This is a genomic window from Cohnella lupini (assembly GCF_003386205.1).
Lineage (GTDB): Bacteria > Bacillota > Bacilli > Paenibacillales > Paenibacillaceae > Cohnella > Cohnella lupini.
In genome coordinates, this window is sequence record NZ_QRDY01000001.1 from 1 (window position 1) to 115,343 (window position 115,343).

Below are 115,343 nucleotides of genomic sequence, written 5' to 3' on the forward strand. Positions count from 1 at the left end.
GAAGAAGAACATCGGAAAGCCGGATGAGGGAAAACTTCACGTCCGGTTTGATGCAGGGGGAGCTGGAAAAGTAAAAGGAGGGCATACGCCCTCCAATGAAATTTCAGTTCTCTACTCTACTCAGAAAGTATAAACTTGATACAAACGTTTACTGACTTTCAATGACGTTGGAGCCGGCCGTTTTACTTGTTGAACACAAATAACCCGCCTCCCAAAATAACCCGTCCAGACCGGGTTGTTTGTCCCTCGCGGCTCCAATTTCGCTGAATAACCCGTCCAGACCGGGTTATTTGTTCCTCGCGGTCCCTGTTTCGCCCAATAACCCGTCCAGACCGGGTTATTTGTCCCTCGCGGTCCCTGTTTCGCCCAATAACCCGTCCAGACCGGGTTATTTGTCCTTCGCGGTCCCAATTTCGCGGAATAACCCGTCCAGACCGGGTTATTTGTCCCTCGCGGTCCCTATTTCGCCCAATAACCCGTCCAGACCGGGTTATTTGTCCCTCGCGGTCCCAATTTCGCCGAATAACCCGTCCAGACCGGGTTATTTGTCCCTCGCGGCTCCAATTTCGCCGAATAACCCGTCTAAACCGGGTTATTTATCTCTCGCGGCTCCAAGGTGAGAGTCATCCATTTCAAATACGATGCTTTTCAATGTATTTATGAAACTTGATCAAAAATTAAGTTGGAAAAAGATGTTTTTGATTCCTATTGGTCTCCGTTTGTTCTTTTCCTTTCCTAAATTCGATCTATAGTGATGTTCTTCATCCTACTTTGATTACAAAAGTGCTCAGCAGCTCCAATAACGATGATTACCATTCTACTTACTATGATTTCAACTTGATAGCTGACTCACTGTTAATCAAAACTTATAGCAGAGCATGCATCAATCTCGAAATTATGGACGGCGAAGCCGCTTTTTTGCGTATATCGAGCGACTTCGAGAAGGCCATAACTTTAATTGATAAATGCTATAAATTCATTAGAAGTGACTTTACTAGGGGACTGTGTTAGGTTCAAAGTAACCTATTTTAGCGTGATTCGACTTACGCTATGCCGCGAGAGGAGAATTTTGTTGGAACTGCAAGTGACGAACAGCCCATTTCATGCAGAGCAGATAGAGTTGCTCAATCGCTTATTACCCGGCTTAACGGATAACCAGCGCATTTGGTTGAGCGGATATCTAACGGCTCTTAATAGTAGCTCCGCGATCGCGTCGGCGATCGTCAATTCTTCTATTGCCGCTCATCCGGTTGCCGCAGCGGCTCCTTTATCCAAGGAAGTAACCGTGTTATACGGATCGCAAACCGGCAACTGCCACAAACTGGCGACGAAGCTGTCCAAGAAGCTGGAGGAACAAGGCTTTCAAGTCTCTCTTTCCTCGATGGGAGATTTCAAGGTAAACGGCTTGAAGAAAGTACAGAACCTGCTCCTGCTGGTCAGCACCCATGGCGAAGGAGACGCCCCCGACAACGCGATCGCGTTCTACGAATTTCTTCACGGCAAGCGCGCGCCGCAGTTGAACGAGCTTCGTTATTCCGTGCTCGCTTTGGGAGATACGTCTTACGAGTTTTTCTGCCAGACCGGCAAAGATTTCGATAAACGACTGGAGGAGCTAGGTGCCAAGCGTATAGTTCCCCGCGTCGATTGCGACGTCGACTTCGACGAGCAAGCGGCGGAGTGGATGAATCAGGCGATAGGCTCTTTGGGCGAGTCGCCGTCGGGCCAAGCAGTCGCGGGCGGAACAACTCAGTCGATCGGCAACGTCGCAGCGGATGCGGAATCGGAATATTCGAGAACGAATCCGTTCCATGCGGAGATTCTCGAGAACCTCAACCTGAACGGTCGCGGATCGGACAGGGAAACCCGGCACGTCGAGCTGTCGCTCGAAGGATCGAATCTTGAATACGAGCCGGGGGACAGCTTAGGCGTGTATCCGGAAAATCATCCGAAGCTCGTCGATGAGTTAATCGAAGAGATGGGCTGGAACGAGAATGAGCCCGTAACGGTCGGCAAGAGCGGCGGCAAGAGCCCATTGCGGGAAGCGCTGCTTCGCCATTACGAGATTACGGTGCTGACTAAGCCGTTGCTCGGACAAATCGCCAAGCTGACCGGACTTGATCGGCTGAACGATCTGCTGAAAGCCGGGCTAGAGCAAGAGCTTAAAGATTACCTCAGGGATAGGGACTTACTGGATTTGGTTAGGGATTACGCGTTAAAAGGAGTGCCCGCGGAAGCGTTCGTATCCGTCCTCCGGAAAATACCGGCACGGTTATACTCCATCGCGAGCAGCTTGAAGGCGAATCCGGACGAGGTGCACCTCACGGTGCGCAAAGTCGATTACGAGGCACACGGCAGGAAGCGTTACGGAGTTTGCTCCGTTCACCTCGCTGAACGCGCGGCAATCGGCGACTCGTTGCCGGTGTTCGTTCAACAGAACGCGAACTTCAAGCTTCCGCAAGATCCGAACGCGCCGATCATCATGATCGGACCGGGCACGGGCGTCGCGCCGTTCAGGGCTTTCCTCGGAGAACGGCAAGAAACGGGAGCCGAAGGGAAATCATGGCTGTTCTATGGCGATCAGCATTTCTCTACCGACTTCCTCTATCAAGTGGAATGGCAACGCTGGCTTAAGGAAGGCGTGCTGACCCGTATGGACGTGGCGTTCTCGCGCGATACGGATAAGAAAGTCTACGTGCAGCAACGGATGAGAGAGAAGAGCAAGGAGCTCTATCGATGGCTGCAAGAAGGAGCATATGTTTACGTATGCGGAGACGAGAAGAAAATGGCGCATGACGTCCATGCCGCGTTGATCATGATCATAGAGCATGAAGGCGGCAAGACACCGGAGGAAGCCGCGGAGTACTTGTCCGGAATGCAGCAGCAGAAGCGTTACCAAAGAGACGTATACTAACCTAGAAATCGAAAGCCCGCGAGAGGAGAAACGTAATATGTCGGAAAATAACCTGTTATCACCGAACAGCGCTCCGCATAGCGACGTCGAGGAAATCAAGCGCAGAACGAATTATTTGCGCGGGAGCCTCGCGGACACGCTAGCGGATACCATAACGGGATCCATTCCCGAGGACGACAACCGATTAATGAAGTTTCATGGAAGCTATATGCAGGACGATCGGGATTTGCGCAACGAACGGAGCAAGCAGAAGCTGGAACCGGCTTACCAGTTCATGCTGCGCGTGCGCGCCGCGGGCGGAGTCGTTACGCCGGATCAATGGCTGATGATGGATCGGGTCGCTCAGAAGTACGGCAGCGGAACGATTCGGTTGACTACACGTCAGTCCTTTCAGCTTCACGGCGTTATCAAGTGGAACCTAAAGAGCACGATACGCGAAGTCAACGATGCGATGCTGAGTACGCTCGCGGCCTGCGGCGACGTGAATCGTAACGTCATGTGCAACCCGAATCCGCATCAGTCGGAAGTTCACGCGGAGGCTTACGAATGGGCTTGCCGGATCAGCAACCATCTGGATCCCCATACGAGGGCGTACCATGAATTATGGCTCGACGGCGAGAAGATCGTGGATAGCAGGGAAGACGGAGCGGAACAGGAGCCGATCTACGGGCATGTCTACTTGCCGCGCAAATTCAAGATCGGAATGGCGATTCCCCCTTCGAACGATATCGACGTATACTCGCAAGACTTGGGGTATATCGCGATCGTCGAGGACGGTAAGCTGAAAGGGTTTAACGTTACGGTAGGCGGCGGGATGGGAATGACTCACGGCGACACGAAGACGTATCCGCAAATCAGTCAGGTTATCGGATTCTGCACGCCGGAGCAAGCGGTCGACGTGGCGGAGAAGACGGTTACGATACAGCGCGATTACGGCGACCGTTCCGTACGGAAGCATGCCCGTTTCAAGTATACGATCGACGATCGCGGCATCGACTGGTTTGTCGGCGAGCTGACCAATCGCTTGGGTTGGAAGCTGGAGGAGGCGCGTCCCTTCCGTTTCGACGATAACGGGGATCGTTACGGTTGGGTGAAAGGCGCGAACGGCAAATGGCATTTCACTATGTTCATCCAGAACGGCAGAATACAAGACGATGATCAAGTTAAGCTGATGACCGGATTGCGGGAAATTGCCAAGCAGCACACGGGAGATTTCCGCTTGACCGGGAATCAAAACCTGATTATCGGCAACGTCAGCGCGCAGAAGAAGAAAAAAATCGAGGAGCTCATTAAGGCGTATGGGCTCACCGATGGCGCAAGCTATTCGGCTTTGCGCAGAAACTCGATGGCCTGCGTCGCGTTCCCGACGTGCGGATTGGCGATGGCGGAATCGGAACGTTATCTTCCCGAGCTGTTGACTAAGATCGAGCCGATGCTGGATTCGGCGGGGCTGCGCGACGAGAATATCGTCATTCGCATGACCGGCTGCCCGAACGGCTGCGCCCGCCCGACTTTGGCGGAAATCGCCTTTATCGGCAAAGCCCCCGGCAAATACAACATGTATCTGGGCGGCGGATTCAGCGGGAACCGGTTGAATAAGCTGTACAAGGAAAACATCGGCGAGACGGAGATCTTGGATTCGCTGCAACCGATGTTCGAACGATATGCGAACGAGCGGCGGGACGACGAGCGCTTCGGCGATTTCGTCATTCGAGCCGGGTACGTCAAGGAAGTTCGTTCAGGCTTGGATTTTCACTCTTAATCTCGCATTCGAAAGCCGCCTCCGGGTCCATCGGGGGGCGGCTTTCGTCATGAAATCGAATCCTTCCTATCTGCCCTTTCAAGCGACGGCATATCCGTTCGCGCGAAGGGCATCTTAATTTATTCCAGTCCCAACGACTAACATCGTCCAATTACAAGCAAGGACGCGGAAAATATAATGGGGTTAGATAACGCTTACATGAAGGCGTTAATTCCTAAAGGGGGTAAAGGAATTGAGAAAACAAATGATCGTCGGATTAGTAATCATGCTGTTGGTTGGGATCGTATCGGCTTGCGGAGGCAACAACAATGAACCATCGAGTTCGGGCAATAACGCAAGCGCTTCCAACGGTGCCGGGACCGACACGCCGAAGAAAGCGGAGCTGACTTTGATGCTGACGGGCCTTGGGCGCTTCAAGGAGCAATTCGATCAATATCTGAAGCAGTTCGCGGCTAAAGAGAAAGCGGAGAAAGGAATCGACGTTACTTATAACCTGGAGGTGCCGTCGGACGCGAACTTGCTGAAGACGCGGCTCGCGAGCGGAGACGCTCCTGATATCTTTTCCTTCCACGCGGCGTTCGACGGTCCTATATTCGAGAAAGGCGGATATTTGCCCGATCTTTCCGGCGAACCGTTCGTAGGCAAATTGATCGATACGATTCGTCAAGTCGTCACGATTAACGACAAAGTCGTCGGCGTTCCGATGGAGAGTTTCTCTTGGAGTTACTTGTACAACAAAGAAATGTTCGATAAATACGGCTTAAAGGTGCCGACGACGCTGTCCGAAATGAAACAAGTCGTGGAAACCTTGAAGAGCAACGGAGAAACGCCTTTCATGCTCGCCTACAAGGAAGCAAGCTTTCCCGGATGGCTCACGCAATTAAGCTTCGAATCCGTCGTCGCCAAGCAGTCTCCGGACTGGTGGGACCGCATGAACAAGGGCGAGGCTTCGTTCTCCGAGCTGAAGGATAAAGGCATGTTCGACATTATCGATTTGGTGAACGGCAACGGCACGAAACGTCCATTGGAAGTCGGCGCGGACGACGGCTTGGCCAAATTCGCGAACGGCGAAGCCGCGATGCTGATTACCGGCACTTGGTATGCCGACAGCATCCTGAAAGCCAATCCGAATTTCAAGCTCGGTCTCGGAGCTCTTCCCGTCAACGACGATCCCGAGTCCACGATGGTGAACTTAGCCGTGTCGACGACGCTGTCCGTGTATCCGGAAAGCCCTAACAAAGCGGTAGCGACCGATTTCCTCAATTATATTCTGGATGACAAAGATTCTTCGGCCTTTTTCGACCAATTGAAATTCAATAAAGTGGCCAAGGATCAACAGATCGAAACGTTCCCTTGGACGGAGCAAGGCAATCAATACGTGGAAAGCGGACATTCTTACTTGGATCAATCGATCCCGCAATCGGCTAACGAAGCGATCGGTAAAATGTCGCAATCGTACTTCGCCGGGCAAATCTCGCAAGACGAATTAGTCGCGGAAATCGACAAGGCTTGGAAGAAGTCGGTCCAAGTTCAAAAATAAATCTGGCGGGAAGGCGGTAGCAGCAAGCGCTGCCGCTCTCCCCTCGGTTAGGCGGTGGATGGGAATGTATCGAGCGCTAAAAACGAAACCGTGGATTTCTTTGCTGGCCTTCGCGGCACCGGCTCTCGTGTTTTACGTGATCTTTTTGCTAATACCGACTCTCGGCGGCGTATACTACAGTTTTACCGATTGGAACGGATTGTTCCGGAGTTATCATTTCGTAGGCTTCAGCAACTACGTCGAAGCGTTCACGGAAGATTCCAGGTTTATTTATTCGCTATTCTATACGCTAAAATACGTGCTGGCCATCGTCATCCTGCAAAACGTAATCGGCCTTGGCCTTGCGGTGCTGGTTGAAAGCCGGATGCGCACGAAAGCTCTGTTCCGGACGTTGTTCTTCATGCCGAACATGTTCAGCGTCTATATCAGCACGCTTATGTGGACGTTCATATTCTCGACGGCGTTTCCGCAGCTCGCGGAGAAGACGCTGCTGCACTTTCTGGACCAGCCGTGGCTCGGATCCTCGTCGATGGCGTTCGTATCGATCCTGCTCGTATCCGTCTGGCAAGGCGCCGGTTATTTAATGGTCATCTATATCGCGGCATTGCAGGGCGTGCCCCGGGATTTGCAAGAGGCGGCGACGATCGACGGCGCGACGCCGTTTCGTAAATTCCTTCATATCACGTTGCCGATGATCATGCCGGCGATTACGATCTGCGCGTTCTTGACCTTAAACGGCTCCTTCAAAATATTCGAAGTCGTATACGCGCTAACCGGCGGAGGTCCGGGATACAGCACGGAGGTCATCGCTTTCAATATCTATCAGGAAGGCTTCGCCAGGGATATGCGCTACGGTTACGCGACCGCCAAAGCGATGATCTTGTTCTTGATCATTCTGGTCATTACGGTAACCCAAGTCGCGGTCCTGAAGAAGAAAGAGGTAGAAGCATGAGGAAACGGAGCCTGATTCCCTCGTCGTTAATCGTGCTGTTGCTGATTATCGTAACGATATTCTTTATGTTTCCCATCGTGCTGGCCGTCGTGAATTCGCTGAAATCGCAAGGCGAAATGTTCAAGTCGGTAATCGCATGGCCGAAGGCGCTGCAATGGGAAAACTATAAGTACGTCTTGACGGAAGTTCATATTCTGCGCAGCCTGTACAACACGTTCATCATTACTATACTATCTATCGTCGGAATCATCTTTTGCGGAGCTCTCGCCGGTTACAAGTTATCGCGGACGCCCGGGAAAGTCAGCGCCTTTATTTTTTTCCTGTTCCTGTCGTCCATGCTCATTCCCTTTTATTCCATTATGTTTTCGCTCATCCAGGTCGCTTCCGGTCTTCATATTCAAGGCTCGGTCTACCGATTGCCCTTGATCTATATCGGACTCGGCGTGAACTTCGCGATTTTCCTGTACCACGGGTTCGTCAAATCGATTCCCCGAGAGTTGGAGGAATCCGCGCAGATGGACGGGTGCGGTCAGCTAAAAACATTTACGCGCATTATTTTTCCGCTGCTCCTTCCCATCACGATGACGATCGTTATTCTCGATATTTTGTGGGTGTGGAACGATTTCATGCTGCCGTTGATCATGATAACCGATTATAAAAGCTACACGCTCGTCCTGCTGGCCAGCACGTTCTTCAGCGAGTATTCGACGGAATGGTCTTATATTCTGAGCATCCTCGTGCTTACGTCGCTTCCGGTTATTCTCGTCTATCTCGTATTCCAGAAATATATCGTGCAAGGGATTGCCGACGGAGCCATTAAAGGATAATACAATGAGAGAGCCGAAGGGAGATTGCCGCATCATGTCCAACCGTTACCTGCGAATACGGGAGGAAGACCGGGTTCGCCGCTTGCAACCGCATTCAGGTATAATTAATATGGTGCTCGACACCGACGCTTTTAACGAGATAGACGATCAATTCGCGTTGGCGTACGCGCTGTTATCGAAAGACCGTATACAATTGCGGGCCATATACGCAGCGCCTTTCCATAACGAGCTTTCGGACGGTCCGAAGGACGGCATGGAAAAAAGCTACGATGAAATCATTCGTATATTGGATCGGATGGGAGAGTCCTCCGAAGGCTTCGTTTATCGCGGATCCGACGAGTACTTGCCCGGTCCCGAGCAACCCGTGGACAGCGAGGCCGCTCGCGATCTGATCGCGAAAGCGATGGCGGCGTCCGATGACGATCCGCTCTACGTCGTCGCCATCGGAGCGATTACCAACGTAGCCTCCGCGATTCTGCTCGAACCGCGCATCATCGAGAAGATCGTCGTTGTATGGCTCGGCGGCCACGCTCTCTGGTGGAACGATACGACGGAGTTTAATCTGAAGCAAGACGTGTTCGGCGCGCGGGTGCTGCTCGACTGCGGCGTTCCGCTCGTGCTCATCCCCGTTCTCGGGGTCTCGTCGCACTTGTCTACGACGCTGCCGGAGATCAACGCTTACGTAAGGGGAAAGGGTATCATCGGCGATTTCCTGGCCGAGCGGTTCGAAAGCTGCCATCAGGACCACTTCGGCTATTCGAGGGTCATATGGGACATATCCACCGTTGCTTATTTACTGAATCCCGCCGCCGTGCCGACCGAACTGGTCCATAGCCCGGTGCTGACCGACGGGATGACGTGGAGCAGGGACACGCGAAGACATTTGATTCGCTGCGCAACCTTCGCTAATCGCGATGCCGTCTTTAACGATCTGTTCCGAAAGTTGGAGAAGGCGTCGAGCGAAACGATACGTTAAAATAGAACTCATCCGTTGGGAGCGTGCGAGCATGGAACGCAAAGTATTGAACGTAGGCTTGATAGGACTCGGCGAAGTGGCGCAGGTCGTTCACTTGCCGGTATTGGAATCCCTTCCGGACGAATTCCGCATAACGGCTTTATGCGACATTTCTCCGCGGTTGGTCGAGCATCTCGGCCGGCAATACAGGGTCGAGAACCTCTATACGAATATGTCCGACCTAGTGAAACAAGAAGACGTCGACGTAGTGTTCATCTTAAACAGCGACGAATATCACGCCGAATGCGCGATCGAAGCGATTCGCAACGGCAAGCACGTGTTCATGGAGAAGCCGATGTGCCTGACCTTCGCGGAAGCGGACGCCATCATCGCGGAGCGGGATCGGCACGGAGTTACCGTAATGGTCGGTTACATGCGGCGGTATGCGGCTTCCTTCGTCGAAGCGGTGAAGGAAATCGGAGGCTTGGACAATATTGCATACGCACGGGTGAGGGATATTATCGGGCCCAACGGTTATTTCATTCGGCCGACAAGCCGCACGGTCGCCTTCGACGATATTCCGGAGGAAGCCAAGGCTGACCGCGCCGCAAGGGCGGAGCGGTTGAGCATCGAAGCGACGGGATTGGAACCGGGCTCGCCGTTGTTCGGCGTGTACCGTTTCCTTACCGGGCTGGGGAGCCATGATCTATCGGCGATGAGGGAAGCGTTGGGAATGCCGCTCGGCGTAATCGGGGCCAAGGTTTCACAGCAGCAAGGCAGCCTATTTCTTAACGCCATTTTCGACTATGGCCGATTTTCCGTTACCTACGAGACCGGCATGGATCAGCAGGGAAGATTCGACGCCCATATCGAGGTATATTCCAACCGCAAGTCGGTGAAAGTGCAATACGATACGCCATATATTCGCCATCTTCCGACGAAGCTGTTCATCGGCGAAACCGAAGGAGAGACGTACAAGGAATCCGTCATTCGGCCGACGCTTACCGATCCGTATACGCTCGAATTGAAATATTTGCACGAAGTCATAACGGAGAACAAATCGCCCAAAACGACGCCGGAGGATTACAAGAACGATCTTCGAATATTCGAAATGATCATGGAGTCGTTGAAATAAGCCTATGTCGAATCGTCTGCGCTTGAAATTGCTATCGACTTGCCAATCGTTCATCGAATCGTTTTCCGGCAGCATCAAGAAAAAATTGATCCTCGTCATGGTGTTGTTGACCTGCTTGCCGTTGATCGTCTTGACCGCGGTCGCCATCCACAACGCAGCGGATCGGCTGGAATCCGAAATTACCGGGTCCAACCTATCCAAGATCGAGTGGTCCGGCGCGTTTCTCGACGACCAAATGAAAGTATTGGATCAGATTTTATTTTCCTTGATGAACGACCAAGTCGTATCGGGTTTCATGGAAACCGCGCAAAAGCCGGACGATCCCTTGGAATTCTCGGTACAAAATAGCTTGTTCGCGAAGCTGTCCGCCCAATACGTGTCGAACTTGAACAGCTTCGACGAAATTCAGTTGTTCAAGAAAGACGCGGGGAAGACCTACTCCGTCCGAAACGGCGAGGAGCGAATTCTATACGGCCAGCAATCGACAGCTCCTTGGAACGCGCTAGGAGGCAGGAAAGCGGCCTATTTAACCGGAACCGATCCCGACCATTTTACGATGTACCGTTCCATCTATCGCTTTATCGACCGAGACCTGCAAGGCGGCATCGCGCTTCAGGCGAAATGGAGCATGTTCAATCCGATCTTCGAATCGCTGGAAAGCGACGATTCGGGCACGATTCTGATATTGGACGAAACGGGCAACATCGCTCACGAGCCGTTCGATAACGACGGGACGGAGATCGTAAACGCGAATTCCGTCGCCGAGCGAATCAAGGCAGGCTCGGATGGCCGTTTCTTCAAGAGCGACGATTATTACGTGTTCTATCAGCCCTTCGCGGGCGGAAAGATGACGATCGTGAAGTTGATTCCGACCAGCGTCGTCTCCGAAAGCGGCCGAAATACGATTTGGTTCAGCATTTGGATCGTGTCGGTTCTGATCGTCGTTTCCGTCGTATTCTCGATCTTCATCGCGAACAAGGCGGCTGCGCCTATTCTGAAGCTGGTCAGGGCGATTACCTGGACGGAAGAAACGAACAGCGACTTGTACATCGATCATAACCGCAAAGACGAAATCGGATTATTGGAGCAGAAATACGCCCAAATCATCAAGTCGCGCTATCAAATCCATATCGAGAAGAGAACGGCGCAACTGAAAGCGCTGCAAGCGCAAATCGATCCGCATTTTCTGCATAATACGCTGCAGTCGATCGGCGCGATGGCCGTCGTGAAGGACGTTCCCGACATCTACCACATCATTCAGGCGATCAGCAGCAATCTGCGGTATACGATGAAGCTAGGCGGGGATTTGGTCGAGTTGAAGCAGGAATTCCAGCATGTCCGCAACTATTTGATCATTCAGAAGTTCAGGTTCAAGGACAAAATCACGGTGGAGTGGGAGGAAGATTCAGCCGCCGCCAACTGCCTCATTCCTCCGCTGTCGTTGCAACCGATCGTCGAGAACGCCTTCGAGCACGGATTCCGGCAGTTGAAAGACAACTGGATCATTCGCATCTCAACCCGGCAAGAGCTGGATAAATTGTACATCGAAGTATCCGACAACGGAACCGGCATGTCCGAGCAGACGGAGCTTGAGCTTAAGGAACGGCTGTCCCGGAACATCGAGGAAATCATCGAGATGAAAGAAAGCATGGCTCTAAGCAACATTCAAGCGCGGATCAAGACCCAGTTCGGATCGGAATACGGACTCGAAATCCGGAGCGCGCTGCACGGCGGAACCCTAGTCACTCTCGTATTGCCTAGTCTGTCGACGCAAGGAGGGGAATCTCATGGTTGATTTGGTTATCGTGGAAGACGAGCCGTGGACTCGCGAAATGATCAAGCAATTCGTCATCCAATCCGGTTTGGACATCGAGGTAACCGGAGAAGCGGACAACGGGGAGGACGGCTTGCGCGTCATCAAGGAGAAAAATCCGAATATCGTCATCACGGATATGCAGATGCCCCTCGTTGACGGCATCGAGATGCTGCGAATCTTGGAAACGCATCAATCGAACATGAAAATCATCGTCCTGAGCGGTCACGACGACTTCAAGTATACGCATCAAGCGATACGTACTGGCGCGGTAGAATATTTGTTGAAGCCCGTGGATCCCGAGCAGCTGACGCAAGCGCTGAAGCAATGCATGGAGGATCTGGAGCATAGCCAACGCCAGATTTCCGAGGTGCTGGTGACTCTTTCGCCCGAAATGTTGGCCGTGCTGAACGACTGCAAAAAAAACGTCAGCGCGTTTTTGAACGAGTTTGCCGTTAAATCGGTCGAAGACGCGCTGGCCGAATGCCTGACGTATTTGGATACCCATTTCCATTGCAGCTCGCCGCAATGGCTTCGCGTATACCATGAATTCCTCGCGATGCTCGAGCAATTCGCGGCCATGGAGGGCTTGGAGCTTACCGATGTTCTGTGCGAGAAGTCCATGCTGGCCCATGTACCGAATCAGCTAGTCGTCGCGGATGTCTCGGAAGCTTTGACGGCGATCTTTCGCGAAGCGATGGATAGCCTCGTCAGCAGAAGAAAAGACCGCAAAAAAGTGAACCTGCAACAAATATTCGATTACGTTCAGCAGCATTACGCGGATTCGATATCGTTGGAAACGTTGGCGCACCGGTTCTTCTTGAGCAAGGAATACCTTAGCAAAATGTACAAGCTGCAATTCGGGGAGAACGTCATGGAGCAAATTATCCGGCTTCGGATGGAAGCCGCCAAGACGCGGGTCATGCAAGACGACACCCAGATCAAGCACATCGCGAAGCGGGTAGGCTACGACGACGTCTCTTATTTTCATAAAATATTCAAAAAGCATTACGGAGTATCTCCATTGGAAATGAGACAAAAAGACGAATCCGCGAAATCGGAGAAACCGGCGGAATTGACGGATTCGGCGGGAGGCAACACGCGAAATGGAGAGAGTTGAAAGCGAAACCCGGACTTATGGGGACGTGTATTCGGGCGTCCGAAATTCGCATGTCGCTTTTCCTCTAGGAGGCATAGGAGCGGGCATGTTCTGTTTGGAAGGAACGGGCGCGATGTCCCATTTCTCGTTGCGCAACGCGCCGGACGTCACCCACGAGCCTATGATGTTTTCCGCGCTTTGCGTGAAGAGCGAACAAGGCAACGTGGCGAAAGTGTTGGAAGGTCCGGTGCCCTCCTGGAAAATATTCAGCCACCGTTCGGACCGTTTCGTCGGGCCGGGGAACGGCTTGTTCGGCAAGCATTACGGGTTGCCGCGATTTAAGGAAGCGTCTTTTCGCTCGAAATTTCCTTTCGGAACGGTAGAGTTGCGCGATCCCGATATTCCGGTCGACGTGACGATAACCGGATGGAGTCCGTTCATCCCGTTGAATGCCGACGAATCGAGCTTGCCGGTCGCCGGTTTGGAATTTACTTTCGCGAACGATACGGACCGAACGGTAGAGCTCGTGTATTCCTTTCATTCCGCTCATTTCATGGCGGCGGAAGGCTCGGACAATCATCGCGTCGTTCGATCAGGATCGGGAAGCGGATTCGTGCTGGATCAGCCGGCGATCGAGAATCGGATCTGGGAACAGGGGACATTCAGCGCGGTCACGGATCATCCCCGGGCAAAGGCGGATTGCGCTTGGTTCAGGGGCGGTTGGTTCGATCCGCTAACGATGATCTGGAACGATATCGCGGCGGGAAACAGCCAGGAGAAAGCTCCGGCGGAGGAAGGAAAGCCTAGTCCTGGCGCGAGCCTCTTCGTTCCGCTGGAGCTCGTGCCGGGCGAACGGCAAACGGTGAGGCTCATGCTGTCTTGGTGGGTGCCGGAAACGAACTTGAACGTCGGCGTTCCCGCCGCTTCGTCGCATATAGCCGCCGACGATAACCGGACTGCGCAGCAATACCACAAACCTTGGTATGCGGGAAGGTTCTCCGCCGGATCCGAGGTTACCGATTATTGGTATGCCGATTACGATCGACTGCGAACGGAAAGCATCCGTTTTAGCGACAGCTTCTACGGAACGACGATGCCTCCCGAGCTAGTGAACGCCGCGGCTGCTAACCTGTCTATCTTGAAGTCTCCTACCGTGCTGCGGCAAACCGACGGCAGATTTTGGGGCTGGGAAGGCAACGAGGATACGAGGGGAAGCTGTCACGGAACCTGTACTCACGTGTGGAACTATGCGCAGTCGCTTGCGCATTTATTCCCGGAACTGGAGCGGGGCGTTCGCGACGCGGAGTTCGAAGAGGGACAAGACGAGCGCGGGCATCAAAATTTCCGGGTCCCGTTGCCGATTCAGCCGGCGGATCACGAATTTCACGCGGCGAGCGACGGTCAGCTCGGCGGCCTCATGAAGACGTACCGGGATTGGCGCATCGGCGGGAATACGGATTGGCTTCGCGGAATTTGGCCTAAAGCCAAGGCGAGTCTGGACTATTGCATCGAGAAATGGGATCCGAACAGGGAAGGCGTTCTGTCCGAGCCCCATCACAACACTTACGATATCGAATTTTGGGGACCCGACGGAATGTGTTCTTCGATCTATGCGGGCGCGCTTAAAGCGGCTTCTCTCATGGCGCAGGCTCTCGGGGAAAACGACTCTTATGAACCGTTATACCTCAAGAGTAAAGATTACTTGGACAACGTGCTGTTCAACGGCGAATATTACGAACAGAAAATCGTATGGGAAGGTCTGCGAACGCCGTCGCCGACAAGCGACGAGCAGGCTTGGAACGTCAACTATTCGACCGAAGCGATAGAGCTCCTGAAGAAAGAGGGGCCGAAATATCAGTATGGAAAAGGATGCCTGTCGGATGGCGTCTTAGGCGCTTGGATCGCCGAAATGTGCGGACTCGGAGATATACTGGATCGCAATAAAGTCCGCAGCCACTTGCTTAGCGTATACAAGTATAATCTTAAACGCGATTTATCCGATCATGTTAATCCGCAACGCCCCGGCTTCGCGATCGGCGAAGAGGGCGGCCTGCTTCTGTGCACTTGGCCCAGAGGCGGACAACTGGCGCTTCCGTTCGTATACAGCAATGAAGTATGGACCGGAGTCGAATATCAGGTCGCTTCCCATTTGCTGTCGCTCGGCTGCGTCGAAGAGGGATTGGACATCGTGCGGATTTGCCGCGACCGGTACGACGGAAGGACGCGGAATCCATTCGACGAATACGAATGCGGCCATTGGTACGCGCGCGCGATGGCTTCGTACGGCCTCATTCAAGGCTGGAGCGGCATCCGTTACGACGCCGTCGACCGGACGCTGCACGTAGCTCCGAATAATTCCGGCGATTTCAGCAGCTTTCTCTGCACGTCAAGCGGATACGGCATAGCGGGCGTTCGCGACGGCATTCCGTTCGTAGACGTTAAAGCCGGCGACATTGAGATCGAGCATATAAAGCAGGGGATATAAACGGGAATAATAAGCCACTCATAATGAAAGTAATTTATTGCAGTCGCAGCCCCTAATCAGGGCTGTTTTTTTATTCATTTGATGACTCACGCCCATTTTATGTTTAAGGAGTGAACGAATATTTAAACCGCGAACCACAAATACTTTTTATGGAAGCTGAAGGAGGCTTTATCGTCGATGTCCTATAATCAAGAAAAAGAATCGCGATTAATGGATTATTTAACAGCTGCATTTTGCGCCGACGCCGATTTCGTTTCAAGAAATATACCCGTTTTGAGCGGGAAGGCTGAAGTAAACGTTCAATACATAGAAAATTTAATCGAAAATGAAATGATCAACGAAAACGTAATCGTAAGACTTCAGGACGGAACTTCGGAGGAAAGCGATCTAAATTCAGATAAAGTAATGGATATTATTCGATCAACAGTAGTCTCCGTTGCGAATGTCTACAGTTCGAACGATAAAGATCACCTTTTGCAAGCGATTCTCACGGGTCATGTTGCTATTACGGTTAACGATATCGATTATGCATTGGTTATACCGTTGCTTAAACGAGAAGTCGGCGAAAAATCGGAAACCGAGCCTTCGTTACAGAGCGGAAATGAAGCTTTCACATCCAATATCTATAAAAATTTTAACCTGTTAAGAATGAGATTGCCTTCCTTAGACTTAATGTTTAAACAAATGGAGTTAGGAAGAACTTCGCATACGAAAGTAAGAATCGTTTGGCTGAATAACATAGCGAAACCTCCGATTATCGAAGAGGTATGCAGTAGATTAAACCGGATCGACATCGATATCGTCCGATCGATCTCCGTCATAACCGAGCTAATCGAGGATAATCCTCTTTCGTTTTGGCCGCAATGCAAGCTTACCGAACGAGTTGACGTAACCGTCGCTAATATGGCTGAAGGACGCGTAGCCATACTATGCGATAACTTCTCGTTTGTAATATTGGTACCTTTATTGGTGTTACAGGAGTTTCAAACGCCCGATGATTATTCGCAAAAGTGGATGTTTAGTTCGATCATGAGAATCGTACGATATTGCGCCTTTTTTCTTTCCTCGACCTTATCGGCTCTCTATGTGTCGTTTGTAGCCTTCAACCATTCCATTATGCCTCCGGATTTAGCCATTCATATCTCTGCGGGAAGAAGCGAGGTGCCATTCCCTTCCGTCATTGAGGTGTTGCTCATGACTTTCATGATCGATGTGCTTAAAGAGGCAGGAATAAGGTTGCCTAAAGGTTTGGGTCAGAGCATCGGTTTCCTTGGGGCAGTCGTTATAGGCCAGTCGGCGGTGGAAGCGGGTTATGTCAGCCCGGTCGTAATCATCATTGTTGCGATCTCGGCGGTTTCAAGCTTTGCGCTGCCATCGATTAGCCTTACGAATATGTCGAGAGTAACCAATTACGTTTTCATTTTATTAGCGACCGTTTTAGGACTTTTCGGCGTCCTTATCGGTATTCTTTTTTTACAATGGAGGCTGATGACGTTACGTTCCTTCGGCATACCCATTTCCCATCCATTGGGTCTCGGAGAAATTAGTCAGATGAAGGATTTGTTGATCAGATCTCCGGCTTGGAAATTGAGAAAACGCCCCAAAGTATTATCCGAAAACGAAACCGCAATGGGGGATCGTACAAGAAAGCCAGGTCCCAAAGGATAAAGGGGAGATTGGAAGATATGTTGCAAAAGCAAAAAATAACAAGTCTTCAAGCGATATATCTTACCTTTGCAAGCGCTTATGGGGGAGTTGTTTTTTATCATTCCTACATTACAAGTTTGGCAGGGAGAAGCGCGTGGATTGCGGAGTCGCTAAGCGGAGTTATCAATATTTTGTTTGCTCTTTGGGTATTGGGGGTTGCGAGTAAATATCCGGGTAAAAACCTATTCCAAATACTTGAAATGTTTGCGGGGAAAATAGTCAGCACGATTGTCATATTTGTCTATGTCGGATTAAATATTGTCCTCTCGTCATTGCTGTTAATGTTATGCGGAGGACTCATGAAGACCTTTGTTTTGCATAATACACCGATGTGGGCAACTATGTTTTTGATTATTTTTCTGGCATTTTTAATTGCGGGAAGCGGGATTGAGAATATCGCCAGATTAAGTACGACTTGGGAAATCGTATTGCTCGGCATATTGTTATCCCTTGTTATCGGCGTAATATCCCAGTTCGATTCTTCGAATATTTTACCTATGTTAGATAGCGACATTCCTTCATTTATAAAAGCCGTTTTGTTGGCGGGCGGAGGGCATTCCGAGGTTATTCTATTCATGTTCGTCATGGTTGAATCCTTGAATCATCCCGGCAAGCAATTTACCCCGCTTTTTTTGGGATTATTAGTATCCGTCGTATTTATGCCGGGAGCCGTATCTTTTTTATTCTCGGCCGTTATTTCACCCGAAGAAGCTTCCACCATTTCTTTTGCGGGTCTAAACGCGGCTTCATCGATAACGCTTGGTAAATTCGTTCAAGGATTGGAAATCTTTGAATTAGTTACTTATGTGAGTATCACCGTATTGAAGCTGTCCGCAAATTTCTATAGCAGCTGGGTAGCTTTGGAATCTATGACGAAAAGAAACTCAAAGGTACTCATTATTATCGTTACCATTGTTACTTTCATCCTAACTTTGAATATTCGCTCGTATAACCAATCCTATTATTATTACATCCAGGTAACGCAATATTGTACATATCCATTCTACACCGCAGTCCTTTGCATCGTTTCCATTCTGATATACGCAAAAGGAAAAAAGGCGGTACTAAGGAAAACATGAAATATTCGAAATGGATGCGAGTAGTCGTAGGTACCGTTCTTCTGAGCGTATGCGCCGGCTGCTGGGATTACGTGGAATTCGAGGGCATGGCTCTAGTACGGGCGATCGGTATCGATATCGACGACAAAGGAAAATTTCTTTTGACTTACGAGATCATAAGAACCCGAAAACAAGGCAAGGAAAGCGGGAAGTCCAAAGAAGTGGTCCAAGGAATAGGGAAAACGGTGCCGGAAGCTTTCGATAATGTACAAGCCATCGTACCGGAAGAGCTTTTCTTAGGATATGTTACGACAATCATTATCAGCGAGGGCGCGGCAAAGCAACAATTGAAAAAAATCATGGATTATTTATTTTTTACTCCAAATATAAGGGAATCCGTATTTTTGGTCTTAACAAAGGAGAAACCGGAAAGTATTTTGAGAATGCCGGTCGGTAAATCGGGACTGTTGGTCGGGGAATCTTTAGTGGATTTTTTTAAGGTTACGACGCATGTAGGCATCTCATACCCGGTCAGGGTCAGAGATTTTAATAAATGGCTCATGATAGAAGGAATTGAGCCTATCGCCCCGTTATTACAGATGTATGGAGAAGGACAGATCAAATTGTCGGATATGGCTGTATTTAATGGTTACAAGCAGGTGGGGGTGCTTGATGCGAACGAAAGCAAAGGATTGGGAAGGATTACGAATAAAAAAATGCAAGAAATGATGGCCGTATCGATAACCGTACCTGACACCGCGGATTCTGCATTCGCGGTATTCAGTCTTCAAGATAATAGGTCGAAAATAAAAATTAAAACGGGCCGTGCGATACCCGAAGTATTCATCTCGACGAAAGCGACTGCTACGATGACCCAACTCGACGGTAATATCGGAGCCATAACGCCGGAAATTCTTCGCGCGTGCGAAAAAGAACTGGAAGGCAAGGTGGCAGATGAACTGGAAGCCGTTATAACAAAAGCTCAAAAAGAGACTAAATCCGACTTTTTGGGAATCGGGCTCAAATTTTATCAACAGCATCGCAGAGAATGGAAGGTTAAATATAAGTCCGAATGGGATGAAGTTTTTCCGGAGGTTGCTATTCATGTTAACGTGAATATAAAAGCAATCCATTCCGGGACCAAAATAATTCCTTTAAAAGAGCAATAGAATAGAACGTGCCCTCGGTCAAGTTTCGATCGTGATTAATCGGGACAAAGGGGCTTGTTTTTCAAACATACGTTCGGTAACATGGTGGAAAACGAAGGGAATTCGCCAGGCTACCATTAGGCAAGACGGATTCCGAAAGGTTGCGCGATTATGACTGAAAGCATAGCCCTACGGCGATTAATTCATCAAGGCATTGCAAGCCGAAAGCTCGAAACTCCGGAGCAGGTCGTTAAGAAGCTCGGCGCCATGCAAGCCCAGGATTACCATCAGGCGCTGTGGGCGATCGGAACTCGGTTGCCGTCCGCTACCGTCTCGGAAATCGAGCGAAGCATCGAGGACCGCAAGATCTTGCTGACATGGCCGATGCGCGGCACGATTCATTTCGTGCTGTCGGAAGACGCAAGGTGGATGTTGAAGCTAACGGCTTCCCGAATATTAGCGCAGAGCAAACGCAGGCAGGAGCAATTGGGACTCGACGAGAGAACCATCGAGCGCAGCCGGCGTATTTTCCATGACGCCCTGCAGGGAGACAAGCGAATTAGCCGTCCCGTGCTCATGCAATTGCTCGAGGATGAAGGAATCGGCACCGCCAATCAACGGGGATACCATCTTCTTTGGTATTTGTCGCAGACCGCTTTCATCTGTCAAGGACCGCGCGAAGGGAAACAGCAAACCTTCGTCTTATTGGACGAGTGGGTGCCTCGCGGCAAGGAATTGCCGATGGACGAAGCTCTGGCTTCTCTTGCAGAGAGTTATTATGGCGGACACGGGCCGGCCACCGTACACGATTTTGCTTGGTGGGCGGGAATTACGCTCGCGGACGCCAGGCGCGGAGTAGAGGCCGTCAAGTCCCGATTGGTCTCGGAGAAAGCGAACGGGGCGGAGTATTGGAGCTCCGAATCGGAAACGGCGGGCGCGGCCCCGAACGTGACTTCCGTATATCTGCTTCCGGGTTTCGACGAATATTTGCTAGGGTACAAGGATCGCGGCGCGGTATTAAGAGAGGAGTACGCCCCTCGGATCACCCCTGGCAACAACGGGATATTCATGCCTACGATCGTAATCGACGGGCAGGTCGTCGGCTTATGGAAGAGAACGGTCAAGAAAAAGGGAATCGATATCGAGCTTAACTTATTCGAACCGTTGGATGAACGTAAACCGGACATCCTTGTTGCTGCGGAACGATACTGTCGGTTCATGGAGCTGCCGCTAGTCTCTATAACTTTCGAATGACGATAAAAGGAATTGAACGCGACACTCCCGAATTATTCATTGTCGGACAAGGAGGGGAAAGGGAATGGTGATAGAGCGAATAAGAGAAAAGCTATGGGAAATATTCGAGAATCCGGATGGGAAGGTTTCTTTATATTTTACGATAAAAGATTATAGGAATAGATATAATTCTTACAAGCCGGGGACATCCAACGCGATGAATAAAGAATTAATCGGAATTCTGTTGGACGTAATGGCAGAGCTGGAGGGTAAGCAGCTGATGCCGTTTAATCCCATCGGATCGCTAGAGGACGTGCTGGAAGTGTGCGACTACGATTCCGTTGACAGCCTGACGCGTATTTGGGATAGCTTGACCGATTCCAAGCTACTGGAGGCGCCTCCCGAGGACATATCGAAATTTACGTTCTATTGCCTAGTCGTTCAATTGAACGAAGATAAGCAAGCCTACTTCTTCAGAAGGATAACCAATTTCAAGAAATTAAAAAAAGGAATTATCGGTCAGCTCGTCTCCGGTGATTATCAGAAAATCGAAGCGGAGCTGCTGGGAATCGATAACTACGTCGATATCATCGGTTACGATGGCAAGCTGATCGCTATCAATCATGTGTCCATGGAAAGAATATTCGATATCAAGACTCAGTACCGGGAAAGCGCGATGCGAACTTTAGCTTTGATCAAGGATACCGGCAGAATCGAGAATTTCGCTAGGTTCGAGGAAGATAGCATCAACGACGGCCGCGTGATCAGAGGGCTGACGCGGATTCTGCAGGATCCTTCGAAGGTAGACAGATGCTTCGAGAACTTCGAGAAGATCAAAGAATTGGTTCATACGATGCAACTGAACATTCGGTTCTCGGAAGACGGCAGCCAGTTGGTGTACGAGGACAAAAATCAACTTCAAAATATTACTCTGATCATTCGGGATGCCTATTACCAGACATTTATAACGGAACGATACGGCGTCGACGAGCTGGCGTAAAGCGGGAGGGAGGCGAACGGGGAAATGACGAAAGGATACAAGTGGCTGCTGTTTATTTCATCCTATGCCCCGCTATACGTATTGCTAGGAATTAACAATTATCGGTTCGAATCGAATGCGATCGAATTCATGAAAGCGGAAGCGTCCGATTCGACCAGACTCGCTTTTTGGGCGACGATACTCGTTCTGTTCGCCGTATCGTTCGCGGCGATCGGTTATTTCAGATGGATAGGGCTTAACGAACGTAGAAGCTTTCAAGGATTAAAGCCGATCAACGAAAGCGTCTTGAGCTATATGATCTCCTACGTCGTCCCCCTAACCGCTTTGAACATCGACAGCGTGAATAGCTTGGCGGTAAACGCTTTTCTATTCCTGATCTTCGGAATCGTATATGTCAACAACGACTTGTTGTATTTAAATATCCTGCTCATTCTATTCGGCTACAAAGTGTACGCGGATGCGTCGGGAGACGTTATTATTACTAACTATAGCAAAGATAGGCTAACGGTCATGATGAACAACGGAGAGCCGGTCTCGTGCAGGAAAGTCGTAAAAGGAGTGTACCTTCTAAGGCGTTCCTCTTAGTAAGCGGAACGTTCAGGCTGGAAGGCCAGCAGTTCATGGCACTGAACGGCGGACCGCACTACTCTTTTACTCCGGCGATATCGCTTTTTGTAAATTGCGTGGCGGGCAAATCCAGAGATGCGGTTGGCTCCAAGATAAGTACGGCGTTGCATACAACGGGTAATTTTGTTCCGATTCGTGTATGATCTTCCTCTGTTCGCTTTACCCGGCAGGAAAAGCGTTTCGAGCTTCGAATCGATACAGTAGACTCAACTACTCGCTGATAAAGGAAGGTTGTCGACAATGGGGAGAGAAGTGCGAATCGGCGTAATCGGCTTGGGCGGGATGGCTCGATTCCATATGGAGCAATTAGGTAAGGTAGACGGCGCTAGGATCGTTGCTTTGTGCGACGTAAGCGATCGGGCACTTGAAGAAGTCGGAGAAAAGCTGGGAATCGCGGGCGATAAGCGGTATCCGACAATCGATGAATTAATCGGGGATGCGGACGTCGATGGCATCGTCTCTGTAACTCCGAACGATTCCCATGTGGCGATCCTGAAAGCTTGCATGCTGGCGGGTAAGCCGCTGTTCGCCGAGAAACCGCTTACTAGGACGTTGGCCGAGGCGGAGGAAGTGCTGGAGCTATACAAGAGCAACCCGATTCCGTTGCTGATCAACTTCTCGTATCGCAACGGTCCCGCGTTTCAGTACGCGAAGGATTTCATCGGTCAGGGTAAACTCGGGAGAATCAACCATCTGTTCGTTCAATACTTGCAGGATTGGGGCTCGACCGTCAAGAATACCCCGTTCCTATGGAGGTTCGACGAAGCTGTAACGGGGACGGGTACGCTTGGGGATCTGGGCTCGCACATGATGGATATCGCGGAGTACTTGACCGGCTCCCGCATGACGGAGCTGCAAGCGATGCTTCAGACCATCGTGCCGGAGCGGATTGATCCGGTTACCTTACAATCGGTTTCCGTCCGCGTCGACGACTTCGCATGCTTCAACGCCAGATTCGAGAATGGCTCCGTCGGCGTTTTCCAGACTTCGCGGAATGCGTTAGGCAGCGGAAACCAGCATGAGATCACCTTATACGGCGAGTCGGGGACGCTCCACGTTAGCACGTTGAACGACCGGCAAGTCAGCTGGACGTATCCGAAGGAAGACGGCGGCACGGTTACCGAGACGTTCGAAGTAACCGGCGTAGAAGGCTTGAACCCGTGGAAGGAGTTCGCCTCGCGGATTCGCGGAGATCGGTCGCCGAATCCCGAGTACGCTTCCTTGGAGGACGGTTATAGGAATCAATTGCTATTGGAAACCGTCGTCCGGGCGCATCTCGCTCGCTCGGTCGTCACCGTATAAGGTTAATGATTGATTGAGGTGTCAAACCTTCCGACTGATCATCGGAAGGTTTGACACCTTTTTTGATTCCTGATCGGTATGCACGTTGGAAAGGAGTAACGGAATCTCCCTTTCGAGTAATGTAAGCGGTTTCGTATGGCGCGCGACGGGATCCATAATGTAGACGTAACGACAACTATCATCGAATCGGGGGAAATAGGTCAATGAGAAAACGGATATCGGTATTGCTCGTTTTGGCGCTCTCGGCTTTATTGGCGGCATGCAGCGGAGGCAACGACAACGCGAGTCCGGGAGACGGCGCATCATCCGCCGCGCCGGCGGAAAGCTCGGAGAAAGCAAAGGATCCGGCGAAAAAAGTCACGATCGAGTATTGGCACACTTATTCGGATTCGGAAGAGAAGGTATTGGTCGAGAAGATCAAGCCGATGTTCGAGGAAGCTAATCCGAGCATCGAACTGAAGCTGACCCGCATGCCGTACGAAGGCTTGAAGGATCAGGTTATCGCGGCGGTCGCGGGCGACGCGGCTCCGGACTTGATGCGGATGGACATTATATGGGTTCCGGAGCTGGCCTCCAAGGGGGCACTTAAGAAGCTGAACGACTTGCCGGGCTTTGACGACGTGAAAGCCAGCGTATTCGACAGTCCGATGCAAACGAATTTTTACAAAGGCGATTATTACGGCGTACCTCTGAATACGAACACGAAGATTGCCATTTATAATGCGGATACCTTAAAGGAAGCCGGTTTGGACCACGCTCCAGCCACGATTGACGAACTCGTTCAAGCGGCACGCGCTTTGAAAGGCAAAGATAAGCAGGGGATCGGCATTTCCGGCATCCATGCTTGGGGATTGCTGCCTTATTTCTGGAGCTTGGGCGGAACGGTCACGAACGAGGATTATACGAAGGTAGACGGTTATTTGAATAGTCCGGAGAGCGTCAAAGCGCTGGAAACGATAGTAGGCTGGAATAAAGAAGGACTCGTCATTCCCGCACTGCTCGGCGGCGAACCGGGAGCTTGGGATGGCTTAAAATCGGGTCAGTACATGATGATCGACGACGGTCCTTGGTTCTTCAGCATCATGCTTGGAGATGCGGCGAACGAATTCGATCCGATCGGCAAAACCGTTAGGGCATTGTTGCCAGCCGGACCTGGCGGCAGCCATTCCGTCGTCGGCGGAGAAGATCTCGTCACCTTCGCTAATTCCAAGCATCCGGAAGAAGCATGGACGTTCATGAAATGGATGCTTGGCGAAGAGCCTCAGCAAATCATGGTCGATGCGGGCATGATTCCGACCAACAAGAACGCGGCGAACGCGATCGATACGACCAAAAACCCGTATATCGGGCCGTTCATCGAGCAGTTGAACACGGCATTGCCCCGTACCCCGATTCCGGAATGGGGAGAGATGGAAACGATCTTTAACCTCAGCTTCGAGAAAGCGATACGTGGAGAGCAAACCGCGGCCGATGCCTTGAACGAAGCCGTGAAGCAAATCAGTTCCTTATTGGGCGATTAACGGACCGGCCTGAACCATTCGATAAACGCACCGGCTGATCCTGGACTGGTGCGGTTGTCGTCATTCGATAGGGGGGAGATCTTACCGTGGCGGAACCGATGCTTTCCGGAAAATCGATAAAGAAAACCCGCTGGCAAATCGGGCTCAAGCAGTGGCTGAGCGTGCTGCCGTTCGTCGCCGTCGGGATCGTCGGCGTTCTAGTCTTCGTCGTTTACCCGATGATTCAGAACATCAAGCTCAGCTTTCAGGAATTCAACATCATGCCGGGGACCAAGAGTCCTTGGATCGGTTGGGACAATTACAGAGGCGTCTTCGACGATCCGAACGACAAATTCATGATCGCTCTTAAGAATACGTTCCTTAACGTGTTGGTCACCGTGCCGGTAAACTGGTTTCTGGCGGTGTTCTTCGCCGTCGTCATCAATACGCGGTTCGTTAAGATGAAGGTTACGTTCAGAACGATATACTACTTGCCGATCGTCTCTTCTTGGATCGTCGTCGCGCTTCTGTTCAAATATTTGTTCGCCGACGGATCGGGCGGATTCGTCAACTACGCCCTGATTCATCTCGGCCTTCTCTCGGACCCCATCGCTTGGAAGAGCCATTATTGGTCGGCGATGGTCATGATCTGGCTGTTCCACATCTGGAAGACGGTCGGATGGGGAGTCGTTATCTATATGGCCGCGCTTCAGGGTATTCCCCGCGATTTGTACGAGGCGGCCGACATCGACGGCGCTTCCCCGGTCAACAGGTTTTTCCGGGTAACTCTGCCGATGCTTAAGCCGATAACCTTATTCGTGTTGATCAATCTGATCAACGGCGCTTTCGGCTTTTTCCCGCAGGTGTATTTCATTACGCAAGGGGGACCGATGAATCAGACCCAGGTCATTCCGAGCTTGATCTACATGGAGGCTTTCAAGCACTTTCATTTCGGCGAGGCGGCCGCGATGGGGGTCATGATGGGCATTCTCGTCTTCGCCGTCACTTTCTATCAGATGACCAAGATCGGCAAGCAAAGGCTGTTCTAACGAAGGGAAATAGAAGGACTGGGAGGATTCGGGATGAAAACGCCGTGGTTCACGAAGCTCGCCGTTTACGCCATCATCGTGGCCGGTGCTCTGCTATTCGTTTTTCCGTTTATCTACATGATACTAACCTCTTTCTTCACCGCTACGTTCTCCCTCCCGAAGCCGGAGGAAGTATTGCAGGTGACGCCTAACTTCATAAACTACCAAATCGTATGGGGCAAAAACCATTTCGCGCAATATTTCTCCAATAGCTTGCTTATCACCTCGGTCGCGATGGTCGGGGCGTTGCTGATCAGCTCCTTGACCGCTTACGGTTTCGCGAGGTTCGCTTTTCCCGGGAAGGAGGGAGTGTTCCGGCTATTCCTGCTAACGATGATGATTCCATCGGTCATCAATATCATTCCGCAGTTCATTATCGTGAAAAATCTCGGGCTGGTGAACACGTATTCCGGGCTCTGGCTTATCTATATCGCGACGGGGGTCGTCGGCAATATGTTTTTCCTGCGGGGATTCTTCGAGAGTATTCCGAGAGAGCTGGAGGAGTCGGTATTAATCGACGGCGGCGGCAACTGGAGAATTTATTGGAATATTTACTTGCCGCTATCGCTCCCCGCCATGGGAACGCTGGCCATATTCGTTTTCCAAGCGACCTGGGAGGAGTATTTCCTCGCGCTGACGATTATCAAGAGCGAAGCGTTGCGCACGCTTCCGATCGCCATACTCATGTTCAACGACAAGTACGCGACGAACTACGGTCAGATCTTCGCCGCTTCATTGATCGCGTTGCTACCGGTTATCCTCATCTACGTTATTTTTCAGAAGCGGTTCGTGCAATCGGGATTTAACGAAGGTGCCGTTAAAGGGTAAGCGGGCGATGGAGACAGCACTTCTAAACAGGGCGGGGCCGAGAAGGCTTCGCCCTTATTTCCATAACTTAAGACACTTAGTCGAGAAAATACGACACGCTTAATCGATTATAATGTAAGTGCTTTCAACAACTCCGCCAGGCGTTGTACAATGGGTACACGGAGGGCGATGAGGATGATCCCGAACTTCAAACGGAAAAATCAAAGGCTGCAATGGGGCAAACGCTTCGCAACCAAAATGATTCTCGCCCTGCTCGTGGTTATCCTGATACCGACGCTGACGAGCGTGTTATTCTACTCGGCATCTTCTAAGCTCGTGAAGAAGAACGTCCGCGTGTCGTCGCTGCAGTTGGTCCGTCAGGCTGCCGATGCGCTCTCTTCGATTATTACGGCCGGAACGGATGCGTCCAACGTGTTGTATAGCGATACGAAGCTGCAGCAAGCGGTACGCAACACGAAGCCGAGCCCGGAGGAAGAACAGGCGAACGACGATTATATTTCGAATCTCGTGAATAATTTCGTAGGCTCCAACTCCTTTGTGAACACGTTATATATTTTGCGAGAGGATGCTCCCAGTTGGGGAAGCGGCTCCTTTAAGCTATCTAAAATATACCGCCAGCCGCTTCGAGACCTCGAATGGGTGAAGCTTGCCCGCCTCAAGGACGGAAAACCGGCCTGGGGACCTCTGGCTTACGACCCGTACAGCGGAATCGGAGAGAGTAACGATCTCGTCGTCCCCGTTACCCGAGTTATTAAGGACTTCGAATCGCTGGCCGATATCGGTTACTTGCTTGTCAATCTGGACGGGAAGAAAATCGTGGATCGAATCGGACAAATTCATCTCGGCAAGACGGGCGGGTTCTACGTCGTGGACGATAAAGGAACGATCGTAATCGATGGCCGGTTGGAACGCGTAGGCAAACCGCTTTCCGATAGCGGTTTGCGCGAATGGGCATCCCAAGGAAGCGATGCGGAGTTCGAATACGAAGCCGACGGAATTCGTTATTATAATATCAAACAGCCGCTATCCAATCGCTGGAGCGTGATCGGCTCCGTGCCGATTCATGAAATTACCGATGAATTAACGAGCATGCGCAGGATGATCTGGACGTCTGCCGTCGGATTCGCGCTGTTGGCGATTCTAATCGGGTTGCTGCTCGCCCGCCAAGTGACGAAGCCTATTAAGCAGCTTACCTCGCAGATGAAAGTCGCCGAAAGCGGAGACTTTACGGTTCGCACGGAAGTGAGGTCGCAGGACGAAATCGGCCATATGAGCCGGCAATTCAATAAGATGATCAAGCGGATAGACGAGCTCGTCCAAGAGGTGCACAACGTCCAGGAAAGCAAGAAACAGGCTGAGCTGAGGGCGGTCACCCATCGCATTCATCCCCATTTTCTATTTAACACGCTCAGCACGATCAAGTGGTTGGTCCGTTACAACCAATCCTCTAAAGCATACGAGGCATTATCCGCTCTCGTGCTCCTGCTCGAGGCCAACATGGGCAAGAAGGGGAGCTTCGTTACGTTAGGCGAAGAGCTGGATATCGTCGGCAAGTATTTGTCGATTCTGGAGATTCGCTACGACACGTCGTTTCGGCTTCATCTGGATATCGATCCGGCAACGGAAAATTTCCGGATTCCCAGGATGCTCATTCAACCGCTCGTGGAGAATGCCGTATTTCACGGCCTCGTACCGACCGGAAACGATGGAGACATCTGGATCGAAGCGGTTAACGAGCCTGACGCCGTATTGATCGAGATTCGGGATAACGGGCGAGGAATAGCGCCTGAATATTTGCTTAAACACGAAGAGCAGGAGGATGATCGCTCGTCCGGCATGACCGGAATCGGGCTGATGCATGTCCACGAATCGATTCGGCTATATTACCCGGCGGGTTCGGAGCTGCGGATCTTGAAAGGCGAAACAGGCGGTACGATTATTACGATGAAGCTGGTAAAGTCTGCGGAAGCGATATCGCGTCGCGAGGGGGCATGACGATGTATAGGGTAGCGATCGTGGACGACGAACCGGTCATACGATTCGGGATAAGGGCATCCGTGGATTGGGGACACGAGAGCATCGGGTTAGCCGGCGACTTCGCGAACGGCGAAGAGGCATGGCGGGCGATCGAGAAGGAGCCGGTCGACATATTGATTACCGACATTAAGATGCCGGTGATGGACGGTTTGGAGCTGACGAGGAGAACGCTTGCGCGGTTTCCTCATACGAAGGTGATCTTGGTTAGCAGCTACAACGATTTCGAATATGTCCGCCAAGGCTTGAAGCTTGGCGTCGTCGATTATTTGCTAAAGCCGACGCTAGAGCCGGAAGGGTTGTTGGAGCTTGTCCGCAAATGCCTAAGATTGATCGAAGATGAACGGCGTTACGATCTCGACCGGCAGCTTTTTCGGATGACCAAGTTGACTTATGAACGCAAGAAGCTCGAAACGGACATTAAACGAGCTATCGTCCATGGAGATGAGCGTTTAACCAAAGGTGCCGTTCCTCGATGGATGGCGGAAGGATATGCGGTATGCACGGTTCTCGTCAACGGATTGCGCGAGACGGAGGAGTTGCACGGCAATTTGCACGTCGGGATGCTGCTGGAGGAAATGCAGGAGATATTTTATGAAAACAGGGAGGATGGAATTGCTTTCCTGACCGGAGACCGGTCATTGGTCGTCGCCGTTCCCGCCGCCGGCTCCGAGCCTCCGAAAGTACTCTTGAAGAAGCTATGCGAGGTTTGGTCGATCAGCCCGGGTGTTAGCCTTACCGTCGGGTATGCGCTCGGATCCGAAATAGAAGGACTGCGTTCCGTATACGTGCAGAGCGGACGTTCGGCTCAACGGCGTTTCTACGAAGGAGAAGGGGAATACGGTCCGGCGGATTCCGAGTTTCCGTCATCTTCGCAGCCGAGCCCGACGATCAAAGCCGTTAGTCAGCTACTATCGGAGCTTCGTTCATCCTCCCAATCCCGGAATGCGGAAGCAACCGATGCCGCCATCGGGGAATGGATGAATCGATGGCGGGAGCTGCGACCAGATCCGGACTCGGTTCGCGGCGAAGCGATCGAGATGGTGACGGCGTTGTTCGTCAACGAACAGGAAATGACAGTGTTGCTGGAGGGATTCGAGGAGCTGAAGCGAAGCGAAACCCTTGAAGAGCTCATAAGGCTTTTGTTGGCGCAAATACGCGGATATCGCGTTTCGTCGGCAAGCGGATCTCACACGTTCAAAGGGAATAAGCAATTGATCGATAAATCCATCGCATACATCTCCGCGAATTACACGAGCGAGATTTCCCTTCAGCAGCTCGCCAACCTCGTGCATATGAGTAAAAATTATTTCTGTTTGCAATTTAAGCAGCATACGGGTCTCAATTTTATCGATTACTTGATTCGGCTACGCATCGGCAAAGCGAAAGAGCTGCTTCGTAATCACGGGCTCAAGATTTACGAGGTCGCGGAGAGGGCCGGATTCAACGACGTCAAGTATTTCAGTAAATTGTTCAAGAGAATGACCGGGTTATCTCCGGTCGATTACCGGGAGCGGCAGCTTGAGGATCGCTAGAAGGAAACGGGGAGGGAATGTCTTGGCGAAACGGCGGGAGGAGGGAAATATAAGAAGCGGGAAGCTTCCGAACATCGTTGTCATAGGGCTCTTGCTTACCTTAATCCCGACAAGCTGCGGGTCTAGCGAAAGCATTATCGGAGGGAGCAGCGTCGAGCAGATCAAGATGACCGGCGCGCAAGAGGATATTATCGTCTGGCATACGTACAGCGACGTGGAAACGTGGACCTTCGAGCAGGAAGTCATACCCGCCTTCGAGAAGGAGTATCCTGATATCAACGTCGTCTCCGTCAGAAGACCCTATGAGAATATCAAGGGAGCTCTTATCTCGGAGACGACTTCGGGCAGCGGACCGGACGTCGTGCGGCTGGATATGGCTTGGCTGGCGGAATTCTCCAATCTCGGCTTGGTCGATCCTATCGACGGGTATCCCGAGTTTACGCGAATCAGCAAGAAGATTCACCAGACGGCGCTAGGTTCGGGCAAATACGACGGACGTTATTACGGGCTTCCGCTGAACATGAATACGAAAGCCGCGATCTATAGCCGCAAGCTTCTGGAGCAGGCTGGCGTAAGTAATCCTCCGTCTACGATGGACGAGTTAGTCGAGCTTAGCGAGCGAACCGGTTGGCCGCTTGGCGTCAACGGAATCAATACGTGGTCGTTGCTCCCTTATTTCTCGGGATTGGGCGGAAGACTGACGAACGATGATTATTCCAAATCGATCGGCTATTTAGACAGCGCCGAGAGCGTGAAAGCCGTTACAACGCTTAAACGCCTGCTGGACAAAGGATTGATCGACGACGACGTGCTCGACGGAAAGCTGGATAGGTGGCTCGGGGTTCAGGACGGGAAACTATTGATGATCGATGAAGGCCCTTGGTATTATTCGATATTGTCGCACGTATCCGGCTTCGATAACTCGCGGCTGCTCGAGGACACCGTCTTGGCGCCATTCCCTCACAATGCCGGTCAGAAGGGGGCGATCATCGGCGGGGAGAATCTCGTTCTGATGAAGAGCTCGGGTCATAAGCAGGCCGCATGGACATTGATGAAATGGATGGCGGACGTCCAGGCGCAGCGATTGATGTTCAAGACCGGTCTTCTGCCGACGAACGTGGATGCCGGCAGTTCGGAGGAGAGTCTCAGTCCGACGATCCGTCCTTATGTGGATAGCTTGGACGCTTCGTTTCTGCGTCCGCCGGTGGCGAATTGGGCGAAGATCGATAAGGAATTCAACGAAGCCTTCGAACGAATGCTGTACGGACGGGTTCCGATCGAGCTGGGTCTTCATCGTCTGGCGGCTCAAGTAGAGGAATGGCTAAGCTAATTTGTAGGTTTAAGGGGGAGTTGAGAGCATGAAGTTCGTAGTAGCGCCGGATTCGTTCAAGGAAAGCTTGTCGGCGTCGGAGGCGGCCCGGATCATTGGAGAAGCGATCCGCAGCGTGCATCCGAACGCGACGGTTGAGCTCGCGCCGATGGCCGACGGCGGAGAAGGCACGGTCGAAGCTTTGGTTGCGGCCGGGGCGGGAAAGTTTCGGTATTCGGAGGTGACGGGACCATTAGGAAAACCCGTCCGTTCATTGTTCGGAATCCTAGACGGAGACGATGCAAAATCCGGGAAAGGAACGGCGGTGTTGGAGGCAGCATCGATATTCGGTTTAACGATAATTCCGTTATCCGAACGCAATCCTTACCGGACAACGACCAGAGGAATGGGCGAGCTGATGCTGCAATTGCTCGACGAAGGCTTTCGTAAATTCATCGTCGGTTTGGGAGGGAGCGGAACCAATGACGGCGGTATGGGATTATTGTCGGCGTTAGGGGCTGTTTTTCTCGATAAGCAAGGGGAAAGCTTGCGCGGATTCGGCGAGGACTTATTGAAGCTGGATCGAATCGGCCTTGAAGCGCTGGATCCCCGATTGTCGGATAGCGAGATCGTGATCGCTTCGGACGTTCAGAGCCCTTTGTGCGGACCGGACGGCGCTTCTCGCGTTTACGGACTGCAGAAAGGCGCATCGCCCGATCAGATAGATGCGCTGGATCTATCGATGAGTCGGTATGCGGACCGCATCGAAGACCATATTGGTCTCAAGCTACGTAATTCTCCGGGAGCCGGAGCCGCGGGGGGAGCCGGGTTCGCGCTACTCGCCATGGGAGCGAAGGCGGTTCAGGGGGCGGAAGTCGTAGCCGACGCCTCGCGTTTAGGAAGCAAATTAAGCGGGGCGGATTGGGTGATTACGGGAGAAGGCAAGAGCGATAATCAAACGTTAAACGGGAAATTGCCGTTTTACGTAGCCCGGCTCGCGAAAGAGACCGGGGCGAGGACGATTCTGATATCGGGTAGCTTGGGTCAGAACACCGAAGAGCTCGAAAAGGAATTCAGCGCATGTTTCGCTTGCGTTCCGCGGCCGATGACCGTGTCCGAATGTTTAGAGCAAGCGGAGACAACTTTATCCGACTGCGTACGCAATGTCGTTAAGTTGCTCTCCGTTCCCCGATAGGAAAGGTCACTTAAGGTCTGATCGTCACCCGCGTCCTAATCGGTACGATGGTGGCGAGCGTAAGAACATCGTCGTTGTACATCCGAATACAACCATGACTGACTTCCCTTCCGATCGATGCGGGATCGTTCGTACCGTGAATGCCATAGTGCGGTTTAGACAAGCCCATCCAGAAAGCGCCGTAAGGCCCTCCGGGATCGGCTTGTTTATTGACGATGGAGAATTCCCCCGTGGGAGTCTTAGTGAGCATCTTGCCGATTCCGACGGGAAATGACCTGACGACGGTATTTCCGTCGAGCAAATACAGATTTCGGTCGGACAAGTCGACGATAATCCGATAATTCGGCATGGAAACAACCTCCTTGTCACTAGATTATGTGCAAGATGGACGGCATGTTCACGGTGCGAGGGGAATACTCGGGGACGATATGTTATGATCTATTCATCAAACCCGAAGGAGAATGCGATATGCGGTTACGCGCCGGAGCCGGGCACCTGAAATACGTCGTTCTCTTCGTCGTTTATGCTGCCGCCGTAGCGGCTTACGTCTGGTACACGTCGCCGAATCGGGTTCCGGAATCGCTTGCCGGATCCGCAGCGGATCCCTCTACGTTCTTCGCGCCTGGCCTGCTTCGCGATAGCGAAACGCTTAACGCGTGGAGGAACTGGATATTTTTCATGAGCGGACCTTGGGAATGGCTTATCTATTTCATCCTATTGGCGAGCGGAATATCAAGAAAGTGGAGAGACATTCTCGAGGGATACGGGCTCCCCGTGTATATTAGATTTCCCTTATTCGTGTTGCTCGTGAACGCCGTATCGTTCTTGCTGTATTTACCGCTTCGGGTCATGAGTTATAACTTGTCGAAAATGTACGGGATTTCGACGCAACCCGTTTCGGGCTGGCTTAGAGATAAGGCGGTCGAGTTCGGAATCGGATATTTGACCTTATTGGCGGTGTCGGCGGTAGCCTTCTGGATGATCTCGCGCGGAGGGAAATGGTGGTTAAAGCTTTGGCTGATCTCCATTCCGTTCACCGTGTTCATGATGTATGTGCAGCCGGTCGTCATTGATCCGATATACAATAGCTTCTCGACGTTATCGGATCCGCGATTGGAGCAAGAGATTCTAGCCCTTGCGGCTAAAGCGGATATTCCCGCCCATCGCGTGTACGAGGTGAACATGTCGGAGAAGACGAACGCGATGAACGCATACGTTAACGGAATAGGCTCCTCCTTGAGGATCGTTCTATGGGATACGACGCTCCAGCAACTGAACGAGAAAGAAATCTTGCTTATCATGGCGCATGAAATGGGCCATTACGTCATGCATCATCTGGAATGGAGCGCCGTCGGAGCTGTAGGATCGACGCTGGTGCTTCTACTTGCTGGAGGATGGGTGTTTCAGGTCGTCGTCCGCAATCGAGGCAGGAGTTGGGGAATCCGTTCGATGTCGGATATGTCCGCGCTGCCTCTCGTGCTGCTCTTGCTATCCGTCCTTTCGTTCGCGATTTTGCCGGTTACCAACTACGTGTCCCGTCAAGCCGAGGCTTCGGCGGACCGTTATGCGATGGAGTTGATCGGAAGCGCGGAAGGATCGGTATCCATGAATCAGAAAATGTCAGTCGTCGTGCTAAGCGACGTAAACCCGCCGCTTCTCGTCAAGTGGTTTAGGGATGATCACCCGTCAGACATGGAAAGGATTATCGATGCGGAACGATTCGAACGGGATCGGGAAAAATGAAATCGAATTGTATGTCATGGCGGGCCTAGCAACGGCTCCTCTCTTCATGGAGAGGCTTCGGCACGCACTTGTCCATACGATAGACGAGATAGGAAGCTTAGGACGGCTCGCGCATTCGGAGCTGTTATTTCCTTATGGGGATTGGAGCAGGAGATCGATTCCGCAGCTCTGGGAGATAAGGGCCGATATGCGCTTAAGGTTGGATCGTATCGAGGCTTCCATAGGAGGTAAGCGGGCTCTTGGTTCGATCGGGTCCGGACGCGCCGAATTCGATGGAAGCGGAACAACGTATGTAATGGTCGGTCATAGCGGCGGAGGAGTAGCCGCTGTACATGCCGCGTATCTCTTATTGGCAAGAGACGAGACAGCGACATGCTTCGTGATTATGATCGGATCCCCAAGATGTAGAATACCGGAACGGCTGCGTCCGAAGACGTTATCGATCAGCGCATCGGGAAGGAGCAAGGACGGCAGCAGGACCGGAAAGTCGCCGGATTTCATCTCTCGACTCGGAAGCTTCGGCGGATGGTCGACCGGCGAAGCGGCGAACCGTAACCGACCGCGAATGCCTTCCTGGCGGAAGGACAAGTATGCTCCATCGTCTATGATGAGCGTGCCGATTATCGGCGGCCATGCGGATTATTTTCGCGATAGCGCCCCGTATCTCAATTCCGGCGGAATGTCTAACCTGGATCTTACTGTGGAAGCGATTCGGTCATGGTTAATTCAATGGAATTAAGCATAATTTCGATAATATCACTCCTGTCGATACGTCTCGGGTGCCTTCATAATGAGGGTAGATCGTAGTCGAAGGAGAGGGAACCCACTTGAGTTGGATGCTAGAAGAGCAAGGATTCAATCCGGACAAAATCACGACGAACGGCAACAAATTCATTATCGGCAACGGGGCCATGGGTTACAGAGGAACATTGGAAGAGTATACGAAAGAGCAGCTAACGGCATGTACGCTGGCTGGTTTATACGATAAGGTCGGAGATCGGTGGAGGGAGCCGATCAACGCGCCGAACGGATTGTCGACCCGTTTCGTATGCGATGGCGAGCCTCTGAGTCTTCTATCGGCGGCGTACGAATCTCATGATCAAACGTTGAATATCCGCAATGCGACGTTTCGGCGAAGAACGATATTTAAAGCTGCCGAAGGCAATCTAATAGATATAAGCTCCCAGAGGTTCGTGAGTATGGAGCATCTGGATCTGATTGCGACGAGGATCGAATTCAAATGCTCGAAAGATTGCGAAATGCTGGTCCAGACCGGCATCGACGGCGAGGTTTGGGACATAAACGGCCCTCATTTGGAAAGCTTCGTTGCGGATGAGAGGGACGGAGTTCTTGAATTGTCTGCGGTTACCCACGAGTTAAAACAAACGGTAAGCGTTGCGGAAACGATCGTATGGGAAGGAATGACGGGTCAAGGCATCATCAAAGACGGAGCGTCCATCTATAGAACCTCGCTCGTGTATTGCAAAGCCGGGACGTCTTATTCGTTCGTCAAGTATTTCGCGGTTAACTTCGGCGACCATCGAGAAAGCGTCGCGAAGAAATCTTTAACGAGGGTGTTGGAAGCGAGGCTTGATAGCTACGAAACGCATTTGCTCCGCCACGAAACGCATTGGGAGAGAAAATGGGAGCTGTCGGACGTCCGGATAGAGGGCGACGAAGAAGCTCAATTCGCTTTGCGATACAGCATCTATCAGTTGCACGTCATTGCTCCCACGTTATCCGAGAAAGTCTCGATCCCGGCGCGCGGATTATCCGGCCAAGTGTATAAAGGGGCCGTATTCTGGGATACGGAAATGTTTATGCTTCCGTTCTTCCTCCACTCCCAACCGGAGGTCGCCAGAAATCTCGTCATGTACCGAATCCATACGTTGGACGGCGCCAGGAGAAAGGCGGAGGAGTACGGTTATCGGGGGGCGTACTACGCTTGGGAGAGCCAAGATACCGGCGACGATGCCTGCACTTTGTTCAATATTACGGACGTATTCACGAATCGCCCGATGAGAACGTACTTCCGCGACAAACAGATTCATATTAGCGCCGACGCGGCCCATGGGATTTGGCAATATCACGAATTCACGGGAGACGATAGCGTCCTTGTCGACGGAGGAGCAGAAGTCATCTTGGAGTGCGCGCGGTTCTTCTATTCTTATTCCTATTACAAAGAAGACAAGAGGCGCTTCGAGATGCTCGACGTCACCGGCCCCGATGAGTATCACGAACGGGTCAACAATAACGCGTTCACGAACGCGCTGGTCGGACAGACGCTGGACATCGCATTGCAAACGGCCGAATTGCTCCGAGTGAAGCATCCGGAGGCATACGAAGCATTGATCGCGAAGCTGGACTTCGGCAACGATTTAGACAATTTGGGCAAGATGCTGAGCGGGCTATATATGCCGCAGCCGGATCCGCTCACGAAGATCATCGAGCAATTCGACGGATATTCCAAACTCGAGGACGTGGATTTAGCTACGCTCAAGTCCAGAATCTTGAACAAAAACGAATATTTAGGCGGCGGTAACGGTCTTGCGACGACGACCCGCATTCTGAAACAGGCGGATGTCGTGCTCATGCTTCATTTGTTCAAAGGGAGATATTCGCGGGAAGTGAAGAAAGCAAATTGGGAGTATTACGAACCGCGAACCGAGCACGGCTCCAGCCTTAGCTCTTGCATTTACGCGTTGGTCGCTTCGGACATCGGTTACGCGGATTGGGCATACGAATATTTTATGAGAACGGCGACGATCGATTTGACGGGGGAGTCGAAGCAATACGTCGGCACTCTGTACATCGGCGGAACTCATCCCGCAGCGAACGGAGGAGCATGGATGGCGGCCATTCTCGGTTTTGCGGGACTACATTTGGATCAAGGCGTCGTAAATCTCAATCCGTCGCTGCCGGGGCGTTGGAGCTCGATGTCCTTCGCCGTTCAAGTACGCGGTCAATCTTTCCGTATTTCCGTTTCCGGGACGGAAACGAGCATCCTATCGAATGCCGGAAACTCGTCCGCGCAAGCGTTCCGAATCGGTTCGGAAGAACGGATGCTGAAGCCCGGGGACGGCTTCTCTTGTCGGATCTCGGGCAACGAAGGAGGCGGCGAGCTTGCTGGATAAGATCAAGGGAGCTTTGTTCGATCTGGACGGAGTCATCGTGGATACGGCGAAATATCACTACTTGGCGTGGAAATGGCTGGCGGATCAATGGGGATTCGAGTTCACGGAGTCGGATAACGAGAGGTTGAAGGGCGTAAGCCGGACGAGATCCCTGGAGATCGTGCTTGAGATCGGCGGCATCGTGCTTGACGAGGAAGAGAAGCAGCGCAAGGCTGAGGAGAAAAACGAGAGATACTTGCAATACATTCGGCAGATGGACGAATCGGAGCTTCTTCCCGGCGCTAAGCAGTATTTGCTTCAATTGCGGGAAAGAGGCGTCAGGATTGCCTTGGGCTCGGCGAGCAAGAACGCGTCGTTCATCTTGGGCAAGGTGGGGATCGCGGAGCTGTTCGACGCGGTCATCGACGGAACGAAGGTATCGAAGGCGAAGCCCGATCCGGAGGTGTTCTTGGCCGGATGCAGGGAGCTCGGGCTCGATCCGGAGGACTGCGTCGTTTTTGAGGATGCCGAAGCCGGCATCGCGGCTGCGATCGCCGCCGGAATCTACGTGGTCGGCATCGGCCGCCAGGATATTCTGGGCGAGGCCGACCTCGTGATCGGCGGGTTGGAGGAGCTCGTCGCCGCGGGGTGAGAGTAATTGATAATAATGAGGCGTAGCAATGGTAGGTCCATTGTTGCGTCTTTTTGTTTTTCGGTCGCTAACTCCTCGATTTTGAGCGAATCTGAACCGAGATAGTCACGGAATCGAACTAACTCGGCGCTCCAAAGCGAATCTGAACCGAGATAGTCACGGAATCGAACTAACTCAGCGCTCCAAAGCGAATTTGAACCGAGATAGTCACGGAATCAAACTATCTCCGACGCGTTCCGGTTGACGGGAAACCGATAGGGCTTATATACTCGAACAAACAAAAGAATAATGGAGGATCGAAGATGACGCAGCATTACGCGAAGCAAGGTACATACGAGAACGAGCCTGCCATCCTATTAAAGCATGGAGCCTATTCGGCGATATTGCTTCCGACGATCGGCGGCAACCTGATCTCTTTCCGGGACGATGACCGGGATTTCCGATTTATTCGCGAGCCGGAAGGTGCGGACTGGGCTTCGTTCGTCGAGAAGCCTATGCTGCACGGAATTCCGGTGCTTTTTCCGCCGAACCGTTACGATGCGGGAACATTCGGGTTCGATGGACGCCGGTACCATTTGCCGATCAACGAACCGCGAACCAACAATCATATTCATGGCTTCGTTTACCAATCGGAATGGGAAGTCGTAGGATTTGGAAGCACGGAGACGGAAAGCTCCGTCACGGTTAGGCTGTCATTTAACGAGAAACATCCAGGGTTCCAGTATTTCCCTCATAAAGTGACTTTGACGCACACATTTACCTTGTCGGCCGACGGGCTGAAGCAGCAATTCGAAGCCGTGAACGAAAGCCCGGAGGCCATCCCGTTCATGCTTGGATTTCATACGACCATCAATGCTCCGTTCTCGAGCGCCAGCAGCCGAAATGATATTCAATGCGGCATCGCAATCGGGGAACGTTGGGAGCTTAACGATCGCCAGCTGCCTACGGGTCGCGCGCTTCCGCTTAACGAGGGAGAATCGCTTCTTCGCGAGGGGAAGGGAGATCCTTACTTCGACTCTTTAGACAACCATTATACGGTTTTCCCAGATGCGGAGACGAATTCGATGACCGTGTACGATCGACGGGTAAACGTCCGTTTCGTATACGAAGCCGGTGAAGCTTATAAACATTGGATGGTGTATAACGCCGCGGCCAACGGCAAGTTCATCTGTCCGGAGCCGCAGACGGGTATGGTGAACGCTCCTAACGTGGAGCTGCCGACGGAGCAAACCGGACTGATTCGCTTGGAGCCGGGCCAACGTTGGACTGGCATTAGCCGGATGTACGCCGAGTAAAGAGCGCAGTAACTTTTTTTGTAAACGTTCCAAGTCAAACCCCCTTCGGTTTTCCGAAGAGGGTTTGCTATGTTCGCTTTAATATTACCCGGCCAGATTCCCGGTTTGAACGGGTAACTCAGTGTAAATGGCTAGCTGTGGGGAGAATTACCCGGTTTGAACGGGTAACTCCGAGTAAATGGCTAGCTGTGGGGAGAATTACCCGGTTTGAACGGGTAACTCCGAGCAAATGGCTAGCCTTGGGGAGAATTATCCGGTTTGAACGAGTAACTCCACACACATATCCGCCGACGGCGACAGTTTACCAATTAGGCGAGACTTTTTCCGTTCAAGTAAAGTCGTCGAGAGTCTCCTGCAAAGCAAGGGAGAGGCTTTCGAGCTCCCGGGCGATTTCGACGACCTCTCGGCTCGATTGAAGCTGACCCGTGCTGATCGAAGCGACTTGCTCGGAAGTGGCGGAGGCTTGCTGCGAGAAGCTGCTTACGTTCGCGATCGACTTGTTAAGAACCTGATGCTTCGTTTCCAATTGCAGCACGTTTCGCTTGATCCGATCGACATGTAGCGTGAATTGCTCCGACCTCTCGTTGACGTAATTGAAAATGTCGTTCGCCGTTCTGACGGAATGGATTTGGTTACGAAGAATCGGCAATGCTTCCTTCAACGCGACGACCGTCTGCGAGATTTCCTCCTGTATCGTTTCCGCTAATCGATTAACGGTATGTAAAGAGGTATGGGTTTGATCGGATAATAGTCCCATTTCCTTGGCGATCACCTTGAATCCTCCGTTTTGCGCGCTGCTTCGCGTGGCTTCGATTCCGGCGTTAAGGGAAAGGATCTTGGAATCCTTCGTGATCTGGTTCATTAACCCGAATACTTTCTGCAGTTCCCCCGTGCTCGCCTCCAGCTTAGTTACCCTTCGGACCAGAAGATCAATGGATTTCTCCGATTCGACCGTCATTCGAAAGACGTTCTGCATGAAGAGCTTGCCTTCCGTAGACGAGGATTTCACTTCCATAGAGGGGACGTTGATCTCGTCCGTCGAACTCACGACGCTCAAGAGGTCGGAGTTCATCGATTCCACGATCCGATACACTTGATCGGCTTCGGCGGCAAGCTGAGTCGACCCTTGCGCGATTTCCCCCGTCGCGGTGGAGATTTCCCCCGAAGAAGCAGCCGTGCTCTGCGAAACGTGCAGCAACGTCGACGATGTATTCGAAACCTTGTTGGCGGAGAGGCGCGTTTGCTCGATTAGCCGTTTCATCTGCCGCATCATCGTATCGAAGCTTCTAGCGACCTCCCCGATTTCGTCATTACGACCCATGCTCAATCTGGCGTCCAAATTGCCCTTCGCGCCTTCATTAAGCATATTGCGGATTTTAATCAAGGGTTTGCCTATGTACAGAATGATGAGATAGCCGATCGCCAAGGCGGCGAGAGCGGCGATGACGCACATGATGTAAGTGATATTTCGTATAACCTTCGTATCCGCGACTAATTCCTTCAACGGAGCGATGCCCGTCAAAGTCCATGCGGTTTTCTTCAATGGCTCGGATACGATCAGATTGTGCTTGGATTGTCCCGATTCCGCGAATGCTTGGCCGGCGTCGCCGGGAACGGAAGATAACAGGATCGTTCCCGTATCGTCGGTGAGGATCATTTTGGAGGTTTCGCTAAAGTGGATGGCGTCCATCGTCTGCGAAAGCATAGCTGAGTCGATCTCGAAGACGATCAGAAACTTGCTGATCATTCGGGATAGCGCGAATAGGTTACCTTTAGCCAAGCCGGTGTATCCGTTCTCGACCATGGGCAGCCATAATGCCGTTCCTTTCATTCCGGTTACCTTCTCATACCATTCCGCATTCCTATCGATCGGAATTAAGCCGGTCGATACCGACGAGATCGTCTCCTTTTCGTTTGCCGTATTGAATAAGGCGATCGATTTAATGAACGTATTCGTCCGGGCGATTTGGTTCAAAGTGTCCTGAATCGTGATTTTCGCGTTCATCTGTTCCGCGGGATCCGCCGAAGCGTCGAAGATCGTATCCAACTGATGCTGAAGCTCGCGGCTCGTCGAGAATTGCAAGCTCATGTCCTCGAATTGCTTAAGCATCAAACCGATTTTCTCGGATGCTTCCTTAACCGTAATCTGGGATACGGATTCCATTTTCTCTTCGATAATCGATTGGGATTTCTTGTACGATACTAGGCCGACAAGGAGAACGGAAACAAACGTCGAAACAAAGAAAAGAATAAATAATTTCGCGCCTACCGAACGAAACGCATGCATGAAGACGCCCCCCAAAGTAATAGCTTAACTATTATTGTACGGACTATCGCAGGCGTGGTAATGTGTTATTCTACGTAAAATAGGTGCGCTTACACGCGAATGCGACAACGTTCTGCAAATGCCCGCGAATAGCGCGCATAATGGAAATTCATGAGGACGGCGAAGCCTGGAGGGTGGAACGATGAGCGCGAAGTTGAAAAATCCCTTGACGAGACTAAACGTCAGGCAGCAGCTGATTTTATTGTTCCTGGTTCTGGTCAGTCCGGTGTTCTTGCTTAACTGGTACGCCAACACGAAAGCGGAACAAATTCTCAAGGAACACGTGACTAGCGCCTACGAGGAATTGAACAAGCAAAACCATTTCCTGATCAATAGGGATATCGATACGGTCAGCAGGCTCATGACGACGATCATCCAAAATTCGATGACCCAGAGCATGATCAGCAACGAGCAAGACGCGCAATTCGATCGAGTAGTGAAATACCGAGAGATGAACACGTTGCTAGGAAACAACACGGTTGGCTTATTCGAGGGAGAGGCGATCTACTTTTTCCTGTTCGTTTACGATCCGAACAACAATTACCAATTCGCGCCGTCCGTTCCGGATATTAACCGCCAGATCAACGGCTCGTCCGTTTTTTTCTACTCGGACCAGACGAAGACGCCATGGATCGAAGAGGCTTTGAAAGCTAAGGGAAAAGGCGTGCTTTCCATCATCGACAATTTCGGTCCAAGAGGGAACCAGAGAACGTTAGCCTACTTGCGCACGGTGAATAGCATTACGAACGGAAGAAGCGTCGTCGGAGTTCTGGTCGCCACGAAAATGGACAAAAAAACCGAGGAATCGTTCAGCACCGTCTCCTTGCCGGAAGGCGGAGAGATGTATCTCACCGACTGGTCCGATCGCATACTCGCTTCGACAACGTCCGAAATGGGCAAAATCATGAAGCTGCCGCCGGAGCTCGACATGGATTCGTTGGAAGAAACGATCAGCTCCGTGTACGAGGAATCCATATATGTCGTTCATACCAAATACTCGCTTAAGCAGAAGCTAGTTTACAAGATTCCCACGAAGTCGCTGCTCCAACAACAAAGCGCGCTTAAGCAGGTCATTCAGACGATATCGATCGTGTATTCCCTGTTCGCGATCGTCGTCATGATGTATTTCTGGAGATCGCTCATGAATCCGTTGCGTAAGCTTGCGATGTTCGCACGCTCTCACGAGCCGGGCAAACCGTTGTCGAGCAGCCCGACGAAGGAGAGGAACGACGAGGTCGGCGTTCTGATCTACTCCGTCCACAACATGGCGAACAGAATCAACGACATGATTCACGATCAATATTTCATGGAGATCAAACAGAAGGAGTCGCAGCTGCAACTGCTCTATCAGCAGATTAATCCTCATCTCCTCTACAACACGCTAGAGAGTATTTACTGGAAGAGCTCGCTTGAAGGAAATACGGGCTCGGCGGAGATGATCAAGGAGCTTTCCAAGCTTATGCGCATTAGTTTGAGCAGAGGAAGGGAACTGATCACGATCGAGGAGGAGCTCGAGCACGCAACCGCGTATACGAGCCTGCAACAGAAGCGGTACGAATATGGATTCACCATAAAGTGGGACATCAGCGACGAGGTAAGAAACTATTGGATTCCGAAAATCACTCTCCAGCCTCTGATAGAGAACGCCATCATCCACGGAGTCATCAACATGGGCGAGGATGGAGAAATCATCGTTACGGCCCGTTCTGACGACGATAACGTCGTCATCACCGTGGAGGACAACGGATACAAGGAAACCGACCATGACGCAATCAACCGGCTGATCGTCAACGAGCCTTCGGACGGTGCTTCGGGGTACGGGATCCGGAACGTCAACAAACGAATCCAATTGCATTTCGGCAACGTATATGGACTGCGCTACGAAGCTCGCGAAACGGAAGGAACCCGGGTGACCGTAATCATTCCTAAGAGAACGGGCGAGCATTATAAAGAAGCGCAATAATGAAGCGGGAGGATACCGATCATGTACAATATTCTTATCGTCGACGATGAACCTCTCATTTGCCGAGGCCTGGCTAGTCTGCTAGAAACCTCGGGTCTGAATATCCAACATATTTACACGGCTCATAACGGTTACGAAGCACTGGATTATTTGAAGATGGAAAATATAGATTTGCTCATTACGGATATCCAGATGGGCGCCATGAGCGGGATCGAGCTGATGCAGCAAGCGAAAATCATCAAGCCTTGGGTACAGGTCATCGTCATCTCCGCCCACGAAACGTTCCAATACGCGCAATTGGCTATCCGATTGGGAGCTAGGGATTATTTAATCAAGCCGATCAACAGCGAGCAGCTGCTCAATTCCGTACGCCACGTGCTGCTGCACATGGATCGTCCGGCGCTTGATCAGGCGGAGCTGATCTCGGATTTGCGGGAGCACTTCCGTATGGAGCAGCCGATGCCGAGGAGAACGGAAATTCTGAACGAGCTGCTCGAGCAAGGGCAGCCCGGAAAGGATCCGGATAGAATCCACATAGAGCGGGAGAACGATATCCGTCTTAGCGGTCCGTACTTAGCGATGGTCAAGATTCGTTTGGACTTCAATTCCGGCGCCAAGTCGCCGATCGTCCAGGAGAAGGATGCAAGGCTGCTGCAATACGCCGTGTTGAATATCGTAAGCGAGCTGTTGGATAAGGAATGGGATCATCATTCGTTCTACTCCCAGAGCCAGGACGTCAGCATTGTCGTGCAATGGGACGAAGCGGGATACGGCGATTCCAGCGCGGACAAGGTCAATCAGCTCGAGATGATCGGCAGAAGCTTGCATTTCAATATCCATAAGTTTCTAGGATTCCAATGCGTTGTGGGAATAAGCCAGATCCTGAAGGGACGAGAGTTTCTTCCCGAGCTGAACGACCAGGTGAACAAGGCGATCGTATGGAACCGCGAGCATAAAGATCATCACGTGTTCTACTTCGGGGATTTCAAGTGGGGATCGTTCGGCGAAGATCCGTCCGAAGAGGATTTGGTTGCCCAGAACAACCTGATCGTGGAACGGGCGCATGAATACATCCACGCCAACTTCGCCCAGAAGGGATTAACCTTGAACGAGGTCGCGCAGAAAAATCACGTAAGCCCGAACTATCTCAGTTATTTGTTCAAGAAAAACACGGGCACGAACTTGTGGGAATACGTCATTAAGCTTCGGATGGAAGAGAGCAAACGCTTGATCCAAAATACCGATTTACGCAGATACGAAATTTCGGAAAGGGTAGGGTACGAGTCTCCGGAACATTTTAGCAAAATATTCAAAAAATACTTCGGGATCAGCCCAAGCGAAATGAAGAAGTAGGATTGCCCATGATCCCCATAGATACGCACATGTTCACTAAGCTTTCCTTTTCCTACAATAGAACCTATGAGTAGATAAAAAGGAAAGAGGGAGACCGAATGAGTCAATCATCAACTGTTCCGATACGTTCCTTGGATACCCAGCCCAAGAAACCTCCCGCAAAGTGGCGTAAACACATATGGGGCTATCTGTTCCTCCTGCCCGCGGTAGCGATATTCTTCACGTTCCTATGGATGCCGATTGGAAAAGGAATCATCTTCAGCTTCTATCACATCGACTTCGTTAAAGGAGACACCTTCGTAGGCTGGGATAATTACGAGAAGGTATTCAAGGATCCCGAAGTGATGGTTTCCGTGAAAAATACGCTATATTACATGTTGCTAGGGGTGCTTATCGGATTCTGGGTACCGATCCTGTTCGCCATAGCCATATCCGAAATGAGAAGGTTTCAAGGCTTCGCCAGGATCGCGGCTTACTTGCCTTACGTCGTTCCCTTCGTCGTTCTGTACGGCTTGTGGAGATGGTTGTACGACCCGGTGGGACCGATCAACGCCGTCATTACGAAGCTCGGAATCGACCCCGTATTGTTCTTGACGGACAAAGCATGGTCGATGATCTCGATCGTCATCATGGAAACCTGGCAGAGCTTCGGTTCCGCCTTGCTCATTTACTTGGCGGCCGTGCTCAGCATTCCCCGCGATTGGTACGAAGCGGCGGAAATCGACGGAGCCGGCATATGGCAGAGAATCCGGCATATCACGCTGCCCGCCATCAAGAATCAGATCGTTCTTCTGTTCCTGCTTCAACTTATTGCCACCTCCCAAGGCTTCCAGACGCAATATGCATTGCTAGACGGAGGACCTAACAACGCGACGCTTACCTACGCTTTGTTGGTCGTCAGATATGCGTTCACGCGTCAGGATTACGGCTCGGCTTCCGCTCTCGGAGTTCTTATGTTCCTAGTGCTAGGGTTGCTTGCCGTCGTCCAGTACCGGATGTCCAACAAGAAGGAGGCATAAGCTTTGAAGACACATGACAGAGGAATATTATCGAGCTACGATCTGAAGAAGCCAAGCACGAAAATTTTCTACTTTTTGATGATTATCGTCGTGCTCGTCATGGTATGTACGATGCTGTACCCCATGTTCGTCATCTTCTTCAACGGGCTGAAGCTGAACACGGAAGTCAATTCCTTTCCACCGACGTTCCTGCCGTCCGAAGTGCATTTCGAGAACTATCAGAAGGCTTGGGGATACATCAAGCTACCTCTTTTCGCCAGAAATACGTTGTTCATCTTCGCGGGGAACATGGTCATGACGGTGCTTGTCGTCGGATTCGCGTCGTTCAGCTTATCGCGCATGAACGTTCCTTATAAGAAGGTCATTCAGTATTTTTTCCTGCTCACGCTGTTCATCCCGCCGACGACGTACATTATTCCGAATTTCGTCAACTTGCGCGATCTAGGATTAATGAATTCGTTCTGGGCGTTATGGCTTCCGGCCGGAGCCAACGCATTCTTCCTTCTGTTGCTCAAGTCGTTCTTCGACGGAATCAACATGGAGATGTTCGAATCGGGAAGAATCGACGGGGCTTCCGAGCCTAGATTGTTCTTCCAGATCGCTTTCCCGCTTTCCGTGCCGATCTTCGCTACGCTGGCGATCTTCGTGTTCTCGTCCGCCTGGAACGATTGGTACTGGCCGTCGCTCATCCTATCGAGCGACGATAAATATCCGCTCGCCACGGCGATTTACAAGTACGTCATCAACGTTCGACGATTGGATTTGAACCTTCGTTTCGCCATCCTGTCGATGATTACGTTTCCGCCGGTGATCGTGTTCTTGATTTTTCAGAAATACATCGTACGCGGGCTGCACTTGGGCGGTGTCAAAGGTTAACGCGCTATAACAGCATGCGTAAATCTGCACATGATCGAAATAGGAATACACATCGCCTTGATGAATGCGCCTCCATTATGATGAGCGTGTAAGAAAAACAATTAAACGAAAAGGGGATTAACAACAATGCGTAAGATTTCGACTATTATCGCATGTCTTCTCGTATTCAGCTTAGTACTCGCTGCATGCGGCGGCAACAAAAACAACAATGCGTCGCCTTCCGCTTCGACTTCGGCAAGCACGCCGGCCGAGTCTTCGGCCGCTTCGGAAAGCAGCGCTCCTACGGAAGTCGATTTGACTCAAGTGAAAGCGACGATCAGCATTTACTACCCGACTCCGGACCAAGTGGAGAAACGCGCATTGGAAGACGATAAAATCAAGCGCTTTAACGAAGTTTATCCGAACGTCGAAGTCGTGAAGAGCGACTGGCAATACAACCCGAACGAAATCGGGATCAAGATGGGCGCCAACGAAGCGCCGACGCTATTCAACACTTACGCGACGGAAGGCAAGTTCCTTGCGGAAAAAGGCTGGGCGGCGGACATTACCGACCTGTTCAACTCATACGACAAAAAAGATCAATTGAATCCGATCCTTCTCGATCAATTCAACATCGGCGGTAAAATCTTCGGTATCCCGCAACAAGGTTACGTCGTAGGTACGGTAGTCAACAAAAAAATGCTGACCGACAAAGGCGTGGCGGTTCCTCCGCTTGACTGGACTTGGGACGACGTGCTGGCAACGGCAACCGCGGTAGCCGATCCGGGCAAAGGCATCGCGGGTATCGCTCCGATGGGTAAAGGCAACGAAGCCGGCTGGAACTGGACGAACTTCTTGTTCGAAGCGGGCGGCGAAATTCAAACGATCGAAGGCGGCAAAGTAACCGCGGCGTTCAACTCCGATGCAGGTCTTAAAGCCCTCGAATTCTACAGCAAGCTGAAAGAAGCCAATGTCATTCCCGCCGACTGGGCTCTTGGATGGGGCGATGCGGTAGGCGCGTTCGCTCAGGGCAGAACGGCAATGGTTATCGCGGGTCCTGACGGTCCGCTCGACCAAGGCTTGAACCAAGGCGGATTGAAGCCGGAAGACCTTCTCGTGTATCCGATGCCGGCGGTAGCTGCAGGCGGCAAGCATACGGGCGTTCTCGGCGGAGACTTCCTCGTCGTCAATCCGAACGCAACGAAAGAAGAACAACAGCTGGCGTTCCAATACGCGGTATTCGATTACTTCTCCGACAAAGGCTTGGAATCGACGGAAGCCAACATCCAAGCGCGTAAAGCCGAGAACAAGTTCTTCGTACCGCCGGTTATCCAATACTTTAAGCAAGATTCCGAATACGGCGCTAAGGTTAAAGCCGTATACGACAAATACGATAACGTATACCAATACAGCAACGAATTGATGGGTCTTCTCGACGGCAAGCCGGAAGCGCAGTTCAACACTCAAGATTACTACGCGGCTATGACCAACGTCATCCAAGAAGTATTCTCCAAAAAAGGCGTCGACCTGAAAGCTCAACTCGATGCCGCGGCGAAAACGGTGCAAGAGAAATTCTTCGACCAAATCAAAGTAGAATAGTTTAACAGAAGGTTGCCTAGGGCGAACGAAAGTTTGCAAGAGGCAACCTTCTATATAATCAGAGGTGAATGAAATGCTAACGAGCGAAGCCATTATGCCGGATAAACCGAACGACGGAAAGGATCCGATCCTTAACGGATCGATCGGATCGATAACCAAAACGGAACATAACGACGAATACGTCATATTGCGCGGCGAACATGCCAACCTCGTATTCCTTTTCCTTAACGAACATACGCTTCGCATGAAATTATTTTTCGGAGAAGAGCCGGATTTGAGCGCGACGCCCGCAATCGTCGAACAAGCGGCGAAGAATGCAGCGTTAACGGTCGAAGAGCGGGAAGGGCATATCGTCATATCGTCGTCGGAGCTTCATGCGGTCGTGGATCCGCTGAACTTCTCGCTAAGGATATTCAATGCGCGGGGCGAGCTACTATTGGAAGAGAAGTCGATTGCCTGGGAGGATAAGAATAAAGTAACCTTCACGGCTTCGAAATCGCGGGATTCCTACTTTTACGGCCTCGGAGAGAAGACCGGCTTCCTCGATAAGAACGGCGAACGTTACGAAATGTGGAACAGCGACGTTTACGAGCCTCACGTTCAAGATACGGACGCCCTGTATCAGTCGATTCCTTTTCTTATTCATTATGAATACGGCAAGCCGGCTTATGGTTTGCTGCTCGATAACCCGGGTAGGTCGATTTTCGATATGAGGACTCGCGAGGATAGATACTCCGTAAGCGTGACGAGCGGCGAATTGGATCTTTATATTTGGATTGGACCTAGCATCAAGGATGCGGTGTCGCGGATGACCGAGGTTACGGGCAGAACGTATATGCCTCCCAAGTGGTCGATCGGATATCAACAATCCAGGTACAGCTACATGAACCAAGAGGAAGTGCTGGACATCGCCCGTACCTTCAGGGAAAAGAAAATCCCCTGCGACGTTCTGTATCTGGACATTCACTACATGGACGAGTATCGGGTATTTACTTGGGATTCGAAGCGATTTCCCAAGCCGAAGGAAATGATGGCCGAGCTGAAGGAGCTTGGATTCGAACTCGTGCCGATCGTAGATCCCGGAGTGAAGAAGGATCCCAAATACCCGATTTATAAGGAAGGGGTCAAGAACGGATATTTCTGCCGTAAGCTCGAGGGCGATATCTTTATCGGCAAGGTGTGGCCAGGTCTTAGTGCTTTTCCGGACTTTACGGATGATGCGGCTGCCGAATGGTGGGGAGATCATCATCGGTTTTACGTCAAACACGGAATAAACGGAATTTGGAACGATATGAACGAGCCCTCCGTTTTTAACGATTCGAAGACGATGGATTTGGATGTCGTGCACGGGAATAACGGAAATCCGAAAACCCATGAAGAATGGCATAATCTATACGGTTTGTTGATGTCCAAGGCGACTTTCGAGGGGATGAAGCGAAGCATGTCGGGTGAGCGGCCGTTCGTGCTGACCCGCGCGGGTTATACGGGGATTCAACGATTCGCGACCGTATGGACGGGCGACAATCGCAGTTTCTGGGAGCATATGGCGATGAGCATTCCGATGGTTCTCAACTTGGGAATGTCGGGAATCGCATTCGCCGGTCCTGACGTTGGCGGGTTTTCCCACCATGCCTCGGGAGAGCTTGTGGCCAGATGGACGCAGATGGGCGCGTTCTTCCCGTTCTTCCGCAATCATAGCGTGATCGAGTCGCGCCGCCAAGAACCATGGATGTTCGGCGAGCAAATAGAAGCCATCTGCCGCGAATATATCGGAATACGGTACCGGCTCATGCCGTATCTGTATTCCTTGTTCTATGAAGCCCATACGACGGGGATTCCGATCGTCCGTTCCCTGATCATGGAATACCCGGAGGACCGCAACGTAAGCAATGTCTGCGATCAATTCCTGCTCGGTCCGAGCTTGCTCGTCGCGCCGATCTATCGCCCCGGCGTTTGTTCAAGGGCAGTCTATTTACCCGAAGGCATCTGGTACGATTATTGGACCGGCGAGAAGCTGGAGGGAGGCAGGCCCGTATTAGCCGATGCGCCGTTAGAGAGAATGCCGCTATACGTGAAGGCGGGCTCTATTATTCCGGAGCAGGAGCTGCGCCAATCTATGAACGAGTCTTCCGAACAACCTCTAAGGGTACGAATTCGCGTCGGGTCGGGCCATGACGGAATCCATCGCTTCTCCCAATACGAGGACGACGGTCGCACCTACGCTTTCGAAGCGGGACGGTTTACCCTTCGCGAATGGAGCGTTCAGCAATCGCCGGGCGGGATTCGCGTGGCTTGCGATTATGCAAGCGATGGTTGGCCTTGCGGAGAAGAGTTGATCCTTGCCCTAAGTCCCGTCGAATCCAAACCGACGAAAATCAGCTCATCCGGAAACGTGGAGACGGATGCCTGGATTTACGACGAAGCGAAACAAACGCTTCAAGTGACGATTAAAGTTAAGCATTCCTTTGAGCTTCAAATTCGATAACAGGGGGAAAGCGTGTGGCCAAGCGTTTTTGGCAATCCAAAGCATCGTGGCTCTCGATCGGCGCTATCGTTCTCATTTTGGCGGGTGCTTATTTGTTCTTTTACTCGCCGTTCAGCGCCCAAGCAAGCTTCAAGGACAAAGACGGGTTGCTGATCGTCAGCAACGACCGCTACGAGATCGCCTTTCGTTCCGATAACGGAGCTATCGAGTATATTAAAAACAAAGACGGCGAGAGTAACCTCACGTTAGGAAACAGAGAGCAAGCGTTATGGTGGGCTTTCTCTCAAGACGATACTTCCACGAACGGCAAAATAGCCGAAAACTTCTCTTATGATTGGAATAAGCGAAAAGGAGAGCTGGTCTTTCGCTACGGAGGCTCGGTTAAAGTCGACGTGACCGCCCGATTCGAGGACGACAACCGGATTTATATGAGCGCCTCGGTCGATAACCAATCGGATAAGACGATCAAGTCATTCCGTTTCCCGTACGAGCTGAAGGTCGATTCGGCATCCGTTAAGGATGCGGTTCTGCCGATGTTGCCCGGCGCCAAGCTGAAGGACGCGTTCTTCAAGGAGAGCAATTCGTTCCAAGATCAATATCCGGGCGTCCTGTTTGCTTCTTATCTGGGAATGAGTACGGCCGGCGGCGATTTAGCCGTCTACGACATAAGCGGAGACATCGTCGCGACGACCGACTTGGGCTTCAAGAGCCAGGTGGACGATTCCGGGAAGACGGGCATCGTCCACAACTATAAGACGTGGATCGATCCGAAGAAGCAATGGAACAGCCCGTCCGTCGTGCTCGAGTTCGGCGATTACGAAGGGACGATCGCCAGCTATCGAGAGCTTAACAAGCTGGACGAATATCGATCGTTGACCGACAAGCTCGGCAAGGATAAGGACGTCTATTTCCAATTGCCGTTCTACAAGACGGATATTTCCGCGATCAAGGATGGCAGCTGGAGTAATTTGACGTCCAATTACTTGGATAAGATGAATTACGACGGGGTCATACATTTGGTCGGATTCCAGAAGGGCGGCCATGACGAGAATTATCCGGACTTCATTCCTCCCGATCCCAAATGGGGAGGGGATCCGGCTTTTCAAACGTTCGTGAAAGCGGCGAAGGACAAAGGAAACAGAGTCGTTCCTTATACGAACATGTCATGGTGGGGCAACAATTCCCCGACGCTCGCGAATTTGCCTTCGGGCACGACCATGGAAGATTTAATCGTCTTGAAGGACAACGGTCAAATAACGAAGGAGGATTACGGCAATCACAGCGGCTACGTAGTTAACACGGGCCATCCGTTCTTCCTCCAACGGACGGCCGAGGAGCATAAGAAGCTGCTCGGGCAAGCGGGCTTCGACGGTATTTTCGAGGATCAGTGGGGCATTCGGAATTCTCCCTACGTGTTCAATAAAACGATACCGGAAGGCACCGACCCCTCGACCGCGTATTTCCAAGGCGTCCGCAATTATTTCGACGGATTAGATGCCAATATGTACATGGAGGACGGAACGGATGTCTTGGCGGACGATGCCGTGGGTTTCATGGGCTCGACCTACTTGTGGGACCAGCTCGGTTATCGCAAGAACACGTCATCCTATACGGACTACTATCCGTTATCCGGCATGCTTTTCCGCGACAAGGTCATGCTGTTCCACCATGATTTGGCCGCGGAGACGATGACGGACGATCAAGACATGCTGAGATGGAACTTAGCGATGGGATATAACCTAAGCGTCGACTTCTTCAATGGCGTGGCCAATCCTTGGGTCGATACGGTCGGAGTGTTCCAGAAATACATTCTGTCCCAATACGCGGACTCCTTGGTCGAAGGCTTCGAGCAAGTGACCCCTACCGTAACAAGAACGGACTTCGGCGATTACGCCGTGACGGCGAACTGGAACAAGGACGAAGCATACGCGCTGAACGGCGACGATTCGCTTGCTCCGGGCGGATATGACGTCACCTCCGACGACGGTAACCGCAGGGCGGGCAACTTCGCCCGATTGAACGGACTGGACCTGGATGCCGGGGACCATAATCTAGTAGAGGTCAGAGAGAAGGACGTTATCCGCGTCTATCAGCCGATCGGCGCAGACACGACGCTCAAGATTCGCAAAGGCAAGGATTGGCCTCATGCTACGGCGGTCGCTTATCTGGCGAACGGCACGAAGATATCCGATCTTCAAGTGAAAGAAGAAGGGGATTTCATAATCTTCGACTACGTGGGGCTCATCAAAGAACAGAAAGTGGGTTACGTGGAGCTGGCAACCTCGAAGGAACCTAGCAAATCGAGCGAAACGTTCGAGAAAGTGAAAGTCGAACTTAACGTAGCTTTGCTGCAGAAGGCGTTCTCGACATCCAATACGGCCGAAGCTTTCCCGGCGGAGCTGACGGTGGACGGCGACCCTTACACGTATTGGGAAAGCACGGCCAAGAAATTTCCGCAATCGTTGACGCTGGAGTTGGATAAGGAAAGAGAGATCGACAAGCTGATCTTGAAGCTACCTCCGCAGGACGCTTGGGAATCGCGCGATCAGGATATCGAGGTGCTCGTTAGCCAGGATGGGGAGACGTTCGAATCCATTCTTGCTTCCAAGCCTTATACCTTCGATCCTAAGAAGGCGAACGCCGTGGAAATTCCTTTGGATCAAGTAAAAGCCAAGTTCGTGCGAGTGACGATTACCGGGAATACCGGTTGGCCGGCCGCGCAAATTTCGGAGTTCGAGGCTTACTGACGTTATATGCTTAAAGCTAAGAGAAGACCGTTACGCTTGCGTAGCGGTCTTTCCTATGCCATGTATTATTGAAGTGCTAAACAATTTAGCTGGATAAAGCGAAGGACGGCAAAAAATCCATGGAATAGGTTGCTTGTCGTCCGTGAAAACACCGTTCCCGTCTTGTCCACCTCGAATAGAATATATAAAAAAAACTAGTTAAACCGGGGAGGAACGGTGGATGCAATTGCAAGCAGGGATCATATGCGCATTTTTGGGAGCAACAATTTCCTTCTCATTCGGGTTATGGACCGAATCGTTGACTTTTCTACTCGTACTAATGGCAATCGATTATTTTACGGGAGTTGCCGCATCAATTAAGGAAGGCAGCGGACTAAACAGCAACATCGGATTCTGGGGGTTGTTCAAAAAAGCGCTTATCCTGCTCGTCATGATCATCGCGCACCGTTTGGACGTATTGCTCGGGGCTGAAATCGTGATGGGTAGCGCGGTGTTTTTCTACATCGCTAACGAGCTTCTTTCCGTGATAGAGAATTACGGAAGGTTGGGACTCCCGTTGCCCGACCGTTTAAAGAAAATCGTTCAAGTGTTAAGGGACAGGGCCGGCGAGCCAAAGGATCCACCCGATTCGCCCGAACCTCCCGATCCGCCGATAAAGTAAATTCATTCGAGCCGGTTTTCATGTGCCCGCGGACACAATGAAGGTCGGTTTTTTGTTTTGGCGCAACTCAGGATATAATCTATTACAGAAAGACTTTAAGCCAGGGAGGTTAAATCGTTATGAGATTCGAAGGCGGCACGAGCGTCACGCTTCGCGTCGAGATGGACAAGCAGAAGGTTACGTTCGCCGAGCTTGTATCCGTCATCGGGCAACAAGGAGGAGACATCGTAGCGATCGACGTCATCCGACCAGGCAGGAAAACGGAAATTCGCGATTTGTCGGTTAGCGTAGTCGAGCCGGCAATCGTAGATTCTCTGGCCAAAGCGGTGCAGGAGATGAACGGAATACATCTCGTCAACGTGTCGGATCGTACTTTCCTCATGCATCTCGGAGGGAAAATCCAGATCCAATCGAAGCAACCGATTAAGAACAGGGACGATCTATCCCGAGTCTACACGCCTGGCGTGGCTAAAGTGTGCTTGGCCATCAGGGACGATATCAATAAAGCCCATTCCCTGACGATTCGCAGGAATACGGTAGCGGTCGTGTCGGACGGAACGGCGGTACTCGGACTAGGAGATATCGGACCTCACGCGGCGATGCCCGTCATGGAAGGAAAGGCGATGCTATTCAAGGAAATGGCGGGTGTGGATGCCTTTCCGATCTGCTTGGATACGAAGGATACGGAAGAGATTATTGCTATCGTTAAAGCGATAGCTCCGACATTCGGCGGCATTAATCTGGAGGATATCTCATCGCCAAGATGTTTCGAAATCGAGCGAAGGCTGCAGGAAGCGTTAGATATTCCCGTGTTCCACGACGATCAGCACGGAACGGCGGTCGTTCTGTTAGCAGGCTTAATCAATGCTTTGAAGATCGTCGGCAAGTCGATGTCCGATATTAAGGTGGTCGTTTGCGGGATCGGAGCGGCGGGAATCGCCTGTTCCCGAATGTTGCTATCCGCGGGCGTCACTCATCTCGTCGGAGTGGACAAGGAAGGCGCCATTCACAAAGACGAGAAATACGAGAACGAAGTGTGGAACGAATATGCCGCGATTACGAATCCCCGCAACGAGAAAGGAAGCTTATCCGAAGTGATCCGGGGAGCCGATGTATTCATTGGGTTGTCTAGGCCCAAACTATTAAGCAGCGAGAACGTCCGCACGATGAACGCGGACCCGATCGTCTTCGCGATGGCGAATCCGGATCCGGAGATTACTCCCGAAGAAGCGGGGTCTTACGTGAGGGTTTACGCGACGGGAAGATCCGATTATCCGAATCAACTCAACAACGTTCTCGTCTTTCCGGGGATATTCCGGGGAGCGCTCGACGCGCGGGCCAGCACGATTAGCGAATCCATGAAGCTTGCCGCAGCCAAAGCGATCGCTTCCATCGTCACGGATGAAGAATTAAACGAAGAATACATCATTCCCAGCGTTTTTAACGACAAGGTCGTTCCTGCCGTTCGTAAAGCCGTTATACAAGAGGCCATACATAGCGGCGTCGCCCGCAAGGTTCCCGGAGATTTCCGTAATTTGGATTAGGCATGCGAAAAAAATGCCCGGCGATGTTCATGAAATTGTCAAATGTTAAAAAAGTTGATCTAACTCTTCGGACAAGTGCTTGAGTTCAATTGCGTATTTTAGGTAATATAAGAGGTAGACAATTTGTAGGAAGCAGGGGAGATAGACAATGAAATGGATTTTGTCTACGTTGATTACGATCGCGTGCGCAATGGGCGTTTATCTGATGGCAACGAGCTTGCCCGAGAAACCCGTTGATGAGGCATCCGAGCTGGCGGAAGGCCAAGAACTGCTTAAAATTACGGCCTCGAACTTTGAATTCGACGAAAAAGAATACCATGTAAAAGCAGGGACGAATTACAAGGTGAAGTTCGCCAACAAGCTGGGGAATCACGGCCTCGAAATCGTCGGCACTGACGTTGAGCTAAGCAAGGATGCTCCGGAGACGGAAATCACGTTCGATAAACCGGGAACTTACGAAATGCATTGCTCGATCATGTGCGGTCAAGGACATGCGACGATGAAATCGACGTTAATCGTCGAATAAACGACGAAAGGAGCCCGCAAAGGCTCCTTTTTTCCCTTCGTAATTCATTTAGCCATGCAACTTATGAATAACGCCTATCGCGCGCACGGGAGACGATACGATCCCCCGCGTAGCCGATTGCGGCCCAGCTAATCACGGTTAATACGTACATAAACCATATATTTACCCTATGGATGTCGGTGAACACCTCGACGAACCACATCGGGACGCTGAACATCATGAGAAATAAATTATGGGGGTCGTAGCCGGATGCGTTGAACAAACTTAGCGCGATTCCGATCAGCGTACAGGCAATAGTCATGGCGTTACGCATAATGTTCGAATGACTCCCTTCGCTTAACTGTAAAGGTAGTATGCGCGGCACTCCAAATCCTCATGATAAGAAAGGAATGGGAAAAGATGATTACTCATATCGTTCTGTTCAAGTTGAAAGACAACAGCCCGGAAGCCGTCGAACGCACGGTACAGGTTCTTCGCGACATGGAGGGCAAGATCGATGAACTCCGCCATCTGGAAGTCGGTACGGACATCCTTCACTCGGAGCGTTCTTACGATATCGGATTGGTCACCAAATTCGATTCCATGGCCGCTTTGCAAGCTTATCAGGTTCATCCCGTTCACAAGAAAGTTATCGAACACGTGACTTCCGTAAGAGAAGCATCCGTCAGCGTCGATTACGAGAGCTAAGATGAGGATGATGGTGGAGAAAGATCCGACGAACATGGGCGACGTGTATCAGATGATGACTTACATCGTCGTCATCTTGATCAGCGCCGTAATCATGACGGTCTGGTTGAAGCGCAGAGGCAGACGCAAGAAGAAATAAGGAGGCGTCCATATTGTCCTTGTACGACGTGAACGTCGACAGCATCCGTTCCCGGTTAGCGTGCTTGCCGGAGCTGGCGCAAGCGTTATCGGCAGCTACCGTATCCTGGACGGGAAGCTTGACGGAGGGCTTGGCTCAAGAACGGGCATTGCACCTATCCGCGGAAATCGCGACGGATGTCGGGCATTCCCTGATAGACGGATTCATCATGCGCGATGCCAGCAGCTACGAAGATATCATCGAGATCATCGCCGGAGAAGGGGTCATAACCGAACGGGTTGCAGTTCCCTTAAGACGGCTGGTGCTGCTGCGCAAAACGTTGGTTCAAGAGTACGACAAATGGCCGCGAAGCGAACTGCACCCGTTGACAGCCGAGTTGCCGCGGATTCTCATGGGTTTCTCCGATCAAGTGGAAGCCTACTTGCGCAAAGAGTTATCCTAATCTTACATATCTATTCATCGGAACGGTCCATCCGCCAAGTCGCGGTTGGCCGTTTTTTTTTTGCTTGTCCGCTGTGTCAAGACGGGCCTAAGCTTCTTATACTGTCATTAACCGCATGGGCATTCGCCCGGATTGCGCGGCAGCGGGAGGGAATGCGGATGGCATGGGACATTGCGGCTTATGCAATCGCGGTTGCCGTATTGACGGTAGCGGCGGCACTGACGATCGGAATCGTTAAGGTGGCCCGGTCGCTCGCACTTCTGGAACATACGATCGCGAACGTCGGCAGAGAGGCGGAGGTTTCCCTGAGCCAATGCAAGGAGTTGGCCGGAGAAGCGCGTGAAGCTATAGCGGCTTCTAAGAGAAAGCTGCAGGGCTTCGCAACGCTCGCGGAGGGGGCGAGGGCGTTAGGCGATGCTGCGCAGGCCGCAGCGCAAGCGGCGGTCAGCGTAACGGAGCTGTATAGAGAATGCTTGACGGCTCCGTTCCAAGCTACATCCGGTAATCGCGATCGACAATCAGACGACCTCGACCTCGCGGATATAGGGCGTAGGATATGGACCATGTGGAGGAAGCGATCCGATAAGGAACAGGAACAGCCTTCCGACAGCTGCCGACAACCGAGACCGAGTGCGGATCCATCTGAAGGAGAGTGAAAGTAATGGCTAACAAGAAAGTCGTTAAATCGTTTTTGTGGGGTGCTCTGACGGGGATCGTTTCGGGTGCCGTAACCGCGTTGCTATTTGCTCCGAAATCCGGCCGCGAGCTTCGTGGCGATATTGCCGAGACTGCCCAGAAAGTCGGCGAGAAGACGGCGGATATCGGTCGTCAAGCCGGATCTGCCGTGCAATCCTTGGCGAAACGGACATCAAGCTTAGTCGTCGATGCTAAGGAGGCGACCGGGCGTCTGGTTACGGATATCCGTTCCCGCAAGTCAAGCGAGCCCGTATTGGAGACCGATGAAGTAGCGGCAACCGAAGAAAGTTATGACGAGGACAAATCCGCCGCGCTGTAACCGTTGATCGATTAACAGTCGCGAAATGGCCGCCCGCTCCCGCAGGGCGGCGTTTTCTCGTGCGTTGATCCTTGTCCAAATATGAGCTAAGATGTAGGTACCTTTTCATAGCAACCCTCATAATGTATCAAGAATCGACTTAACAACCATGAGAAAGCGGTGTGACCGTGCAACAAGCGATCGCAGTCCTGGATTCCGGCGTAGGGGGACTGACCGTCGTGAAAGAAGTGATGCGTCAGTTACCCCGAGAGAAGATACTTTATTTCGGCGACACCGCAAGAACGCCTTACGGGCCAAGGGCGGCTGACGAAGTCGTCGCTTTCACCCGGGAAATCGTGGATTATCTTATCCAATATCAACCTAAAATGATCGTCATTGCCTGTAACACAGCTACCGCGGCAGCTTTGGAGGACATTCGGCAAAGGGTTGATCTGCCGGTCATAGGCGTGATCAATCCGGGCGCGCGGGCAGCGATCGGCCGTACTAAGACAGGCATCGTGGGCGTTATCGGCACGGAGGGCACGATCAAGAGCGGTGCATACGATCTTGCTCTCAAAAGGTTATCTCCCCATGTCGAGGTGATCAGCCGGGCTTGTCCCGCTTTCGTCCCGCTCGTGGAAGACGGAAACTTCCGTTCGAAGGAAACCTCCCGAATCGTGTCCGACTCTTTGCGCAATCTGCGAGATTCCGCCATGGATTGCTTGATTCTCGGTTGCACGCATTATCCTTTCCTGGCGGAATCCATCTCGGAAGCGATGGGAACCGAAGTGGTTCTTATCAGCTCGGCGGAAGAGACGGCCAGGGAGATCAGCACGATATTGCACGGGACCAACGAGTTAGCCGGCAGGAACGAAATGCCCATACATCAGTTTTTTTGCAGCGGGGACCCGAAGAAATTCCAGGAGATCGCCCAGAACTGGTTGGGAGAACAAATTCGTTTAACTCCGGTCGTATGGCAGGTTCCGCATATAGGAGCCTAAGTTGGAAATCCAAGCCCGAACGAACGAGACGTCTTAAGGACGCACCGTTCGTCCGGGTTTTCCTGTATGTTCGGACATTACATTACCTACGGTTCCAAGGATGGCGAAGCCATGCGACTTGTGTTCGGAGGGTTATATGTTGAGGACGGCGTACATACAACTTTAGAACGAACAAGGAGTAGGAGGGCTGCCAATGACCGGTGTGAAGGTCTTCGGGCCGAATGAGCTCGCCAAGGAAATAGGAAGATTAACGCGTAAATATCCTTTCGTCAGTGCCGGATCGATAGGTAGAAGCGTACTAGGAAAGCCGATTTCGTATATTAGATTGGGGGCTGGGCCGTTTCGTTGGCACTTTAACGGCGCGTGCCATGCCAATGAATGGATCACTTCGTTGTTGTTGATTAGATTCGCGAACGATTTTGCCGGATCCTGCGCGAAGAGGAAGCCTTTCTGGGGCAAGTCGGCAAAGGATTTGTTTTCTCGTTGTAGCTTGTGGATCGTGCCCATGGTGAATCCGGACGGAGTGGAGCTGGTTCAGCGAGGCGCGAACGCGCAACATACCGCGTTTAAAGATCTGCTGCAATGGAATCGCGGATCGAATCGCTTTCATCGTTGGAAGGCCAATGCCAGAGGCGTCGATCTGAACGATCAATTTCCCGCGAATTGGGAAGAGGAGCGTCGGAGAAGGGCCATTGTTACTCCCGGCCCTCGCGATTACGGCGGTGAGAAGCCACTATCCGAGCCTGAGGCCTCGGCGTTAGTTGAATTCACGGAGCAGAACGATTTCAATGCCGTGCTCGCCTTGCATACGCAAGGTGAAGAAATTTATTGGAATTATCGCAACGACGAGCCGCCCGAATCGCGGGAATGGGCGAATCGCCTAGCGGTCGCCTCCGGTTACCGCGCCGTTTATCTAGAGGGAAGCGATGCTGGATATAAGGACTGGTTCATTTCGCGATTTCGCAGGCCGGGATTTACCGTTGAGGCAGGCTGGGGTCATAACCCGCTTCCTATGGACGGGTTCGAAGAAATCTATGACGACGTGGCTAGACTGCTCGCGGAGGCGCTGGACTGCTCTCCGACATGATTCGCTTTCAGGCGAAGAGGGTAAACTGGATACAGCTTAAGAAAATCGAGAGGAGAACCCTCGAATGGCTCGTAGATCATGGATCTCGTTGTGGAAGCATCTCCCTGGACGGGTATGGCGACTTCTTCGTTCCGAGAGGGTGTCGCTGAGGGACAAGCTGCTTTTTATCGTACCGGTGGCCCTCTATTGGGTCCTTCCGGATTTCATGCCGTTCCTTCCCATAGACGACGCCGCCTTCACGGCGCTTGCGGCAAGCTGGTACGCTCATGCCATGGAACGCAAATACTCGCTTAAATCGTAATGCAATGTTGCATGAAACTACGCGTTTCATTACAATAGAACGGAGAACCTGACAGGAGTGAATCGCATATGAATTGTAAAATAACGCGCAATGCGGCCAAGGTGTTGCGCATAGAATTGGACAAGCCGGAAAATGCGGACAAAAAGCTAAAGGTATTCGTTACTCACAGCCATGGAGACCATGCGCATTACGGAATGGATATGGGACAGCCGACGGATAAGGAAGAAGTCGTTTCCACCGATAAAGGCATCGACGTCATTCTGACCAAAGGGGAAGAATTTCTCGACGGCGTCAAGATCGACTACCTTTATTTTCCGAAAGAAGGATTCATTATCACGAATCCTTCCAAGGGCAATCATGGAGAGCACTGACGCCGAGCAGACGACGCCGGTTAACGATATCCGGATTTGCGACAAATGCAAGCATATGAAGGTGAAGACGACATTGCCTAAGCTGCAGAAGCTTGCGCCGGGTACCGATATCAAGGTCGCCTGCAAGTCCTACTGCGGACCTTGTTCGCGGTATGCTTTCATCTTCGTTAACGGCAGGTACGTGACCGCGCCGACGGAAGACGAAGCGATCCTGAAAGCCAGTAAATACGTGAAATCCTGATTGCATTATACCTGAAACGAAAAAGTACGCGAGTACGGGATTATCCCGGTCTCGCGTACTTTTTATTACTTTTATTTCCCGTCGTCTTCTTCGTGGAACACGGCGATCAAATCGTTCTCGATGACCCGATCGGATATATTCAAGTCTTGTTTGGCTGATTCCGCGCCTGCTACGCATGACGCGGAATCGGTCGTTTGCGGCTCGTCTCCGGTCAAGTCGTAACACGCGCCGTTCCCGGTAATTCCGTCTCCGCTAGGAACGAAATAGACTTTGCCGTCGGTATAACCGCCGTTACGGAACACGACCGACTTCTGCGCCTCCGACAGCATGCTGATTCCCATCAAGTAGCGATTGTCTGTCGGAATGCCGAGCAAATGCATGATCGTCGGCGTCGTATCGATTTGTCCGACCGCTTTTTCCACCACGCCGGCGTTCTCGTCGTTGGGCAGATGGATGAAGAAAGGAACCTTGCGCACGATTCGGTCCTTATCGATGTCCGAGACGGGCTTGCCGAAATATTTCTCGTAAAGCTTCCAATCATATACGGAGTTGTCGTGGTCTCCATAGAACATTAGGATCGTGTTCTCCCATAGCCCTTCGCTTTTCAGATCCTCGACCAGCTCGCCGACCGCGGAATCCACGTAATGCGCCGCTTGCACGTAATCGCCGAGAATCGTTCCTTGTAAATCTCCGACGCTAAGCTCCTGATTGGTATAAGGAAGCTTAAAGGGATGATGACTGGATAAGGTGATCGATAAAGCGTAGAAGGGCGACTTCTGACGTTCCTTCAGTTGTTCGACCGTTTGACGAAAGAAGGAAGTGTCTCCGAGTGACCAACCGATAGGCTCGTCGATGGTATAATCTTTGATGTTGTAAAATTGATCGTAGTTCATATTGTGGTACATGTTGTTGCGGTTCCAGAAACTTCCGTCATATGCATGGTGGACCGTGGCATCGTAACCTTCGCTTTTTACTATAGAAGGCACGCAATCGAATTCGTTGCCCGCAAAACGGATAAACGCCGAACCTGTAGGCAGAGGGTGCATGGAGCAACTCGTCAGGAAATCGGCATCCGATGTTCTGCCTTGGGCGGTCTGGTGATAGAAGTTAGGGAAGTAAATGCTCTGCCCGATGAGCTTATTCAAGTTGGGGGTGATTTCCTCCCCGCCGATCGATTGTCCGATAACGAATTCTTGGAAGGCTTCCGCTTGGACGACGAGAACGTTCTTGCCTTTGTACTGACCGAATAAAGGCTCGTTCTCCATTTGTTTCTGCAAAGCTTGCCGCTCGGCGAACCAATTTTTGGCTTCTTCGATTTGAGCTTCGGGCAACTCGTCGCCGAACCAATGCTCTTTGGCGTAACGATAGGTGTCGTAGCCGTGGAAGCCAAGCAATCCGGTTACGTTATAGATCGGAATGTTCCACCAGTTGCCGACGAACAGGCCGCGGGCCCAGCCGTTCTTTTGTTCCTCTACCGGATAGTAGATCAGAGCCCAGCCAATGGCAAAAACGAGAGTCGCCGGAATGAATTTGCGCCAGAGAGATGCTCGAAGCTTTGACGTTGGCGCTTCGCGGCGAGTAATGGCTGTCGCGGAAAGACGCTTAGCCGAATTTCTCCACAACACCCAGCCTGCAAGCGCGAGCGCTACGGGGATGTCCGCGAATAGAATCCAGTCGCCCGGCTGTATTAAACTCCAGATACTGGCTTGCAGCTCTCCGACTTGACCGGCCTGAAGCAAGACCGGCACGGAGATGAAATCCTTGAAGTAACGAAAATAGATGAGATCGGAGAAAAGAAGGAACGATAACCCGAGATCCAATATTGCCAACGAGAGCGCCTTGGCTCTGCGTCCAAGGAATATCGTCCAAAAAGAAGCGAGAAGGACGGCACCGAGGTTAACTTTCCATTTCCAATCATTCATCTCGCCTACGTTGAATTCATGATTGAGAAAATTTAATTTGTACAATAGGGATACTGCGAGCAATGTAATTCCCCATAGAGGCCAAAGTCCAAGTCCCTTTAAGGTCCAATGAAGGCTTTGTAGGGATGCAGTTCGTAACCGCGATAACATAATAAGACATCCTTTCCTTAAACGACCATCGTTAACATCGCGTTACCCCATGATTAACTCTGTGTAAACACGGAAACAAAAATTAGTATAGCTCTAATGAAGGGGAGATTACAAACATTGTGGTAAAATGAAAGGATAATAATAGCCCGTCTTAGACATGGACGAGCGAAATGGAGGTTATACGGTGACGATATTACCGGAGCAGTATTTCGACGACTTATATAGAAGGGATTCCGATCTCGAAAGAGTAGTCGAAAGCATTCGAAGAGCAGGGATGCCGGAAATATCGGTAGCTGCCGGGTATGGACGTTTGCTTACGTTCCTTGTCGCGATTACCGGCGCGCGATCGATTCTGGAGATCGGAGCTTTAGGTGGATACAGCGGTATATGCCTCGCGAGAGGTTTGCCGGAGGACGGCAGACTGATATCTCTGGAGCTGAAGCAGGAATATGCGGATATCGCGAAAGATAACATGACGGCGGCGGGTCATGGGAGCAAAGCGGAGTATTTGGTAGGAGACGCTTCGGAAAGCTTGGACAAGTTAGCCCTTAAGGATAACAGATTCGATTTCTTCTTTATAGACGCCGATAAGGAAAATTATCCGAACTACTTGGAAGCTTGCATCGCGTTAGCGAACGAAGGAGCGATTATCGCCGCGGATAATACGTTATTGCGCGGAAAAACGATCGACGACAACAAACAGGGGCCTTCCGTGCTTGCTATTCGACAGTTTAATCGATTAATCGCTCAGGATTCAAGATTAATGGGCGTGCACTTGCCCGCATTCGATGGCTTGGCTCTTGCTAAAATCAACTTAAATAAGTAATTAAGACCTAATAAAAGCGCTTTTGGATGCTGTTTACAGCTAACCTGAGTGCTTTTTTTGCTTATGTATATTAATAATGTGAGAGAAATTTAAATTTAGTTAGTTTTATACTAAATTAAATCCCATCTCCATCTTAAAATTAGAACTATATGGATAAAAATTGAACATAATTTCATTTTTAAAATATCATTATTACATTTCGATCAATTTCGATGTATGTTTATACGAAATCATCAATTAATAATCGAAAAAGTAAGCGTTTTCTGTCACTTTCGAGTCATGACTTATGACATTTGGTGTTAGATTATCTCACTCTCCCATAAACTCTCATTGCAGAAACCGAACATTGATAGTACTATTTCTAATGTTCCTGTAAATTTCAAACACTGGCGAATGGGTAAAACATTTAAGAGTGCAGTTATCGGCGGGAATTGGAAATGCTTGATTTACAATCTGACTATTGGCAAAGCTGCAAAAGATGCATAGAAATTATGCATACCAGCAATGATAGTCAATAAAAAACTGGGGAGGCAACAGAATGAAATTCAAGAAGATTTTCACGGCTGCGATGGCAGTCACGTTAGCAGGAACGCTACTGGCGGCCTGCGGTAACAACAATAACGGCGCAAGCTCCGAACCGTCCGGTTCGGCATCCGGTTCCGCTACTACGGGTTCGGGCACCGGAAGCAAACAAGAAATGGTCATGAACTACCGTGCCGATCCTCCAGCACTGGACGTATCGATTGCTGAGAGTTCCGCGTCGTTCACCATTCTTGGTGCTGTTAGCGAAGGCTTGTATCGTTTGGACAAAGATATGAATCCACAACCGGCACTTGCGGCGGAACTTCCTAAGATCTCCGATGACGGTACGGTTTACACTATTAAATTGCGCGACGGTCTTGTATGGGCTGATGGTTCGCCACTGACAGCTAAAGACTTCGTATATTCTTACCAAAGAACGTTAGATCCGGCCACTAAAGCCTCTTATGCTTTCATCCTTACTTGGGTTAAGGGCGGTCAAGCCGTTCAAGACGCTAAAGACGAAGCTTCCTTGAAAGCAGCTAAAGAAGCTCTCGGCGTTAAAGCTATCGACGACACTACGCTTGAAATTACTCTTGAGCAACCAATGGCATTCTTCACGGGCCAATTGGCGTTCTTGAACTACTACCCGCAAAACGAGAAGTTCGTGTCGGCGCAAGGCGACAAGAGCGGCGCGGATGCGGATAAAGTGCTCGGCGCTGGTCCTTTCGTCTTGACGAAATGGGATCACGAGCAACAACTTGTTCTTGAGAAAAACCCGAAATATTGGGATGCAGCGAACGTCAAATTGGACAAAGTAACTTTGAACATCGTCAAAGATACGGCGACCGGCTTGAACCTGTATGAATCCAATAAGACGGATTATGCGGATATCAAAGGCGATCAAATGAAACCTTACGAAGGCAAACCCGAGCTCGTCCGCAAGAGCGAGTTGGTTACGGGTTACCTGAACTTCCAGCAAACTAAAGTTCCTGCGTTCGCTAACGTTAAAGTTCGTCAAGCGTTGAGCATGGCGATCGATCGCGAAGGCCTCGTGAACACGGTTCTGAAAAACGGATCCGTAGCTTCGACCGGTTATGTACCGAACGGCAATAGCGATGGTAACGGCGCGGAATTCCGCCAAGTCGCAGGCGACACGGAAGTTGCTTTCGATGTTGAAAAAGCGAAAACATTGCTTGCCGAAGGCTTGAAAGAAGCAGGCGTGGCTTCCTTTCCTGCATTGACGGTAATGGGCGATGACACCGAAACAGGCAAAAAAATGCTTGAGTTCCTCGTTTCCCAATGGAAAACGAACCTGGGCATCGATGTTGCAACGGAACCGTTGCCGCATGCAACGCGTCTTGAAAAAGAACTTAGCAAAAACTACACGATCGTATCCTCGCTATGGGGCGCCGATTACAATGACCCGATGACATGGCTTGATATGTTCATCTCCGGTTCTTCCTTCAACACGCAAGATTGGAAAAACGACCAGTACGATACACTGGTTAAGAGCGCTCAAAAAGAGCTTGACGTTGCAAAACGTGCCGAGAGCCTGAAGCAAGCAGAAAAAATCCTGATGGATGAAGCTGCGATCTTCCCTGTGTACTTCCGTTCCTCGCCATTCTTGGTCAAGGAAAAAGTACAAGGCTTGATCTTGCCTCCATACGGTCCTGACTTTGAATTGAAATGGACTTCCATAAAGTAATTACAAAAAGTTCCATTGATTAAGAAGCGATTAATGCAGTACATTCAGTACAACTAACAATCCATGAAAGAGGCCGTTGTTAGAACGGCTTCTTTCATGTTGATTGTAGGGTATAGGAAAATTATTCAAACCTGAAAGGAGGATTCATCGTGCTGAAATACGTGTTGCGTCGGTTTATATATATGATCATTACACTATGGGTCATTATTACGGCCACCTTTTTTCTCATGAAATTGCTGCCCGGAAATCCTTTCGGCGAGATGGCCGCGAAGCTTCCTCCAGAGAACTTGGCCATACTTAAGGCGCAATACGGGTTGGATAAGCCGGAATGGCAGCAATATTTAAAGTATTTGGGCAATGTCGCTCAGGGCGACTTGGGCGTGTCCTATCAATTTCCTACGAGAACGGTTATTGAAGTCATCAAGCAATCTTTCCCGGCTTCCTTGGAGCTCGGAATCGAGTCCCTCGTCGTAGCTATCATTATCGGTTTGTTATTGGGTATCATTGCCGCGCTGAAGCATAATAAGTGGCAAGATTACTCCTCGATGTTCATCGCTTTGGTCGGTATTTCGGTACCCTCCTTCGTTGTGGCACCGCTGTTGTCTTTGTACGTGGGTAATAAGTGGGGCATTCTTCCTCCGGGATTATGGGAAGGTCCCGAGCACAGAATATTGCCGGCTTTGGCATTATCGCTCGGAACGATTGCCATATTGGCACGGATGATGCGCGCTTCCATGCTTGAAGTTTCCAGCTTGGATTACATTAAGACGGCTAAGTCGAAGGGCCTGGCAACAAGTAAGATCGTAACGGGACATATGCTTCGGAATGCAATCCTTCCGATCGTGACCATTCTCGGACCGATCGCCGTTAACGTTATTACGGGTACGCTCGTAGTCGAGACGGTGTTCGTCATTCCGGGCTTGGGATACCAGTTCGTTAGCTCAATCACGACATTGGACTACACGATGATTACGGGACTCACCGTTTTCTATGCGGCAATCCTTATTGTCGTGATGTTCCTAACCGATATCGCATACGGTCTTATCGATCCACGGATTCGCATGTCGGGGAGGAGGTAAACGATGGAAACCATATCTAAAGACAAGTTTCAACCGGCTCAGAAAACGACAAACGCGGAATCCATCGTGCGTCCATCGCTTACTTACTGGCAGGATGCTTGGAGGCGTTTGAGATCTAATAAACTGGCTATGGGCGGCTTGATCGTTCTGATTCTGCTGTCGGTTCTAGCCGTCGTCGCACCAATGGTAAGCAAGTTCGATTACGAAACCCAATACTTGAAGGACATCGATCTTAAGCCTTCATGGGCTCATTTTTTCGGCACGGATGATTTCGGTCGGGATCTATGGACCCGCGTATGGTGGGGCACGCGTATTTCATTATTCATCGGCCTCGTGGCCGCGGCGCTCGATTTAGTCATCGGCGTGCTTTACGGCGGTATTTCCGCTTATTTCGGCGGCAAAGTGGATAACGCGATGCAACGGATCGTCGAGATCATTTATTCCATTCCCTTGCTGCTCTTGGCGATTATCCTTATCGTTTTCCTCGGGCCGGGCATGAAGTCGATTATTATCGCCTACGCCTTAACGGGATGGGTCGGTATGGCTCGTCTGGTTAGGGGGCAAATATTGCTGGTCAAGGAACAGGAATTCGTCCTGGCTGCGCGTACACTCGGGGCTAAACCGGCGAGGATCATCTTGCAGCATTTGATTCCGAACGTTATCGGACTCGTTATCGTACAAATCACGTTTATCGTCCCTTTGGCGATATTCTTCGAATCCTTCTTGAGCTTCATCGGCGTAGGTATACGCCCGCCAATGGCTTCGCTTGGCAATTTGATCAATGACGGCGCTCATTACATGAGATATCAACCGCATCGGATCATTTTCCCGACGATCGTATTCAGCTTGATTTTGCTTAGCTTTAACGTACTCGGAGACGGGCTACGAGATGCTCTTGATCCGAAAATGAGAAAATAAGGAGGAGTGCCGAATGGCTAAGCCCATACTCGAGGTTAAAGATTTACGCGTATCCTTCAAAATGTATGCCGGTGAAGTTCAGGCGGTTCGCGGCGTCTCCTTCAGCTTGCATAAAGGAGAAGTTCTTGCGATCGTAGGGGAATCCGGCTGCGGCAAATCCGTAACCGCCCAAACGATCATGAGATTGGTTCCGACCCCGCCGAGCTATATCAAAGAAGGGTCTTCGATCCTTTTCGACGGTAAGCACGAAATCACCAAGATGTCTGAATCTCAGATGGAACACGTGCGCGGCAATGAGATGGGGATGATTTTCCAAGATCCCATGACTTCCCTGAATCCTACGATGACCGTAGGAGCGCAAATCTCCGAAGGCATTCGTAAGCACGAGAAGGTGAAGAAAGCCGAAGCTATGCGCCGCGCTGCCGAGCTTCTGACACTGGTAGGGATGTCTAACGCCGATGAGCGCATACATCAATATCCGCATGAGCTTTCCGGCGGGATGCGTCAACGGGTTATGATCGCGTTGTCGCTTGCTTGCAATCCGAAGCTATTGATCGCCGATGAACCGACGACGGCGCTCGACGTAACGATCCAAGCGCAAATCATCGATTTGCTTCGCGATATTCAGAAGAAAACCGATACTTCCATCATTCTGATCACGCATGACCTAGGCGTCGTAGCCGAAATGGCTCATAATGTCGTCGTCATGTATGCGGGCAAAGTGGTGGAACGCGGAACGTTGAACGATATTTTCTACAATCCAAGGCATCCGTACACGTGGGGACTTCTGCGTTCGGTTCCAAGGTTGGATAGCGACAAGAACAACGAGCTGGATTCTATTCCGGGCACCCCGCCGGATTTGTACGCTCCGCCGGTAGGCTGCGCATTCGCTGCTCGTTGTCCTTATGCGATGCAAGTTTGCAAAGAGATCGATCCCGAACACTTCGAAGTGTCCGCGGAGCATAGCTCGGCTTGCTGGTTGTTGCATCCGGATGCTCCGAAGGTAGAAATGCCGATCGAAGCAGGGAGGAGAGCAAATGGCTGAGGATAATATTTTAGAGGTCAAAAACCTGCAGAAACACTTCAACTTAAGCGGCGAACGCGTGCTTAAAGCGGTTGACGGTTTGAATTTCTCCATCAAACGCGGCGAAACGTTCGGCTTAGTCGGCGAATCGGGCTGCGGTAAATCGACGACGGGCAGAACGATAATACGCCTTTACGAAGCTACGGGCGGACAAGTTCTGTTTAACGGCGAAGACATTCACAAGATGTCCGGCGATAAGAAGAAAAAATTCCATCGGGATATGCAGATGGTATTCCAAGATCCGTATGCATCTCTCAATCCTCGAATGACCGTCGGCAAGATCATTGCCGAAGGCATGGATATTCATGGCTTATATAGCGGCAAGCAGAAAAAGGAACGCGTAAGCCAGCTGTTGAGGGACGTCGGGTTGAGCGAGGAGCATGCAGGCCGGTTCCCGCACGAATTCTCGGGCGGCCAACGTCAACGGATCGGGATCGCCCGCGCTCTTGCGATCGAACCGCAGTTCATTATCGCGGACGAACCGATCTCCGCGTTGGACGTTTCCGTGCAAGCTCAAGTCGTTAATTTGTTCAAGAAGCTGCAAAAAGATCGCGGGTTGACTTATTTATTCATCGCGCATGACTTGGCGATGGTTAAACATATCTCCGACCGTATCGGCGTTATGTACCTTGGAAAGCTGGTCGAAGTGGCCACTTCCGATAAGCTGAATGCCAAACCGCTTCATCCCTATACGCAATCGCTTCTTTCCGCGATTCCGATTCCGGATCCGGATCTTCAGAAGCAACGCAAACGGGTTATTCTACAGGGTGAAATCCCAAGTCCGCTTAATCCGCCGAGCGGTTGTCCTTTCCGGACCCGTTGCCCTCATGCGATGCCTGAGTGCGCGGCTACGATGCCTCCGTTCAAGGAAGTAGAGCCGGGTCATTTCGCGGCTTGTCATTTGCTCTAATCGGTATTATCGCAAGAGAGCCCCCAAACCGAGCGATCGGTTGGGGGCTTTTTATTATGCGCAGCGTATTATCCGTTCTCGGGGTAGAGTCGTTCCGCGCCGTTCATGTACTTACGCAAGGCATCGGGGATATAGATTGATCCGTCTTCGGCTTGATGATTCTCGAGCAGCGGAATGAGGATCCTCGGGCTGGCCACGGCGGTGTTATTAAGCGTATGGCAGTACCGTAGCCGTCCCGACGCGTCGCGATAGCGGATGTTCGACCTCCTAGCTTGAAAATCGAGCAGGTTCGACGACGAATGAGTTTCCCCGTAAGCGTTCCTGCTCGGCATCCAGGTTTCGATGTCGTATTGCTTATAGGTTTTCTGCGACATGTCTCCCGCGCATACGGCCATGACCCTATAAGGAAGTTCAAGGAGTCGCAGCATTTCCTCGGCGTTGTCGGTAATTTCGTTGAGGATTCTCTCCGATTCTGCTGGATCTGCTTCGCAAATAATCACTTGCTCGACTTTGGCGAATTGATGGACGCGGTAAAGCCCGCCAACGTCTTTGCCGGTCGAACCGACCTCGCTGCGGAAACAGACGGAGGCTGCGGCGAGGCGTATCGGATCGGTTACTTGCACGATCTCCCCGGAATAGTAAGAAACGAGGGGAACCTCCGATGTTCCGACAAGCCATTTGTTCTCATCTGCCAGCAGATAGCACTGGTCCTCGCCAAGGGGGAAGAAGCCGGTATTGCGCATAGCCTCCGGACGAGCCATTAAAGGTACTTCTAGCAGGGTGAAGCCTTTAGCTAACAACAGATCGATCGCCAATTGCTGAACGGCGCGATGCAAGAGAACGCCTGCGCCTTTGAGATAGTAATTGCGGGTCCCGGCCGTTTTTACTCCCCGGGAAATATCGATCATCCCGTGCATCTCTCCCAAGGCGATGTGGTCCCTAAGAACGAACCCCGGCGTTGCAGGGTCTCCGAACCGGCGCAGCTCGACGTTGTCTTCATCGGAGTCGCCGAGAGGCGTATCCGCCGAAACGATATTCGGAAGAAGCATCATCAGCTCCGTCCATTGCTTCTCGACCTCATGTAGCCGGAGCTCCGTTTCCGCGAGAGCTTCGTTGATCTGTTTGACCTGTTGTTTAATGGGCTCGACATCGGCGGATGTACCTTGATTAACGTAGCTGGCGACCCGCTGCGAGAGCTTATTTCTCGAAGCCCGAAGCCCTTCCGCCGAAGCCAGCAGAAGTCGTCGTTCGTCATCCCGTTCCGCTAATTTCGCCACGGACACGTCGATCCTTTTCCGATTCGCCGCCGTTTGTACTTCCTCTTGATTTTCTCTTACCCACTTCATGTCCAACATGACACCGCGCTCCTTTGTCTTGGAAAATACAAAAAACGCCCTCGTCTTTATGGGACGAGGAGCGTTTATACTCGCGGTGCCACCCAAATTGACCGAACAGATGAGCTGTCCGATCCTCTTTAGTTCCGCTGTAACGTGCGGTTACGGTTAACTTAGGGAGAGTGTGAGCATGCTGCCGTGTTTCTCCTTGACGGGAACGCCTCCGAGTTGGATGCTCTTCATAGGCATGATGGCGGTCATTCATTTTGAGTTAGTATAGCGCAATGCAGGCGAGTTAACAATAGGAATCAAGCGAAGATGGCAAGAAGACTTCGTGCGCGGAAATCGATCGCCATAAGAGGTTCCCCGCCCGCCCATTGACACGGGGAATTCGAAATGTTATAAAGTAATACAAATGAATAGTTGCGAGGAAGGGAACCCAGTAGCGTTCGTTACCCGTGTTACAGAAAGCCGGCGGTCGATGCAAGCCGGTACACGAGCAAACGCGAATTACGTCCCGGAGCATCTTGAACCGAAACCGCCCTCGCGCGCGGAAGGTCAAGACGGCCGTCGGCCGATATCCGGCAAGAGTGGAGAACGCGTTTGGCGCGTTTTCAATTAGGGTGGTACCGCGATGACTCGTCCCTGTCTATAGACAGAGACGGGTCTTTTTTGATTCCATGCAAGCATAAAAAGGAGAGATTACGATGAGCGAGCAAGCGACGACTAACCCTTTAATCGATTTGTTGGAGGAGTTGGAATACAGAGGTTTGATCCATCAGACGACGAATCGGGAAGCGCTCCAAGAGAAGCTGGCCAAGGAACGCATCGTATTATACTGCGGCTTCGATCCGACGGCGGACAGCCTGCATATCGGACATTTGCTTCCGGTTTTGCTTCTGCGCCATTTTCAGTTAGCGGGGCATAATCCGATCGCGCTCGTCGGCGGCGGTACCGGTTTGATCGGCGATCCGAGCGGTCGTTCGACGGAACGTTCCCTGAACACGTCGGACACGGTAGCGGAATGGACGGAGAGGCTGAAGGGGCAGCTTTCGCGTTTCCTCGATTTCAATTCGGACGAGGGCGGGGCCAAGCTGGTCAGCAACTACGATTGGATCGCTCCGCTGGACATTATCACTTTCCTACGCGACATCGGCAAGCACTTCACCGTCAATTACATGCTTGCCAAGGATTCCGTCGATTCGCGGCTGGCTAATGGCATATCGTTCACCGAGTTCAGCTACATGATCCTGCAGTCCTACGACTTCTACAGGCTGCTTGCGGATCATGGTTGTTCCCTGCAGATCGGCGGAAGCGACCAATGGGGCAACATCACAGCCGGTTTGGATCTTATCGGCAAGATGGGCGGAGGCAACGCGTACGGCTTGACGTTCCCGCTCGTAACGAAGAGCGACGGCAAGAAGTTCGGCAAATCCGAATCCGGGGCGGTATGGCTCGACAGGAATAAAACCTCCGTATACGCCTTCTACCAGTTCTGGATCAATACCGACGATAACGACGCGATTAAGTTCCTTAAATATTTCACGTTCTTGGACCGCGACCGTATTGCGGAGTTGGAGTCGGAGCTTGCGACGCGTCCGGAGAAGCGTGCGGCACAGCGCGAATTAGCGCGCGAAGTGACGCGTCTCGTGCATGGCGAGGAAGCGGTCGCCAGCGCAGAGAAGATCACGGAAGCCTTGTTCTCCGGCGACGTTACTCAGCTTAGCGAAGCCGAACTGGTCGAAGCTTTGCAAGATATGCCGACGTCGGTAGTAAACGAAGAGGAAATCCCATTGATGGATTTGCTGATCGCGACGAACGCGGCTCCTTCCCGTCGTCAAGCCCGTCAGGATATCGAAAGCGGCGCCGTTTACTTAAACGGACAGCGTGAAACCGGCCTCGAATTCGTAATCACGAAGGAACAGCGGCTACATGGTAAATACATCGTGCTGCGCAGAGGCAAGAAAAATTACTTCCTGGTTCGTTTTGAATAGAAATAGCGGGTTTATGAACGTAAACAAAAATCCTACAACTCACCGTCATGGTGGGTTGTAGGATTTTCGCTTTTGGCACTATAGACCGCGACCGCACTTGAAGTTGCCGGATAGCGGAACCACCCTACTTATACGGTCGGTTCGAGCTTCTTAACCCGCAAAGCTCGCATCGCCCAAGCGCAAGTGACGAAGAGCAACGCGCCCGACAAGATAAATAGCCCCTCGATGCCGAAGTAACCCGATAAAGCTCCGCCCATGATAGGTCCCATCATGTTGCCCAGGCTAAGAGCGCTGCTGTTAAAGCCGTAAGACCGGCTTTCCATCCCGTCCGGCGTATGCCGGCGGATAAGCGAGTTGACGGTCGGAATCAAGCCGCCCATGAAACAACCGAGAAGGAAGCGGAACACGAGCAATTGGCCGACCGAATGGACGAAAGCTTGCGGAATTAGCATGACAGCCGCGCCGGCTAGGGAAACGATCAGTATTCGCTTAGATCCGATACGGTCGCTCAAACGGCCGAGCAGAGGCGCGCAGATCATATTGGATATCCCCGTCACCGAGCCGACGAACCCTGCATAGAAAGCCAGATTCTCCGAAGTTCCGTGCAGCTTCTGCACGTAGAGCGGAATCAGCGGCATCGGACTAAGCATCGCGAACTGAATAAGGAACGTAATCGAGAGTAGAACCGGAAGCTGACGAATGACCATCAAATCCCGGAATCCGCGAAGCACGCTTACTTGTTTCTTGAGCGCGGCAGCCGTTCGATCGAAGTTTTCCTTGACCAGTAGCCAGGAAATCGTCGACGCGAGGAACAATAAAGAACCCGTAATATAGAAAATCGGACGATACCCGAAGCTGTCCGCAAGCAATCCTCCGAAAAAGGGCCCCAGTATCGCTCCGGCCGTGCCTCCGGACTGCAGGGTTCCCATGGCGAATCCCATTCTGTCCTTAGGCGTCGTAGCGGATACAAGCGTCGTTGCCGCCGGCATGTAACCGGAGATCACTCCGTTAAGCATCCTCAAAGCGAGCAAATGCCACGGTTCCGTCGCGAAACCCATCAGCACCATAACGATCGACATTCCGAAGCCGGATCTCAGGAGCATCATTTTACGCCCGTATTTGTCGGAAAGCTTGCCCCACAATGGTTGGAATATAAAAGCCGTCACGAAATTCGCCGCGAAAATAAAGCCTGCCCATAACCCGATCTCGTGCTCGTCGGTTAAACCTAAATCATGTTGCAGGTACAAAGAGAGGAAGGGGATGATCATCGTCATTCCCGCCATGACCAAGAAACTGCCGCCCATCAGTACGTATAAATTCACTTTCCAGCGTTGCATCTGCTGCTCCTTTCCCTACCGTTCTTAAGTATAGTCAGTATAGCACAAGGAGAAAAGGTAGCTTAATGACAGCATTGTCAAACTATTGTCATACTCGAGCGCGGGTGCGAGGTTGTTCGGACGGTTCAAAAGGGGCATAATGAAAGCAATGAAAGCTAATCCGTCATATAAAAGAGGCCTACCTAATGTTAAAAAACGATTTGTTCTTGCGCGCTTGCCGGGGCGAGGAAGTTGAACGGATACCCGCGTGGTATATGCGTCAAGCCGGACGTTACGATCCCGATTACCGCAAAATAAAAGAGAAGCACACGCTGCTTGAAATTTGCAAGCTTCCCGAGCTTGCAGCCGAAGTGTCGCTATTGCCCGTTCACAAGCTGGGAGTGGACGCGGCTATCCTTTATTCAGACATCATGAATCCGGTAGCTTCGATCGGAATCGATTTCGATATCGTCAAGGATGTCGGCCCCGTTATTCACAATCCGGTTCGCAGTGCCGGCGATATCGAGCGATTGAAACCGATAGACGTAGAGCGAGATCTATCGCACGTACTCGATACGATCAAGATTCTGCGCGGCGAGTTGACCGTTCCGCTCATTACGTTCGCGGGAGCGCCGTTCACGCTAGCGAGCTACATCATTGAGGGACGCCCGTCCAAGTCCTATATTCGAACGAAAGCGCTCATGTACAGCGAGCCTAAGATTTGGCACAACCTGATGGGTAAGCTGGCCGACATGGCAGCGACTTATTTGCGCGCGCATATTCAGTCCGGAGCCCAAGCGGTGCAATTGTTCGATAGCTGGGTCGGTTCTCTCGCGCCCCATGACTTCAAAGAGTTCGTGCTACCTCACGTACAGAGTATTTTCTCAAGCTTATCCGATCTGGATACGCCTAAAATTTATTTTCCGGGAGTGAGCTCGGGCGAGTTACTTCCGCATCTGACGGATTTGCAGGCTAACGTCGTCGGATTGGATTGGCGGGTTCCGCTATCGGAAGGAAGGCGCCGCACGGGCGGCAAGTTCGCGATCCAAGGGAATCTTGATCCGTACGTGTTGACGGCACCGTCCGAAGTCATTCACGAGCATGCACGTCGATTGCTTGACGACGGAATGAAGGAGCCCGGTTTTATTTTTAACCTCGGGCATGGTTTGTACCCGGAAGCTTCCTTGGAAAAACTTAAGCTACTTACGGATTTCGTTCACTCTTATAGCGAAGAGAAGATCTCCTCGGGGGTGAAGGCATGAGCCAAGCGCGGGAGAAAACGATCGGCGTATTGGTCATGTCTTACGGAACGCCGGAAAGCTTGGAAGGCGTAGAAGCGTATTATACTCATATTCGCAGAGGACATCCTCCGACCGCGGAGCAGCTCGAAGATTTGACGAGCCGTTACCGTTCCATCGTAGGGGGAGTGTTCCCGCTTCGCGAGAATACGAACGCTCAGGTGGAGGCTTTGCAGCAAAAGCTGAACGAAATCGCGGGCGATGGCGCTTACAAGTGTTACCAAGGGCTGAAGCATGCTTCCCCTTATATCGAGGACGGCGTCGAGGCGATGGCGGCCGACGGGATCAAGGAAGCGGTCGGAATCGTTCTCACTCCGCAATATTCCGTCATGAGCGTCGGCGGTTACATGAAACGAGCGCAAGACGAAGCGGCGAAACACGGTATTTCGTTTAAGTCCGTCCAGGAGTACCACTTGCATCCGGAGCTGATCCAGGCTCTGAGCACCCGAGTGGTCGAAGGATTGAATCGGTTCGGCGAAGCGCGTGCGGATACGTTGGTTTTGTTCAGCGCTCACAGCCTGCCCGCGAAAGTTCTGGAGATGAACGATCCGTACGCGGATCAGTTGTTGGCGACTTCGGGCGCTGTCGCCAAGGACGCCGGAGTGGAGAATTGGCAATTCACGTGGCAAAGCGCCGGTCAAACCGGACAGCCTTGGCTTGGACCCGATATTCTGGAGACGCTGGGACGTCTTAGCGACGAAGGAATCAAGAACGTGCTCGTGACGCCGGTCGGCTTCGTCTCGGATCATCTCGAGGTGCTATTCGACATCGACATAGAAGCCCGGAAATTCGCGCAAGAGCGCGGTATCCGGTTGGAGCGCATCCGAATGCTCAACGACGATTCGCAATACATGGCGGCTTTGGCCGATTCCGTAATCGGGTTGACGAACGGGAGGGCGAATTAATATGAAGACGGGAACGATTCGCCGAGTGGCGGTGCTAGGCGGCGGAATAACCGGCCTTAGCGCCGCCTTTTATTTATCCAAGCTTGCGAAGGAGCGCGGAGAAGATATCGAAATAACGGTTATCGAGAGCTCTATCCGGCTTGGCGGCAAGGTGAACACCTTACGTAGGGACGGGTATGTGATCGAGCGCGGTCCCGACTCGTTCCTGGCAAGGAAGCTGCCGATGATCGAGCTTGCCCGGGAGCTTGGCATCGACGGAGAGCTGACCGGAACGAATCCGGCCGCCAAGAACACGTATATCGCGTTGGACGGCCGTCTCCTTCCGATGCCGCAAGGAATGACGCTGGGGATCCCGACCGATAAGGATAAATTCATGAAGACGGCGCTGGTGTCCGAGGAAGGAAAGCTCCGGGCTTTCGAGGATTTGAATATTCCGGCCGGCGAGTTTTCAGGAGACGAGACGGTGGGGGATTTTCTCGAACGACGGATGGGCAGGGAAATGGTCGAGCGAATATTCGAACCGCTGCTCGCCGGTATTCATGCCGGAGATTTGTATCGCTTAGGTCTCCGATCTACCTTCCCGCAGTTCGAGAAAATGGTGCGGGAGCACGGAAGTCTGATAGCGGGAACGAGGGCAGCCCAGCTGGCGGCTACCGATGCCGGGAATAAACCGGCGAAATCAAGCGGGACGGCATCCGATGCCTCCGCGGGCCTAGTGCCCGTGCATGATTCCACCGAGCAACCGAATTCGGTATTCATGACGTTCAGGAACGGGTTGTCCACGGTCATCGAAGCGCTGGAAGCCCGACTGGTCGCTGAAGGCGTAAAGATCAGTCTCGGAGAGCAAGTCGAGTTTATCGAGGTCGTTCCCGGAGAAGCGTTAACCGACGAACATCGAAACGTTTATCGATTAACGTTGGCCGACGAAACGATCTTCGAGGCGGACGACGTAGTCGTTACTTTGCCTGCTTACGTTGCGTCGCAATTGCTTTCACCGCATGTAGACGTATCCGCGCTTACGAATATACGCTATGTCTCGGTGGCTAACGTCGTCCTCGCTTACGATGAGAAGGGCTTTAATCAACAACTCGACGGTTCCGGTTTTCTCGTTCCGCGCGGGGAGCATAGACACATCACCGCGAGCACTTGGACTTCGTCCAAATGGCTGCACACGGCTCCCGAACGCAAACGTCTCATTCGTTGTTATGTCGGCAGGTCGGGGGACGAGAAGGGCGTCGAGCTTGGCGACGAGGTGCTCTCCGCGGTCGTGCAACGTGAGCTGTTCGAGCTCACGGGATTATCCGCGAAGCCGGAATTCGCTGAAATCACCAGGCTTCGTCATTCCATGCCGCAGTACCCCGTCGGACATTTAGATGCAATCGCGGCTTTGCGCGAAAGCTTGGGCTCCAGGCTTCCCGGCGTCATCGTAACGGGTGCGGCTTTCGGAGGAGTGGGATTGCCCGATTGCGTCGCGCAAGGTAAAGGGGCTGCCGAAGCCGTTTTATCGAGATAATTCATAAGCGACTCGGGGCAGGCTGTCTTTGATGATCTATCGATCATCGGGCAGCCTGTTGCCTTATTCTGGGATTCGAATCCATTACCATTCTAAGTGGAATGTAATTCATCGCTAATAATGCCTCAGTTGAAAGGTTGAGCTCAATAGCGATGCTATTAATCGTAGTTTGGTGCCACTCGGCTTGCTACCGGTCTTAATTTGGCATAGTAGAATGAAATTCATAGTTATTACGACCAAGCGAGTCCATTTGCATCGAAGTAGAATGTTTACACCGCTATACTTTTGCTATGTCACTCAGAGCTGCAACGTCCGAGCATTGAGTTAACTCATATAGGCCAGTAAAGACAAGAATAGTTGTCATGGAACCTGACATCGGACTAAAATGAAACGATAGGTACATTCTCGAGAAGACAAGAGGAGGGGGAGGCGACGTGGACAAGACTGCCGTTATTCTGGCAGGAGGGCAGGGACGTCGCATGGGCGGCGTGAATAAAGCTCTCCTCCTCTTGAACAAGGAAACGTTTATCGAACGTCAGCTCAGGATAGCAAGAGAATGGACGGATGAAATCATCGTCGTATCGAATGACGATGATTTGTTATTCCGACTTAGCGCGGTTAAAGAGCTGAAGCTTATTGGCGACAGCGACGAATACGTAGGCGAGGGTCCTTTAGCGGGTTTACACGCCGGATTGTTCGCGGCAACCCGGCCTTACGTATGGATAGTGGGCTGCGATCAGCCGATGCTGGACGGTAAGGCGGCGGACTTCCTAATGGAGCGGATGACGAGAGGATCGTTTCAAGCTTCCGTGCCGAATATAAACGGAAGAACGCAGCCGCTGCACGGGATATACCGGAAGGAAGCGGCGTCTATTGCCGGTGCGCTGCTTGCCTCCGGCCATCGCAAATTGCTAGATCTGCTAGAACGTCTTAGCTGCATCGAAGTAGAGCAAGCCGAGTTTGCGGAACATGGCATTGCCGTTGCTTTTTCCGACGATGTCGATACCCCCGAGCAATACGATCGAGTAAAGTCGTTATTCCCGGATGACGAGGGCGTACAAAGGAGTAAATCTTGATGAGACCGCTTGTCGATAACAATAGATTAGATCGATTCAACAGAAAGGCTTTGCAGGCCGAAGAGGCTCGGAAGCTCATTCTGGATCGAGTAAAACCGCTTCCTTCGGAGTCGGTTACGTTAGCGGATGCTTGGGGGAGGAAACTTGGCGAAGTTCTTGTCGCCCCGCATCCGTTTCCCCCGTTCCGCCGATCCGGAATGGACGGTTACGCTGTTCGGGCGGAAGATTTGACCCAGGCAACCTCTGCTTCACCCGTTATGTTAACCGTATTGGAATCGATAGCGAGCGGAGAGAAACCGGTCTTTTCGATCGCGAAGGGTCAGGCCGCGCGGATCATGACCGGGGGCATGGTGCCGGAAGGCGCTGACGCCGTCGTCATGCTGGAGATGACCGTTTCGTCTGAGGCAGGGAATGGGCAACCGTTAGTGCGAATAGGAAAAAGCGTGCCTGCAGGATTGAATGTCGCGGAGATCGGCTGCGAGATTCAAGAGGGAGAAAGACTGCTGCCTCTCGGTCAAACGATCGGACCGGGCGAGGCGGCGCTGCTGGCTTCATGCGGGCATTCGCGGGTTGCCGTGGCTCGACGCCCTCGCGTCGCGATCTTATCGACGGGCAGCGAGCTGCTTGAGGTCGAGGAGCAACTTAAACCCGCGAAAATTCGCAATAGCAACGCATCGATGCTAGCCGCGATGGTGAGGGAATGCGGTGGTGAGCCTCTATTACTCGGCAAAGTGCCGGACGACGCGGACGAGGCCCAAGCACTCTTAAGGAGAGAACTGCAACGCTGCGATATCACGATTACGTCCGGTGGCGTATCCGTCGGCGACTACGATATCATGGTCGACGTGCTTGCGGATCCGGATATCGAACTGCTCTTCAATAAAGTCGCCATTCGGCCGGGAAGCCCGACTACGGCGGCCGTGTTGCACGATAAGCTAATCGTGGCGCTTTCGGGCAATCCCGGCGCTTGTTTCGTAGGTTTTCACCTATTCGTCGCTCCTGCACTTAAAGCCATGCAGAAGGAGCAAAGGCCCGCATTGTCCTCGTTTCAGGCTTTCCTTGGCGCGGATTATCCGAAAGTCAACGCGTACCGCAGATACATTAGAGCCCGTACGGACCTGCGAGAGGGTAGCGTATGGGTAATTCCGACGGGAGACGACAAATCGAGCCTCATGACGACGATCGTAAATGCGGATTGTCTCATCGAAATTCCCCCGCTGAAGGAAGGCTTGGAGAAGGGGCGGCTCGTGACGGCCTGGAAATGGTAAGCGAACGGAGGGGGAGCGGCATGCGCGTCATTCAAATCGTCGGGTATAAAAACGCGGGGAAAACGACGTTGTCGTGCGAAATCGTCCGAACGTTATCCGCCGCGGGCTCCCGTGTCGGGACGCTTAAGCATGACTCGCACGACTTCGAGCCGGACATTCCCGGGAAGGATACTTGGCAACATCGCTTAGCCGGTGCATGCGTGACCGCGATTACATCGCCAAGCCGGACGGCATGGGTGGAGGAGCAGTCATCGACAATCGAGCAGCTTGTGTGTCAGATGGAAGCGAAATCCTTGGATTACCTCGTTATCGAAGGCTTCAAAACAGCCTCGTATCCGAAGGTCGTTCTCCTAAGAAGCGAAGAGGATAGCGCTCTTCTAAGTCTTCCCAACGTCATCGCTGCATGTTATCGCGAGACGAACGCCCGAATCGAAACGGATGCGCAGGCTCGCGATATTCCCTTATTTCTGCAGCCGGACGTTCACTCCTATGATTCGTTAATTAAGCATTTAATTCCGCTTTTTGGCTAATCCGACTCAGTTTAAATTTAGCTAAGTTCCTTCGCTAACTCGGCTGGCTTGGGCTGGAGCAGCTTGAATTAGCTAAATTCCTTCGCTAACTCGGCTGGCTTGGGGTGATGCAGCTTGAATTAGCTAAATTCCTTCGCTAACTAGGCTGGCTTGGGCTGGAGCAGTTGGAATTAGCTAAGTTCCTTCGCTAACTAGGCTGGTTTGGGCTGGGCAGGTGGAATTAGCTAAGTTCCTTCGCTAACTCGGCTGGTTTGGGCTGGAGCAGTTGGAATTAGCTAAATTCCTTCGCTAACTCGGCTGGCTTGGGGTGATGCAGCTTGAATTAGCTAAATTCCTTCGCTAACTAGGCTGGCTTGGGCTGGAGCAGTTGGAATTAGCTAAGTTCCTTCGCTAACTAGGCTGGTTTGGGCTGGGCAGGTGGAATTAGCTAAGTTCCTTCGCTAACTCGACTGGCTTGGGCTGGAGCAGCTTGAATTAGCTAAATTCCTTCGCTAACTCGGCTGGCTTGGGCTGGAGCAGGTGGAATTAGCTAAGTTCCTTCGCTAACTCGGCTGGGTTTCCCAAAGCAGGCAGAGATAGCTTCAAAGTTGAAGCTTGACATAGAGCGGCGATGGGTGTAAATTTACTGAAACTTATCCGATCTTTCTATACACACAGGCTTTGACCGAGGATATGAGATTCCTTACTTGTCGCTCCAGAGAAGAAACCCTAGGATGCGAGGTTTCGCGACACGTTGGTTTGCTCCCCGCCTTGCGAGCCGTAGCGGAGAACAAGAAGTATCCGTTACCGGGATATCCCGTTATCCGATCGAGGAATGTCCGGCGGTTCCGGACATTCGAATTTAGGGTGGTAACACGAGCACATTCGTCCCTGGCGAGTGTGCTTTTTCGCGCTTTAAACATGAAACGAGGAGGTAACGTTCCCTATGAAGCAAAGTCAATTGTTCTCCATGACCTATCGGGAAGCGCCGGCGGATGCAGAAGCCGCGAGCCATCAATTGTTGCTTAAGGCCGGCTATATTAGACAGCTGGCGGCCGGCGTCTATTCGTATTTGCCGTTGGGCTGGAGAGTCCTGCGCAAGCTGGATCAGATTATTAGGGAAGAGATGGATCAAGCCGGAGCCCAGGAAATGCTTATGCCCGCCATGCAGCCGATCGAGCTGTGGGAACAATCCGGACGTTCCTCGGTCTACGGACCGGAGCTTATCCGATTGCAGGATCGCCATGACCGGGAATTCGCGCTCGGCCCTACCCATGAGGAAGTAGTGACGGCGTTAGTCCGTAACGAGGTTAACAGTTATCGTAAGCTGCCGTTCACCCTTTATCAAATCCAAACCAAATTCCGAGACGAAAGGCGCCCAAGGTTCGGATTGCTCCGGTGCAGAGAATTCCTGATGAAGGACGCGTATTCGTTCGATGCGGACTGGGAAGGTTTGGACCGAAGCTACGCAAGCATGTACGAGGCTTATATACGTATCTTTAATCGCGTCGGTCTGAACTATCGGGCAGTGGAGGCCGATGCCGGTTCCATCGGCGGCGAAGGCGGCACGCACGAATTCATGGCTCTCGCCGATATCGGAGAGGACACGATCGTATCGTGCACCCATTGCGATTACGCGGCGAACATAGAGAAGGCAGAGTCGGTATCGGGATTGTCCGCTCTCGACGGCTCAGTCGAATCGAGCGCGAAGCCCGAGCCCGAAATCTTCCATACGCCCGGTATACGAACGATCGAGCAATTGGTCCGTTCCTTAAACGTGCCGAGCTCGCGATTGTTGAAGACGATGATCTATCAAGCGGGAGACGAGGTCGTTGCCGTTCTCATCAGAGGCGACCATGAGGTCAACGAAATCAAGCTTACGAACTATTTGGGCTCGGAAACGGCTGTCATAGCGGATGCGGATACCGTTGAACGCGTTACCGGAGCTCCGTCGGGCTTTGCCGGCCCTATTGGCCTTGCGGTCAAGGTGTTGGTCGATTATTCGGTAGCGAACGACGAGAATGATTGGATCGCCGGCGCTAATCGGAAGGATTATCACATCAGGCATATTCAGTCCGGAAGGGATTTTCCTATCGAACATGCCGGAGATTTCCGCAACGTCGTCGAGGGCGACGTTTGTCCGAAATGCGCCGAAGGAACGCTTAATTTGTCCAAAGGGATCGAGATCGGCCATGTGTTCAAGCTCGGCACGAAATATAGCGAGAAGCTGAACGCATCCTTTGCCGATCAAGCCGGCTTAACCCGGAACATCATCATGGGCTGCTATGGAATCGGCGTATCGCGCCTCATGTCCGCGATCGTAGAGCAGAATCATGACAAAGAGGGGATGAAATGGCCGATCGCCATCGCGCCGTTTCAAGTACACGTTGTGCCAGTTTCCGCTCAGGATCCGTTTCAATCGGAGCTTGCGAACCAACTGTACGAGCGATTGCGCCTTTCGGGGATCGAAACGCTACTGGACGATCGGGAAGAGAGAGCCGGCGTCAAATTCAAGGATTCGGACTTGATGGGGATTCCGATTCGAATCGTCGTCGGCAAATTAGCCAACCAGGGCTTGGTCGAGCTGAAGCTCCGCGAGGACGGCGACAATGAAACGGTGAACATAGAGGACGTTTATGTTAAAGTAAAGGACTGGATAGGCAACAGATAGCATGGATTGGGAAAGGGCATCAGCATGACATCGCAAACGGATTTTTTTACCCGCAAAAAGACGGAAATCAACGTCGCCCTCAACGAGGTTCAGCAGCAAGCCGCCATGACGACCGAGGGGGCCTTGCTGCTCTTGGCTTCGCCGGGCTCAGGCAAGACCACGACGCTGATCATGAGAATCGGATACTTGATCGAAGCGATGGGAGTGCGCTCTTCCCGCATTAAAGCGGTCACGTTCAGCCGCGCTTCGGCGCTGGACATGAAGGAGAGGTTCAATCGCTTTTTCCCGTCGCTTTCCCATGAAAAACCCGACTTCTCTACGATACATAGCTTGGCTTTCGAGGTCGTAAGAGAGCATTTTCAGAGTCGCAATCTTTCTTACCGGATGATCGAGAGCAATTCCGAAGCGGACAACGACGGCTCCTACTCGTCCGAGCCTCCAATAAACAAAACAAGAATCCTGCGCGATATCTACAAACGAATCAACGGCGACAACGTTACGGACGATCAGATGGAGGAATTGACCGGTTACATCAGCTTTATCAAGAACAAGCTCATCCCGATGGACCGATTGTCGGAAGCCAAATGCGACGTACCTAAGGCAGAGTCGATTTTCAAGGAATACGAGAGCTTTAAGCAGTCGGGTACTCCCCGCTTGCTAGTCGATTTCGACGATATGCTCACGATCGCCAACGAGGCATTGGCGGAGGATCCCGTCCTACTCGGTAAATATCAAAAGCGATACGACTACGTCATGACGGACGAAAGCCAGGATACGTCGCTCGTGCAGCATGCCATCATCGAGAAGCTGGTCCGAAAGCACGGAAACCTATGCGTCGTGGCGGACGACGATCAAAGCATTTACGCCTGGAGAGCGGCCGAGCCTCAATATTTGCTCGACTTCAAACAGGTCTATCCGAATGCCGCCATCCTGAAGATGGAGCAAAATTATCGTTCTTCTCCGAACATCGTGGACGCGGCGAACCGCTTTATTAAACGCAATAGAAACCGCTACGACAAGAACATGTTCACGTTGAACCCGAAGCATTCTCCCGTCGCGATCACCGAGCTGCCGGACTACAGGGTTCAAGCGAATTACGTCGTGGAGAAGATCAAGGACGCCGCGGATTATAACGAGGTAGCCGTGCTCTATCGCAACAACTCCTCTTCTATCATGCTGATGAACGCGCTGGAGAGAGCGGGAATCCCCTTCTACATGAAGGATGGGGATAACCGGTTTTTCTCCCATTGGGTCGTCGAGGATATGCTGAACTTTATGCGGTTGACCTTCAACGACAAGCGTCCGGACATATTGGAGAAAATCCATACGAAATTCAACGGATACATCACCAAACAGCAGATGGCCGCCTTAACGGAGCTTAGCGCGGGGGAATCAGTCTTCGATACGTTGCTGCAGAAGGTTGCCTTGCAGGAGTATCAAATCAAACAATTGCAGAACGCGCAAGAGACGATCGTTCTTATGCAAGGAGCGAGACCGTTGCAAGCGATCCGGACGATTCGGGACAAGCTCGGTTACGACAAGGCCATCGAGAAAATGTGCGAGCGACTCGGTTTCCGCAAGGACTACTTGGTCGGGATATTGAACACGCTCGAGGAAATCGCGGAGCCTCTCGATACGATGGAGGATTTCGCGAAGCGTCTGAAATTTCTGGAGAAGAACATGAAGGAGTCGAAATTCAACAAGAACGGCAGCGCGATTACGCTATCGACGCTGCACAGCTCGAAAGGGTTGGAGTTTTCGTCCGTCTATATGATCGACCTGGTCGAAGGAGTCATACCCTCTAACGACGATAACAAGAAGCTGGAGAACGATCAGCCCGGCGACATGGAGGAAGCCGTTCGCCTATTCTACGTGGGGATGACGAGGGCCAAGCAACGTCTGGAGCTGCTCTCCTATAAGAAGAAAGACGGGGAGCCCGTTCAGACTTCCCGATTCGTGACGGCTATTCGCGACATCCAGGATCCGCCTAAAGCCGAGAAAATTCCGATCAAGCCGCCCGAGGGGAAGAAGACTCGCCGCGATGCCAAACCCTCGGTTCCTTATAATCCGAATGCGATCAAAGATATCGATAAGCTGGAAGCGGGAAAAAGGGTACAGCACCGCGTGTTCGGAGGAGGAGAAATCGTTCTCTTGGACGGCGACAGCGTCGAAATTCGATTCCCGTCCGAAACGAAAAGACTTTCGGTAAATATTTGCCTCGAAATGGGATTGCTGGAGCCGTTATGACCCCGTTGACCGATAGCGTCTTACTCCGAAACGCCACAAAAGCAAACACGGAACGATGAACGCGCAGCCTGCGAGAGGCGACAATACGTAGAGAAGCGGATTTCCCTCGGTTCTGCCGAGAATGAATAATAACGGTAAGTAATTGACGAACCCGAATGGGATGACGTACGTGAAGAAGCGGGTTACCCACTTCTGATAGATGTTCAACGGATATTGCGCCATCTCCCTTCCGCCGTCGGTGAAGATGCTCGAGATTTCCAGTCCTTGGATCGTCCAGAAGCACATCGTCGCCATCAGGATGAATATACCGGCGAAAATACAGGTGCCGCTTACGATCATGAAGAGCAAGGTCATTGCTTTGGCGAACGTCCAATCCACGTCGATCCGGCTAACCGCCCAGACTAATACCATAGAGCTCTGCAATAACCGTCCGATTCGGGTGAATTCGAATTTGGAGCCTAACACTTGAAGGACGGTGCTTCGCGGCCGAACGAGCAAGCGGTCGAAATCCCCGTTCGCCACGAGTCCCGAGAACGTGTCGAAGCCGCGGCCCAAGCATTCGCTTATGGCGAATGCCATATGAATTACGCCGAAGCAGAGAGCGACTTCGTAGAAATCCCAGCCTTGGATCTGGCCGAACCTTTCGAAGAGGAAGTAAAGGCCCGCGAATACCGAGAACGGGATGAAGAATTGGCCGAAGGACAGCAGCCAGAATGAAGTGCTGTACTGCATTTGGGATTTGAACAAAATAAGCAGGTATTTCCCGAACAATCGCATTCTCGCTTTTAACCTCCTTGTACCACGACTCTGCGCAGGGCTTTCCCCATCGCGTATTTTCCGAATCCGATCAGCGCCGCAAGCCAAAGCAATTGAAGCGGGATGAGCTCCAGCGCTTGCCACTTCGGAATATGGCCGGAATAGACGCGGAACGGGAGATCGGCGGTTAACCGGAACGGCAGTACATATACGATAGACTTGAGCCAAGACGGCATAAGCGGTATAGGGATGACCACGCCGGCGAGGAATTCGCCCAACACTCCGAACATGAGCAGCGAACCCGCGGCCGACATCGTAATGAAGGTAGAAATGTAGATGAGCATGGATATGGATACTAAAATCAATAGGCCTAACGTTAAAGTCACGACGAATAGAAGGAATGTCGCCGGATCGGCAGGAGTAACCAAGCGATAAGGCTGCGGCAAGAATAACGCGACGACGAGAATCGGAAAACATCGTAACGCGGCGCTCGCCAGGCGTTGAGCAAGCAGCTTGGCATACCAGAAGCCGTATATTCCGTTCGGCCGACAGAGCTCGTAAGCGATATTGCCCGACGTTATGAGCTGGAACAGCTCGTTATCGCGGAACCAAAGCATGATGAAAGAGAGGAACGCTTGCTGAAGCCAGACATAGGTGATCAGTTGAGAGAGAGAGAGAGAGAGAGGCGGGGGCGATTGGGCTTGGGCGTAGAATGCCTGGAATACCATAATGATGATGAAGCCCCAGAAAAATTGCGTCGCGATGCCGGCGAGAGCGGCTGAGCGATATTGAAGTCCGTTAGCGAGTCGCAGCCGGAATACCGATACGTAAGCCCTCATGAGATTTGGTACTCCTCGTACATCCGAACGACGATTTCTTCTATCGAGGAAACGCCTGTCCGGGAATCGTCCGCGTATTTGTCGCGAAGAGAGTTCAGATCTCCGTCGAATAGCAGACTTCCTTTACCGATGAGGAGGATCCGATTCGCGAGCGCCTCGATGTCGTTCATATCGTGGGTGGTCAGAATGACGGTTACGCCTTTTTCCTTGTTGATTCTGGTAATGAATTGTCTGACCGCGATTTTGGAGACGGCGTCGAGGCCGATCGTCGGCTCGTCGAGGAAAAGAATGCTGGGACTGTGGAGGAGAGAGGCCGCGATCTCGCAGCGCATTCGCTGACCCAGACTTAATTGTCGTACCGGCGTTCGAATGATATTTTCGAGATCAAGCGTTTCCGTTAGCAGTTTCAGATTGCTCTCGTATTCCGGCTGCGGCACGTCGTAGATGTCCCTAAGCAGCTCGAAGGAGTCGATGACAGGGACGTCCCACCAGAGCTGCGACCGTTGTCCGAACACGACGCCGATGTTCTTCACGTAAGCGACGCGGTCCAGCCAAGGCGTGTAACCCATAATCGAGCAGCTTCCCCGGTCCGGTACGAGTATTCCGCTCATGACTTTGATCGTCGTCGATTTGCCGGCTCCGTTCGGGCCGATGTAACCGATGATTTCTCCGGGCGCTATCGAGAACGAAATATCGTTTAAAGCCGCAACCTCCGTATACTCCCTTCGGAACAAAGCTTTGACGGCGCTTTTCACGCCTGAAGTCCTCTGAGCCACTTTGAAGCTTTTGCTGATACCGCTGACCGTTATCAATTGCGTATCCTCCTGAATGGATTAAAAGCGAAAGGAAGAAGAAGGTAACATTTTCTTGCAAGCGATGTCAATAGGAAATTTTGCGCGCCGTATAGGCTTATAACATTAGATACTTAGTAAGGAGTGAGGAGAAGGATGCCAGCACGTTGCGCTTGGGTCAACGAAGACCCGTTGTATATGGATTATCATGATCGCGAATGGGGCGTTCCCGTTCACGATGACCGCGAATTGTTTGAGTTTCTCGTATTGGAAGGGGCTCAAGCCGGATTAAGCTGGTATACGGTGCTGAGAAAAAGAGAGGGTTATCGTCGGGCTTTCGACGGATTCGATCCGCGCAAGGTATCCGAATACGACGAGGCTAAGGTGACGGAATTAATGGAAGACGCCTCGATTATCCGCAATCGCTTAAAGATCCGATCGGCGATCGCGAATGCGCGAAGTTTCTTGAAGGTGGTCGAGGAATTCGGCAGCTTCGACGCGTATATCTGGCGATTCGTCAGCGGTGAGCCGATCCGGAATCGTTGGCGAAACAGGGGCGAAGTACCTGCAACGACGGCTCAATCGGATGCGATGAGCAAGGATTTGAAGAAGCGCGGCTTCAAGTTCGTCGGCTCGACGATTTGTTATGCGTATATGCAGGCTTGCGGATTGGTTAACGACCACACGATGGATTGCGATCATGCCGCGAACGACGGGATGGGGTTACCGCAAGCTTGAGTAACACCACTGTCCATTTTTATCCCCCTATAATGGGAATTACAACTTATGATGGTCCTCCCGTCAATTTATAATGGAGAGTAAGTTAAGATTATCTTTCCCGTGCTTATCGATCCGCTCAGAACCTCCTCCTGCTATAATCAAGACAACATATCGAGAGGACGGACGCCACCAGATGAGCTTGAGCAAACGCTTTTTCGCCGCATTTTTCGCGTTCATTATCGTTCCTTTGTTCGTGTTGGGCAGCGTGTCGTATTTGGTGTTCCAAAATGTGACGCAGGAGAAGTACGCGGAACAGACGGAGTTAACTCTGAAGGCGATCGGCCGGAATATTAATAACATGATCAAAGAGGCCAACTACTTCTCCGACTTCTGGGTAACGACGGAGGATAGCGTGGAATCCGTCGAGCAATCGATCGACTCGAACGGAGGAGCGCCGGAGAATGGGGCAGATTCCAAGCGGAGTCCGGACTATGAGCAATTGTTGGAGAAGCAGCGCCTTAACGAGAGAGTGCTCTTGACCTACCCCGGCATCAAGTCCGTTACGTTATACAGCACGAATGGTGAGCAGGCTACCGTCAACTTCACCAAGGATACGCCCATAGCCCGAGAGGATCTCGAGAGCAATCCGATCTACAAGGAAGTGCTGAGGAAGAACGGGGCTCCCGTATGGGTAGGTCCTAACGAAGACGTGAAGCTCACGGGCGAGAATAACCTGTTTACGCAAATTCGGGTTCTGCTCGACATCGATTCGCTTACAAGCAAGGGGATTCTCGTAACGAGATTTCAACTGAGCGAACTGAATCGGATATTCAGCTTCTACAGCAGCCAGGGGAAGCTCGATCGGCGGTTTCTTATCGTCGCCGGCAACGGCAAAGTCGTATTCGACAACGAATCGGCCGCCGAAGGAGAATTTATCTCGCGGTACGTGGATACGGTTAAAGGGATCGACCTGAAGAGCCGCAAGCCCCAAAGCGAAACCTTGACGTTCGACGGACACAAAAGCCTTGTTTCCGTTCAGGATTTGCAGCTTCAAAGATTGGGAGTAGGAAATTGGAAGCTGGTCATGGTTACCTCATGGCAGTATTTGTCCGGGGACATGGCGATCGTGCTTAGGTCGATGGTCGTCATCACGTTGATCTCGCTTATTCTCGCGCTTGCTTTCAATCTCATGTTCGTCCGCCGTACGGTTACTTTTATCGTGCGCGTGGTAAGGGCCATGCGTCAGGTTGAACGGGGCGATCTCTCCACTCGAGTGCCCATCGTCGGCAAAGACGAGACGACTACGCTGGCCAGAGGCTTTAATAGCTTGGTTACGCGGGTATCCGAGCTGCTTGACGACGTGAAGCAGGAGCAATCGCGCAAGCGCAAAGCCGAGATGATGCTGCTTCAAGCCCAGATCAAGCCTCATTTTTTGTTTAACGCGCTAGAATCCATCAATATTCTGGCGGTACAGAACGAGGGACGGAAGGTTAGCAAGATGGTGCAGAGGCTTGCGAACATTTTCCGGATAAGCATTCAGCAGAAGGAAGAAATCACGATCGAGCAGGAGCTCGAGCATCTAACGAGTTATCTTGAAATTCAAAAATACCGCTTCGAGGAGCTGTTCGAGTATTCGATCGACGTTCCGAGGGAGCTCATGACCAATACGATATTGAAGCTGACTCTTCAGCCATTGGTGGAGAACAGCATACAGCACGGGTTCGAAGGCATCGATTATATGGGACGAATTCATGTCACGGCCAGAGAAGAAGGTCGCAACATCGCTTTTTTCATCGAGGACAACGGAATCGGTATTTCCGAACAGCAAATGGCGAAATTCGTATCCGGCGGGATGACGACGTTGGAGCAAATGTACGAAGAATCTCCGGAAACCGGGGAACGCCGAGGGCTGGGAGTCGGAAACGTCGCGGATCGCGTGCGCATTCACTACGGGAATGGATACGGTCTTATTCTGTGCAGCGGGACAGGACAAGGAACGATTATTAAATGTCTGATTCCGCAAACGGCGGGGAGTGATTCCTAATGAAGCTTAAAGCGCTTCTGGTCGACGACGAAGTGAATATATTAAAAAATTTGCAGGCGGTTATCCCGTGGGATACCCTCGATATCGAGCTGATCGGAACGGCTCGCAACGGGGAGCAAGCGCTGGAGGTTTGCCGGGAGTATCGCCCCGAGCTTGTCCTGTGCGATATACGGATGCCGGTTATGGACGGAATCGAGTTTCTGGGCGCTCTTCGGGAATTCGACGCGGAAGCGGAAGTCATCATGATGACCGGGTATCAGGATTTCAGCTACGTTCGTTCGGTCATTCGTTACGAGGTGAGGGATTACATCCTGAAGCCGATCGATTACGATGAGCTCGCGGAAACGATTAAGCGGCTCGCGGAAGGCATTCGGGAGAGAAGCATCGAGCAGCTATCCATGCAGAAGGAATGGAAGCAGGTATTCCATCTGGCTTACGAGAAAGCATTGTATGATCGAATCGTCGATTTGGGAGGAGCAACGAGCCGGCCTTTCATGAAGCTAGACGAAGAGGACGGAGAGAACCTCGCGTTCGCTATGATGCTGGTCGACGTTGCGGATTATTCCAAACGGGAGCGCACTTGGGACGATAAGGAGCGGAAGCTGTGGAACTTCGCGATCCACAATATTTTGCAAGAGAACCTCGTATCGTTCGAAGTGCCTCATTCGGTGCTGCAAGTTCGCAGCGGGGAATGGTGCGTCCTGATCGAGAGGTCGGCTCCCGACCTGTTCAACCGGGAGCAATGTTTGACGTGGGGAGAGAAGCTGCGCTACGCGGTTGAAAGCTATCTGAAGCTGAATATTCGAATCGCGCTTCATCCGTCCGAGGTTTCCTTGAAGCAATTGGCCAAGACGTACAAGAGCTTGCAGCGTTCGCTCAATCTGTCCCCGTCGGGGAACAAGGAAGTCATCGTATCGGAGAAGGTCAGAGGGAACGCCGACACCTCCCAGCAATTGTGGGATCGCATCGAAGAGATGGTGACGGGCTTGAAGAGATGCGATCGCAGGCGGACCGAGATCGCCTTAAAGGAGCTGAACGATAGCTTTAGATCGCTTCCCGAGGCTTCGTTCGAACGGGTCGCGCCGATCGTGCATTACCTTTGCATTCACTTGCTGAGGGAAATGCATGCGATGGAAGTCATCAGCCGCGAAGAAGAGCTTGCCGTCTGGAGCCAGATCGACCAGCATCACGGCATTCGCGAGACGTTGCTGGTCATAAACAGGCTCGTGGACCAATCGCTCGAGAGCGTCATGAAGAAGAAGACAAGCGACGTCCTTATGCTGTCCGCGAGAGATTATATTGAACGCAATTTGTCTACGGAGCTGAGCATCGACTTGCTCGCCGATTATTTAGGCATAAGCGGCAGCTATTTCAGTCTGTTATTCAAGCAGCATCTCGGCGAAACGTTCGTCGAATACGTAACGAAGCAAAGAATGGAAATGGCGAAGTCCTTGCTCGCCCTTAGCGATAAAAGCGTCACGCAAGTGGGCCAGATGGTCGGATACGCCGAAAGGCGTTACTTCACCAGAGTGTTCAGTAAGTATACGGGCATGCTTCCGTCGGAATATCGGGAGCGACAGCAGAATCACACCGGAGCCGAGCCTCCGGCGTGGGCGAAATACGAGAAGTAAAGGGGAGAAAATAATGACTGCCAATCAAGGCTTCGAACGAATGGGATTAAAGGAGAAAATCGGTCAGCTGTTTATGTGCGGGTTCGATGGACTGGAGCCGACGGCGGATATCGTTAGTTTGATCAAGGATTACGGAATCGGCGGAGTCATCTATTTCCGTAGGAACGTGAAGGACGCTGCTCAAGTCGATTCGCTGTCCGCTAAGCTTCAGGAGGTATCCGCCGAGCCGTTGTTTATCGCGATCGACCAGGAAGGCGGGATGGTCGTTCGCCTGGAAGAAGGGGTAACGGTTATGCCCGGGGCGATGGCGCAAGGCGCGGCCGGGAACGCGGATCTGTCCCGCGAAGCAGCCCGATGGTCGGGAGCGGAGCTGCGGGATATCGGCATCAACATGAACTTCGCTCCTTGCTTGGACGTGAACAATAATCCGCTGAATCCGGTTATCGGGGTACGCTCATACGGAGAAGATCCCGCTCGCGTTGCCAAGTTGGGAACCGCGGCTATCGACGGATACCGAAAAGGCGGCGTCGTAGCCGTAGCTAAGCATTTTCCCGGACATGGCGATACGGCGGCGGATTCCCATCATGAGCTGCCTTCGGTGCCGCACGCGATCGACAGGCTGAACGAAGTGGAATTGCTTCCGTTCCGACATGCGATAGAGCAAGGCGTGGACGCTATCATGACGGCGCATGTCGTATTTCCCGCATTCGAGCCTACGGGCATTCCGGCTACGCTATCGGAACGCATCTTAACGGGGTTACTGCGCGATCAACTGGGCTTCAAGGGCGTTATCGTAACCGATTGCTTGGAAATGAACGCCATCGCGGAGACGATCGGCGTCGCCAGGGGAGCCGTGGAGGCGATTAAAGCCGGAGCGGATTTCATCTTGGTAAGCCACAGGTTGGACCGGCAGACGGCTGCTTTGGAAGCCGTTATGGAAGCCGTCATGACGGGCGAAATACCGGAATCCCGAATCGATGAAGCGGCTAGGCGGATATGGCAGCTTAAGCAAACGAGCGGATTGTTCGGAAGCGAGGCTCCGGTCACGAACCGGGATCGCGCGGAAGAAGTGCAACGTCTGTTATGCGAGCAAGCCGTTACGGTAGTTAAGGGCGGTAACCAGCTTCCGTTAACCAAGGAGGGCATGACTCTTGTCGTCTGGACCGAAGCGCGGGTTGGCACCGAGGTGATCGAGGTCATTAGCCAAGAGTGGACGCTCGGAGCCGCGTTGGCGCAAGCCGGCTTCCGGATCGAGGAGCTTAGAATCGGAATCGATCCGAGCGCGGAAGAAGCCGCTCAAGTACGGGCGGCGGCGGCGGCCGGAAACGCAACGCTCGTCTTCGCTTCCTACGATGCCGGATTTTCTTCCGGGCAAACGGAATTGATTCGCGAGCTTGCCTCAAGCGATAGCTTTAAGTTCGTATGGGTTTCCATGAGAACGCCGTACGATCTGCTCGTTGCGCCGGAAGCTCCGATTTACCTGTGCACGTACGAGAATAAACCCGCGATGATGACCGCTTTAGCAGGAATACTATCGGGAGACCTTCCCGTTCAAGCGAAGCAGCCGGTTACGATTGGTGCTTACGCGAGAGAGTCCACCGAAGAATAAAGAGCTATACGGCGAAAAAAATGGCGATTTTCCTCGTTTAATGATGAGGCGAAATCGTCTTTTTCGTATAATTAAAGGACGGCGAAGTCGTTTTTACGTGCTCCTTGTTGTATAATAACGGGCAGGAGATAGTCGGAAGGACGGTACTATTCATGACTTATTCGCGATCCCGAACGCAACATCAACAAAAGTCGAAGCGCCGCAGCAAGACTCGAATGCTGCTTCTCGTTAACGGCATTCTCATCGGTTGCATCGCGGTGGCGGCCGTACTTGTCTGGCAGTCCCGGAACGGTTCGGGAGGGGATGGGACAACGACGGGTCAACCGCATGCTCAAAGCATAGGTTCGCCCGGGAGCGATGCTTCCGAACCGCTAGATCCCGAACCGGCTTCCGAGGCGGAGCCGGAGGCGAGTCCCTCTTACGACGAAGCCTCGGCCGCGCCGGAGACGGACGGCGATTCGGTATCGCTTGCGCTGGTCGGCGACATTTTGCCGGCGGCGAAGGTATTGGATCTGATGAAGATTAACGGCTACGATTACCCGTTTCTTAAAGCCAGGCCCGTACTGGAAGCCGCGGACATCGCGGCGGGTAATCTGGAAACTCCGATCACGGCCAGAGGGACGCCGGCGGAGGACAAGCAATACGTCTTTCGGGGCGCGGCGGAAGCCGTACCGGCATTGAAGGAAGCGGGATTCGATTTCTTGTCGCTCGCGAACAATCATACCCTGGATTACGGATGGGAAGGGTTGAGCGATACGATGGACGCCTTGGACGATGCCGATCTCCAGCACGCGGGTTCGGGCAACGACGATCGCGAAGCGTTCTCTCCCGCATACATAGAAAGCAATGGAATAACGGTTGGTTTCGTTAGCGTAACGCGCGTCGTGCCCGATGTGTCCTGGAAGGCGGATCGCTCCCACCCGGGGGTCGCCGAAGCTTACTCGCCGGATCGCGCGGTCGCGGCAATAAAGGAAGCGAAGGAAAACGCGGATATCGTCGTCGTTATGGTGCACTGGGGAGTGGAGAGAGCCGACCGCCCCGTCGCTCATCAGACGGACCTCGCCCATCGGTTCGTCGATGCGGGAGCCGATATCGTCGTGGGTTCGCATCCGCATGTGTTGCAAGGCTTCGAGTTCTATAAGGATAAATGGATCGCGTATAGCTTAGGGAACTTCGTATTCTCCACGACGTCTTCGTTGAAGACGTCGGAAACTGGCGTGTTAAGCGCCGAATGCGGTAAGGACGGTTCGTGCGCATTAAAGTTCCAACCGATGTTCGCGACGAATTCGCAGCCTGCGCCAATGGAAGAAACCGCTGGTAAAGCATTGCTCGCACAGTTATCCGAATTATCTTACGGAGCCTCCGTGGAGGAGGATGGAACGATTGTGGCAAGGAATTAAACACGGAGCGAAGGGACTCGTTAATTTGCCGTTTCGTTTTCCTACGAGAGGAGTCAGGGTTATGAATCTCGCCAAACGCGCCGCGCTGCATCCTTGCGTTGCCCATAGGGGCTTCTCGGGACAGGCGCCCGAGAATACGATGGCTGCTTTTCGATTAGCGCTAAGCCAATCTTACGTAAGCTGGATGGAACTGGACGTGCATCTGTCGCGCGACGAAGTTCCGGTCGTCATTCACGACGGCACGTTGAAGAGAACGACGAACGGGCAGGGAAGAGTGAAGGAACTGACGGCGAAGGAACTTGGCGTCTTAGATGCGGGAAGCTGGTTTCATCCTTCCTTCTCGGCTGAAGGAGTACCGACGTTGGACGAGGTCATAGCGTTTGCGTCGGGGAGCTGCAGGCTCAACATCGAGCTGAAAGGCGACTATGTCGACCGGGATCTATTGGCCCGCAGGGCCGTGGAGGTTATTCGTGCCCGCCAAATCGAGCAAGAGGTCGTTATTACGTCGTTTCAACCGGATATTTTGGAAGCAGTCCGTCGACATTCCCAATCCGTGAGGACGGGATTGATTATCGACGATCGCCCCGCGGATCTGATCAAGAAGATTAAAGCGATAGGCGCCGATTATCTATCGATCGGATTTCGAAGCTTGAACGAACGTTTGCTTCAGCAGACGGCGGAATCGTCCATCGACGTCATGGCTTGGACGGTGAATTCGGTTTCCGATCTGCGCAGGCTATCTTCGCGTCCTGAGCCTTTCCAAATATGCACGAACTACCCGGACCGCTGGTACGCGGTCATGAAAGAGGAGAATGGATCCCATGAATGAGAATAGAGTACTTTTGTCCCCAGAGTCATTCCGTAACATATATTGCGTAGGCCGCAATTACAGGCTCCACGCCGCCGAGCTCGGAAACGAGGTTCCGACCTCGCCGATGATATTCACGAAGCCGACTCACGCCATCTTCGAGATGACGGGTAACGAGCTCGTTCTTCCCGCCTCTCAAGGAAGCGTGCACTATGAAGCTGAACTTGTTTTTGCCGTGGGACGCCAGTACGAAGCGGGTATCAGCTGCGATGATTTGTTTTCATCGTTCACGGTAGGGTTGGATCTAACTCTCAGGGACGTCCAGGATAAGCTGAAGGCGAAAGGGCACCCGTGGCTCGCCGCCAAAGGATTCCGGAATTCCGCCACATTGGGGAGATGGCACCCTTTTTCGGGAGAACTCGCGATGCAAGCTTCCGATTTCGGCCTTCTTATCAACAATGAGCAAGTTCAGAGGGGGAACGCTCGCGATATGGTGTTCGATCTTCAGCGAATCGCGGATCATGTCGGGAGCAACTTTGGCTTGTCGACCGGAGATTTGATCTATACGGGAACGCCTGCGGGAGTCGGTTCGCTTAGTGATGGAGATTTGTTGGAGGTATGGTGGAACGAAGAAAGCTTAGGCCGTTCCCGAGTGAAGCTGGAGGGATAACGATAGGAGATCGTTAATCCCATGCTTTCGCAGACGAAAAAGGAGCTAGCCAGGGAGAACGTACCTGGACTAGCTCCTTTTTCGTTATTCGCCGGCTTCGTCGGTAAGCCTTTGCCGAATATCCAACAGCTTGGGCAACTGAGCGAAGAAAACGTCGACGACGTCGGGATCGAAATGCCGTCCGCGTTCCTCTCGGAACAGATTTTCGATCTTCTCGAGCGGCCATGCGGCTTTGTATACCCGTTCGGCGCTTAAGGCGTCGAAGACGTCCGCGACGGCCGTAATTCTGCCGAAAATATGGATTTCCTCGCCTTTCCTGCCCGAAGGGTAGCCGCTGCCGTCCCATTTCTCATGATGCTGCTCCGCGACGATAGAAGCCGTGCGAAGCAACTCCCTCTTTGATCCCTTCAACAGCTGATAGCCGATATTCGTATGGGATTTGATGATATCGTATTCCTCCGCCGTGAGCTTGCCCGGTTTGTTTAATACGGCGTCGGGGATGGCGACCTTGCCGATATCATGCATGGGAGACGCCGTTCGGAGCAATTCGGCTTGATTGACGCCAAGTCCGAGTCCTAGCGCAAGGATGTACGAGTATTCGGCGACGCGTTTAACGTGATTGCCCGTTTCCTTCGACCGGATCTCGCCGATCTCGCCCATCGTCGAGATAATCTCGCGTTGCGTATCGATAATCTCCTGATGCAGCATGACGGACTCCAAAGACTTACCCGCATAGGAGGCCGCCAAAGACAGCATATCCAGATCGCGCGTCGTAAAATAGCCGATTTCGGTCAATTTATTGATCGCTTGGTACGCTCCGATGATTTCTCCGTCATTGTTTCGGAAGGGGACCGTAATGATCGATTTCGTATGATAACCGGTTTTTCGATCATTCTCGGCATTATGTCTAGGGTCGTTGTACGCGTCCTCGATAATAATGGGCTCTCCGGATTGGATGGCGCTGCCGACCAGACCCGTTCCGTACGGGATGCGGATTTCGTCGACCCCGTGAGCAACGGTCGTGTACAATTGGTGGTTAGCGTCATCGATAAGCCATACCGTGCATCTATCGGAGAGGATCATTTCCCGTCCCATGTTGGCCATGAGCACGAGCACCGCGTTTAATTTCTGTTCGCTTGCTATCTTTGCCGTATAGTCGAATATGATTCGCAATAAATCTTCCGGCGACAGCTCTATTTTATACATCCGCATTCACTCCTTAGCCCGTCCATACCCTTATTCGAGAGAATAATGTCGAATCCTGCAAAAGCATTAAAAAAAGCAACTCCTTCCATGGAAAGAGTTGCTTTTTACGAGGAATGGCGAAATGATTAAAAGTGGGCGACCAATCCATCGATGTAATAAGTGATCGCTTTTGAAATGCTCTCCATCAAGTCCTCTTTCATCTGAAAGCCTCCCGTCGATTCCAAAGACGCGAAGCCGTGAACCAAGCTTCGCAATCCCCTTATCGCGTGCGTAGTCTCCTCTTGAGGGACGCCGAGAGGCTTCATCAAGCGAATAAACAGATTCAGGATATTCGTCTTCGACTCTTCCAATCCGGGATGATTAGAATCGTTTAAGCGAATGATGGCTTCGTATAGACCCGGATGCAGCCGTACGAATTGCACGTAGGTTTTGCCGATTTCGATAAGGGCCTGTTTGCCCGATTGTCCAATAGCCGCGTCGTTAAGTCGATTCTCTAGCAATCGATGAGCATGCAGGCTAAGCTTTAGACGCAGGTCGGGAAGTCCATCCACATGGTTATAGAGAGAAGGAGTTTTGATTCCTAATTGCCCCGCGACGTTCGCCAAAGTAATCTGATCCCATCCGTTACGATCGGCGATATCCGCCGCGGCCGCAATGACGATTTCGGGCTTGATTCCGGCTCTCATCCTGTATTCCTCCTGCTGTTCTGGCGTTGTTCGGCTTCGACAAGCGCCCGTTTTATTTCGGCGGCGGGCTGAAGGAGGGCGGGACCATGGCCGACCACCAATAGGGTAGGATTTAGCTTTAATACTCTATGAGCGCTTGCGATAGCGGTCGGCGCATGCCACGTGGCCAACGCCGGGAACGGGAACTTCCACTTCAAGGTGCCGGATACGGCAAAGCCGCCTTTGGCTTGGAACGCGTCGCCCGCGATAACCGTGTTGCTTATCGTTTCGTGAAAAGCGAAATGCCCGGGAGTATGACCCGGAGTAGCAACGGCTACGAGGGAGCCGAACCGGTCGTTATCGTCGAAAAGGAAATCGGGCTCGAACGGAGCTTTTTTCGGCACGCCGCCTTTAATCGGTACTTGAGCTTCATTCGGCAACAAGGAGCGATCGCCTTTCAGAACCGCATCGTCCCTGCGGGAAATCCCGATTTTAACTTCCGGATATTTCTCTTTCAAATAAGGAACCGCGCCGATATGATCATCATGGGCATGCGTGAGCAAGATACGGGTCAATGGCTTTCCGGTAGCTTGAATGGCGGCATGTATGCCTTTGGCGACGAATGGCATGCATGCGTCGATTAACGTTACGCCGCCGTCTTCTTCGACCAGATAGCAGTTTAACGGGAAAAGTCTGGGCAGGAATATAAGCTGGGTTACGGGACCCCAAGTCGTTTTTTTCATCTTCAACGCCTCCATTTACTAATCATGTTATTATAATAACTAATATCATTAGTTTTTGCAAGAGGGAAATTCCATATAAGCGGAGGAGTCGCTAGAATAGCCGATTACGGGAGCGAAAATGCCGGCTAAAGGTTCAAGATGATCTTATCCCTCCGTTAGTTGTTTGACTCCCTTACTTCGAGGGAATTTACTCTTACAATAAGAGAGTAAGCAATAAACACATACCTTTGGGAGGTCTACCAAGTGAAAAGAAACGCAACAGTCATGCTTACCCTGATTCTTGCTATGTCGACGTTACTAGCGGCATGCGGCGGTAAAAACAACAATAACGGCACGGCATCTTCAAGCGCGTCGTCTTCGGCTAGCGCCCCGGCTTCCGAAGCGGCTTCACCGAGCGAAGAAACGGTTGAGCCTTTCACCGTTTCGCTTCGCCACATTCAAATCGGCGATCCGCAGAAATTCCGTAAAGCGATTCTGGATGAAGTAGTTAAACGTACGGAAGCGGAAGTGCCGGGCGTGACGTTCGAGCTTGACGGCATCGAAGACGCGGTTAACCGGTTCACCAAGCTTCCCGCCGAAATGGCGGCAGGCAACCCTCCGAAAATCTTCGACTTATTCGGCGGTAACGCGGACGCGCTGAAATACGCGAAAGCCGGTCGTTTGCTAGACCTGACGCCGATCATCGAAGAATTGGGCATCAAAGACAAATTCCTTAACGTTTTCGGCCAATTTACGTTGGATGGCAAGATCTACGGCTTGCCGATCGGCGGCTCCGTCGAGGGCGTATTCTACAACACGGAGCTGTTCCAAGCGAATGGCTTGAACGCTCCAACGACGTGGGATGACTTGGTTAAAGCGGCGGACACTTTAAAGGCAAAAGGAATCACTCCTTTCGCAATGGGTTCCCAAGCGGCTTGGGTACCAAACATGCTCGTAGGCACATTGGTTGGCCGTTATGCCAACGGATTCCCGAACGGCATCGTAACCGGCGACGTTAAATGGAACTCCCCGGAAGTCGTATCGGCCTATACCCTGTACCAAGATTGGGTCAAGAACGGTTACTTCACCAAAGGCGAGCTCGGCAAATCCTATGACGATATGCTGAATGATTTCGCGGCCGGCAAAGCGGGCATGATGTTCGACGGAAGCTGGCGTTCGTCCGCGTTCAAAGAAGGCGCGGTAGCTGCCGGCATGGCGGGTAAAGTCGGATTCGTCGCCCTACCTGCTCTTCCTAACGCTGCCGGCGATCAAACCTCGCTTAACGCGAACTTCAGTAACGGCTACGGATTCTCTTCCGACCTGGACGAGAATGAATTGAAAGCAGTGACATCGTTCATCAAGAACCTGTACAACGATGAGATGCAGCTGCGAGGATTGCTGGAAGACGGCGTTCTTCCTTCCATGAAGCTGTCCGACGAGTCCCTGGCGCAAGTCACGGATCCGGTAGTTAAACAAGTACTCGACGTTATGAAAGCAGCCGGTTCGACTTTCGTTCACTTCGATGCTATCGCCCAAAAACCGGTATACAGCGAAACCGAGCTTCAATTGCAAAAGCTGATCGCCGAAAAAGCGAGCGCGCAAGAAGTCGGAGACGCGATCCAAAAGGTACAAGAAGTCGAGAACTCGAAGTAAAAGACAGACAAGAGCCATCATCTAGCTGGAAGTTTGGTGAGGAGGCACCGCCCGCCCCGAGTGGGCGGGCCTCCTTTTCCATAGTGGGGAGGAACCATGAAAAACGCGCTTAGAAATCCCGCGGCCTACTTAATGTTCATCATTCCGACGATTGCGCTGTACGGATTGTTTTTCCTGTATCCCATGTTCTCGTCGGTTTTCTACGCCTTCACGAACTGGAACGGATTGGAAGAAACGAAATTTATGGGTTGGGCTAATTTCGAGACGGCGTTCGGAGATCGGAATTTCCGCAGCGCCATTATCAACAACATGTATTTCATCGTTTTCTCGGTGGGGCTTCAAGTTCCCGTCATCGTTTTATTCGCGTTGTTAATAAGCAACGTAAAGCGCTTCAAGGGATTTTACAAAACGACGGTATTCATTCCGTCGATCCTGTCCACATCCGTTATCGGTATTTTGTGGGGCTTCATCTATGATCCGGACATTGGACCGATCTCGGCTGGCCTCAAGTTTTTCGGAATCGAACCGATCTATTGGTTGGCGGATTCCAAGTGGGCCATGATCGCGATACTGCTAACCAATGCGTGGCAGTGGGTCGGTTTTTATATTGTACTCATACTGGCTGCCATTCTCGCGATTCCCAAGGACATCGACGAGGCGGCGGCCATCGACGGGGCGAACGCTACGCAACGCGCGTGGTACTTGACCATTCCTTTGATCAAACCGATTATATCCGTCGTCGTTATGTTATCCATTGCCGGCGCGATGAGGGTCGTCGATATCGTCCTCGTCATGACGAACGGCGGTCCCGCAGGATCCACGGAGGTTATGGCTTCCTACATGGTCAATAAAGCGATTAAGTACGGCGATTACGGATACGGCATGGCGTTATCCATTATAATCTTCGCGTTCGCTCTGGTTTTCACGGCTATCTATCAGCTTACGCTCGGTAAGACGGAAAGGATTGAATACTAATGCCGGCCTCGCTCAAAAAAACAATTCCGCACATCGTTTTGATGGTCTACGTCGTCATTATTTTGTTCCCTTTCGTCTTCGTCGTCTTCTCCTCCTTGAAGGAAAATAACGTGGAAATCGCGCAAGCGCCGTTTGCTTTTCCGAAAGCCTTGTATTTCCAGAACTACGTAGACGCATGGGTTCAAGCGAGCATAGACGTTTATTTCTGGAACAGCGCATACCTCGGGGTATCCTCCGCCGTGTTGGGAGTTCTGCTCGCCGCCGGAACATCATTCGCCCTTACGAGGATGAAATTCAAATTCGCGAGCAAGCTTATCTACCAAGTCATTCTGCTCGGGATGCTGATCCCAGGTAACGTATTATTCATCGCCCAATATATTCTGATGATGGATCTGCACATTCTAGGTAAGCATTGGGCACTATTCTGGCCTTACACCGCGGGGGCTCTGCCGTTCAGCGTGCTGCTGATCGCCGCGTTCATGAAAGCCATTCCAGTCGAGCTCGAAGAAGCGGCTATTATCGATGGACTGAGCGCGCCGGGATTGTTCGCGCGCATCGTGCTTCCGCTTACGATTCCGGCGTTGGTCACCGTATTCATCATCAATTTTCTCGGCAACTGGAACGAGTATTTGTTGGCCAGCTTTTTCATCAGCAAGGACGCGCTCCGAACGTTGCCGACCGGGATGGTCGGGTTCAGGGACGCTTATCAAACGAACTACGCGTTGATATGCACGGGTATCGTGTTCAGCGTAACTCCCGTATTGATCCTGTACGCGTTTCTGCAAGAGCAGATCATCGAAGGAATTACGGCGGGTAGCGTTAAAGGTTAGTATTCGAATCAAGGAACATCATAGGCTTTGCTCTCCGACTGGAGGGCAACGCTTTGTTGTGTTATAAAGAGGAGAGTGATTGGAGAGGAGGGCGCCGCACGTGAACGTGAACTCGTTTCCCCCGATCGTCGACGCAAGGTCGCGTATTCTTGTGCTTGGCAGCATGCCGGGCGTAGCTTCGTTGCAGGCTCACCAATATTACGGGAACGCGCGGAACTATCTCTGGCGAATCGTATACGGTTTGTTCGGAGGGGGAAGAGAGCCCGACGAGGAATATGAGGGAAGGATAACGTTCGCATTGGAGAACGGTGTCGCGCTGTGGGATGTCATCGCGAGCTGCGAGAGGGTTGGAAGCTTGGACAGCAATATCAAGCTGGCCATCCCGAACGATATACCCGGACTGCTGGCCGTATATCCTAATATAGAAGTTCTTGCATGCAACGGGACGAAGTCGTATTCCGAGCTAATGAAGCATTTCGGCACCGATCCGGAAATCAGGCTGAGAAAGGTGCTGCGCATGCCGTCCACGAGTCCGATTCCGACAAGAGACTATCGCGGATTAGACGATCGATTACAGGTTTGGCGAACATTACTGGACAAATAAACAGCCAGGGAGAGGGAGTCCTCTACCTGGCTGTTATGATTATCGGAGCTTACCAACCGTTGCGCGAGCGTAAAGACGTGATATGGGCCGTGTGATGCTTTCCGTGCCACGAGAAGTAGGCAAGCAGCCTATCCAGCGCGTTAAAGCCGCTAGCGGGATGCAGGAAGCCTCTCGAGAATGATTCAGCCGGAAGGGAACGCAATAAGGCGTCCATTCGTTCGTGAATGCCCTCGAGAATCTTCAGCGAAGATTCCACGGGCATCATGTTGGAATCGTATAGCTTAACCCATTCGTTTTCCTCGAAAGCTTTGATCGAAGGTTGCTCCTCGGTCAAAGCCAGCTTGGTCCGGGTGAAGCCGTTCATCGAGGCATCCGCTACGTGGTGGACGACCTGTCTTACCGTCCAACCGCCCGGCCTGTAAGGCGTATCGAGCTGTTCGTCGGATAATCCTTCGACTGCCCGGCGAAGGCGAGAGGCGGTTTCAGACAGCTCCTCGATCCGACTTAAACGCGTTTCCGCATTCGTTTCCCCGTCGTATTGAAATTGCCCTATCGGATATTTTAATTGTTCCAACTCATCTGACATCGCAAGTTTCCCCTCTCGCGGTTATTTTGTAAGCTGCTCCATTTGCTCGATCAACTCTTCGAACACGCTCATCGCTTGGCGAATCGGCTCGGGCGTAGACATATCCACGCCGGCTTCCTTCAGGATGTTGATGGAATAGTCTTTGCCCCCGCTCTTCAAGAAGCCGAGATACCGATCGACCGCGGGCTTCCCTTCGTCGAGAATTTGTTTGGCGAAGCTTGTCGCCGCGGAGAAGCCCGTAGCGTATTTGAACACGTAGAAGCTGTTGTAGAAATGGGGAATGCGCGCCCATTCCATCTCGATGTCTTTATCCACGACCATTCCTTTGCCGTAATAGCTCAGATTGAGATCGTAGTAGATCGAGCTCAACTCCTGCGGAGTTAACGCTTCGCCTTGCTCCGCTTTCTCGTGAATGATCTTCTCGAATTCCGCGAACATCGTCTGACGGAACACCGTAGTACGGAATTGGTCGGCGTAATAAGTGAGAAGATACATTTTCTCCTTCGGATCCGTGGACTTCTCGAGCAAGTTGTTCATAAGCAACGCTTCGTTCAGCGTCGAAGCAACCTCGGCAAGGAATATCGTATATTGCGCATCCCGATAGTCGTTGTTTTTGTCGGAGTAGTAGGAATGCAGGGCATGGCCCATCTCGTGCGTCAAAGTAAACATGCTGTTCAAATTATCGTTATGGTTGAGCAATACGTAAGGATGCGTACCGAACGCTCCCCAGCTGTAGGCACCGCTGCGTTTGCCTTCGTTCTCGTAAATATCGATCCAGCGGCCGTCGAAGCCTTCTTGAAGCACTTTGCGGTAGTCGTCCCCGAGCGGGGCAAGGCTTTCGTAGACTTTGGTTTTCGCCTGCTCATAGGTGATGTCCATATCGAACTCTTCGACTAGCGGCGCGAAAAGATCGTACATATGTAATTCGTCCAGCTTCAGAAGTTTTTTGCGAAGCTCCATGTATCTGTGCATAAGCGGCAAGTATTCGTGAATCGTGGAGATCAGGTTGTCGTATACGGATTGCGGAATGTTGTCGCCGTATAACGACATTTCCAGAGCGGACGGATAATGGCGAGCTTTGGCGTAGAACAGGTTCTTGGTCACGTTGGCGTTAAGGGTCGAGGCTAGCGTGTTTTTCCATTTGCCGTACGTGTCGTACATCGCTTTGAAAGCATCGCGACGAACTTCCTGGTTTTTGCTTTCCAAGAATTGAATGTAGCGCCCGTGGGTTAACTCGACTTCTTCGCCTTGCTCGTTCTTCACTTTAGGGAATTTCAGGTCGGCGTTGTTGAGCATGCCGAATATCGTGCCTGGGGCTTGCGAGATGTTGCCGGCTTGCGCAAGCAACGATTCTTCGTTCTTGGACAAGATGTGCGGCTTCTGGCGGAGCATCTCCTCTAGCGTACGCTTGTATTTAGCAAGGGAAGGATCCGCGATAAGTCCGGTCAGCTGTTGTTCGGACAAGCCCAGTATTTCCGGAGTGATGAAGGAAGCAGCTTCGCCAACCTCGACGCTAATCTTCTTGGATTTATCCGATAATGCCTGATAGGACGGCTCGGCGGTATCTTCATGATGTCTCATATTGGCGTAGACGTATAAGCGTTCGGTCAACAGGGAGATGTCGTCCTCCAAGGCAAAACATTTGGCGATGGAAGCAGCGTCCTGCAATTTACCCTGATAGCTGGTAATTTCTCCGATCAGTCCTTTAACACGGCTGAATTCGGCATCCCAAGCGGCTTGGTTCGGGTACAAATCCTCGAGTTTCCATCGGTGCTCCTGCGGGGTTTCGGTACGTTTGGCTACTTGTTTCATGGGCAAAGTCAACCTCCTAGTCATATTATCGGCGATGTTGATCGCTTCCGCGCCCGATGGTATCGAAGTAACGGAAGCGATCATGCTGGATGCGGGAACGCACAGGAACGACGACGACGCCATAAGGGCGGCGAGCGGCAGAACATACGGCTTCATGGAACGCCTCCGAGAACGGAATAAGTTACCGGAATAGTATGTCCTTTCCTGCTAGGTTTATCAGCTTAGTCCGATTTAAGCGCCAATTCGGAAGAAGCTGTAGACGATGAGGAAAAAGGCGAATAGCACCAAAAAAATAGAAATGATTGCCATCGGCCGACGCAGCTGTTCCGGAATTCGTTCTCGCGAGAGAATCAGAACGACTGCCAAGCCGAAAGACGCAATGATGAAAATAACCGTCGCTTCGGTATTCATTAACGTGAACTTCCTTCCTTGTAAAGGAGTTAAATCGATTTCAACTTCTCCATCGTAAGGCGGAGTCCTTCTTCGCCGTCGGGAAAGTCGATAGGCAGAAATCTCTTCCCCGCCCAATCCATCAATTCCGGTCGGCTTAGAAACTTATGGCAGATTTCTCCCCATTGATCCGAAATTTCCCGGACGACAAGTGTTTTTCCTTGAACCTCTACAGTGAGCATATTGTAGTTATCGTGCTTATAGACGGTGTGTTTAGCGAACATGATAGTCTCCTGACTCCGGCATGCTGTGCCGTTTTTCTCATCATAGAAGAGATGAACGTAGAAATCAACGTAGCATTGGAAAATACAGGTTGACACCGCATGCGGGATATGGGATTCTACTGGGAATCCGAGCCGATGCTGGGAGTACGATCAATGAGAAACATGAGTCGAGAAGAGACGAGCTAGACGAGACGAGAGGAGAAAAGAAATCATGATGATGGTAAACAAGTCCAAGCCTCAAGCTTACCCGCAGGCGGGAGTTGCCTCCACTTGCCGGTCTTACGAAGAGTATCGCTTGATGTTCGGGTTGACGGAGACGGATTTGGAGCGCATGGGTCCCGTATTAGACGTAGCGGGGGGAGCTTCCTCGTTCACTGCTCATTTGAACGCTATGGGTTTTCCGGCGGTCGCGGTCGATCCATTCTACGCGGGGGAGACGGAGGAGGTCATAGCGATGGCGCGTAAAGAGATCGAGGTCTCTTCGGCCAAGCTTGCCGCGATGTCTGACATCTATGATTGGAGCTTTTACGGTTCGCCGGGCAATCATAGGGCTATGAGAGAACGATCTTTGGAGTTGTTTGCCGAAGATTTCCGCAAAACGGAAGCCCGTAAAAGATATTATTCCGCTTCGCTGCCGAGCTTGCCCTTCGAGAATGACGCATTCGGCCTCATCTTGTGTAGCCATTTTCTATTTCTATACGCGGACAGCTTCGACCGGGAATTCCATCAGGCAGCGATAAAGGAGTTGTTTCGCGTGCTGAGGCCCGGCGGAGAATTGAGAATATATCCCTTAATCAACTTGAAATGGGAGAGATATCCTTTCATTTCCGATATTTTAAGAGAGCTTAAAGACCTAGCGCAGGAGGAATATTTACCCACCGCTTTGCCCTTCACGCCCGTCCCAAGTCCCTTGCTACGCTTGGTTAAATCGGATTTTTGACGACTTTGGATATCTTGCAAAAAAGGGAAATTCCGGGTATAATTATCTTATTCGTCGGCTGAACGGCGAGATTTTAGGAGGTTTTTCATTTGAGAGGAACAGTTAAGTGGTTCAACGCGGAGAAGGGTTACGGTTTTATCTCCATCGAAGACGGGAACGATGTATTCGTTCATTTCTCTGCCATTCAAAGCGACGGTTTCAAAACATTAGAAGAAGGCCAAGCGGTGGAATTTGAAATCACGCAAGGAAATCGCGGTCCGCAAGCCTCGAACGTGGTTAAGCTGTAAGTCGCGCTTGAAGCGCCCGACTTATTAACATATCACGAAATCAGCAACTTGACCCTCGGCAGATGCCGGGGGTCTTCTATTGTATCCTTTGACCTCGTCGGAGGCAAAATGGTACACTATTTTTGGGTTTTTATGATACTAATGTTTCCCGGGGGTAAAGGATATGCCAAAATTCAAGCTATTTGCCGGACGCAAGGGTAAGGCGGATCAGGCGAAAAATAATCGTTTCGTGAAGCTGGGGCGCGAAATTTACGTGCAAGCTCGCAGAGGCGGCACGAATCCCGAAGCTAACTACGGCCTTAAGACCGCGATCGCTAACGCACGTGCGATCCAAATGCCGGCTGAAAATATTGACAGAGCGATTAAAAAAGCATCGGGCGGCGCGGACAGCGTGGATTACGAGGAAGTTCTTTACGAAGGATACGGACCGGGCGGCGTAGCGATCATGGTGAAATGCTTGACGGATAACCGTAACCGTACGGCCGCCGACGTTCGCTCGATCTTCGGCAAACGCGGAGGTAATCTAGGCGAATCCGGTTGCGTAGCCTACATGTTCGACCAGAAGGGATTGCTGGTCATCACGCGGGACGAAGACGATGGTCTGGATGAGGACAGCTTCATGATGGAGGCATTGGAAGCGGGCGCGCAGGACGTCGTGAGCGAGGAAGAAAGCTTCGAAATCCTAACGGCGCCAGAGGACTTCGATGCCGTCAAGAACAAGCTGGAAGCGGCAGGATACAAGTTCGAGACGTCCGGCGTTCGCTGGCTTCCGCAGAACACGGTTGCCGCGGATGGAGAAAATGCGGACAAGTTATTAAGAATGATGGACGCTTTCGAAGACAATGACGACGTCCAGGACGTCTACCACAACTTCGAGATCAGCGACGACGAAATGAGCCGTTTGGACTAATCGCGTTCAAAAAGAACATTAATCGTATACCGTTCCGCAAGCGGAGGCCGAAAGGCCTCTTTCTTTTGATTACAAGTTCTTTTGATTACGAAGCCGTGTATCTTATTAACCTGTACTCATGAATCGTATAAACGGTCGACACTCCAAACGAAATTAATTTATCGATCGCATTCGCGGAGCATTTCGTACAGATGAAACCGCTTGGCCAACGGATCTGGTAGATATAGTCGCGGCAAGCTTGTTCATCCGGAAAACGGGCCATGAACTTGCCTACAGACATAGCTCGCATACTCAACCACCCCTAAAATGGAACATATGTTCTTATTTTATTGTACAGAAATTCATTGGAAAAATCAAGGTGTTTTGGTGAAAGGTGATCTCGGAATTAGGTGAGGATTTGGTAAACTCCCGATTCATACTTCCTGAGCTATCTGCTCATAACAATCCGTTGAACGATGTAGGCATATGGCTCAGGGAGAAGTGAAGGAGTATGTTTGGGCGATATAGGTAGATGCCTCAGTGAGAGAGAGGTAGATAGCGGATTGTGAAGAAAATTCGAGTTTGAACACTAGGAATAAGGGCCGGAAAAGAAGTGGCGAAGGCAAAAGAACTAAGGAAAGGAGGTCGATGCGTAAGTTGAGTAATAGAAGAAAACCGCTAGCCACGAAGGGCTAACGGCTTATGATATTTCACGATGGAGATTAGTTTGAAACTCCGGCGGCGCCGGCAGGCTCGAGCATGCGAACTTTATCGATCGTTCCGCCGCCGAGACAGATTTCGCCATCATAGAAGACGACGGCTTGCCCCGGAGTTATGGCTTTCTGCGGAGTATCGAATTCGACGTGATAAGTTCCGTCGCCTTGATGAGTCAACGTTACGCCTTGGTCGGGCTGGCGATAACGGAATTTAGCCGAGCACCGAATCGCGGCCGCGGGAGTTTCCGGGCTGATCCAGTTGACGTCGGTCGCGGTCAGTCCGACGGAATAAAGGCTGGCATGAGCGTCTCCTTGCACGACGTACAAGGAATTGCTATCCAAATCCTTATTAGCCACGAACCAAGGCTCTCCGTTGCCTGATCCTCCGATTCCCAGCCCTTGTCGTTGGCCGAGAGTATAATACATAAGGCCATCATGACGTCCTTTGACTTCGCCTGAGACCAGATCGACCATGTTGCCCGGTTTCGCCGGCAAGTACTGGCTGAGGAATTCCTTGAAATTGCGTTCGCCGATGAAGCATACGCCCGTGCTGTCTTTTTTCTTGGCCGTTGCCAGCCCTGCTTCTTCGGCGATCTGGCGAACGACCGGCTTATCCAGATGGCCGATCGGGAACATGGCGCGAGCTAATTGCGACTGATTGAGCGCGTGAAGGAAATACGATTGGTCCTTATTCGAATCGACTCCGCGCATTAATTCGTAACGGTTGTTCCGTAGCTCCACGCGAGCGTAATGGCCGGTGGCGATCGCTTCAGCTCCCAATTCAATCGCTTTCTGCAGGAATTCGCCGAACTTGATTTCCCGGTTGCACATGACATCGGGATTGGGAGTTCTTCCCCGACGATATTCTTCGAGGAAGTATTCGAACACCTTATCGCGGTATTCCTCTTCGAAATTCACTGTATAATAAGGGATTCCGATCTGATTGCACACCCGTCGCACGTCCTCGGCATCTTCCTCCGCGGTACACACGCCGAACTCGTCCGTATCGTCCCAATTTTTCATGAATACGCCGATCACGTCGAAGCCTTGTCGTTTCAACAACAACGCCGTCACCGAAGAATCGACTCCGCCCGACATTCCGACGACGACCCGAACCTTGGAAGGATCCGAAAACCGATCTTCGTAGGAAGGCAATGATGCCTCTAGCTTAGACATAACTCATCTCTCCTTAAAGCTTAACAATTCCGAATACGTTTATTATTTTAGCATATTCGATATTAAATCTCACACATCGGCAGTCCTTTCATGAATATGTCACGTTTTTTTTGACCAAAAAGGAAATAGATGTGATAACATAGATTTATTATGGGGATACCCCACATTCAACAGTGCGAATAAGACAGAATGCAACTTATTCCATTCCAACGGCATGAAAGCAGGTGTTCTCTTGAAAATATCGACTAAAGGCCGTTATGGCCTAACCATCATGATGGAACTTGCGGCTAAATTCGGCGAAGGGCCGATTTCCCTAAAGAGCATCGCGGAGAAGAACAATCTCTCCGAACATTATTTGGAACAATTAATCGCTCCTTTACGCAATGCGGGCTTGGTCAAAAGCGTTAGGGGAGCATACGGCGGATATATATTGTCCAAGGACCCGGAAACCATTTCTTCGGGAGACGTCATCCGTATATTGGAAGGACCGATCAGCCCCGTCGACTTCACCGAAGAAGACGATCCGGCTAAGCGAGATTTGTGGTTGCGTATTCGCGACAGTATCGCCGAAGTTCTTGATTCCACGACGTTGCACGATCTAATTAACTTCAAAGGCGCGGACAAGCTAGACAACTATATGTTCTATATTTAGAAGAAGGTGCAAGGCATGAGCTTCATTTATTTCGATCACGCGGCGACTTCGCCAATGAGCTCCGAAGTATTGGCAGCCTACGTAGAAGCGGCCAACGGCGGTCCGGGCAATCCTTCCAGCTTGCATGCTCACGGGCGCGCGGCCAGAGAACGGATTTCGTTAGCCAGGGATACCTTTGCCCGCCTTCTTAGCTGCCAGGCATCGGAGCTTATTTTCACCGGAAGCGGCACGGAAAGCGATAATACGGCATTGTTCGGAGCGGCTCGCGCCCAAAGACAGCGAGGACGCTCCGGAATCGTTACGACGGCGGTCGAGCATCATGCCGTACTGCACGCATGTCGTCAACTGGAGGCCGAAGGTTTCCGGTTAACGATATTACCCGTCGACGAATACGGACGCGTATCCGTATCAGAGGCTAAAGCCGCGATCGACGAAACGACGGCGCTTGTGAGCGTTATGGCAGGCAACAATGAAACCGGAACGTTACAGCCGATTGCCGAGATCGGCGATTGGGCTCGCAATCATAAAGCAATTATGCATGTCGATGCCGTGCAAGCCTTCGGCTACGCGGAGTTAAATCTCAAAGAAATGCCCATTGATTTGCTTAGCCTATCCGCTCATAAAATCAACGGCCCCCAAGGCGTTGGTTTGTTGTACGTACGTAAAGGAACCCATTTCCAGCCCATTCTCTACGGGGGCTCGCAGGAGCGTAACCGCAGGGCGGGCACGGAGAACGTTGCCGGCATCGCAGCATTCGCTAAAGCAGCGGAGATCGCATACGGCGATCTATCGATTAGACGAGAGCACGCCGAAGAAATCCGCTCCGCTTTTCTTGCACGGCTGTCCGAGCATTTGGGACAGGATCGATTCGTCGTTAACGGACATCCAGACGAACGACTTCCCCATATCTTAAACCTTAGCATTCCAGGCGTTTCTTCCGAAAGCATGCTCATGAATTTAGATCTGGAGGGCGTTTCGGCGTCCGGAGGTTCCGCTTGCACTTCGGGTTCCTTGAAACCGTCGCACGTTCTGCTTGCGATGAACCTTTCGACGGAAAGAGTTTCTTCCGCTGTAAGATTTAGCTTCGGTTTGGGTAATACTATAGAAGAAGCCGATAAAACGGCGAAAATAACTGCAACCATTTCAGCCCGTATGCGTATTAGATTATAGGCGCTGGAATTGTTAGGAGCCCGAGCATGATCCAGGTACAACGGATTCTCGGCTTGCCGGTGCTTCTCGAAAGCGGCAAATGCATTGGCAAAGTCAAAGACTTGTGGTTCGACGAATTCTGGAAGTTGGTCGGCATCGTATTGGACAAATACGCCCGATCCGGCATTCGCAAAACTCCTAAGATCGTCTACTGGGAAGATATCGTTCATTGCGGTGAAGATGCCTTGTTGATTAAGGGCAGCACGGTCGTAGCGACCATGGATAGCAAGCAGTTGCTGCGGACTTTCCATACCGGCGTCGTCCGGTTGAAGGATATGCCGGTTTACACGATTGAGGGACAACACTTAGGTGAAGTATCGGACGTTTATTTTAAGCCGTCCGAGGGTACACAAATAATAGGATATGAATTGACGGACGGTTTTCTCGCGGACGTATTCGAAGGAAGGCGGAAATTATTCTTGCCTGAAGCTCTTGAGAATATTACCCTGGGCGAGGACGCAATCCTGGTACCGGCTTCTTACGAGCGGATACTTACGTGAGACCATACGTGGAAAGTGACAGGTGAAGACGGATGATGAGATGCCCTAACTGTAGCTCCAAAGATATTGGGAAAATCGGTTCCCATCAATTTTACTGCTGGAGTTGTTTTATCGAATTGACGGTAAACGGCGAGAAAATGTCGGTATATCAGGTTGAAGAGGACGGTACTCTGAGTTCCCTCGACGATTTGTTTTTCGAAGAGCCGATTCCGGCTCAGATTCACGCGAACGGAATGTAATGTAAGGTTCATATAACGAAGCGCCATGTCTACCCTCGGGGAGACGCGGCGCTTTTTTATTTGCTTTGGTTTACCGACGGGGACAAGTACATATACTAGATAAGCAAGTCATGCTCGGAGCGGTCATAGGGGGTGGGGGAGATGGGCCGGTTTGCCCAGAGCCGTTTTTTTACTGTGCTCGTATATGCCATACTTTGTTTGTTGGTCTTGTTCCTCGTCGTTCTGGTTCGTCCGATGCTCGTCTCCGTATATGATTTCTTGAAAGCCGTATTGGCGCCTTTCCTTGTGGCGATGGTCATCTCTTATA

At 51.7% G+C, this 115,343-nt stretch carries 102 protein-coding genes and 1 other annotated feature (1 of these 103 running past the window's edge); of the genes, 84 read left to right on the forward strand and 18 right to left on the reverse strand.

Annotated features, from left to right (window positions below; all coding sequences use genetic code 11):
- Positions 1 to 1,072 precede the first annotated feature (1,072 nt).
- From DFP95_RS00010 to DFP95_RS00130, 25 genes are all read left to right on the forward strand, one after another.
- The gene (locus DFP95_RS00010) at positions 1,073 to 2,911 is read left to right on the forward strand and encodes an assimilatory sulfite reductase (NADPH) flavoprotein subunit (RefSeq protein ID WP_115990428.1); all 1,839 of its coding nucleotides are present in this window, start codon (positions 1,073 to 1,075) and stop codon (positions 2,909 to 2,911) included.
- 37 nt (positions 2,912 to 2,948) lie between these two features.
- A complete protein-coding gene (gene cysI, locus DFP95_RS00015; protein ID WP_115990430.1) occupies positions 2,949 to 4,673 on the forward strand; it encodes an assimilatory sulfite reductase (NADPH) hemoprotein subunit in 1,725 nt (574 codons plus the stop codon).
- Positions 4,674 to 4,905: 232 nt separating this feature from the next.
- Entirely contained in the window at positions 4,906 to 6,213 is a 1,308-nt protein-coding gene (locus DFP95_RS00020) for an ABC transporter substrate-binding protein (RefSeq protein ID WP_245987247.1), read from the forward strand.
- A gap of 64 nt (positions 6,214 to 6,277) precedes the next feature.
- Positions 6,278 to 7,165: a carbohydrate ABC transporter permease gene (locus DFP95_RS00025; protein WP_115990432.1), complete on the forward strand. Its 888-nt coding sequence runs from the start codon at positions 6,278 to 6,280 to the stop codon at positions 7,163 to 7,165.
- On the forward strand, positions 7,162 to 7,992 hold the full coding sequence (locus DFP95_RS00030) for a carbohydrate ABC transporter permease (protein ID WP_115990434.1): 831 nt from the start codon (positions 7,162 to 7,164) through the stop codon (positions 7,990 to 7,992). Before DFP95_RS00025 ends, DFP95_RS00030 begins: the two co-directional genes overlap by 4 nt.
- A gap of 34 nt (positions 7,993 to 8,026) precedes the next feature.
- Positions 8,027 to 8,968, forward strand: coding sequence for a nucleoside hydrolase (locus DFP95_RS00035; protein ID WP_115990436.1), 942 nt, complete (start codon positions 8,027 to 8,029; stop codon positions 8,966 to 8,968).
- A 31-nt stretch (positions 8,969 to 8,999) separates the two neighbouring features.
- The gene (locus tag DFP95_RS00040) at positions 9,000 to 10,082 is read left to right on the forward strand and encodes a Gfo/Idh/MocA family protein (protein ID WP_115990438.1); all 1,083 of its coding nucleotides are present in this window, start codon (positions 9,000 to 9,002) and stop codon (positions 10,080 to 10,082) included.
- Positions 10,083 to 10,086: 4 nt separating this feature from the next.
- Entirely contained in the window at positions 10,087 to 11,877 is a 1,791-nt protein-coding gene (locus tag DFP95_RS00045; RefSeq protein WP_115990440.1) for a cache domain-containing sensor histidine kinase, read from the forward strand.
- A complete protein-coding gene (locus tag DFP95_RS00050) occupies positions 11,870 to 13,015 on the forward strand; it encodes a response regulator (RefSeq protein WP_115990442.1) in 1,146 nt (381 codons plus the stop codon). The genes DFP95_RS00045 and DFP95_RS00050 overlap by 8 nt, the downstream gene beginning before the upstream one ends.
- Positions 13,002 to 15,479 carry a GH116 family glycosyl hydrolase gene (locus DFP95_RS00055; RefSeq protein ID WP_115990444.1) on the forward strand — a complete coding sequence of 826 codons (2,478 nt, stop codon included), beginning with the start codon at positions 13,002 to 13,004 and terminating at the stop codon, positions 15,477 to 15,479. Before DFP95_RS00050 ends, DFP95_RS00055 begins: the two co-directional genes overlap by 14 nt.
- 177 nt (positions 15,480 to 15,656) lie before the next feature.
- On the forward strand, positions 15,657 to 17,147 hold the full coding sequence (locus DFP95_RS00060; RefSeq protein ID WP_115990446.1) for a spore germination protein: 1,491 nt from the start codon (positions 15,657 to 15,659) through the stop codon (positions 17,145 to 17,147).
- A gap of 17 nt (positions 17,148 to 17,164) precedes the next feature.
- A complete protein-coding gene (locus tag DFP95_RS00065) occupies positions 17,165 to 18,265 on the forward strand; it encodes a GerAB/ArcD/ProY family transporter (protein ID WP_115990449.1) in 1,101 nt (366 codons plus the stop codon).
- 14 nt (positions 18,266 to 18,279) lie between these two features.
- Positions 18,280 to 19,413, forward strand: a complete 1,134-nt coding sequence (locus tag DFP95_RS00070) for a Ger(x)C family spore germination protein (RefSeq protein WP_245987326.1) — start codon at positions 18,280 to 18,282, stop codon at positions 19,411 to 19,413.
- Between the two features lie 150 nt (positions 19,414 to 19,563).
- Positions 19,564 to 20,646 carry a winged helix DNA-binding domain-containing protein gene (locus DFP95_RS00075; RefSeq protein ID WP_245987248.1) on the forward strand — a complete coding sequence of 361 codons (1,083 nt, stop codon included), beginning with the start codon at positions 19,564 to 19,566 and terminating at the stop codon, positions 20,644 to 20,646.
- A gap of 64 nt (positions 20,647 to 20,710) precedes the next feature.
- A complete protein-coding gene (locus tag DFP95_RS00080; RefSeq protein WP_115990456.1) occupies positions 20,711 to 21,625 on the forward strand; it encodes a Kiwa anti-phage protein KwaB-like domain-containing protein in 915 nt (304 codons plus the stop codon).
- Positions 21,626 to 21,649: 24 nt separating this feature from the next.
- A complete protein-coding gene (locus tag DFP95_RS00085) occupies positions 21,650 to 22,210 on the forward strand; it encodes a hypothetical protein (protein ID WP_115990458.1) in 561 nt (186 codons plus the stop codon).
- The gene (locus DFP95_RS00090; RefSeq protein ID WP_115990460.1) at positions 22,162 to 22,395 is read left to right on the forward strand and encodes a VOC family protein; all 234 of its coding nucleotides are present in this window, start codon (positions 22,162 to 22,164) and stop codon (positions 22,393 to 22,395) included. Before DFP95_RS00085 ends, DFP95_RS00090 begins: the two co-directional genes overlap by 49 nt.
- A 97-nt stretch (positions 22,396 to 22,492) precedes the next feature.
- Positions 22,493 to 23,554: a Gfo/Idh/MocA family protein gene (locus DFP95_RS00095; protein ID WP_115990462.1), complete on the forward strand. Its 1,062-nt coding sequence runs from the start codon at positions 22,493 to 22,495 to the stop codon at positions 23,552 to 23,554.
- 203 nt (positions 23,555 to 23,757) lie between these two features.
- Complete coding sequence (locus tag DFP95_RS00100) at positions 23,758 to 25,074, forward strand: extracellular solute-binding protein (protein ID WP_115990463.1); 1,317 nt, start codon at positions 23,758 to 23,760, stop codon at positions 25,072 to 25,074.
- An 86-nt stretch (positions 25,075 to 25,160) separates the two neighbouring features.
- The gene (locus DFP95_RS00105) at positions 25,161 to 26,102 is read left to right on the forward strand and encodes a carbohydrate ABC transporter permease (protein WP_115990465.1); all 942 of its coding nucleotides are present in this window, start codon (positions 25,161 to 25,163) and stop codon (positions 26,100 to 26,102) included.
- 33 nt (positions 26,103 to 26,135) lie between these two features.
- The gene (locus DFP95_RS00110) at positions 26,136 to 26,969 is read left to right on the forward strand and encodes a carbohydrate ABC transporter permease (RefSeq protein ID WP_115990467.1); all 834 of its coding nucleotides are present in this window, start codon (positions 26,136 to 26,138) and stop codon (positions 26,967 to 26,969) included.
- A 174-nt stretch (positions 26,970 to 27,143) separates the two neighbouring features.
- Complete coding sequence (locus DFP95_RS00115; RefSeq protein ID WP_181907186.1) at positions 27,144 to 28,964, forward strand: sensor histidine kinase; 1,821 nt, start codon at positions 27,144 to 27,146, stop codon at positions 28,962 to 28,964.
- Between the two features lie 2 nt (positions 28,965 to 28,966).
- Positions 28,967 to 30,538 (forward strand): response regulator, encoded by a 1,572-nt coding sequence (locus tag DFP95_RS00120; RefSeq protein WP_181907187.1) that lies wholly within the window; start codon positions 28,967 to 28,969, stop codon positions 30,536 to 30,538.
- 22 nt (positions 30,539 to 30,560) lie between these two features.
- Positions 30,561 to 31,868: an extracellular solute-binding protein gene (locus DFP95_RS00125; RefSeq protein ID WP_115990474.1), complete on the forward strand. Its 1,308-nt coding sequence runs from the start codon at positions 30,561 to 30,563 to the stop codon at positions 31,866 to 31,868.
- 28 nt (positions 31,869 to 31,896) lie between these two features.
- Entirely contained in the window at positions 31,897 to 33,042 is a 1,146-nt protein-coding gene (locus DFP95_RS00130; RefSeq protein WP_115990476.1) for a glycerate kinase family protein, read from the forward strand.
- Positions 33,043 to 33,052: 10 nt separating this feature from the next.
- On the opposite strand, the gene DFP95_RS00135 is transcribed toward DFP95_RS00130, so the two are convergent.
- Positions 33,053 to 33,391 (reverse strand): L,D-transpeptidase, encoded by a 339-nt coding sequence (locus DFP95_RS00135; protein WP_115990478.1) that lies wholly within the window; start codon positions 33,389 to 33,391, stop codon positions 33,053 to 33,055.
- Between the two features lie 119 nt (positions 33,392 to 33,510).
- Between DFP95_RS00135 and DFP95_RS00140 the strand changes: the two genes are divergently transcribed.
- The 5 genes from DFP95_RS00140 to DFP95_RS00160 all read left to right on the forward strand — a co-directional run bounded on the left by DFP95_RS00140 (position 33,511) and on the right by DFP95_RS00160 (position 39,845).
- Positions 33,511 to 34,785 carry a M48 family metallopeptidase gene (locus tag DFP95_RS00140; protein WP_115990480.1) on the forward strand — a complete coding sequence of 425 codons (1,275 nt, stop codon included), beginning with the start codon at positions 33,511 to 33,513 and terminating at the stop codon, positions 34,783 to 34,785.
- Positions 34,751 to 35,524 carry a hypothetical protein gene (locus DFP95_RS00145; RefSeq protein ID WP_115990482.1) on the forward strand — a complete coding sequence of 258 codons (774 nt, stop codon included), beginning with the start codon at positions 34,751 to 34,753 and terminating at the stop codon, positions 35,522 to 35,524. Before DFP95_RS00140 ends, DFP95_RS00145 begins: the two co-directional genes overlap by 35 nt.
- Positions 35,525 to 35,621: 97 nt before the next feature.
- Entirely contained in the window at positions 35,622 to 37,919 is a 2,298-nt protein-coding gene (locus DFP95_RS00150; RefSeq protein ID WP_245987331.1) for a glycosyl hydrolase family 65 domain-containing protein, read from the forward strand.
- Positions 37,912 to 38,550, forward strand: a complete 639-nt coding sequence (pgmB, locus tag DFP95_RS00155; protein WP_425453228.1) for a beta-phosphoglucomutase — start codon at positions 37,912 to 37,914, stop codon at positions 38,548 to 38,550. Before DFP95_RS00150 ends, pgmB begins: the two co-directional genes overlap by 8 nt.
- Before the next feature lie 302 nt (positions 38,551 to 38,852).
- Entirely contained in the window at positions 38,853 to 39,845 is a 993-nt protein-coding gene (locus DFP95_RS00160) for an aldose 1-epimerase (RefSeq protein ID WP_115990488.1), read from the forward strand.
- A 328-nt stretch (positions 39,846 to 40,173) separates the two neighbouring features.
- Here DFP95_RS00160 and DFP95_RS00165 read toward each other — a convergent pair whose 3' ends face one another.
- Positions 40,174 to 42,132, reverse strand: a complete 1,959-nt coding sequence (locus DFP95_RS00165) for a methyl-accepting chemotaxis protein (protein WP_115990490.1) — start codon at positions 42,130 to 42,132, stop codon at positions 40,174 to 40,176.
- Between the two features lie 181 nt (positions 42,133 to 42,313).
- Here DFP95_RS00165 and DFP95_RS00170 point away from each other — a divergent pair, with 181 nt between their 5' ends.
- The 10 genes from DFP95_RS00170 (at position 42,314) to DFP95_RS00215 (ending at position 56,923) form a co-directional block, all read left to right on the forward strand.
- Entirely contained in the window at positions 42,314 to 44,134 is a 1,821-nt protein-coding gene (locus DFP95_RS00170) for a cache domain-containing sensor histidine kinase (protein WP_115990492.1), read from the forward strand.
- Between the two features lie 21 nt (positions 44,135 to 44,155).
- A complete protein-coding gene (locus tag DFP95_RS00175; protein ID WP_115990494.1) occupies positions 44,156 to 45,487 on the forward strand; it encodes a response regulator in 1,332 nt (443 codons plus the stop codon).
- A gap of 98 nt (positions 45,488 to 45,585) precedes the next feature.
- Positions 45,586 to 46,506, forward strand: coding sequence for a carbohydrate ABC transporter permease (locus DFP95_RS00180; protein WP_115990496.1), 921 nt, complete (start codon positions 45,586 to 45,588; stop codon positions 46,504 to 46,506).
- Between the two features lie 3 nt (positions 46,507 to 46,509).
- On the forward strand, positions 46,510 to 47,382 hold the full coding sequence (locus DFP95_RS00185) for a carbohydrate ABC transporter permease (RefSeq protein WP_245987249.1): 873 nt from the start codon (positions 46,510 to 46,512) through the stop codon (positions 47,380 to 47,382).
- Positions 47,383 to 47,508: 126 nt separating this feature from the next.
- The gene (locus tag DFP95_RS00190) at positions 47,509 to 48,960 is read left to right on the forward strand and encodes an ABC transporter substrate-binding protein (protein ID WP_115990498.1); all 1,452 of its coding nucleotides are present in this window, start codon (positions 47,509 to 47,511) and stop codon (positions 48,958 to 48,960) included.
- Positions 48,961 to 49,033: 73 nt separating this feature from the next.
- A complete protein-coding gene (locus DFP95_RS00195) occupies positions 49,034 to 51,445 on the forward strand; it encodes a glycoside hydrolase family 31 protein (protein ID WP_115990500.1) in 2,412 nt (803 codons plus the stop codon).
- A 14-nt stretch (positions 51,446 to 51,459) separates the two neighbouring features.
- The gene (locus tag DFP95_RS00200; protein WP_115990502.1) at positions 51,460 to 54,192 is read left to right on the forward strand and encodes a discoidin domain-containing protein; all 2,733 of its coding nucleotides are present in this window, start codon (positions 51,460 to 51,462) and stop codon (positions 54,190 to 54,192) included.
- A gap of 220 nt (positions 54,193 to 54,412) precedes the next feature.
- Positions 54,413 to 54,853, forward strand: a complete 441-nt coding sequence (locus DFP95_RS00205) for a phage holin family protein (protein ID WP_115990504.1) — start codon at positions 54,413 to 54,415, stop codon at positions 54,851 to 54,853.
- Positions 54,854 to 54,972: 119 nt separating this feature from the next.
- Positions 54,973 to 56,397: an NAD-dependent malic enzyme gene (locus DFP95_RS00210; RefSeq protein ID WP_115990506.1), complete on the forward strand. Its 1,425-nt coding sequence runs from the start codon at positions 54,973 to 54,975 to the stop codon at positions 56,395 to 56,397.
- 148 nt (positions 56,398 to 56,545) lie between these two features.
- Positions 56,546 to 56,923 (forward strand): cupredoxin domain-containing protein, encoded by a 378-nt coding sequence (locus tag DFP95_RS00215; protein WP_115990508.1) that lies wholly within the window; start codon positions 56,546 to 56,548, stop codon positions 56,921 to 56,923.
- Positions 56,924 to 56,984: 61 nt separating this feature from the next.
- Here DFP95_RS00215 and DFP95_RS00220 read toward each other — a convergent pair whose 3' ends face one another.
- The gene (locus DFP95_RS00220; protein ID WP_115990511.1) at positions 56,985 to 57,236 is read right to left on the reverse strand and encodes a hypothetical protein; all 252 of its coding nucleotides are present in this window, start codon (positions 57,234 to 57,236) and stop codon (positions 56,985 to 56,987) included.
- Between the two features lie 86 nt (positions 57,237 to 57,322).
- On the opposite strand from DFP95_RS00220, the gene DFP95_RS00225 reads away from it, so the two are divergent.
- The 10 genes from DFP95_RS00225 to DFP95_RS00265 all read left to right on the forward strand — a co-directional run bounded on the left by DFP95_RS00225 (position 57,323) and on the right by DFP95_RS00265 (position 62,186).
- A complete protein-coding gene (locus DFP95_RS00225; RefSeq protein ID WP_115990513.1) occupies positions 57,323 to 57,610 on the forward strand; it encodes a Dabb family protein in 288 nt (95 codons plus the stop codon).
- A gap of 1 nt (position 57,611) precedes the next feature.
- Positions 57,612 to 57,749, forward strand: a complete 138-nt coding sequence (locus tag DFP95_RS28745; RefSeq protein WP_181907244.1) for a hypothetical protein — start codon at positions 57,612 to 57,614, stop codon at positions 57,747 to 57,749.
- A 19-nt stretch (positions 57,750 to 57,768) separates the two neighbouring features.
- Positions 57,769 to 58,191 carry a DUF86 domain-containing protein gene (locus tag DFP95_RS00230; protein ID WP_115991296.1) on the forward strand — a complete coding sequence of 141 codons (423 nt, stop codon included), beginning with the start codon at positions 57,769 to 57,771 and terminating at the stop codon, positions 58,189 to 58,191.
- 158 nt (positions 58,192 to 58,349) lie between these two features.
- Entirely contained in the window at positions 58,350 to 58,847 is a 498-nt protein-coding gene (locus DFP95_RS00235) for a hypothetical protein (protein WP_115990515.1), read from the forward strand.
- A gap of 5 nt (positions 58,848 to 58,852) precedes the next feature.
- Complete coding sequence (locus tag DFP95_RS00240; protein ID WP_115990517.1) at positions 58,853 to 59,206, forward strand: YtxH domain-containing protein; 354 nt, start codon at positions 58,853 to 58,855, stop codon at positions 59,204 to 59,206.
- 167 nt (positions 59,207 to 59,373) lie between these two features.
- Positions 59,374 to 60,186, forward strand: coding sequence for a glutamate racemase (gene racE, locus DFP95_RS00245; RefSeq protein ID WP_115991297.1), 813 nt, complete (start codon positions 59,374 to 59,376; stop codon positions 60,184 to 60,186).
- A 193-nt stretch (positions 60,187 to 60,379) separates the two neighbouring features.
- Positions 60,380 to 61,273: a M14 family metallopeptidase gene (locus DFP95_RS00250; protein ID WP_115990519.1), complete on the forward strand. Its 894-nt coding sequence runs from the start codon at positions 60,380 to 60,382 to the stop codon at positions 61,271 to 61,273.
- Positions 61,274 to 61,337: 64 nt separating this feature from the next.
- Positions 61,338 to 61,574 (forward strand): hypothetical protein, encoded by a 237-nt coding sequence (locus DFP95_RS00255; protein WP_115990521.1) that lies wholly within the window; start codon positions 61,338 to 61,340, stop codon positions 61,572 to 61,574.
- 68 nt (positions 61,575 to 61,642) lie between these two features.
- Positions 61,643 to 61,945, forward strand: coding sequence for an iron-sulfur cluster assembly accessory protein (locus DFP95_RS00260; protein ID WP_115990523.1), 303 nt, complete (start codon positions 61,643 to 61,645; stop codon positions 61,943 to 61,945).
- Positions 61,932 to 62,186 (forward strand): YuzB family protein, encoded by a 255-nt coding sequence (locus DFP95_RS00265; RefSeq protein WP_115990525.1) that lies wholly within the window; start codon positions 61,932 to 61,934, stop codon positions 62,184 to 62,186. The genes DFP95_RS00260 and DFP95_RS00265 overlap by 14 nt, the downstream gene beginning before the upstream one ends.
- Before the next feature lie 71 nt (positions 62,187 to 62,257).
- Here DFP95_RS00265 and DFP95_RS00270 read toward each other — a convergent pair whose 3' ends face one another.
- A complete protein-coding gene (locus tag DFP95_RS00270) occupies positions 62,258 to 64,153 on the reverse strand; it encodes an LTA synthase family protein (protein WP_181907188.1) in 1,896 nt (631 codons plus the stop codon).
- Positions 64,154 to 64,442: 289 nt separating this feature from the next.
- Between DFP95_RS00270 and DFP95_RS00275 the strand changes: the two genes are divergently transcribed.
- From DFP95_RS00275 to DFP95_RS00300, 6 genes are all read left to right on the forward strand, one after another.
- Entirely contained in the window at positions 64,443 to 65,084 is a 642-nt protein-coding gene (locus DFP95_RS00275; RefSeq protein ID WP_115990529.1) for an O-methyltransferase, read from the forward strand.
- Positions 65,085 to 65,622: 538 nt separating this feature from the next.
- Complete coding sequence (locus tag DFP95_RS00280; protein ID WP_115990531.1) at positions 65,623 to 67,311, forward strand: peptide ABC transporter substrate-binding protein; 1,689 nt, start codon at positions 65,623 to 65,625, stop codon at positions 67,309 to 67,311.
- 149 nt (positions 67,312 to 67,460) lie between these two features.
- Complete coding sequence (locus DFP95_RS00285; protein ID WP_115990533.1) at positions 67,461 to 68,390, forward strand: ABC transporter permease; 930 nt, start codon at positions 67,461 to 67,463, stop codon at positions 68,388 to 68,390.
- Positions 68,391 to 68,393: 3 nt separating this feature from the next.
- Positions 68,394 to 69,308 carry an ABC transporter permease gene (locus DFP95_RS00290; RefSeq protein ID WP_115990534.1) on the forward strand — a complete coding sequence of 305 codons (915 nt, stop codon included), beginning with the start codon at positions 68,394 to 68,396 and terminating at the stop codon, positions 69,306 to 69,308.
- Positions 69,309 to 69,321: 13 nt separating this feature from the next.
- Positions 69,322 to 70,353 carry an ABC transporter ATP-binding protein gene (locus DFP95_RS00295; RefSeq protein WP_115990536.1) on the forward strand — a complete coding sequence of 344 codons (1,032 nt, stop codon included), beginning with the start codon at positions 69,322 to 69,324 and terminating at the stop codon, positions 70,351 to 70,353.
- On the forward strand, positions 70,346 to 71,302 hold the full coding sequence (locus tag DFP95_RS00300) for an ABC transporter ATP-binding protein (protein WP_115990538.1): 957 nt from the start codon (positions 70,346 to 70,348) through the stop codon (positions 71,300 to 71,302). The genes DFP95_RS00295 and DFP95_RS00300 overlap by 8 nt, the downstream gene beginning before the upstream one ends.
- Positions 71,303 to 71,370: 68 nt before the next feature.
- Here the strand turns inward: DFP95_RS00300 and serS are convergent, their stop codons facing one another.
- Positions 71,371 to 72,657, reverse strand: a complete 1,287-nt coding sequence (serS, locus tag DFP95_RS00305; protein WP_115990540.1) for a serine--tRNA ligase — start codon at positions 72,655 to 72,657, stop codon at positions 71,371 to 71,373.
- A 398-nt stretch (positions 72,658 to 73,055) separates the two neighbouring features.
- Positions 73,056 to 73,286 (forward strand) — a binding site (T-box leader).
- 87 nt (positions 73,287 to 73,373) lie between these two features.
- Between serS and tyrS the strand changes: the two genes are divergently transcribed.
- A complete protein-coding gene (gene tyrS / locus DFP95_RS00310; RefSeq protein WP_115991298.1) occupies positions 73,374 to 74,630 on the forward strand; it encodes a tyrosine--tRNA ligase in 1,257 nt (418 codons plus the stop codon).
- Positions 74,631 to 74,758: 128 nt separating this feature from the next.
- On the opposite strand, the gene DFP95_RS00315 is transcribed toward tyrS, so the two are convergent.
- Positions 74,759 to 75,967: an MFS transporter gene (locus DFP95_RS00315; RefSeq protein WP_115990542.1), complete on the reverse strand. Its 1,209-nt coding sequence runs from the start codon at positions 75,965 to 75,967 to the stop codon at positions 74,759 to 74,761.
- 185 nt (positions 75,968 to 76,152) lie between these two features.
- On the opposite strand from DFP95_RS00315, the gene hemE reads away from it, so the two are divergent.
- The 8 genes from hemE to DFP95_RS00355 all read left to right on the forward strand — a co-directional run bounded on the left by hemE (position 76,153) and on the right by DFP95_RS00355 (position 87,433).
- Positions 76,153 to 77,208, forward strand: coding sequence for a uroporphyrinogen decarboxylase (gene hemE / locus DFP95_RS00320; protein ID WP_115990544.1), 1,056 nt, complete (start codon positions 76,153 to 76,155; stop codon positions 77,206 to 77,208).
- On the forward strand, positions 77,205 to 78,149 hold the full coding sequence (hemH, locus tag DFP95_RS00325) for a ferrochelatase (protein WP_115990546.1): 945 nt from the start codon (positions 77,205 to 77,207) through the stop codon (positions 78,147 to 78,149). Before hemE ends, hemH begins: the two co-directional genes overlap by 4 nt.
- A gap of 1 nt (position 78,150) precedes the next feature.
- Positions 78,151 to 79,662, forward strand: a complete 1,512-nt coding sequence (gene hemG, locus DFP95_RS00330) for a protoporphyrinogen oxidase (protein WP_115990547.1) — start codon at positions 78,151 to 78,153, stop codon at positions 79,660 to 79,662.
- Between the two features lie 434 nt (positions 79,663 to 80,096).
- Positions 80,097 to 80,738 (forward strand): molybdenum cofactor guanylyltransferase, encoded by a 642-nt coding sequence (gene mobA, locus DFP95_RS00335; protein WP_115990549.1) that lies wholly within the window; start codon positions 80,097 to 80,099, stop codon positions 80,736 to 80,738.
- Entirely contained in the window at positions 80,738 to 82,006 is a 1,269-nt protein-coding gene (locus tag DFP95_RS00340) for a molybdopterin molybdotransferase MoeA (protein ID WP_115990551.1), read from the forward strand. The genes mobA and DFP95_RS00340 overlap by 1 nt, the downstream gene beginning before the upstream one ends.
- A gap of 20 nt (positions 82,007 to 82,026) precedes the next feature.
- Complete coding sequence (gene mobB / locus DFP95_RS00345; RefSeq protein ID WP_181907190.1) at positions 82,027 to 82,536, forward strand: molybdopterin-guanine dinucleotide biosynthesis protein B; 510 nt, start codon at positions 82,027 to 82,029, stop codon at positions 82,534 to 82,536.
- 925 nt (positions 82,537 to 83,461) lie between these two features.
- The gene (locus DFP95_RS00350) at positions 83,462 to 85,186 is read left to right on the forward strand and encodes a proline--tRNA ligase (RefSeq protein ID WP_115990555.1); all 1,725 of its coding nucleotides are present in this window, start codon (positions 83,462 to 83,464) and stop codon (positions 85,184 to 85,186) included.
- Positions 85,187 to 85,210: 24 nt separating this feature from the next.
- Positions 85,211 to 87,433 carry an ATP-dependent helicase gene (locus tag DFP95_RS00355; RefSeq protein ID WP_115990557.1) on the forward strand — a complete coding sequence of 741 codons (2,223 nt, stop codon included), beginning with the start codon at positions 85,211 to 85,213 and terminating at the stop codon, positions 87,431 to 87,433.
- Here the strand turns inward: DFP95_RS00355 and DFP95_RS00360 are convergent.
- Genes DFP95_RS00360 through DFP95_RS00370 form a run of 3 tightly spaced genes read right to left on the reverse strand, consistent with a single transcriptional unit; the run spans position 87,428 to position 89,840 of the window.
- Positions 87,428 to 88,210, reverse strand: a complete 783-nt coding sequence (locus DFP95_RS00360) for an ABC transporter permease (RefSeq protein ID WP_115990559.1) — start codon at positions 88,208 to 88,210, stop codon at positions 87,428 to 87,430. The two genes, DFP95_RS00355 and DFP95_RS00360, sit on opposite strands and share 6 nt — an antisense overlap.
- 8 nt (positions 88,211 to 88,218) lie before the next feature.
- Positions 88,219 to 89,028, reverse strand: a complete 810-nt coding sequence (locus DFP95_RS00365) for an ABC transporter permease (RefSeq protein ID WP_115990561.1) — start codon at positions 89,026 to 89,028, stop codon at positions 88,219 to 88,221.
- The gene (locus DFP95_RS00370; protein ID WP_115990562.1) at positions 89,025 to 89,840 is read right to left on the reverse strand and encodes an ABC transporter ATP-binding protein; all 816 of its coding nucleotides are present in this window, start codon (positions 89,838 to 89,840) and stop codon (positions 89,025 to 89,027) included. Before DFP95_RS00370 ends, DFP95_RS00365 begins: the two co-directional genes overlap by 4 nt.
- Before the next feature lie 135 nt (positions 89,841 to 89,975).
- Here DFP95_RS00370 and DFP95_RS00375 point away from each other — a divergent pair, with 135 nt between their 5' ends.
- The 7 genes from DFP95_RS00375 to DFP95_RS00405 all read left to right on the forward strand — a co-directional run bounded on the left by DFP95_RS00375 (position 89,976) and on the right by DFP95_RS00405 (position 98,701).
- Positions 89,976 to 90,557: a DNA-3-methyladenine glycosylase I gene (locus DFP95_RS00375; protein ID WP_115990564.1), complete on the forward strand. Its 582-nt coding sequence runs from the start codon at positions 89,976 to 89,978 to the stop codon at positions 90,555 to 90,557.
- Positions 90,558 to 90,732: 175 nt separating this feature from the next.
- Positions 90,733 to 92,583, forward strand: coding sequence for a cache domain-containing sensor histidine kinase (locus tag DFP95_RS00380; protein ID WP_181907191.1), 1,851 nt, complete (start codon positions 90,733 to 90,735; stop codon positions 92,581 to 92,583).
- Entirely contained in the window at positions 92,583 to 94,214 is a 1,632-nt protein-coding gene (locus DFP95_RS00385) for a response regulator (RefSeq protein ID WP_115990568.1), read from the forward strand. The genes DFP95_RS00380 and DFP95_RS00385 overlap by 1 nt, the downstream gene beginning before the upstream one ends.
- A gap of 13 nt (positions 94,215 to 94,227) precedes the next feature.
- A complete protein-coding gene (gene nagZ, locus DFP95_RS00390) occupies positions 94,228 to 95,823 on the forward strand; it encodes a beta-N-acetylhexosaminidase (protein WP_115990570.1) in 1,596 nt (531 codons plus the stop codon).
- A gap of 152 nt (positions 95,824 to 95,975) precedes the next feature.
- Complete coding sequence (locus tag DFP95_RS00395) at positions 95,976 to 97,223, forward strand: CapA family protein (protein WP_115990572.1); 1,248 nt, start codon at positions 95,976 to 95,978, stop codon at positions 97,221 to 97,223.
- On the forward strand, positions 97,198 to 98,052 hold the full coding sequence (locus tag DFP95_RS00400; RefSeq protein WP_245987250.1) for a glycerophosphodiester phosphodiesterase: 855 nt from the start codon (positions 97,198 to 97,200) through the stop codon (positions 98,050 to 98,052). The genes DFP95_RS00395 and DFP95_RS00400 overlap by 26 nt, the downstream gene beginning before the upstream one ends.
- Positions 98,045 to 98,701: a fumarylacetoacetate hydrolase family protein gene (locus DFP95_RS00405; protein WP_115990574.1), complete on the forward strand. Its 657-nt coding sequence runs from the start codon at positions 98,045 to 98,047 to the stop codon at positions 98,699 to 98,701. Before DFP95_RS00400 ends, DFP95_RS00405 begins: the two co-directional genes overlap by 8 nt.
- Before the next feature lie 84 nt (positions 98,702 to 98,785).
- On the opposite strand, the gene DFP95_RS00410 is transcribed toward DFP95_RS00405, so the two are convergent.
- The 3 genes from DFP95_RS00410 to DFP95_RS00420 all read right to left on the reverse strand — a co-directional run bounded on the left by DFP95_RS00410 (position 98,786) and on the right by DFP95_RS00420 (position 101,315).
- Positions 98,786 to 99,907: an HD domain-containing phosphohydrolase gene (locus tag DFP95_RS00410; protein ID WP_245987252.1), complete on the reverse strand. Its 1,122-nt coding sequence runs from the start codon at positions 99,905 to 99,907 to the stop codon at positions 98,786 to 98,788.
- Between the two features lie 125 nt (positions 99,908 to 100,032).
- Positions 100,033 to 100,593 (reverse strand): TetR-like C-terminal domain-containing protein, encoded by a 561-nt coding sequence (locus DFP95_RS00415; protein ID WP_115990578.1) that lies wholly within the window; start codon positions 100,591 to 100,593, stop codon positions 100,033 to 100,035.
- On the reverse strand, positions 100,590 to 101,315 hold the full coding sequence (locus tag DFP95_RS00420; protein ID WP_115990580.1) for an MBL fold metallo-hydrolase: 726 nt from the start codon (positions 101,313 to 101,315) through the stop codon (positions 100,590 to 100,592). The genes DFP95_RS00415 and DFP95_RS00420 overlap by 4 nt, the downstream gene beginning before the upstream one ends.
- A gap of 243 nt (positions 101,316 to 101,558) precedes the next feature.
- Here DFP95_RS00420 and DFP95_RS00425 point away from each other — a divergent pair, with 243 nt between their 5' ends.
- The 4 genes from DFP95_RS00425 to DFP95_RS00440 all read left to right on the forward strand — a co-directional run bounded on the left by DFP95_RS00425 (position 101,559) and on the right by DFP95_RS00440 (position 105,356).
- The gene (locus tag DFP95_RS00425; RefSeq protein WP_115990582.1) at positions 101,559 to 102,947 is read left to right on the forward strand and encodes an extracellular solute-binding protein; all 1,389 of its coding nucleotides are present in this window, start codon (positions 101,559 to 101,561) and stop codon (positions 102,945 to 102,947) included.
- 96 nt (positions 102,948 to 103,043) lie between these two features.
- Positions 103,044 to 103,922 (forward strand): carbohydrate ABC transporter permease, encoded by an 879-nt coding sequence (locus tag DFP95_RS00430; protein ID WP_115990584.1) that lies wholly within the window; start codon positions 103,044 to 103,046, stop codon positions 103,920 to 103,922.
- Positions 103,922 to 104,752 (forward strand): carbohydrate ABC transporter permease, encoded by an 831-nt coding sequence (locus tag DFP95_RS00435; RefSeq protein WP_115990586.1) that lies wholly within the window; start codon positions 103,922 to 103,924, stop codon positions 104,750 to 104,752. The genes DFP95_RS00430 and DFP95_RS00435 overlap by 1 nt, the downstream gene beginning before the upstream one ends.
- Positions 104,753 to 104,852: 100 nt before the next feature.
- On the forward strand, positions 104,853 to 105,356 hold the full coding sequence (locus DFP95_RS00440) for a DNA-deoxyinosine glycosylase (protein WP_115990588.1): 504 nt from the start codon (positions 104,853 to 104,855) through the stop codon (positions 105,354 to 105,356).
- 49 nt (positions 105,357 to 105,405) lie between these two features.
- Here DFP95_RS00440 and DFP95_RS00445 read toward each other — a convergent pair whose 3' ends face one another.
- From DFP95_RS00445 to DFP95_RS00465, 4 genes are all read right to left on the reverse strand, one after another.
- Positions 105,406 to 105,942 (reverse strand): YfiT family bacillithiol transferase, encoded by a 537-nt coding sequence (locus DFP95_RS00445; RefSeq protein WP_115990590.1) that lies wholly within the window; start codon positions 105,940 to 105,942, stop codon positions 105,406 to 105,408.
- 21 nt (positions 105,943 to 105,963) lie between these two features.
- Entirely contained in the window at positions 105,964 to 107,754 is a 1,791-nt protein-coding gene (gene pepF / locus DFP95_RS00450; protein ID WP_115990592.1) for an oligoendopeptidase F, read from the reverse strand.
- A 231-nt stretch (positions 107,755 to 107,985) separates the two neighbouring features.
- The gene (locus DFP95_RS00460) at positions 107,986 to 108,165 is read right to left on the reverse strand and encodes a hypothetical protein (RefSeq protein ID WP_115990596.1); all 180 of its coding nucleotides are present in this window, start codon (positions 108,163 to 108,165) and stop codon (positions 107,986 to 107,988) included.
- A 29-nt stretch (positions 108,166 to 108,194) separates the two neighbouring features.
- Positions 108,195 to 108,428 (reverse strand): hypothetical protein, encoded by a 234-nt coding sequence (locus DFP95_RS00465; RefSeq protein WP_115990598.1) that lies wholly within the window; start codon positions 108,426 to 108,428, stop codon positions 108,195 to 108,197.
- A 211-nt stretch (positions 108,429 to 108,639) separates the two neighbouring features.
- Here DFP95_RS00465 and DFP95_RS00470 point away from each other — a divergent pair, with 211 nt between their 5' ends.
- The 3 genes from DFP95_RS00470 (at position 108,640) to DFP95_RS00480 (ending at position 110,565) form a co-directional block, all read left to right on the forward strand.
- On the forward strand, positions 108,640 to 109,368 hold the full coding sequence (locus DFP95_RS00470; RefSeq protein ID WP_115990600.1) for a class I SAM-dependent methyltransferase: 729 nt from the start codon (positions 108,640 to 108,642) through the stop codon (positions 109,366 to 109,368).
- A gap of 89 nt (positions 109,369 to 109,457) precedes the next feature.
- Positions 109,458 to 109,655, forward strand: coding sequence for a cold shock domain-containing protein (locus DFP95_RS00475; protein WP_115990602.1), 198 nt, complete (start codon positions 109,458 to 109,460; stop codon positions 109,653 to 109,655).
- Positions 109,656 to 109,818: 163 nt separating this feature from the next.
- A complete protein-coding gene (locus tag DFP95_RS00480; protein ID WP_115990604.1) occupies positions 109,819 to 110,565 on the forward strand; it encodes a YebC/PmpR family DNA-binding transcriptional regulator in 747 nt (248 codons plus the stop codon).
- Positions 110,566 to 110,650: 85 nt separating this feature from the next.
- Here the strand turns inward: DFP95_RS00480 and DFP95_RS00485 are convergent, their stop codons facing one another.
- Both DFP95_RS00485 and mnmA read right to left on the reverse strand, forming a co-directional pair.
- Entirely contained in the window at positions 110,651 to 110,854 is a 204-nt protein-coding gene (locus DFP95_RS00485; protein ID WP_115990606.1) for a transposase, read from the reverse strand.
- 412 nt (positions 110,855 to 111,266) lie between these two features.
- Entirely contained in the window at positions 111,267 to 112,436 is a 1,170-nt protein-coding gene (mnmA, locus tag DFP95_RS00490; protein ID WP_115990608.1) for a tRNA 2-thiouridine(34) synthase MnmA, read from the reverse strand.
- Positions 112,437 to 112,668: 232 nt separating this feature from the next.
- Here mnmA and cymR point away from each other — a divergent pair, with 232 nt between their 5' ends.
- The 5 genes from cymR to DFP95_RS00515 all read left to right on the forward strand — a co-directional run.
- Entirely contained in the window at positions 112,669 to 113,088 is a 420-nt protein-coding gene (gene cymR / locus DFP95_RS00495; RefSeq protein ID WP_115990610.1) for a cysteine metabolism transcriptional regulator CymR, read from the forward strand.
- Between the two features lie 15 nt (positions 113,089 to 113,103).
- Positions 113,104 to 114,258 carry a cysteine desulfurase family protein gene (locus DFP95_RS00500; RefSeq protein ID WP_115990611.1) on the forward strand — a complete coding sequence of 385 codons (1,155 nt, stop codon included), beginning with the start codon at positions 113,104 to 113,106 and terminating at the stop codon, positions 114,256 to 114,258.
- A 26-nt stretch (positions 114,259 to 114,284) separates the two neighbouring features.
- On the forward strand, positions 114,285 to 114,797 hold the full coding sequence (locus tag DFP95_RS00505) for a PRC-barrel domain-containing protein (protein ID WP_115990613.1): 513 nt from the start codon (positions 114,285 to 114,287) through the stop codon (positions 114,795 to 114,797).
- 32 nt (positions 114,798 to 114,829) lie between these two features.
- A complete protein-coding gene (locus tag DFP95_RS00510; RefSeq protein WP_115990615.1) occupies positions 114,830 to 115,036 on the forward strand; it encodes a hypothetical protein in 207 nt (68 codons plus the stop codon).
- A 141-nt stretch (positions 115,037 to 115,177) separates the two neighbouring features.
- Positions 115,178 to 115,343, forward strand: the beginning of a protein-coding gene (locus tag DFP95_RS00515) for an AI-2E family transporter (protein ID WP_115990616.1). The gene runs 905 nt beyond the window's last position; the window shows 166 of its 1,071 coding nt (coding positions 1-166); it begins with the start codon at positions 115,178 to 115,180; the stop codon falls past the right edge of the window.

Coding starts and splice junctions, on each gene's coding strand:
- DFP95_RS00505 (WP_115990613.1), top strand. CDS start 114,285: ATGATCCAGGTACAACGGATTCTCGGCTTGCCGGTGCTTCTCGAAAGC.
- hemE (WP_115990544.1), top strand. CDS start 76,153: ATGTTAAAAAACGATTTGTTCTTGCGCGCTTGCCGGGGCGAGGAAGTT.
- DFP95_RS00025 (WP_115990432.1), top strand. CDS start 6,278: ATGTATCGAGCGCTAAAAACGAAACCGTGGATTTCTTTGCTGGCCTTC.
- DFP95_RS00220 (WP_115990511.1), bottom strand. CDS start 57,236: ATGCGTAACGCCATGACTATTGCCTGTACGCTGATCGGAATCGCGCTA.
- DFP95_RS00430 (WP_115990584.1), top strand. CDS start 103,044: ATGAAAAACGCGCTTAGAAATCCCGCGGCCTACTTAATGTTCATCATT.
- DFP95_RS00210 (WP_115990506.1), top strand. CDS start 54,973: ATGAGATTCGAAGGCGGCACGAGCGTCACGCTTCGCGTCGAGATGGAC.
- DFP95_RS00120 (WP_181907187.1), top strand. CDS start 28,967: ATGTATAGGGTAGCGATCGTGGACGACGAACCGGTCATACGATTCGGG.
- DFP95_RS00485 (WP_115990606.1), bottom strand. CDS start 110,854: ATGCGAGCTATGTCTGTAGGCAAGTTCATGGCCCGTTTTCCGGATGAA.
- DFP95_RS00380 (WP_181907191.1), top strand. CDS start 90,733: ATGAGCTTGAGCAAACGCTTTTTCGCCGCATTTTTCGCGTTCATTATC.
- DFP95_RS00055 (WP_115990444.1), top strand. CDS start 13,002: ATGGAGAGAGTTGAAAGCGAAACCCGGACTTATGGGGACGTGTATTCG.
- mnmA (WP_115990608.1), bottom strand. CDS start 112,436: ATGTCTAAGCTAGAGGCATCATTGCCTTCCTACGAAGATCGGTTTTCG.
- DFP95_RS00195 (WP_115990500.1), top strand. CDS start 49,034: ATGCTAACGAGCGAAGCCATTATGCCGGATAAACCGAACGACGGAAAG.
- DFP95_RS00410 (WP_245987252.1), bottom strand. CDS start 99,907: ATGTATAAAATAGAGCTGTCGCCGGAAGATTTATTGCGAATCATATTC.
- DFP95_RS00280 (WP_115990531.1), top strand. CDS start 65,623: ATGAAATTCAAGAAGATTTTCACGGCTGCGATGGCAGTCACGTTAGCA.
- DFP95_RS00100 (WP_115990463.1), top strand. CDS start 23,758: ATGAGAAAACGGATATCGGTATTGCTCGTTTTGGCGCTCTCGGCTTTA.
- hemH (WP_115990546.1), top strand. CDS start 77,205: ATGAGCCAAGCGCGGGAGAAAACGATCGGCGTATTGGTCATGTCTTAC.
- DFP95_RS00190 (WP_115990498.1), top strand. CDS start 47,509: ATGCGTAAGATTTCGACTATTATCGCATGTCTTCTCGTATTCAGCTTA.
- DFP95_RS00315 (WP_115990542.1), bottom strand. CDS start 75,967: ATGCAACGCTGGAAAGTGAATTTATACGTACTGATGGGCGGCAGTTTC.
- DFP95_RS00180 (WP_115990496.1), top strand. CDS start 45,586: ATGAGTCAATCATCAACTGTTCCGATACGTTCCTTGGATACCCAGCCC.
- DFP95_RS00510 (WP_115990615.1), top strand. CDS start 114,830: ATGATGAGATGCCCTAACTGTAGCTCCAAAGATATTGGGAAAATCGGT.
- DFP95_RS00205 (WP_115990504.1), top strand. CDS start 54,413: ATGCAATTGCAAGCAGGGATCATATGCGCATTTTTGGGAGCAACAATT.
- DFP95_RS00170 (WP_115990492.1), top strand. CDS start 42,314: ATGAGCGCGAAGTTGAAAAATCCCTTGACGAGACTAAACGTCAGGCAG.
- DFP95_RS00385 (WP_115990568.1), top strand. CDS start 92,583: ATGAAGCTTAAAGCGCTTCTGGTCGACGACGAAGTGAATATATTAAAA.
- DFP95_RS00355 (WP_115990557.1), top strand. CDS start 85,211: ATGACATCGCAAACGGATTTTTTTACCCGCAAAAAGACGGAAATCAAC.
- DFP95_RS00400 (WP_245987250.1), top strand. CDS start 97,198: ATGGAACGATTGTGGCAAGGAATTAAACACGGAGCGAAGGGACTCGTT.
- DFP95_RS00405 (WP_115990574.1), top strand. CDS start 98,045: ATGAATGAGAATAGAGTACTTTTGTCCCCAGAGTCATTCCGTAACATA.
- DFP95_RS00050 (WP_115990442.1), top strand. CDS start 11,870: ATGGTTGATTTGGTTATCGTGGAAGACGAGCCGTGGACTCGCGAAATG.
- DFP95_RS00500 (WP_115990611.1), top strand. CDS start 113,104: ATGAGCTTCATTTATTTCGATCACGCGGCGACTTCGCCAATGAGCTCC.
- DFP95_RS00415 (WP_115990578.1), bottom strand. CDS start 100,593: ATGAGAGCCGGAATCAAGCCCGAAATCGTCATTGCGGCCGCGGCGGAT.
- DFP95_RS00145 (WP_115990482.1), top strand. CDS start 34,751: ATGCGGAACGATTCGAACGGGATCGGGAAAAATGAAATCGAATTGTAT.
- DFP95_RS00130 (WP_115990476.1), top strand. CDS start 31,897: ATGAAGTTCGTAGTAGCGCCGGATTCGTTCAAGGAAAGCTTGTCGGCG.
- DFP95_RS00075 (WP_245987248.1), top strand. CDS start 19,564: ATGACTGAAAGCATAGCCCTACGGCGATTAATTCATCAAGGCATTGCA.
- DFP95_RS00365 (WP_115990561.1), bottom strand. CDS start 89,028: ATGAGGGCTTACGTATCGGTATTCCGGCTGCGACTCGCTAACGGACTT.
- DFP95_RS00045 (WP_115990440.1), top strand. CDS start 10,087: ATGTCGAATCGTCTGCGCTTGAAATTGCTATCGACTTGCCAATCGTTC.
- DFP95_RS00110 (WP_115990467.1), top strand. CDS start 26,136: ATGAAAACGCCGTGGTTCACGAAGCTCGCCGTTTACGCCATCATCGTG.
- hemG (WP_115990547.1), top strand. CDS start 78,151: ATGAAGACGGGAACGATTCGCCGAGTGGCGGTGCTAGGCGGCGGAATA.
- DFP95_RS00340 (WP_115990551.1), top strand. CDS start 80,738: ATGAGACCGCTTGTCGATAACAATAGATTAGATCGATTCAACAGAAAG.
- DFP95_RS00165 (WP_115990490.1), bottom strand. CDS start 42,132: ATGCATGCGTTTCGTTCGGTAGGCGCGAAATTATTTATTCTTTTCTTT.
- DFP95_RS00445 (WP_115990590.1), bottom strand. CDS start 105,942: ATGTCAGATGAGTTGGAACAATTAAAATATCCGATAGGGCAATTTCAA.
- DFP95_RS00150 (WP_245987331.1), top strand. CDS start 35,622: ATGCTAGAAGAGCAAGGATTCAATCCGGACAAAATCACGACGAACGGC.
- DFP95_RS00395 (WP_115990572.1), top strand. CDS start 95,976: ATGACTTATTCGCGATCCCGAACGCAACATCAACAAAAGTCGAAGCGC.
- DFP95_RS00240 (WP_115990517.1), top strand. CDS start 58,853: ATGGCTAACAAGAAAGTCGTTAAATCGTTTTTGTGGGGTGCTCTGACG.
- DFP95_RS00470 (WP_115990600.1), top strand. CDS start 108,640: ATGATGATGGTAAACAAGTCCAAGCCTCAAGCTTACCCGCAGGCGGGA.
- DFP95_RS00040 (WP_115990438.1), top strand. CDS start 9,000: ATGGAACGCAAAGTATTGAACGTAGGCTTGATAGGACTCGGCGAAGTG.
- pepF (WP_115990592.1), bottom strand. CDS start 107,754: ATGAAACAAGTAGCCAAACGTACCGAAACCCCGCAGGAGCACCGATGG.
- DFP95_RS28745 (WP_181907244.1), top strand. CDS start 57,612: ATGAGGATGATGGTGGAGAAAGATCCGACGAACATGGGCGACGTGTAT.
- DFP95_RS00035 (WP_115990436.1), top strand. CDS start 8,027: ATGTCCAACCGTTACCTGCGAATACGGGAGGAAGACCGGGTTCGCCGC.
- DFP95_RS00465 (WP_115990598.1), bottom strand. CDS start 108,428: ATGTTCGCTAAACACACCGTCTATAAGCACGATAACTACAATATGCTC.
- nagZ (WP_115990570.1), top strand. CDS start 94,228: ATGACTGCCAATCAAGGCTTCGAACGAATGGGATTAAAGGAGAAAATC.
- DFP95_RS00135 (WP_115990478.1), bottom strand. CDS start 33,391: ATGCCGAATTATCGGATTATCGTCGACTTGTCCGACCGAAATCTGTAT.
- DFP95_RS00065 (WP_115990449.1), top strand. CDS start 17,165: ATGTTGCAAAAGCAAAAAATAACAAGTCTTCAAGCGATATATCTTACC.
- DFP95_RS00160 (WP_115990488.1), top strand. CDS start 38,853: ATGACGCAGCATTACGCGAAGCAAGGTACATACGAGAACGAGCCTGCC.
- DFP95_RS00115 (WP_181907186.1), top strand. CDS start 27,144: ATGATCCCGAACTTCAAACGGAAAAATCAAAGGCTGCAATGGGGCAAA.
- DFP95_RS00265 (WP_115990525.1), top strand. CDS start 61,932: ATGGAGAGCACTGACGCCGAGCAGACGACGCCGGTTAACGATATCCGG.
- DFP95_RS00480 (WP_115990604.1), top strand. CDS start 109,819: ATGCCAAAATTCAAGCTATTTGCCGGACGCAAGGGTAAGGCGGATCAG.
- DFP95_RS00095 (WP_115990462.1), top strand. CDS start 22,493: ATGGGGAGAGAAGTGCGAATCGGCGTAATCGGCTTGGGCGGGATGGCT.
- DFP95_RS00435 (WP_115990586.1), top strand. CDS start 103,922: ATGCCGGCCTCGCTCAAAAAAACAATTCCGCACATCGTTTTGATGGTC.
- DFP95_RS00260 (WP_115990523.1), top strand. CDS start 61,643: ATGAATTGTAAAATAACGCGCAATGCGGCCAAGGTGTTGCGCATAGAA.
- DFP95_RS00290 (WP_115990534.1), top strand. CDS start 68,394: ATGGAAACCATATCTAAAGACAAGTTTCAACCGGCTCAGAAAACGACA.
- DFP95_RS00350 (WP_115990555.1), top strand. CDS start 83,462: ATGAAGCAAAGTCAATTGTTCTCCATGACCTATCGGGAAGCGCCGGCG.
- DFP95_RS00175 (WP_115990494.1), top strand. CDS start 44,156: ATGTACAATATTCTTATCGTCGACGATGAACCTCTCATTTGCCGAGGC.
- DFP95_RS00215 (WP_115990508.1), top strand. CDS start 56,546: ATGAAATGGATTTTGTCTACGTTGATTACGATCGCGTGCGCAATGGGC.
- DFP95_RS00360 (WP_115990559.1), bottom strand. CDS start 88,210: ATGCGATTGTTCGGGAAATACCTGCTTATTTTGTTCAAATCCCAAATG.
- mobB (WP_181907190.1), top strand. CDS start 82,027: ATGCGCGTCATTCAAATCGTCGGGTATAAAAACGCGGGGAAAACGACG.
- DFP95_RS00255 (WP_115990521.1), top strand. CDS start 61,338: ATGGCTCGTAGATCATGGATCTCGTTGTGGAAGCATCTCCCTGGACGG.
- DFP95_RS00420 (WP_115990580.1), bottom strand. CDS start 101,315: ATGAAAAAAACGACTTGGGGTCCCGTAACCCAGCTTATATTCCTGCCC.
- DFP95_RS00225 (WP_115990513.1), top strand. CDS start 57,323: ATGATTACTCATATCGTTCTGTTCAAGTTGAAAGACAACAGCCCGGAA.
- DFP95_RS00030 (WP_115990434.1), top strand. CDS start 7,162: ATGAGGAAACGGAGCCTGATTCCCTCGTCGTTAATCGTGCTGTTGCTG.
- DFP95_RS00070 (WP_245987326.1), top strand. CDS start 18,280: ATGCGAGTAGTCGTAGGTACCGTTCTTCTGAGCGTATGCGCCGGCTGC.
- cysI (WP_115990430.1), top strand. CDS start 2,949: ATGTCGGAAAATAACCTGTTATCACCGAACAGCGCTCCGCATAGCGAC.
- DFP95_RS00295 (WP_115990536.1), top strand. CDS start 69,322: ATGGCTAAGCCCATACTCGAGGTTAAAGATTTACGCGTATCCTTCAAA.
- DFP95_RS00375 (WP_115990564.1), top strand. CDS start 89,976: ATGCCAGCACGTTGCGCTTGGGTCAACGAAGACCCGTTGTATATGGAT.
- DFP95_RS00250 (WP_115990519.1), top strand. CDS start 60,380: ATGACCGGTGTGAAGGTCTTCGGGCCGAATGAGCTCGCCAAGGAAATA.
- DFP95_RS00085 (WP_115990458.1), top strand. CDS start 21,650: ATGACGAAAGGATACAAGTGGCTGCTGTTTATTTCATCCTATGCCCCG.
- DFP95_RS00140 (WP_115990480.1), top strand. CDS start 33,511: ATGCGGTTACGCGCCGGAGCCGGGCACCTGAAATACGTCGTTCTCTTC.
- serS (WP_115990540.1), bottom strand. CDS start 72,657: ATGTTGGACATGAAGTGGGTAAGAGAAAATCAAGAGGAAGTACAAACG.
- DFP95_RS00460 (WP_115990596.1), bottom strand. CDS start 108,165: ATGAATACCGAAGCGACGGTTATTTTCATCATTGCGTCTTTCGGCTTG.
- DFP95_RS00300 (WP_115990538.1), top strand. CDS start 70,346: ATGGCTGAGGATAATATTTTAGAGGTCAAAAACCTGCAGAAACACTTC.
- DFP95_RS00060 (WP_115990446.1), top strand. CDS start 15,657: ATGTCCTATAATCAAGAAAAAGAATCGCGATTAATGGATTATTTAACA.
- DFP95_RS00235 (WP_115990515.1), top strand. CDS start 58,350: ATGGCATGGGACATTGCGGCTTATGCAATCGCGGTTGCCGTATTGACG.
- DFP95_RS00080 (WP_115990456.1), top strand. CDS start 20,711: ATGGTGATAGAGCGAATAAGAGAAAAGCTATGGGAAATATTCGAGAAT.